This is a genomic window from Schumannella soli (assembly GCF_006517435.1).
Classification (GTDB): domain Bacteria; phylum Actinomycetota; class Actinomycetes; order Actinomycetales; family Microbacteriaceae; genus Schumannella; species Schumannella soli.
The window spans coordinates 229,438-341,127 of sequence record NZ_VHQG01000002.1 but is presented as its reverse complement, the minus strand read 5'-3'; the positions used below and the strand labels follow the sequence as shown (position 1 = coordinate 341,127).

Genomic DNA, 111,690 nt, shown 5'->3' with positions numbered 1-111,690 from the left:
CTCGCCGCGCGCGGTCGGGTCGACGTCGGCGGCCTCGAGCACCGCCGTCGCGGCGGCCGAGCTGCCGAGCACCTCCGACAGCGACTGGCGCAGCATCTTGCGGCGCTGGCCGAAGGCCGCATCCACCAGGGCGAAGGTGCGCACGCGCTCCTCCTCCGTACCGGGCGCCGCGCCCACCTCGAAGCCGACGAGGATCGAGTCGACGTTCGGCACCGGCCAGAACACCTGCCGGCTGACCTGCCCCGCCGTGAACCAGCGGCCGTACCAGGCTGCCTTGACCGAGGGCGATCCGTAGACCTTCGAGCCCGGCTTCGCGGCGAGCCGCTCCCCCACCTCGGACTGCACCATGACGAGACCGCCGCGCAGGCTGGGGAAGTGCTCGAGCAGGTGCAGCAGCACCGGCACCGACACGTTGTAGGGCAGGTTCGCGACCAGCCGCGCCGGGTCGGCGGGCAGCGCGGTCACGCGCAGCGCATCCTGGGTCACGACGGTCAGATCGGCGTCGGGCGCGAGCTGCTGCACGGTCAGCGGCAGCTGCGCGGCGAGGCGCTTGTCGATCTCGACCGCGGTGAGCGGCGCGCCGGTCTCGAGGATGCCGAGCGTGAGCGAGCCGAGCCCCGGCCCGACCTCGAGCACCTGCTCCCCCGCCTCGATGCTCGCGGCGCGCACGATGCGGCGCACCGTGTTCGCGTCGTGCACGAAGTTCTGGCCGAGCTTCTTCGTCGGCTGGATGTCGAGCAGGTCGGCGAGATCGCGGATCTCGGCCGGCCCCAGCAGCTGCACGGCCGCGCTCACGGGCCCGTCGTCCCCTCGGGGTGCTCGTCGAACGGCCCGGGAGGCGTCACGACCGGCACGTCATCCCAGTGCCCGTAGACGAGCTCGGTGTTCGACGAGATCTGCGCGGCGAGCATCGAGGCGTCGGTGCCGAGCTCGGCGGCCATGAAGCGCAGCGTGTGCGGGATCAGGTAGCTGCTGTTCGGCCGCCCGCGGAACGGCGTCGGCGTCAGATAGGGCGCGTCCGTCTCGATGAGGATGCGGCTGCGCGGGATCACGGCGAGCGCGTCGCGCAGGTTCTGCGCGTTCTTGAACGTGACGGTGCCGGCGAAGGAGAGGTACCAGCCGCGGTCGGCGACGAGCTTCGCGAACTCGGCGTCGCCGCTGAAGCAGTGGAACACCGTCCGCTCGGGGGCCCCGACCCGGTCGAGGGTCTCGACGACCTCGGCGTGCGCGTCGCGGTCGTGGATCTGCAGCGCCAGGTCATGCTGCTTCGCGAGCGCGATGTGCGCCTCGAAGCTGCGACGCTGCGCATCCTGCCCGACCGGCGACGGCGTGCGGAAGAAGTCGAGTCCGGTCTCGCCGATCGCCCGCACCCGAGGCTGCGATGCGAGCTCGGCGATGCCCGCGAGGTGCTCGTCGAGCTGCCCGGCCTCGGCCAGCTCGGCGGCGTCGTTCGGGTGCAGCGCGACGGCCGCGAGCACGCGCGGCTCGCGCGCGGCGACCTCGGCGCTCCAGCGCGAGCTCGCCAGATCGGTGCCGACCTGCACGACGCCGCGCACGCCGACGCTCGACGCGCGATCCAGCTGCTCGAGGTAGCCCAGCCCGCCGTCGTCGCCGACCCGCTCGGGGTCGAACGACGGCTCGAGGTGCGTGTGGTTGTCGTAGACCGGCACCACGAGCGCCTCGGGAAGCGGCGGGTAGTCGCTCATGCCGCCGGCACACCCCGCGCGGCGCCACCGGGCGCCGACGCCGCCTCGACCTCGATGCGCGGGAACAGCGGCGACTCCAGCGGGGTCACCTGCCCGCTGCCGCGCCAGTTCGCCGCGTCGCGCACATCCGCATCCTGCACCGCGCCCTCGCCGCCGAGCGCCGCCCACAGCTTCGCGCTCGCCTTCGGGGTGAAGGGCGACAGCAGCACGGCCAGCGCGCCGACGCCGCGCGCCGCGGTCGCGAGCACCGCATCCAGTCGCTCGGCGTTCGCCTCGTCCTTCGACAGGGCCCAGGGCTCCTGCTCGGTGATGTAGCCGTTGAGCTCGTCGACGAGCTCCCAGATCGCGGCCAGCGCCTCGCCGAGAGCGAGCCGGTCGATCGCCGTGTCGGCGCCCGCGTTGGCACGCTCGATCGTCGCGAGGATCGCGCCATCCGCCTCGGCCAGCTCGACCGTGCTCACATCGGGGATGCGGCCGTCGCGGTAGCGGGTGATCATCGCCGTCACGCGCGACGCCAGGTTGCCGAAGCCGTTCGCGAGCTCCGCCTGGTAGCGGGCCGACAGGTCCTCCCAGCTGAACGAGCCGTCCTGACCGAAGGTGATCGCGCGCAGGAAGTAGTAGCGGAACGCGTCCGAGCCGAAGGTGTCGGTGATCTGGTGCGGCGCGATGCCGGTCAGCTTCGACTTCGACATCTTCTCGCCGCCCACGAGCAGCCAGCCGTGGCCGAAGACGCGCTTCGGCACGGGCAGGTCCGCGGCCATGAGCATGGCGGGCCAGATGACCGCGTGGAAGCGGGCGATGTCCTTGCCGACGAGCTGCACGGCCGGCCAGCGGCGCGCGAATTCCTCATTCTCGGCGCTGCCCGGCTCGGCGCCGTAGCCGATCGCCGAGATGTAGTTGAGCAGCGCATCCACCCACACGTAGATGACGTGCGACTCGTCCCACGGAACGCGGATGCCCCAGTCGAAACTCGACCGCGAGATGCTCAGGTCGCTGAGGCCCTGGCGCACGAAGGACACGATCTCGTTGCGCACGCTCTCGGGCTGGATGAAGTCGGCCTGCTCGTAGAGCGCCAGCAGGCGGTCCTGGAAGGCGCTCATGCGGAAGAAGTAGTTCTTCTCCTTGAGGATCTCGACCGGACGCGAGTGGATCGCGCAGACCAGCTGCCCGGCGAACTCGCCCTCGGTCGCCTCGACGAGGTCGTCCTTCTGCTTGTACTCCTCGCAGCCGACGCAGTAGTAGCCCTCGTATTCGCCCGCGTAGATGTGGCCGTCGTCGTAGAGCTTCTGGATGAAGCGGGTGACGGCGACCTCGTGACGCTCGTCGGTGGTGCGGATGAAGTCGTCGTTGGCGATGTCGACCGTCTCGAGCAGCGGCGTCCATGCCGACTCGACGAGCTTGTCGGTCCACTCCTTCGGGGTGACGCCGTTGGCGCGGGCCGTGCGCAGGATCTTCTCGCCGTGCTCGTCGGTGCCGGTCAGCAGCCAGGTGTCGTCGCCGCCCTGGCGGTGCCATCGGGCGAGGGCGTCGGCGCTGACCTCGGTGTACGCGTGGCCGATGTGCGGCACGTCGTTGACGTAGAAGATCGGCGTCGCGATGTAGAACGGGTCGCGAGCAGGCATGCGCGCCAGTCTAGTGAGCGGGTCGTCGCGTTACCGACGGCGGTGGATGCGGTGGCCGCCTGCTCAGATGTCCGTCTGGGCGATGCGCAGCACGATCTTGCCGAGGCCGTGCCGGGTGGCCAGTTCGTCGTAGGCCTCGCGCACGAGATCGAGCGGGTAGCGGCGCCGGATCGGCACGATCAGCTCGCCGGCAGCCAGCCGCTCGGCGAGCGCGCTCAGCACGGGAGCGATGTCCTTCACGGTCGACATGCCCGCGCCGTGCGCGCCGGTGCGCTCGACGTTCGCGAAATCGATGATCGTGTTGATGCGCTCGGGCGCGACGCCGAGCGCGAGGGCGATGTCGAGGTTGCCCGAGCCGAAGCAGTCGAGGTAGGCGTCGACGCCCTCGGGAGCGAGCGCGCGGATGTCGGCCTCCTGCCGCTCGCCGTACTCGACCGGCTCGACGCCGATCGCCTCGAGGGCCGCGAAGTTCGCCGGACCGGCGGTGCCGATCACCCGGGCGCCCCGGGCCTTCACGAGCTGGGCGAGCAGGTAGCCGACGCCGCCCGTCGCCCCGGCGACGACGACCGTCTCGCCCGCCTGCGGGTCGACCGCACGCAGCGCGGCCTCGGCGGTCGTGCCGATCACATAGAGGGAGCCCGCCACATCCCAGTCGAGCGCCGCCGGTTTGGGCACGACGCGGTCGGCGCCGATCACGACCTGCTCGGCGTGCGAGCTGCGATCGTCGCCGAAGCCGATGACGTGGTCGCCGGCCTTCACGCTCGTCACGCCCTCGCCGACGATCTCGACGACGCCGGCGAAGTCGCTGCCCTGCCCCGAGGGGAACGCCGCCGGCCAGGTCTTCGCGAAGGCGCCCTCGCGGATCGCGATCTCACCAGGGTTGATGCCGGCGCTCACGACGCTGACGCTCACCTGGCCGGAACCGGGCACGCCGTCGGCGACCTCGCGCACCTCGAGAACCTCGGTGCCGCCGTACCGGTCGAAACGCACTGCCTTCATCGTCGTCCTCCGCTCGTCGTCGCTTCGGCGTGCCGGCCGCGCCGGTCGCGCCTCGAGTCGGCACGACTCTGCCCCTCCGAGCCGCACCGGCGCTGGAACGCGGAACGCACCCTCAGCCGACTCGGAGCGACGGCGACGGTTTCGCCGGGGCCCGACGTCAGCGTCGGCGCAGCGCGGCCTCGTAGAGATCGCGGCGCGAGAGGCCCGTCGCCGCGGCGACCTGGGCGGCCGCGTCCTTGAGCCGGATGCCGTCGGCGGCCAAGGCGACCACCTCATCCACCGCGCTCTCCGGGTCGGCGGCGACGGGATCCGCTCCCCCGACCACGACGACGATCTCGCCGCGCGCCCCCTCGGCGAACCGCTCGGCCAGCTCGGCGAGGGTTCCGCGGGCGATCTCCTCGTGCAGCTTCGTCAGCTCACGGCAGACCGCGGCGGGACGCTCGGCGCCGAACGCGGTCGCGAGGTCGGCGAGCGACGCGCCGAGGCGGTGCGGCGACTCGAAGAAGACGAGCGTGCGCTGCTCCCCCGCGAGCGGCGTTAGCGCCGCGACCCGGCCCTTGCGCGGCAGGAAGCCCTCGAAGGCGAAGCGGTCGGTCGGCAGTCCGCTCAGCGCGAGCGCGGTCAGCACCGCCGAAGGCCCCGGCAGCGCCGTCACGGTCACGTCGGCGGCGATCGCGGCGGTCACGATCGCGAAGCCGGGGTCGCTGATCGCCGGCATGCCCGCATCCGTCAGCACCAGCAGGTCGCTCTCGCGGGCGTGCTCGACGAGCTCGGCCGAGCGCTCGACCTCGTTGTGCTCGTGCAGCGCCGCCAGCCGCGGCCGGTTCTCGACGCCGAGCGCGCGCATGAGCTGCACGGCCGTGCGCGTGTCCTCGGCGGCGATCGTCTCCGCGTTCTCGAGCGCCTCGACCAGGCGGCGGCTCGCGTCGCCGAGGTTGCCGATCGGGGTCGCCGCGAGGATGATCACGCCGCCCATCCTCCCAGCCTTCGGCGGGGCTCGGCGCGGCTACTCTGTCGGGGTGACGGACGCCCGCGACGAGACCGACGCGCGCGCCGCATCCGCCGAGATCACGAGCGGCGCGGACAGCGGGCCGGGCGCCGAGGGCACGCCCAGCACCCACGCCACCAACAGAACGCCCGGCGCCGACAGCGCCGACAGCCCCGACGCCGAGTTCTCCCGCATCACCCTCGGCTATCCCGACGAACCGCTGAGGTTGCCGCCGACACCGACGCCCGCCGGCCCCGGCACCCGCCTCGACGCGTGGTGGCAGCAGCGCCGCCTCGACCCGCGCTGGCACCGTCTCGCGACCTGGGGAGCGCCCGCGATCGTGCTGCTCGTCGCGATCGTGACGCGGCTGGTGAACCTCAGCTCGCCGCACGCGCTCGTCTTCGACGAGACCTACTACGCCAAAGACGCGTGGAGCCAGCTGCACCTCGGCTACGAGGGCAGCTGGACCGATGGCGACGACGCGAAGTTCCTCGCCGGCGACACCGATGTCTACACCGACACCGCGAGCTTCGTGGCGCATCCGCCGCTCGGCAAGTGGGTCATCGCGCTCGGGATGATGGTCTTCGGCGTGCAGGACGCGATCGGCTGGCGCATCAGCGTCGCGATCGTCGGCATCCTGCTCGTCGTGCTGACGATGGCGATCGCGCACGGGCTGTTCCGGTCGCGCATCATCACGGCCCTCTCGGGCGGCCTGCTCGCGATCGACGGCAACGCGATCGTGATGAGCCGCGTGGCGCTGCTCGACGTCATCCTCGCCCTGTTCTGCCTGCTCGGCGTCGGCGCGATGCTGCTCGATCGCGCCTGGGCGAAGCGCCGCATCGAGCGCTGGGTCGTGCAGCGCGAGCTCGGCCACCGGCACACCGACTGGGGCAGGCCGATCTGGTGGCGGCCGTGGATGCTCGCCGCGGCCGTCGCGTTCGGTGCGGCGAGCGCGGTCAAGTGGAGCGGCATCTGGTTCCTCGCGATCTTCGCGATCCTGTCGATCGTCATGGAGGCGATCGACCGTCGCCGCGCCGGCATCGCGTTCTGGCCGACGAGCGCCGTGCTCGTTCAGGGTCCGGTGAGCTTCCTGCTGCTGGTGCCGCTCGCCGCGGCCGTGCACCTGGCGAGCTGGACCGGCTGGTTCCTCAGCGACGACGGCTACGACCGGCACTGGACCGAGTCCGGCGGCGGCACCGCCTGGACGGGCGGCCTCGCCTGGGTGCCGACCGCGTTCCAGAACTGGTACCACTACCAGGCGTCGATGTACGGCTTCCACGTCGGAGAGAGCACCCCGCACAGCTACCAGGCGAACCCGCTGACCTGGCTGTTCCTGGTGCGGCCGACGAGCATGTACTACCAGGAGTCGGATGGCGGGGCGAGCGCCGCGGCGATCACCGAGATCGCGAATCCGCTGATCTGGTGGGCGTGCACGGCCGCGCTCGTGTTCCTGATCTACCGCTTCATCCGCACTCGCCAGTACGGCGTCGGGGTGCTGCTGGTCGGCGTCGCGGCCGGGTATCTGCCCTGGATGGGCTACCTTCAGCGCACGGTCTTCCAGTTCTACACGATCGTCTTCGAGCCCTTCCTCGTGATCGGACTGGCCGTCGCGCTCGCCCATCTGCTGGGGCGCTGGAACGACCCGCCGAGCCGACGGCTGACCGGGCTCGCCACCGTGGGCGGTTTCCTGATCCTCGCGATCGCGCTCAGCATCTACTGGTTCCCGATGTGGATCGGCCTGCCGATGCCGCACGACTTCATCTACTCGCACTACTGGCTGCGCAGCTGGCTGTAGCGCTGCCGCCGCAGTGCGGGGCCTCCTGCGCGTCGGCGTCACAGAGCGTCATCTGGATGCGCGCGCGACAGGAGCGCGTCGGCGCCGCTCGGTAGCCTGGGCGCATGCCCGAGAGCCACGAGACCGACCGCGACTGGGGCTTCCGCACCCGCGCCATCCACGCCGGCAACATCCCCGACCCCGTCACCGGGTCGCGCGCGCTGCCGATCTACCAGTCGAGCGCCTTCGTCTTCGATGACACGGCGGATGCGGCGGCCCGCTTCGCCCTGCAGAAGTACGGCAACATCTACAGCCGCCTCGCGAACCCGACGGTCGCGAGCTTCGAGGAGCGCATCGCCTCGCTGGAAGGCGGCCTCGGCGCCGTCGCCACCGCCTCCGGCCTCAGCGCCGAGTTCATCACCTTCGCCTCGCTCGCCGGCGCCGGCGACCACATCGTCGCCTCCTCCTCGCTCTACGGCGGAACCGTCACGCAGCTCGACGTGACCCTGCGCCGCTTCGGCGTCGAGACCACCTTCGTGAACTCCTCCGACCCCGCCGACTACGCGGCCGCGATCACCGAGAAGACGAAGCTGATCTTCGTCGAGACGATCGCGAACCCCTCCGGCGAGATCGCCGACCTCGAGGGCCTCGCGGATGTCGCCCACGCGCACCGTCTGCCGCTCATCGTCGACTCGACGATCGCGACCCCCTACCTGAACCGGCCGATCGAGTGGGGCGCCGACGTCGTCATCCACTCGGCCACCAAGTTCCTCGGCGGGCACGGCACGACCCTCGGCGGCGTGGTCGTCGAATCGGGCCGCTTCCACTGGGCGAACGAGCGCTTCCCGCTCTTCGACCAGCCGGTGCCGAGCTACGGCGGGCTCAACTGGCACGGCAACTTCGGCGAGTACGCCTTCCTCACCCGCCTGCGCGCCGAGCAGCTGCGCGACATCGGCCCCTCGCTCGCGCCGCACTCGGCCTTCCTGCTCGCGCAGGGCGTCGAGACGCTGCCGTTCCGCCTGCAGGCGCACGTCGACAACGCCCGCGCCGTCGCCGAGTGGCTCGAGGCCGACGACCGCGTCGAGTACGTCAACTGGGCCGGACTCGCCTCGCACCCGCACCACGAGCGCGCCGCGAAGTACCTGCCGAAGGGACCCGGCTCGGTGTTCAGCTTCGGCGTCAAGGGCACCGCGACCCAGTCGAGCCGCGCGATCGGACAGAAGACGATCGAGAGCGTCGAGCTCGCCTCGCACCTGGCGAACATCGGCGACGCGAAGACGCTGATCATCCACCCCGGCTCGACCACGCACGCGCAGCTCACCGAGCAGCAGCTCGCCGAGGCCGGCGTCGACGGCGGCCTGATCCGACTCAGCGTCGGCATCGAAGACCCCGACGACATCATCTTCGACCTCGACCAGGCGCTGAGCGCCGCCGTGAAGGGATGATGGGCGCATGAGCGACACCGCCCCCGCCGAGCTTCAGACCACGCAGCTCTCGAACGGTCTCACCTGCGAGCTGCCCGCCTCCTCGCCGCTCGCGAAGCTGCTCAAGTCGCAGCGCACCTGGGTGGGCCCGACCGCGAAGGAGCGCCTCGGCATCCTGCGTCGCGCGAAGAGCGTCGCGATCGTGGGCGCCTCGCCGAACCCGGCGCGCTCGAGCTACTTCGTGTCGACCTACCTGCAGCAGTCGAGCGATTACGACCTCTACTTCGTGAACCCGAACGCCGACGAGATCCTCGGCCAGCCGGTCTACAAGTCGCTCGCCGACCTGCCCGTCGTGCCCGACATCGTGGATGTGTTCCGCAAGGGCAGCGACATCCCCGCCGTCATCGACGACGTGGTCGCGATCGGAGCGAAGACGATCTGGGTGCAGCTCGGCATCTGGAACGAGGAGGCCGCGTACTACGGAGAGTCGAAGGGCCTCACGGTCGTCATGGACCGCTGCATCAAGGTCGAGCACGCCCGCTTCCACGGCGGACTGCACCTGCTCGGCTTCGACACCGGCCAGATCAGCTCGCGCAAGCAGCTGCGCTGATCCGATCGCCGCGCCGATCCTGAGCTGCAGGACGCTCTGAACGACCACGACGGCGGCACCGCGCCCGGCCTCGCGCTCGAGCGGGTGTCGCCGTCGTCCGTCGGCGAGCTGACCGCGTTCCTGCGCGAGGCCGACCTCACACTCAGCGCCCTCGACGATCCCGCCGTGCGGCTGTGGGTCGTGCGGGGCGCTGCGGATGCTGTGGGATGCTCCGCCGAAGCGAGCGCGGTCACCGGCACGGGCACGGTTACGGGCACGGCGATCGTCGGCAGCACCGGCTACGAGCTGAGCGCCGATCGACGCCACGCGCTCGTGCGCAGCGTCGCCGTGCATCCGGCGGCCCGACGCGGCGGGCTCGGCCGGCGACTCGCGCTCGCGGCCCTCGCCGCCGCGGCCGCCGAGGGCGCGAGCGACGCGTGGCTGTTCAGCCGGCGCTCGGGGCCGTTCTGGCAGTCGATCGGCTTCGAGCCTGCCGACCGGGACGCGCTCGCCGCCGCTCTGCCCGACGCACACCAGGTGCGGCTCTTCCGCGAGACAGGGCAGCTCGTCCGCGAGGTCGCCTGGCACCGCGCGCTGACCTCCGAGCCGCGCTAATCGCCCCCGGCGCGCATCCACGTCGTCCGGGCGTAACCTGAGCGCCACCTCCGAGCGGCGGACCCGCCCGGCGAGGCGCGCGTACCGTCACAGCCCGACCCGTGCGCACTCGCGCGCGGCTGTGAAGGGAGAACCCCATGATCGTCGGCGGAGTCGTCCTGTTCGTGATCGGCGCGATCCTCGCGTTCGCCGTGTCGTTCGCCGTGCCCGGCCTGAGCCTGCCCATCATCGGCGGCATCCTCATGGTCGCCGGAGCCGTGCTGTTCATCATCGGACTCGTCGTCACCCTGCGCGGGCGCGTGACCACCGAGCACCGCTCGGTCGACCCGGCCGGCAACGCGAGCGTGCGCCAGCGCACGACCGACGGCGAGCCGCGCTGAGACCCTGGGGCGGTCCGCTGTCGTCGGATCCACGACGCAGTGCGCACGGTCCGCGCGGGTAGCGTGACCGGATGCTGCCTGAGCCGACCGCGCGACTGCGCTTCCGCGAGATGGGCGCCGCCGATCTCGACGCGATGGCAGGTCTGCTCGGCGACCCCGTCGTCATGAAGCACTATCCCTCGCCGAAGACACGGGAGGAAGCCGCCGACTGGATCGCCTGGAACCAGCGCAATTACGCCGAGCACAACTTGGGGCTCTGGATCGTCGAGACGCTCGACGGGGTGTTCCTCGGCGACTGCGGGCTCACCTGGCAGGTCGTGGACGACGTGCGCGAGCTCGAGGTCGGCTATCACCTGCTGCCGCAGCACCAGGGTCGCGGATACGCGACCCTGGCGGCGCTCGCCTGCCGCGCGCTCGCCGAACGCGAGCACCTCGCGGAGCGGCTTGTGGCGATCATCGCGCCCGACAACATCCCTTCGCAGCGGGTCGCCGAGCGGATCGGGCTGCCGTTCGATCGCGCCACGGTCTCGCGCTCGGGACTGCCGGTGGTCGTGCACGCGGCGGCGCTGGGCTGATTCGCGGGCTGTTGGACGCGGCGGGAAGCGAGTACCGGGCGCCAGACGCTCAGGCGATCGCGTCGATCGGCTGAGCTCCACGCGGGAAGGCGAGCATGATCGCCGCCGAGACGAGCCACACCGCGCCGATCAGCGCGAGCAGCAGTCCCGCCGGCGCACCGCCGAGCTGGCCGACCAGGGCGGCGCCGAGCGCGGCCGCGGCCGTGCGCAGCCCCGAGCCGATCGTGAACACCTGCGAGCGCACCCGGGGCCGGCTCTGCTGCTTGCGCAGCAGCAGCATCGCCGAGGCGCTCGGCGCCACCACGACCCCCGACAGGCCGACGACGAGGAGCGTGAACGGCATGCCCAGGTCGACGACGGCCACGAGCGTGAGCAGCCCCACCACCGCGAATCCGCCGCCCATGACCGCCTCCGGGCGCATCCGCACCGGCAGCAGAGCATAGGCGACGCCGCCGGCAAGCGCGCCGAGCGCGAAGGCCGTCACGATCCAGCCGCCGAGATCGGCGCTGCCGGCGCGTTCGTGGGCGAGCGCGATCGCGGCGATCGGCAGGGCGCCCTGGCCGACCTGGCTGAGGGTGCCGGAGGCGGTGACGGCCGCGAGGGGACGGTGCCGCGTGAGCGCCCGCACGGCCGCGAGCAGGTCGCGCCCCAGGTGCAGATCGTCGTGCAGCGGCCGCGGAGTGAAGTGCAGGGCGAGCATCCCGACCGCGCCGAGCACAGCGACACCCGCCGTCACCAGCGCGGCGACCCGGGCGTCGGCGACAGCCACGACGAGCGCGGCGAGCGCCGGTCCGCCGACCGAGGCGATGTTGTACGAGACGCCGTCATCGGCGTAGGCGCGGCGTTCGTCGGCGATCACGTCGGTCACGAAGCTCGACATGCCGCCGAGGTAGAACGGGCTGGCGATCCCGCCGAGCACGAGCAGCCCGACGATGAGCGGCAGCGGCACCAGGTCGAGGCCTGCCACGCTCACCAGGGCGACGGCCTGCACGATCGCGGCCGTCATCATCCAGCGACGCGGATGCCGCGTGCGGTCGAGCAGAGCTCCGACGAGCGGCGCCGCGACGACGCTCGGCGCGAGAGAGGCGGCCACGAGCGCCCCGCCGAGCGCGCCGCCGCTGACGATGTCGCCCGTGTGCTGCACCGCGAGCAGCGGCAGCACGACGGTCGAGGCGGCGTTCGCGAGACGCAGCGGTACCGACGCCGTCAGGTACCCGAGCTCGCTCACCCTCCGATCCTGGCGGATGCGCCGGGTCACCGCCGACCACGCCGGTCGCGCGGTCCGCGCTCGACGATCGGGCCGCGCCGTCCCCGCCGCTACGCTCGTGCCGTGAGCATCCCTCCGCCGACGCGCCCGCGCGTTCTGCTGGTCGACGACGAGAGCGGCATCCGCGATGCCCTGGCCCCGTTCCTCTCCCGCTCGGGTTTCGAGGTCTACACCGCCGAGGACGGCGGCGAGGGGTTGGCGGCGATCGAGCGGCACTCCCCCGCGCTGGTCGTGCTCGACGTGATGATGCCCGTGCTCGACGGACGCGAGGTGCTGCGCCGGTTGCGCCGCGAAGGCAGCCAGCTGCCGGTGATCCTGCTGACACAGGTCGGCGAGTCGTTCGAGCGCGCCGCGGCGCTCGAGGAGGGCGCCGACGACTACCTCAATAAGCCCTTCGACCCGCAGGAGCTGGTGGCCCGCATCCGCGCGATCCTGCGCCGCGTCAACGCCGGCCAGCCCGCGCTCGGCGGCTCGGCGGGCCTCACGGCGGGCGCCGTGCGCATCGATCGCGTCGCCCGGCGCGTCTGGCTCGACGACCGCGAGGTCACGCTCACGCCGCGCGCCTTCAGCCTGCTCGACTACCTCATGACCCACCCGGATGAGGTGCTCACCCGCGAGCGTCTGCTCGCCGCCGTCTGGGGCTTCGACCAGCCGGTCGCGAGTCGGGCTGTCGACCACCGCGTCGCCGAGCTCCGCAAGGTGCTCGCCGACGACAGCGGCACCCCGATCTACGTCGACACGGTGCAGGGCGTCGGCTATCGCTTCCTGCACCCGGTGTCGCGCAGCAGCGGCGGGCCGAGCGGCGCAGGCGGAGCGGGCGGCGCAGGCGGAGCTTCGGGGACCCGCGCATGAAGCGCTGGTGGCTCGCGCTCATCCCTCTCGCCCTGGGTCTGATCGGCACGGTCGTCGGCGTCGCGGCGGGCGATCGGCGTCGCATCGTCGTCACCTGGCAGTTCGAGTGGATCTGGGTGCAGCTCGGACTGCTCGTCACCGTCGTGCTGCTGCTCGTGATCGCCGTGCGGGCGGCGCTGCGTCGCCGTGAGCTGCGCAGCCGCGAGAATGCGGTCGCGGGCGAACGCGCCGAGCGCCGCCGCTTCGTCGACCGGCTCGACCACGAGCTCAAGAACCCGGTCACGGCGATCCGCCTCGGGCTCTCGAACCTGCCCGAGACGGAGGTCGCCGCCGGCCTCGACGCGCAGGCTCAGCGCCTGACCCGACTGCTCGCCGACCTGCGCAAGCTCGGCGAGATCGAGAACGCGCAGCTCGAGATCGCGCCCGTCGACCTCGAGGCGCTGGGCCGCGAGGTCGTGGATGCGGTGGGCGAGCTCCCCCAGTCGACGGATCGCTCGCTCGCGGTCAGCTTCCCGCGCGCACCGCGCCCGCTGCCGCCCGTGCGCGGCGACGTCGACCTGCTGTTCCTCGCCGTCTACAACCTCGTCGCCAACGCGCTGAAGTTCTCGCAGCCGGGCGACCGGATCGAGCTGCGCGGAGCCGAGGACGAGGGCGGGGTGACGATCGAGGTCGCCGACACGGGCCGCGGCATCCCCGCCGAGGAGCAGGGCCTCGTCTGGGAGGAGCTCGCCCGCGGCAGTCACACCCGCGACGTCGCCGGCAGCGGACTCGGTCTGCCCTTCGTGCGCACGATCGTCGAGCGGCACGGCGGCAGCGTCGCGCTGCGCTCGCGGCTCGGCGAGGGCACCTCGGTGCGGCTGCGCCTGCCGCTGTAGTCGCGGATGCGCTGAGGCGCCGCATCCCGCCCGCCGACCGCCGCCGCCGCCCGGAGCATCTCGTGAGGGGTCGCAGAAGCCCCTTCCCGCGACGTGATCCGCGGCGGGACGGGGCTTATGCGACCCCTCAGCGTTCTGAGGTGCCGGGTGAGGCGTCGGACGTCAGCGGATGAAGGTGTTGCCCACGCCCGTGTCGCTGCTCGCGCCCGTGGCGCCGGAGTCCCAGTTGACCGTGTTGTAGCTGCCGCTCACCGTGAGGGCCCCGATGCGGGTGCCGAGCACGGTCGCGAGGTCGCCGGAGATCGCGACGCTCTCGTACTCCGAGCCGTTGACGCTGTTGCCGCTGCCGCCGATCTGCGCGGCGCCGATCGGCCCGTTCGTGATCACTGTGGCGTCGTCGCCGGTGAGCGTCAACGACGTCGCCCCGTCGAAGTTCAGCGAGACGCCGTCGGCGCTGATCACGACATCGCCGCAGGCTCCGTTCAGCACGAGCACCGCGTCGTCTTCGGTGACCTCGAACGACTTGCCCGCACACGGCCCGTTCGAGATGCCGGCCGAGCCGAGCGTGCCGGATGCGCCGCCCGACTTCGTGTCGTCAGCGCGATCGGCGTCGTCGTCAGCCTTCGAGGGGCTCGGGGTCGCGGACTTCTTCGCGCCGGCGGTGCTGTCGTCGTCGGGTCCGGTGATGCCGATGCTGCAGCCGGTGAGGGCGACGGTCGCGGCGGCGAGGAGGGCGAGGGTGGCGAGCTTGGTTCGGATCATGTTCTTCACGCTAGAGATCGGATGTCCCCTCATCATCGCGGAGCTGTCGCAACTCTGCGACACCCGATCCCGAAGCCGCGGCTCCCGCCTCAGGGCCCGAGCAGCGCATCCAGCTCGGGCGCGGTCGTGACCGGCAGCGCGCAGGCGAAGTGCTCGCAGAGGTACGCGGTCGCCCGCCCCGCGCGCAGGCTGCGCGCCGCCAGCAGCTCGAATCCGAGTTCGACGAGCCGATCGACGTCGCGCGCGGCGACCACGACGAGCGCACCGCCGCGTGCGCGCCACCGGCGGGCGCGGGCGAGCAGTGCGCGGTCGTCGTCGTGCGGCTCGTCGGGCAGCACGATCACGAGCTGAGCGAGCGGGCGACTCAGCCGGTCGAGCGCGTGCAGCGCCGCGCCGAAGCTGATCGGCGCGGCGAGGGCGGGATCGACGGCGGGCGCGAGCGCCAGCTCGGCGAGGCGCGCGTGCTCGCGGTCGCCTGTGAGGGCGTAGAGACGCAGCGCGGCGTCGGCGACGGCCGAGCGCCCGGACGGCGACGCCCCCTCGCCCAGGTCGAGCGCGAGGTCGAGCCCGCGTCCGGCGAGCACCGGATCGGCGCCGTAGGGCGGCACGATCTCGCCGTCGCGTCGGCAGCGCTCGAGCTCCTCGCGGGCTCGCGTGAGGTAGCGCGCCGGATCGGCGGATGAGGGGATGTGGTCGTCGGGCACCGGATCGGGCTCCGCGACGAGCGTCGGCTCGGCCTCGAGCAGCGGCCCGGCGGCGAGCGCCGCCGCGAGTCGGAGCAGCCCGCCGGCGAGGAGCCCGACATCCTCGAGCGTCGCGACCGCATCGGAGAGGTGGTCGCCGGCGGCGGCGCGGCGCAGCACCCCGCGCTCGTCGGTCGCACCAGGCAGCACGGCGTCGGCCGCATCACGGGCGGCGCGGATCCACGCGGGGCGTCCGAGTCGCAGGCCCGCCTCGGCGAGCGCGCCGATCGCGAGCCCGTTCCATCCGGTGACCGACTTGTCGTCGATCGCGGGCGGGGTCAGTCGAGCGCGTCCCGCGGCATCGCGGGCGTAGTAGCCGCCCTCCGAGCGCACGCCGTCGACGTCGCTCTCGCTGTCCTGCGCCGCGCCGAAGCGGCCGTCGGGTCGACGCAGCACGTCGAGCAGGAAGCCCGCCACCCCTTCAGCGACCTCGCGCGCGACCGGGTCGCCGGCAGCGCTGTCGCCCGCAGCCTCGCCGTCGCCGTCTCCGACGCCGTCGACGGCCAGCCGCGTCGCCAGGTCGAGCAGCAGCGCGTTGTCGGTCAGCATCCGCTCGTAGTGCGGCTCGCTCCAGTCTCGCTGCACGGCATAGCGGAAGAACCCGCCCTCGACCGGGTCGCGCAGCGGGGAGGCGGCCATCGCGTGCAGGGTGCGGCGGGCGAGCGCGACGGCCGCGGAGTCGCCGGCATCCGCCCGTCCGTCGAGGAAGAGCAGCACGGGCGCGACGGGGAACTTGGGCGCCCCGCCGAAGCCGCCGAACGCGGTGTCTTCGTGAGCAGCGAGCGCCGCCGCCGCGGCCGCGAGCTGCGTTTCTCCAGCAGCCGCGCCCGCCGACTCAGCTGCTTCCGGCGGCACCGAGGCGCGCACGGCCTCGGCGACCGCCGCCGCGCTCGTCTCGACCTCGGCGCGCCGCTCGCGGAAGGCCTCCGATACGGCGCCGAGCACCTGGCCGAAGGCCGGCACACCCGATCGCGGCTCGGGCGGGAAGTAGGTTCCGGCGTAGAAGACCCGGCCGCGCGGCGTCGTGAACACGGTCAGCGGCCAGCCCAGCTGCGGGGTGAAGGCGCTCGCCGCGGCCAGGTAGCTCGCATCCACCTCGGGATGCTCCTCGCGGTCGACCTTGATCGCCACGAAGCCGTCGCGCAGCACCGCGGCGATGGCGGGATCGGAGAAGCTCTCGCGCGCCATGACGTGACACCAGTGGCAGGTCGAGTAGCCGATCGACACGAGCACGGGCACGTCGCGGCGCTCGGCCTCGGCGAAGGCCTCCTCGCCCCACGGCCACCAGTCGACAGGGTTGCCGGCGTGGGCGCGCAGGTAGGGGCTGAGGGCTTCGGCGAGGCGGTCTCCGGCCATCTGCCCAGGCTAGGCGCTGCGCCGCGTCGGTCGACCGGCGCCGGACCTGGTCATGTTCTCAGGTGCGTTCAGACGGGGCACAGGAAGCACCTCGGATCGGCATAGAGCGCTGGGATGCGATGGGGCTCCCACGGAAGGAGACCCCATGGACGCTCGAGACCCCGGTGGAGCACGACGCAGCGGCTGGCTGCGCGCGCGGCTCGCGACGGCGATCGTGGTCGTGTCGAGCGCCCTCGGCCTCGTCATCGGCACCACCGCGATCGGCGCGACCGCATCCGACGCGAACAGCTCGACCGACTCGAGCTCGACGGACTCCGGCTCGACGGACTCCAGCTCGACCGACTCCGGGTCGACCGACGCCGGGTCGACATCCGGTTCCTCCGACTCCTCGAGCACCGACGACACCTCCTCGAGCGAGTCCAGCTCGAGCTCCGCCGACGACACCTCCGCCGACGACTCCTCCACCGACTCCCCCGTGACGTCCGGCTCCGGCCAGGACTCGCAGGCCACCACGAGCGGATCCTGAGATGACCACCTCGTCCACCTCGCGGTCCGGCCTCCCGACATCGACCACCAGCGCAGTCGGCGCCGAGCAGACCTTCGCCTCCCGCGACTGGCCGCTCTGGTCGACGACCGCCCGGGTCGTCGTCGACGACCCCGCGAAGCACGCGGCCGCGATCGCGATCGCCGACCGGCTGACCGCCGCCGTCGATCACGCGGCGAGCCGCTTCCGCCACGACTCCGAGGTCAATCGCCTCGCCGCCGAGCTGCCGTCGGGAGCCCGCGTCAGCCCGCTGCTCGCCCGTCTCGTGCGCGCCGCGATCTCCGCGGCCGAGCGCAGCGACGGCGATGTCGATCCGACGCTCGGCCAGGCGCTCGTCGCCGTCGGCTACGACCGCGACATCCGCCTCGTCGCCGACGACGACGGCCGCCTCGTGCGCGCCGTCGCGACCGTGCGGCCGGGCTGGCGCAGCCTGGTGCTCGAGGGCGACCGCCTGCGCCTGCCCGGCCACCTCGCACTCGACCTGGGCGCGACCGCCAAGGCGCTGACCGCCGATGACGTGGCCGCCGAGATCCACCGCACGCTGGGATGCTCGGTGCTCGTCGCGCTCGGCGGCGACATCGCGACGGCGGGACCCGGTCCGGTCGGCGGCTGGCAGGTGCGCGCGCAGGACCGCCCGGGCGACCCGATGACGACCGTGAGTCTGCGCGGCGGCTGGGCCGTGGCGACGTCGAGCACCCAGCACCGTGCCTGGACGCGCGGCGGCGAGCGGATGCACCACATCCTCGATCCGCGCACCGGGCTGCCGGCCGAGGCGGTCTGGCGCAGCGTCTCGGTCGCGGCACGCAGCTGCGTCGAGGCGAACACGCTGAGCACCGCCGCGATCGTGCGCGGCATGGCCGCCCTGCCCTGGCTCGCGGCGCTCGGCCTGCCGGCCCGGCTGGTGGATGCGGACGGCCGCGTGCTCGTGCTCGGCGGCTGGCCGCTCGAGGTCGCCGACGACCCGACGGGAGCCTGACATGGACGAGGCGCTCTGGGCCCTGGGCCGCGCGACGGGCGCGATCGGGCTGCTGCTCATGACCGGGTCGGTCGTGCTCGGCATCCTCACCCGCTCCGGACGCCCCGCGATCGGACTCCCGCGGTTCGGCATCGCCACCCTGCACCGCAACGTGGGGATCCTCGCGACGACGTTCATCGGCATCCACGTCGTGTCGCTGCTCTTCGACCCTTCCGCGCAGCTGAAGCTCGTCGACCTGGTCGTGCCCTTCGTCGGCGACTACCGGCCGTTCTGGCTCGGACTCGGCACGGTCGCGATCGACCTGATGCTCGCGGTCACGATCACGGCGCTGCTGCGGCGGCGCATCGGCGCCCGCGCATTCCGCGCCGTGCACCTGTCGACGTACGCGCTGTGGCCGATCGCGCTCGCGCACGGCCTCGGCACGGGGACGGATGCGCTCACGCCCTGGATGATCGCGCTCACGGTCGTCTGCGTCGGCGCCGTCGCCGCGTCGCTCGCGTGGCGTCTCAGCGCGGGGTTCCGGCAGCCGCACGGCGCCATCGCCGTCTCGGCGCCGGCCTCGCCCGCGTCGGCTTCTCCCGCGGCGTTCTCCCCGGCGTCCGTCTCGCGGGCCCCCGTCTCCAGTGCGTCCGCTCCCCGCATCCCCGCCGCTCCGATCGGAGGCCCCCGATGACCCTGCTCGACCGCGCCCCGACCTCGCCCTTCGATGCTCCGGTCGAGGGCGGCACGCCCCGCGTCGGCTCAGAGCGACCCTCTTCCGACCTGGCCGCCCCGACCGGCGTGCGCCGACTGCTGGCCGCGGCCCCGGCCGACGCGGGCGACCATCTGGCGACATTCGGCCCGCTGCCCGACATCTCCCCCGATCGGCTGCTCGCCGAGCTCGAGTTCGCCGGCCTCACCGGCCGCGGCGGCGCCGGCTTCCCCGTGCACCGCAAGCTCCGCTCGGCTCGGGATGCGACGCGTGCCGGCCGCTCGGGGCGTCCGGTCGTCGTCGGCAACGGCAGCGAGGGCGAGCCGCTGAGCGCCAAGGACCGCCTGCTGCTGCGCTCCGCACCGGATCTCGTGATCGACGGGCTGCTGCTCGCCGCCCGCGCCGTGGATGCCGGCGAGGTCCGTCTCGTCGCCGACGCCGAGCTGCATCCGGCGCTGCAGGCCGTGCTGACCCGTCGCGCCGACGCCGGCCGCGCCCGCATCCAGCTCGTCGCGGCGCGCGGCGACTTCGTCGGCGGCGAGGCCTCGGCCGTCGTCGCCAACCTGGAAGGCCGGCGTCCCGTGCCGCGCGACCACCCCGTCCGTCTCACGATCGCGGGCTACCGGCGTCGTCGGACGCTCGTGCAGAACGTCGAGACGCTCGCGCATCTCGCCCTCGTCGCCCGGTTCGGCGGCGCGTGGTTCCGTTCGCGAGGAACCGCCGACGACACCGGCACGCGACTCGTGACGGTCAGCGCGCCGGGCACCCCGCTCACGGTGCTCGAGATCGCGGGCGGAACGCCACTCGGGGCGGTGCTGGCCGCGGCGGGACTCGACGACGCCGGCGTCCGGGCCGCGGGGCTCGGTCCCGGCGCGCGCGCCGTGCTCGTCGGCGGCTACCACGGCAGCTGGGTGCCCGGCTCGGCGCTCGACGCGCCGCTCGATCGCGCCGGACTCGCGCCGTGGGGCGCGACGCCCGGAGCCGGCATCCTGCACGTGCTGCCGCACGGCCGCTGCGGACTGCGCACGGCCGCCGGCATCGCCGGGATGCTCGCCGCCGAGACCGCCGGACAGTGCGGCCCCTGCGTCAACGGCCTGCCGCGCATCGCCGGACTGCTCGATCGCCTCGCGCGCCGCGAACGGCATCCGGGGCTCCCGGCCGAGATCGCCCGGGTGAGCGCCCTCGTCGACGGCCGGGGCGCCTGCCACCACCCCGACGGCACCGTGCGCCTCGTCGCCTCGACGCTGCGCGAGTTCGCGAGCGACGTGGATGCGCACCTCGACGGGACCTGCGAGGCCGAGCGATGAGCGCCCGCCTCGGGCTCGGCATCCCGACCGCGCCCGCCACGCAGGCCCGACCCGCCGGTGCGGGCGCATCCGCCGCCACGCTCCATGTCGACTGGACCGCCTGCGCGGCCCGCGGGCTGTGCGCCGAGCTGCTGTCGAATCTGCTCGAGCTCGACGAGTGGGGCTATCCGCGCGCGCTCGGCTACGGCTCCGACATCCCGGTCGGCGCGGCCGAGCTCGCCGATGCCCGCGTCGCCGTCGCCCTGTGCCCCCGTCAGGCGCTGTCGCTGCGGTGAGCTTCCCCACCTCGTGCAGCGCGCCGCCCCGGCGCATCCAGCCGGTTCCCGGCGGGGCGACCGCGAAGCGCCCTAGGCTCAGGCCATGTCGACGACGGCTGTGACCTACATCGGCGGACCGACGGTGCTCCTGGAGTGGGCCGGTCTGCGCATCGTGACCGATCCCACCTTCGACCCGCCGCAGACCTACGTCGGCGACGCGGGCACGGCGACCCTCGTCAAGACGCACGGGCCGGGGCTGACCCGCGCCGAGGTCGGCGTCGTCGATCTCGTGCTGCTCTCGCACCATGCGCACAAGGACAACCTCGACTGGGAGGGCCTCGAGCTCATCGCCTCGGGGCCGCTCACGATCAGCACCCGCGCGGCCGCGAGCGATCTGTGGGGCGGCTCGGTCGTCGGCTACGACGACTGGGAGAAGCACCAGCTCGGCGACGTGACCGTGACGATCGTGCCCGCCCAGCACCGGCCGGGCGCGGCCGAGCAGGTGCCGGTCGTCGGCTTCGTGCTGCAGAAGGCCGGCGAGCCGACGGTCTACGTCAGCGGCGACAACCTGTCGCTCGGCCTGGTCAAGCAGATCAGCGAGAACTTCCCCGACATCCGCCTCGCCGTGCTCAACGCGGGCGCCGCGCGGGTGCCCTCGGTCGACGGCAACCTGACTCTGACGTCGGCGGATGCGGCCGAGGCGGCCGGCCTCCTCGGCGCCGACGCGGTCGTGGGCGTGCACTGCGAGGACTGGCAGCACTTCAGCGAGAGCCGTGCCGATCTCGAAGCGGCCTTCGCCTCCGCCGGTCGGGCCGAGCTGCTCGCGGCCACGCCCCGCGGCGAGCGCATCGAGCTCGCGCTCTAGCCCGCACAGCCCTCCCCACGACGAAGGGGTGCGCCGCCCGCCCGGGCAGCGCACCCCATTCGCCGTCGGATGACGTCAGTTCACGTCGTCCGGGTGCGAGCCGACGCGCTTGTTCTCGTCGAGCAGCGTGATCGCGGCGACCTCGCCGTCGCTCAGCTCGAAGCCGAAGACGTCGAAGTTCTGCGCGATGCGCTCCCGCGAGTTCGACTTCGGGAACACGATGTTCCCGATCTGCAGGTGCCAGCGGATCACGACCTGCGCCGGCGTCACGCCGTGCGCCTCGGCCGCGGCGACGACCGGGCCGCGCGACAGCAGGTCGTACTTGCCCTGACCGAGCGGACCCCACGCCTCGGTGCGGATGCCGAGCTTCTCGTGGTGGGTGCGCAGCTCGAGCTGCGAGAAGCCGGGGTGCAGCTCGATCTGGTTGACGCTCGGCGTCACGCCGGTCGCGGCGATGATCTCGTCGAGGTGCGCCACCTGGTGGTTCGAGACGCCGATCGAGCGGGTCTTGCCGAGCTCCTTGATCTCGATGAGCGCCTGCCAGGCCTCGACGTAGTCGTTCTTCGCCGGTGTCGGCCAGTGCACCAGGTAGAGGTCGACGTGCTCGAGCCCGAGCTTCGCGAGGCTCTCGTCGATCGCGGCGTGGGCGGCGGCCTTCTGGTGGCGGTCGTTCCAGAGCTTCGTGGTCACGAAGAGCTCGTCGCGGGCGATGCCCGACTTGGCGATCGCGGCGCCGACGCCCTCCTCGTTGCCGTAGATGGCGGCGGTGTCGATGTGGCGGTAGCCGGCCTCGAGCGCATCGGTGACGATCCGCTCGGTCTCGGCGGGGTCGACCTTGAAGACGCCGAAGCCGAGCTGCGGGATCTGGATGCCGTCGTTGAGTTCGATGGTGGGCACGGAGGAAGTCATGCTCTCCACGCTAGAGGTCGGGGCTCCGCCCTCGCCGGGCGGGGCGTCGCACTCGGACGCGACGCTAAGATGGAAGGCTGCCCATGACCTCCTCGCCTGACTCCCCCGCCGCGTCTGCTGACGCATCCACGTCGCCCGCCGCGGTTCCGTACGTGATCTCGTACCCGTCCGAGCTGCCCGTGAGCGCGCGTCGCGACGACCTGCTGACGGCCGTGCGCGAGAACCAGGTCGTGATCGTGGCCGGCGAGACCGGCTCGGGCAAGACGACGCAGCTGCCGAAGATCCTGCTCGAGGCCGGATGCGAGCACATCGGCCACACCCAGCCGCGCCGCATCGCCGCGCGCAGCATCGCCGAGCGGCTCAGCGAGGAGCTCGGCGTCGAGCTGGGCACCGTCGTCGGATACCAGGTGCGCTTCACCGATCAGACCTCGAAGTCCACCCGGGTCAAGCTCATGACCGACGGCGTGCTGCTGGCCGAGATCAACCGCGACCGCGACCTGAAGCGCTACGACGCGATCATCATCGACGAGGCGCACGAGCGCAGCCTCACGATCGACTTCCTGCTCGGCTACCTCACCCGCCTGCTGCCGCGACGCCCCGACCTCAAGGTCGTCATCACGAGCGCGACGATCGACCCCGAGAGCTTCGCGAAGCACTTCGCCGATGTGCAGGGCCGGCCCGCGCCGATCGTCGAGGTCTCGGGGCGCACCTTCCCGGTCGAGATCCGCTACCGGCCGCTCGTCGCCGACGCCGCGACGGCGAGCGACGACAGCGACGACAGCGAGGATGACGAAGGCGGCTCGGGCGGGTCCTCCGGCGCCGACGGCGGCCGCGATCAGACCGACGGCATCCTCGACGCCCTCGCCGAGCTCGACCGCGAGCCGGCCGGCGACGTGCTCGTCTTCCTCAGCGGCGAGGCCGAGATCCGCGACGCCGAGGATGCGGTGCGCGGCCGCTACCGCGAGTCGTCGGGCACCGAGGTGCTTCCGCTCTACGGCCGGCTCAGCGCCGCCGACCAGCATCGCGTCTTCGGCGCCCGACCGGCCGGGGTGCGTCGTCGCGTGGTGCTCTCGACCAACGTCGCCGAGACGAGCCTCACGGTTCCCGGCATCAAGTACGTGATCGACGCCGGAACCGCCCGCATCAGCCGCTACTCGCCGCGTGCGAAGGTGCAGCGGCTGCCGATCGAGGCGATCAGCCAGGCCAGCGCCAATCAGCGCTCGGGCCGCGCCGGCCGTACGAGCGATGGCATCGCGATCCGCCTCTATTCGGAAGAGGACTTCGCCCGCCGCCCCGAGTTCACCGACCCCGAGATCCTGCGCACCGGGCTCGCGGCGGTCATCCTGCAGATGATCTCGCTCGACCTCGGCGAGATCGACGCCTTCCCCTTCCTGCAGCCGCCGGACTCGCGCGGCATCGCCGACGGCCTCGACCTGCTCGCCGAGCTCGGCGCCGTGCATCCCGGCCGTGACGGCGGGGCCCGTCAGATCACCCGCATCGGGCGAGAGCTGTCGCGCCTGCCCGTCGACCCGCGCTTCGGCCGCATGCTCGTCGAGGGCCGCCGCCTCGGCGTCGCCCGCGAGGTGACGGCGATCGTCGCGGGGCTGAGCATCCAGGATGTGCGCGAACGCCCGCTCGAGAAGCGCCCGCAAGCCGATCAGCTGCACGCGCGCTTCCGCGACCCGTCGAGCGACTTCGTGTCGATGCTCAACCTCTGGAACCACCTCCAGCGCGAGCAGAAGGACCGCAGCGGCAACGCCTTCCGCCGCATGTGCCGCGACGAGTTCCTCAATCACCTGCGCGTGCGCGAGTGGCAGGACCTCAACCGCCAGATCCTGCGCGCCCTCGACCTCAAGGGCAGCGAGGGCAGCCGTGCCGGTGGCGGTCGCGGGCGCGGAGCGCGCGACGAGCAGGGGCCGGATGCGCGCGGGCGCGGCCGAGGACGTGGTCGCGGGCGGGGCCAGAACGCCGAGAACGCCGTCGCGGGCGCCGAGTCCTCCGGCACGACGGTCGCCGACAGGACCGGCACTGCGAAGACCGGCGCCGCGAAGACCGGCGCCGCGGACTCCGACGGCACCACCGGCTCCGACGCCGACGCCATCCACAAGGCGCTGCTCGCGGGCCTGCTCAGCCGCATCGGCATCCGCGACGACCGCACGACCGGATCGAACGCCGGAGGCAAGGCGTCCCGCGAGGACTCCCGCGACGAAAACGGTCGCAACCGTCGCGGCCGCGAGTTCCTCGGCGCGCGCGGACAGAAGTTCACCGTGTTCCCCGGCTCGGCGCTGTCGTCGCGCCCGCCGGCCGCCGTCATGGCCGCCGAGCTCGTGGAGACCAGCCGCCTCTTCGCGCGCACGGTCGCCGCGATCGACCCGGCGTGGGCCGAGGCGCTCGCAGGCGACCTGGTGAAGCGCAGCCACGCCGATCCGCACTGGGAGAAGCGGCAGGGCGCCGCGGTCGTCAACGAGCGCGTCACGCTCTACGGTGTCGTGATCGTGCCGCGCCGGCGTGTGCAGCTCGCCCGCATCGACCGGGCGTACGCGCGTGAGCTGCTCATCCGCCACGCCTTCGTCGCCGGCGAGTGGCCCAACGAGATCGCCCGCGATCGCGCCTTCGACTTCGACCGCGACAACCGCCGTCTGCGCCGCGAGCTCGCCGAAGTCGAGGAGCGCACGCGCCGCCGCGACATCCTGCTCGATGACGAGGCCGTCGTCGACTTCTACGACGGCCGGCTGCCACGCGAGGTCGCGACCGTGCGCGAGTTCGAGAGCTGGTGGCGCACGGCGCGGAAGGAGCAGCCCGAGCTGCTCACGATGACGCGGGCCGACCTGCTGCCGGACGATGAACCGGACGTGGATGAGTCGCTCTATCCGAGCGAGTGGCGCAGCGACGACCAGCGCCTCGCCCTGCGCTACCGCTTCGAGCCCGGTGCGGCGGATGACGGCGTGACGGTGGATGTGCCGCTCGCCCTGCTGCCGGGCGTGCAGTCCGACGGCTTCGACTGGCTCGTGCCGGGCATGCGCGAGGAGCTCGTGACGGCGCTGATCAAGACGCTGCCGAAGGCGATCCGCCGCAACGTCGTGCCCGCCGGCGACTGGGCGCGCCGCCTCGTCGCCGAGCTGCCGTCGACGCCCGACGGACGCCTGACCGAGCGCCTGGCCGAGCTCATCCGCAAGCTCGCGCATACCCCCGTCTCCCCCGATGACTTCGATGCGAGCCGACTGCCCGAGCATCTGCGCGTCAACTACTCCGCGGTGGATGAGCGCGGCCGTCGCGTGCGCCGCTCGAAAGACCTCGACGAGCTCAAGACGAGCCTCGGCGAGCGCGCCCGCACGAGCGTCGCCAGAGCCGCGACGACGCCGCGCAGCGATCTCGAGCGCACCGGGCTCACGAGCTTCGACCTTGACACGCTGCCGGCCGTGCTCGACACGAAGCAGGGTGGCAACACGATCCGCGCCTACCCCGCGCTTGTCGACGAGGGCTCGACCGTGGCCATCAAGCTCTTCGGCACCGAGAGCGAAGCGACCGGCGCGCACGCCGCCGGCATCCGCCGTCTGCTCGCCCTCGCGCTGCCGAGCCCGCTCTCCTACGTGCAGGAGCACCTGACCGGCCCCGAGAAGATGGCGCTCGCCACGAGCCCCTACCGCTCGACCGGCGCCCTGCTCGACGACGCGCTGGCCGCCGCCATCGACGAGCGTGTCGGAGCCCGCGCCCCGCGCACCCGCGCGGAGTTCGAGGCGCTGCGCGACGAGATCTCGGCCGGGCTGCTGGATGCCGTGTTCGGCGTCGTCGCGACCGCCGCGGCCGTGCTCGACGCGGCCCGCGCCGCCGACAAGGCGATCTCGAAGAACTCGAGCCTCGCATTCATGTCGCCCCTCGCCGACGCGCGCACGCAGCTCGAGGCGCTCGTGCATCCCGGCTTCATCGGCGTGACCGGCGCGACCCAGCTGCGCCGCGTGCCCGTCTACCTGCGCGGCATCGCCGTGCGCGTCGACGCACTCGTGCAGAACCCCGGCCGCGACCGGGTCTGGCAGAACGAGGTCGAGAACGCGACGGCGCTCTACCGCGAAGCCGGCGGCACGCTGCCGCTCACGGCCGCCGTGCCTGAGCGGCTGCGGACGGTGCGCTGGATGCTCGAGGAGCTGCGCGTCTCGCTCTTCGCGCAGCAGCTCGGCGCCGCCGGGCCCGTCTCGATCCAGCGCATCCGCAAAGCCCTCGCCGGCTGACCTCGCGGATCAGCTCGGCTGATCCGCGCCGATCGTGTGCTGACGGAGGAACTGGTCGATCTGGCGGTACTGCGGGTGGGAGGTGCCGACCGTGAGGTTTCCGCCTGCGACCGGGAAGTAGAGATCGATCGACCCGTTGCGCTTGCGTTTGAACCCGGCGACCACCGCGAGGTTCCAGAGGATGCCGTATTTTCCCTCGATGAACATGATTCCATCTCACACCACTCCGAGGGTTCCCGGGCCACGTCACGCGGGGTCACACCGGAAGCACGTCCGCAGCGGGTGCGGTGGGATGGGATGGCGGATCCGCCCCGCGTCCCGATCCCTGAGGAGACCCTGCCGATGACCGAGTTCTACGACCGCGAAGGCGACCGCGCCTACACCGCCGACTACAAGGCGTCGACGCCCGACATCCTCAAAGCCTTCAGCGACTTCGACAACGCCGTCTTCGCGAAGGAGGGCCGCGCGATCCCGCTGAAGTACCGCGAGCTCATCGCGCTGGCCGTCGGCATCACGACGCAGTGCGTCTACTGCATCGACGCGCATTCCCAGAAGGCGGTCGCCGCGGGCGCCACCCAGGACGAGCTGGCGGAAGCGGGATGGGTCGCCACGGCGATCCGCGCCGGCGGCGGATTCGCGCACGGTCGCCTCGCCTTCAAGCTCTCGGGCATCCACGACCACGACGGCGACGTGCAGCAGGCCTGAGCGCTGCCCCGCGCGCCGGTCGTCACGACACCGGGCGCCGTGCACGACGAAGGCCCCGACCGTGATGGTCGGGGCCTTCGTGCTGTCGGCTGCGCGACGCGACGCTCAGCCGGCCGCGATCACTCGCTCTTCGACGCGACGGTCGCCGAGGCGTTCGACTCGTACGAGGTGTTCGTCGACTCGAAGAAGTTGACGAGCTGCAGCGTGTCGTTCGCCGCCGCCATCCACTTCGCCGGGTTCGACACGTTGTACTCGGGCTCGAAGCCGAGCTCCTCGAGACGACGGTCGGCCAGGTACTTCACGTACTGGTTGATGTAGTTCGCGTTGAGGCCGAGGATGCCGTTCGGCAGGAGGTCGCGGTTGTACTCCTCCTCCATCGCGACGGCGTCGACGATCATCTGCTTGATCTCGGCGGCGAACTCCTCCGTCTGCAGGTCGGGGTTCTCCTCCAGCACCGTCAGGATCAGGTTGATGCCGAACTTCAGGTGCAGGCTCTCGTCGCGCACGATCCAGTCCATGAGCGAGCCGAAGTTGCGCAGCAGGTTCCGCTGACGGAACGACAGCGCGACCATGAAGCCCGAGTAGAACCAGATGCCCTCGAGGATGATATTGTACGCCACGAGGTTGCGGATGAAGTCCTGCTTCCCCTTCGTGGTCGTGATGTCGAGGGTCTCCTCCGTCATGCGGCGGATGAAGTTGACCTCGAACTCCTCCTTCTTCGCCATCGACGGCACGTCGACGTGCGAGTTGTAGGCCTCGTTGCGGTCGATCGGGAAGGTCTCGAGCACGTACTCGAACGACATGCAGTGGTTGGCCTCCTCCCACATCTGCTTCGCGAGGTAGAGGTGCGCCTCGGGAGCATTGACGTAGGGGTAGACGCCGAAGGCCAGGGCCTTGTTGACCAGCAGCTCGTTCGGGTTGAAGTACGACATGAGGAACGTGATCGCGTGGCGCTCCTCGTCGGTCATCTTCTTGAAGTCGGCGATGTCCTCGCCGAGCTGGATCTCGTTCGGGAACCAGGTGTTCGCGACCGCCTGGTCGTAGAGGTCCATCGCCCACTTGTAGGTGACGGGCTTGAGCAGCAGCCCTTCCTTGATTCCGGTGCCGAGGATGGCCATGTCGGGAGTCTTCTTTCTCGCTTCGCGGTTCTACGTGTCGTGGGGGTGCGTGCTGCCGGCTACTGGCAGCTCTCGCACTGCAGCTCGTCCATCGGGTCGACGGGCACCTCGTAGTCCCAGGTGCCGGTCGATCCGCCGAAGACGCTGTCGCTCATCGCGCTCACTTGCCCAGTCCACCGAATCCGCGACGGGCCGGGGCCGCACTCGGAGCAGCCTCGGAGGAGGCGCCCGCGACGGCGGGGGCGGCGGCGCCGAAGCCGCGCTTGGCGGTCTTCTGCGCATCCAGGTCCTCGGTCTTGTTGACCTTGACCGTCGACTGCTCGGCGGTGTGACGCGGCTTCACGTGCAGGTAGTACGTGGTCTTGACGCCGCGCTCCCAGGCCCCGTAGTAGATGTCCATCATGTCGCCGAGGTCGCGCGTCTCGAGGTACATGTTGCGGCTGATCGCCTGGTCGACCCACTTCTGCGCGCGCGCGGCGACGTCGAGGAAGGCGTAGGGCGAGAGCTGGAAGCTCGTCTTGAAGACGTTCTTGATCTCGTCGGGGATCGCCTCGATGCTCTGGATGTCGCCCTGGCTGCGCAGGATGCGCTCGCGCACCTGCTCCCAGATGCCCGCCTCGCGGAGGGCGTTCACCAGGTTGTGGTTGATCTCGAGGAACTTGCCGTTGCTGGTGGCGCGGCTGAAGATCTGCGAGAACTGCGGGTCGAGGCCGGGCGTGGTGCCGGCGACGAGGCCGATGGATGCGGTGGGCGCGATCGCCATGAGCGTCGCGTTGCGCATGCCGCCCTTGACCTTGGCGCGCAGCGCGTCCCAGTCGAGGCGCGTGGTGCGGTCGACCTTGATCTCCATGCCGCGGTCTGCCTCGGTGAGGGCGATCGAGTCGAAGGGCACGAGGCCCTCCGACCAGCGCGAGCCGGCGAAGTTCGGGTACGAGCCGCGCTCCTCGGCGAGCTTGACGCTCTCCTCGATGGCCGCGTAGGAGACGTGCTCCATGATCTCGTCGATGAGGTCGTAGGCCTCCTCCGACTCGTACGAGATGCCGAGGCGCTCGACGATGTCGGTGAAGCCCATGACGCCCAGGCCGATGGCGCGGTTCTGCTGGTTCGAGAAGTCGGCCTCGGCGACGCTCGACAGGGTGATGTCGAGCAGGTTGTCGAGCTGACGCACGGCCAGACGCGCCGACTCGGCGATGAGGTCCCAGTCGAAGCCGAGCTGGCCGTCCTCGCCGCGCACGAGGTGGCGCGGCAGGTTGATCGACGCCAGGTTGCAGACCGAGACGTTGTCGACGTCCTGCGGCAGGCAGACCTCGGTGCAGAGGTTCGAGAGGTGGATCGTGCCCGTGTTGTTGTTGAGGGCGCGGTTGTTGATCGTGTCCTTCCAGGTCAGCCACGGGTGGCTGGTGGTCTGGAGCGAGATCAGGATCGCCTTGAACTGCTCGCGGGCGCGGATCTTCTTGAACATGTTGAGTTCGCCGGCCTCGGCCTTGGCGGCGTACTCGGCGTAGCGCTCGGAGAAGGCCTTGCCGTAGAGCTCGCCGAGGTCGCTGACCTCGAGCGGGTCGAAGAGGTACCAGTCCTCGTCGTTCTGCACGCGCTTCATGAACTCGTCCGAGATCCAGACGGCGGTGTTGGCGGTGCGGGTGCGGCGGTAGGGATCGCCGGAGTTCTGACGCAGGTCGAGGAACTCGGGGAAGTCGAGGTGCCAGTTCTCCATGTAGAAGCAGAGGGCGCCGAACTTCTTGCCGCCGCGGCTGACCGCGCGCAGCACCGAGTCGATCGTGTGCATGAACGGGATCGGGCCGGTCGAGGTGGTGTTGTTCGAGCGGATGGGCGAGCCCTGGGCGCGCAGCTTCGACACGGAGAGGCCGATGCCGCCGGTGCCCTTGGTGAGCCACATGACGTCGCGCACGCTCTTGGCGATGTGCTCGATGTCGTCCTGCATCTCCATGACGAAGCAGTTGGAGAGCTGCGGGTAGGAGGTTCCCGCGTTGACGAGGGTCGAGCCGGCCGCGAGGTACTCGAGCTTCGACATCTTGTCGTAGAAGGCGATCGCGTGGCTGGTGGCGTCGGGCTCGTTGAGCGAGAGGCCCATCGCGATGCGCATCCAGAAGTACTGGGGAACCTCGAGCGGCTCGTTGTCGCGGGCCTTGATGCCATAGCGGTTGTTGAGGGTGACGGCGCCGATGTACTTGAGCAGCTTGTCGCGCTCGGGCTCGAGGGCGGCCGCGAGGCGATCGAGGTCGAAGATGCCGGTCGTGAAGCGCGAGTCGAGCAGAAGCTCGTCGACGCCCTGGTTGACGTAGGCGACGAAGTGCTCGGCGTGCAGCGCCTTGAGCTCGGCGTCGGTGTCGTAGTCGCCGAGCACGCGCTTGTAGATGGTCTTGAGCAGCAGGCGGGCCGCGACCGTGTCGAACTGCGGGTCGTCCTTGACGTTCTGCAGGGCGACCTGGATGACGGCCTCGTCGAGCTGCTGTGTCGTGATGCCGTCGAAGAGCGTCAGCTCGAGCTCGCTGGCGATCTGGGTGACCCAGGTGATGCTGTCGTCGAGTCCGCGGCTCGCGTGCTCGATGGCCAGGTTGATCTTGTTCGCGTCGTAGGGCTCGCGCTCTCCGTTGCGCTTAACGACGGTGATGGCCATCTCGTTCTCCTTCTGCGTCGTGAGACGCGTCCCCAGTGGCTGGTGCTCGTGGTGGTGCTCTGCAGTTGAGCTGTGGTGCGAAAAGTGCTGATCGGGTGGCGCTGATCCTGCGGTGCGGATGCTGCCGCGCTGACCCGGTCTTCGGTGGTTCGGAAGCCGCTCGCGAGCCCGGATCCCTGCCTGCGGCCGGCGGCTCGACCACTATATATCGGGGTCCATTCCGGATCGACCCCAATATCTTGTGGGCGTGTCGTCCACAGATGTGAATAAGTTGTCGGCGTTTCTCCACACCCTGTGAGTGATTAAGCGCTAGACGCGGACGCGGGATCGGTTCCCCCGCGAACGCTACTGATGGCGTCGGACATCACCGCGTCGGCCGCCACCCGTCGGAGCGGGACCGGCGGCGGTGCGGGCCGTTGCAGCAGACTCCGACGATCGCCGGGACTCAAGGACGCAGCGTCTGCACCGGCTCGGTGTCGGGGATCGGCGAGGCGTCGCGGCCCCGCAGGTCGGGCAGCGCTCTCACGAAGATCACCGGCACGAGGAAGGCGAAGACGGCGAACCCGGCCGCGGCGGCGAGGCCGCCTTTGGCGTCGAAGTGGTCGATCATCACGCCGGCGATCGCCGAGCCGGCTGCGGCGCCGATCAGCTGGCCGGTGCCGACCCAGCCGTAGGCCTCAGCGGTGTCACTGAACTTCACACTCGACGACACCGCGGCGAACATGACCGCGAGGGCCGGGGCGACCGCGAGTCCGGCGATGAGCACGGCGGCGGTGAGCGACCAGAACTCCCACGCGATGACCGAGAACACGGCACCGACGACGAAGACGATCATGCGGCGGGCGAGGCTCCAGCGGCCCACGGGGGCGTGGCCGAAGGCGAGACCGCCGACGAGCGAGCCGAGCGCGAAGACGGCCAGCACAGCGCCCGACTCGACGCTGCCCTCGCCGAACGACGCGACCACGCTGGCCTCGATCGCGGCGCAGGCGCCGATCAGCACGAAGCCGACGACCGTGACCACGAGCACGGTCGGCCGGGTGAGCACCTTGCCGAAGGCGCGCTTCGAGCGCGGGATGCGCACGCGCCCGACCTCGGGCGAGAAGATGAACCAGGCTCCGCCGCCGAGGCAGAAGGCGGCGGCGATGAGGATCGCCAGCACGGTCGAGATCTGCGTCGCGATGAAGGTGGTGACGACCGGCCCGGCGACCCAGATGATCTCCTGCGCCGACGCATCCAGCGAGAACAGCGGCGTGAGCTGGCGGGCGGTGACCATCTTCGGGTAGATCGTGCGCACGGCCGGCTGCACGGGCGGGAAGGCGAGGCCGCCGAGCAGGCCGACGGCCATGTAGACGGGCAGCGGCACGCCTGCGGGCAGCAGCGCGACGACGATCATCGTCGCGCTGCAGACGAGCGTCGTCAGGATCAGCACCGGGCGCATCGCCCAGCGCCCCATCCAACGACTCGTCAGCGGGCCGGAGATGGCCTGGCCGACGCTGGTGGTCGCGAGCACGAGGCCGGCGGCGCCGTAGGAGTGGAAGAGGTGCTCGACATGCAGAAGGTAGGCGAGCGAGAGCATGCCGGAGGGGAAGCGGGCGGTCAGCTGGGCGGCGATGATGCGCCCGACCCCCGAGGTTCGCAGCAGGTCGAGATAGGACTTCACGGTGCTTCCGACTCTAGTGATCGCGGGGCCGAGAGCATCGGCGGTCGTGCCGCCGGACGGGGGCTACTTGCCCACTCCCCCGGCGAGCCCGCGAACGAAATAGCGCTGGCAGGCGAAGAACAGCACGACCATCGGCACCGCCGCGATGACCATCCCGGCGAAGACGACGGGATACTGCGTGCCGTTCTTCGACATCAGATCGGACAGGCCGACCGGGAGGGTCTGCACGCCCGATCCGCTGGTGAAGATCATCGCGAAGAGGTACTCGTTCCAGTTCTGCAGCACGTTGAGCACGATGGTGGTGGCGATGATGGGCATGCTCATCGGCAGGATGATGCGCCAGAACGTCGCCGCACGCGATGCGCCGTCCAGCGCGGCGGCCTCGTCGACCTCACGCGGCAGATCGAGCATGTAGGCGCGCATGAGGAAGACGGTGAAGGGGATGCGGAAAGCCGTGTAGAGGATCAGCAGCCCGGCGAAGGAATCGTAGAGACCGAGCGACTGGAACATCTTGACGAGTGGGATCAGCGCGACCGTCGGCGCGAGCATCAGCCCGGCGAGCACGAGCACCGTCATGGTGCGGTTCAGCGGGATGTTGACGCGGGTGAGCGCGTAGGCGGCCCAGGCGCTGATCAGCTCGGTCAGCAGCGTCGCGAGCACCGTGAGCGAGACGCTGGTGCCGACGAAGTCGCCGACGCCTTGACGCCATGCCGTCGCGAAGTTCTGCCAGAGCGGCGACGACGGCAGCGAGAACGGGTCGCCGAACAGCTCGGCGTTCGTCTTCAGCGCGTTCATCACCATCCACGCGAGCGGGTAGATGACGACGATCGCGAGCGCGATCAGGATCACCCAGACCAGTACGGCCCTGATCCCTCGGCCCAGCCGGGCGACGATCACCATTCGACCCTCTTCTTCCGTGAGTAGGCGAGCTGCGCGGCGGCGAGCAGCAGCGTGATGACGAAGATCGCGACGCCGATCGCGGCTGCCGACCCGAAGTCGTTCGTGACGAAGCCCGCGTGATAGAGCCAGGTGCCGAGCACCTGGCTGGAGTTGTTGGGTCCACCGCTGGTCATCACCATGACCTCGTTGAAGACCTGGAACGCGCCGGAGATGGTGACGATCATCATGAGGCCGGTCATCTCGCGGACGAGCGGCAGTGACACGTTGAAGAAGCGACGGACGGGGCCGATGCCGTCGATCTGCGCGGCTTCATAGAGCTCCTGTGGGATGCGCTGCAGCGCGACCGAGAACAGCAGGACGCTGTAACCGAAGCCCTGCCACTGGCTCATCGCGATGATCGCGAAGATCGCTGTGCTCTCGTGCCCGAGCCACGCCTGCGAGAACTGCCCGAGACCGAGGTTGTCGAAGAAGACGTTGAGCAGGCCCGTCTGCGGCTGGTAGATGAAGTAGAAGAGCAGGCCCGCGACTGTGAGCGAGATCGCCGACGGGATGAAGTAGATCGCCCGCAGCGCTTTGCGCCAGCGCTCGCGGCGCACGCTCTCGACGATCGCGGCGAGCACCAGGGCGCCGAAGACCTGGAACACGATCGAGATGACGGCGTACCAGACGTTGTTGCCCAGTGCTTTCCAGAAGATCGGATCCTCGGCGAGGGCGACGTAGTTGTCACCGCCGACGAAGGTCTGCTCGCCGCTGTAGATGTTCCACTTCAGGAAGCTGAAGAGGATGTTCTGGGTCAGCGGCCAGTAGACGAAGACGGCCAGCACCGCGAGCGCCGGCAGCAGCCAGATCAGGCCGCCCGCGCTCGCGCGGGTGCCGGGTCTGACCGGCCCTCGCCGCCGAGAGACGCGGGCTGGGCCCCGCCCGACCTCCTCGAGCGAGGTCGGGCGGAGTTCGGTCGGGGCCTGCAGGGCCGTCATTTCGCCTTCTCGGCCGCGGCACGAACGGCGGCGAGTGCGGCCTTCGGAGTGAGGCTGCCCGAGACGAGTCCCTCTGAGACGGCGACCCACGAGTCGGCGACCTCGGGCACATTCGCCATGTCGAGCCACGCGAACGACGACTCCGCATCGTCGACGAGCTTGGCGCCCTCGGCGACGGCGGGGCTGGCGACCTCCTCGGTCACGACGCCCTTGACGGCGCTCGGCTGGCCGTACGGCGGCGAGGAGAGGGTCGTCGCGTTCTCGCGGTTGGTGAGGAACTTGAGGAAGTCGAGCGCGACGGGTGCGTTCTTGCTCTTGGCGTTGATCATGTAGCCCTCGGGCGCTCCCTGCAGGGTGCCCGGGTCGCCCTTGGCTCCGTCGGGCGCGGGCAGCTGGAAGATCCCGAAGCCATCTCTGTTCAGCTGGCTGTCGCTCGTGTTCACCGAGTCGAACTCGATGAGCTCCTGGTAGTACATGGCCGCCTTGCCGGTGGCCTGCTGCTGCTGGGCCGTCGTGTAGGTCACGCCGTTGGAGTTGCTGCCGTCACCGGTGCACTCGGTCACCAGCCGCTGGAACTGCTCCATCGCCGTCACATAGCCCGGGTCGTCGTACCTCGCCGTCTTCGGGGCGAGATCGGCGTCGATCGTGTCGCGCGGCACGTTGTAGGCGACGAGCTGTCCGAGGTAGTGCAGCCCGGGCCAGCCGTCTTTGTTGCCGAAGGCGATGGGCACCTGGCCGGCGGCCTTGATGGTGAAGCAGTCGGAGATCAGCTCGTCGAACGTCGACGGCACCTCGAGGCCGAGCTCGGAGAAGATGCGCTTGTTGTAGCCCATGAACTTGGCGTCGTTGTAGAACGGCACCCCGTAGTACTTCCCCTCGTAGCGGAACGAGTCGAGCGCGGCGGTGCCGAAGCTGTCGCCCCACTCGGTTCCCGGCGCGATCTGCTTGCTGAGGTCGACCGCGAGCCCGTTGACGGCGAAGTTCTCACCCCAGTTGCCGGCGTAGGTGAAGTAGACATCGGGCAGCGACTGCGAGCCGATGAGCACCTTCTCCTTGTCTTTGATCGCGTTGTCGTCGGTCTCCTGGGCGAGTGTGATCTTCAGATCGGGGTGCTCGGCCTGGTAATCCTTCACGACCCCCTCGAAGTAGGGTGCCATCGGATCGCCGGCGCCGGCGGTGAGGATGCTCAGGCTGCCGGAGAAGTCGGGCTTCGCCGTGATGTCGGCGCTGCCGCCGCTCGCCGAGCACGCGGTGAGCGCCAGGGCGAGGATTCCGGTGGCCGCGATCGCAGTGGTCGCTCTGGTGGGGTTCACGCTCGACTCCCGTCGTGGGGGGCCGAGCGGGCTCATCGCCCGTCAGACCCGTCATTGGATCGGTTCGGCGACCGTCGAAACGGCCGGGTGCGTCGACTATACGAAAAACTGGTACCGGTATCAATCCCCGAGACGAGAACGAGGTCTCGCGCTGCCGATACTCAGTTCGCCGGGGGTGGCGCCACGCTGTCGCGTCGAACGAAGTCGGCCTCGAGGACATGGGTGGCGACGGGCGCGACGCCACCGGCCATCCGAGCGAGGAGGCACTCCGCGGCCAGTTTCCCGAGCTGGTGCATCGGCTGCGCGACGACCGACATCGCCGGCGTCATCACGCTCGCCCACGAACTGTCGTCGAAGCCGATGAGCGACACGTCGTCGGGGCACCGCAGCCCGCGTTGCCGCAGCGCTCGCAACGAGCCCGTGAGCGCATCCGTCTCGGTCGCGAAGATGGCCGTCGGGGGGTCTGACAGAGCCAGCATCCCCAGCACGGCGCGGGTGGCCTGCGATTCGTGCTTCGCGACGTGGGTCACGAGCGACGTGTCAAAGGGGATGCCGGCCTGCTCGAGCGCCTCGAGATAGCCGAGCAGTCGCTCGCCGTCGCTCCACAGCGCGCTGTCGAGGATGCGACGGAGGTCGTCAGCGCCCGCGGCAGGCTCGGTCGTGACGGGCCCCCACACGAAGCCGATCCGCCGGTGGCCCGCCTCGATCAGCGACGCGACCGCTTCGCGTGATGCCTCGCGGTTGTTGATCACCACCGCATCGGCGGTCACCGCGTCGACGAGGCGGTCGAGCAGCACGAGCGGGATGCCGCGCTGCTCGAGCAGGTCGATCTGCGGCATGCGCGCCTGCCGCCCCGCTGCCGGCGCGAGGATGACGCCGTCGACGCGCTTGTCGACGAGGACGTCGATGGCGGCCGCTTCCTGCGCCAGATCTTCGTCGGTGCTGAGCACCAGCACGTCATAGTCGGCGCGGCGTGCGGCATCGGCGATCCCGCGCAGCACGCCGGCGAAGAAGGGGTTCCCCACATCCGCGAGAACCACGCCGAGAGTGCGGGTCTCGCCGGTCGACATGCTGCGAGCGACGGAGTTGGGGCGATAGCCGAGCCGCTGGGCAGCGGCGAGCACCACCTCGCGGGTCTTCGGGCTCACGGAGCCGTATCCGCCGAGCGTGCGGGCGACCGTCGCGCGCCCCACCCCGGCCTCCGCCGCGACCTCGGAGATCGTCGGCGAGGCACCGCCGTCACGCTGGATCGACATCGCGTCGCCTTCCCCCTCGTGACGGCCGGTCGTCTCAGCCGCCGTCTCCCGCCGCCAACTGCGGCAGCGGGTCGAGCGCCGCATCCGCTTCGAAGCGGCGCCCGTGACCGAACGCACCGTCGACCGTGCACTGGCGCGCGGCCGATTCGGCGGCCCGACGCATCGAGCGATGAAGGGCCGCACCCGTCGGGCGCGCGTTCCTCCGCCAGCCGGATCCGAGCAATTCAACCACGAAGGCCGCGAGGTAGGCGTCGCCGCAGCCCATCGTGTCGACGAAGGGTCCCGGCACGGGTGCGGCGTCGGAGTAGTAGTAGTCGTCCCCGTCGAACAGCACGGCCCCGGCCGCACCGCGGGTGCCGAGCACGAGCCGCGGGCCGAACGCCGCGATACGTCGCATTTCGCCCCAGGTCTCGCTCGAACCCAGGTCGCCCAGCGAGGCCAGAGCGAGGTCGATATGCGGCCCCACCTCGCTCAGGTACGAGGCGGTGCGGAACTCCGGCTCCGCGGAGAGGTCGAATGAACGCAGAACCGGAGTCGATGCCAGCTTGGGCAGCTCGGGGACCGTGCCCGAGTACACGCTCGAGTGGACGAGCGAGAAGCTCGACGCGTAGTCGAGGTCGTCGTCGCTCAGCCTCACGGGGTCGCTGAGCGTGACACCGCCCTCATTCCATTCGAGGAATCGACGCTCTCCGTCGACGGTCTCGATGCGGGTGAGGCCGTTCGGCCCGCGACGCACCGAGGACCGCGAGGTGTCGACCCCGCAGTCCTCGATCGCGCCGCGGACGAAGCTGCCGTGCTCATCGTCGCCGAAGACCCCGAGGTACGCCGCCTCGGCGCCGAGCCGACGGGCGAACACGGCGACGTTGACCGCATTGCCCCCCGGATACTCGACGCCGCGATCGACGAAGCGGTCGACGATGTTGTCCCCGAAGCCGAGGACGCGCACTGTGCTCATCTGGTCCTCAGTACTCCACGACGCGGTAGTACCGGCGCAGGTCGAGCGAGTGGTCGCGCGCCTGTGCGAGGTGCTTGCTGAAGCGGTCGACGACCGCATCGGCGACGATCGGCGAGAGCAGTCCGCGGAACTCGTCACTGACACCGGGGAGCTCGTAGGCCGCGGTGTCGATGACAGTGACATCGTCGCTGTAGTTGTTCGCGAAGGAGATCACGCGATCCATGAGCGGTCGGGTCTCGTCTTCACCGACGAAGAGCAGCAGGCTGGTGTCCTTCTCGATCAGCTCGAGCGAGCCGTGGAAGAACTCCGCCGCGTGCACTCGGGTGGTGCGCAGCCACTGCATCTCCTCGAGGATGCACATCGAGTAGAGGTAGGTGAAGCCCCACAGGTTGCCCGAGCCGACCAGGAAGTGGTAGTCGGTCTGAGCGTGCTTCTGGGCGAACTCCTGCCCGATGGGGTCGGCCTGCTCGGTGACCGCCAGCAGCGCTTCGGGCAGCGCCTCGAGATCGCGGACGAGGCGGTCGTAGCCGTCGAACTCGCCGCGCAGCGACAGCAGCTTGGCGGCGAAGAGCAGGAACTGCACGTCGAAGGGCCACGCCTTGGGAGCCGAGAGCAGCACTTCGTCGACCCCGGTGGCGATGGGGCTCTCGGGATATCCCGTGAAGCCGATCGTCAGGGCGCCCCGCTCCCGAGCGAACTCGAGGCAGTCCAGGATGTCCTCGGTCGTACCCGAGACGGAGGCGAAGATCGCGACGGAGTCGGGGCCGAACTGGGGATCCGGCGCGAGCACGAACTCCTTGCCGATGACCGCGCGCACGGGAAGGTCGGAACGCGTCTGGAAGAAGCGCTCGTAGGGCAGTGCCGCCGCGTAGGTTCCGCCGGCGCCGATGAAGTAGATGTTCTTCCAGCGACCCGCGCTGACGCGCTCAGCCAGCTCCTCGATCTGCGAGCGCAACGCGATCGTGCTCCGCACCTGACCCAGGTATTCCTCTTCGTTGAAGCCCAGCATGTCCGTCCTCTCACCGATTGGTACCGGTATCAATATGTCTCATATCGTGGCACAACAAGGTAGGAGGCGCAAGGACGCGCCGCAGGGCACCGCGCTAGCGTGGACGCGTGACCACGCCCTCCCTCGCTTTCGCCGACGGCCACCGCATCCCGCAGCTCGGTCTGGGGGTGTACAAGGTCGACACCGGCATCGCCGAGCAGCTCGTCGACGGCGCCCTGCGCCTCGGCTATCGCCACATCGACACAGCGAAGCTCTACAAGAACGAGGCCGAGGTCGGGCGAGGCGTGCGCTCCTCCGGCGTGCCGCGCGAGGAGGTCTTCGTCACGACGAAGGTGTGGGATGACGACCAGGGCTTCGACGCCACGCTCCGCGCCGCCGAGCGCAGCCTCGCCGAGGTCGACCTCGGCTACATCGACCTCTACCTGATCCACTGGCCCTGCCCGGCACAGGACCTCTACGCCGACACCTGGCGCGCCCTGCAGCGGCTTCGCGACGAGGGCGTCGTGAAGTCGATCGGCGTCAGCAACTTCCACCCGCACCACATCGAGCGGCTGATCGCCGAGACCGGCGAGAAGCCCGTCATCAATCAGGTCGAGCTGCACCCGCGGCTTCCGCAGCACAGGACGCGCGCCTTCGACGCCGAGCACGACATCCTCACCGAGTCGTGGGCGCCGCTCGGGCGCGGCACGGTTCTCGCCGAGCCGGTGCTCGCCGAGATCGGGGCGCGCTACGGCCGCTCGCCCGCGCAGGTCGTCATCCGCTGGCACCTGCAGCAGGGTCTCGTCGTGATCCCGAAGTCGAACTCGATCGACCGCATCCGTCAGAACCTCGAGGTCTTCGACTTCGAGCTGGATGCGCACGACCTCGCCGCGATCGCCTCGCTCGAGACCGGCGAGCGCACCGGCATGGACCCGGACCTGCACGAGCCGAAGTAGGCGCGAGCGACGCGGCCGAGCCGGACCGAACCCGGCAGCAGCTCTCAACCGAGCGGGGTTCGGACCGGCTGACCGACCTCGACACGACGATGCCCGCCGCGACCTGGGGTCGGGCGGGCATCGCGGAGCCGGAGTGACCGGCGAAGGGGCGCGCGTCAGTCGCGCAGCCCCTCCTTGAAGTCGTTCTTCGCCTTGACGCGGTCGCGGTCGGCTTCGGCCTGCTTCACCTTCGCGTCGGCCTGGCGCTCCTCGGCGGCATCCGAGATGCGCTCCTTGGCGTCCTCGACGGTGCGGCTGACCTTCTCGCCGGCGGCCTGCGCGGCGTCCTTGGCGTCATCCAGAAGTCCCATGGGCGTCCTCCTCGCTCGAGCGGTGCGACGGCACGGGGCGACCGTCGTGACTCCACGCTAGGAACCGGATCGCGGTCGCGAGCCGATCCGCACTCCCCTGCCAGAGGGCGTCCAGCGTGCGCCCAGACCCGCACCGGAGGCGTCGAGACGCGTGCTCCCCACGACGCATAACGAGCCGGAAACGTTGGCTGGTGCGCGTCCCGGTTCGCGAGCATCCTGAGCGACATGAGGCGAATTCCCCTTCTTCTCGGCGCCGCAGCGCTCGTCGTCGCCCTCGCCGGGTGCTCCGCCGGCTCGTCCGGCTCGCGTGCGGATCAGGCCGACTCCGGGCAGCGCGGCCCTGACTCCTCGGCGCAGGATTCGGGCGTCGACGGCTCGACGCAGAGCGGCGTCGCGGGTGGCGGCTCCGCCGCGTCGGGCACCTCGGATCCCGCGGTCGCGCCGGTCACGGCCGACCCGGCACGCTCGGTCGTGACCACCGGGAGCATCACGCTCACGGTCGACGACCCCGGCGCGACCGCCGACGCCGCCGTCGCACTGACGACGGACGCGGGCGGCCGGGTCGACGGTCGGCAGGAGCAGGCGGCGAGCGCCGATGCACCCGCCTCGGCGCAGCTGACGCTGCGCATCCCCGCCGACCGGCTCGACGCGACGCTGCCGAAGCTGAAGAAGCTCGGCCATCTCGAATCGATCGAGCTCACGAGCGACGACGTCACGGCGACCGTGCGCGATACGGATGCGCGCATCGCCGCGCTGCAGACCTCGGTCGACCGGCTCACGGCACTGCTCGCGAAGTCGGGCACCACGGCCGACCTCGTCGCCCTGGAGACCGCGCTCAGTCAGCGCCAGGCCGAGCTCGAGGCGCTGCAGGCGCAGAAGCGCGGACTCGACGACCAGGTCGCGCTGTCGACGATCAGCCTCGACCTGCTCTCGCCCGCCGCGGCTCCGACCCCGAAGCCGCAGAGCTTCCTCGACGGGCTCGCCGCCGGATGGGGCGCCTTCCTCGCCTTCTGGGCGGGCTTCCTGGTGGTGCTCGGCGCCCTGACGCCGTGGCTCCTCGCGCTCGCGATCATCGGCGGCGTGGTGCTGGTCATCGTCCGCCGGCGCCGTCGCTCGCGGCCGGTCGGCCGCCCGGGGACGGGCCGATTCGGCGGCGCGGCCTTCGCGGTCGCCGGAGGGCACCCGGGCGCTCCGGCCGCGGAACCCGGCGGCCCGGCGGCGTTCCGCGAGACCGGGACGGACGCCGCGGCCGACTCCGGTGACGACCGCCCACGCCATCCGACGGACGAGGCGACCCCGCCGACCTGACCTCGACGTGCGCGGGAGCGCCGAGCTCGTGGACGCCCGCGCGTCACCCCACGGCGACGCTCCCCGCGCCGGCGGCGTCGGGCAGGATGGGCGGGTGCCGAAGAAGGTCGACCACGACGTGCGACGCCACGAGATCGTCGATGCCTTCCTGCGGGTCACCGCGCGTGACGGCTACGCGGCGGCCACGAGTCGCGCCGTCGCGCAGGAGCTCGGGGTGGCCACGGGAGCGCTCTGGCACTACTTCTCGGGCTTCGACGCCGTGATCGATGCGGCGATGGATGCGGTCGTCGCCCGCACGAACCGCCGCATCACGTCGACGGCCGACGGCCTGCGCGGGCTGGCGGCGGTCGACGCGATCGTGACCGAGATGCTGCCGCTGACGAAGGAGACCCGCGACGAGGCGCACGTCGTGGTCGGGTTCTGGGGTCGGCTCTCGGCCCGCGGCGCCGCAGCGCCCGACTGGGCGGCCGATGACGACTGGGTCGCGGCGCTGCGCCGCCACCTGGGCGAGGCCGTGCAGCTCGGGGAGCTGCGATCCGACGCGGATCCGGCGCGGCTGACGACCCTGCTCGAGGCCGTCTTCTGGGGCCGCCAGGTCGTGGAGGTCATCGCGAGCGAGCCGGTCGACGCCGCCGACCACCGTGCCGCGGCCGAGACGGCGCTGCAGCCGTGGATCACGCGCGCGACGACGGGAGATCTCCCCGAGCGCGCGCGGCTCAGCCCGCGGCGCGGATGAGCGCGAGAAGTGCGCGGCCGTAGGCCTCGGCCGCGTCGTCGGCACGGAAATCGTGACGCGACCCGGCAAGTTCGATCGTGACCCGGTACTCGACGATCGCGACGCGGGTGATGTCGACGCGGCGCTCGAGCGCGAGGAAGGAGCCGCGCAGCAGCTCACGCAGCTGATCCTCGCGCGGCAGCCACAGCGCATCCTCGAGCGCGACCGAGTCGAGCGCCCACTCGGTCGTGCCGTTGAAGCCGAGAACCGTGCCCGTCTCGTAGTGGTGCGGCTCGATCGTCATGTCGCTGACGGTGAAGACGTCGCCCTCGAACTCGCCCCCGGCGATCTGGAAGGCATCGCCCGAGATCGGATCCCAGCGCAGCCCGGCCTCGCGCAGCTCGCCGGCCAGCCGCGTCGAGATCATCGCCCCAGTATCACCGCGCGGCGGATCATCCGCTCGACTCGACCGATCGTCCCGATCACCGCCTGCCGCGATCCGCGCGGGTAGCGTGAGCCGGGTGACTCTTCCCTTGCGCGACACCATCGTCACCTACGCGTCCGGATCCATCGAGGAGACGGCATCCGTGCTGCACACGCAGCCGCACGGCGACCGGCTCGCGGTGATCGTCGACCGCACCCCCGTGCACCCGGTCGACGCGGGCTGGCCCGACCAGGGGCCCGACCGTGCGGCCTTCGTCGTCGGCGGCGAGGCCCTCGAGGTGCTCGACTGCGTGGTCGGCGCGACCGACGCCACCGAGCTGTTCGTCGGCGCCGACATCCCCGTGCGCAAGGGCACCGAGGGCTGGGCCTTCGTCGCGGTGCACCTGGTGGCGGCGGATGCGGCGGTCGCCGAGGGCGACACCGCCCTGATCGCGGTCGAGAGCGACCACCGTCAGGCGCTCAGCGTCGGCCACACGGCCTGCCACCTGGCGTCCCTCGCGCTGAACCGCGCGCTCGCGGGGGCCTGGCGCAAGGAGGGGCGCACGGATGCGCTCGGCTCCCCCGATTTCGACGGCACCGCGATCGAGACCTCGACGATCACCGAGGGCGGCTCGGTCGACGAGTTCCGCGTCGGCAAGAGCGTGCGCAAGGCCGGGTTCGACCCCGAGTCGCTGGCCGACCTGGCGGCGCTCGGCGACGAGGTCGACCGCATCCTCGCCGAATGGACGACGAGCGGCGCGCGCATCCGCATCGACCGCGACGGCGATGGCCTCACCGACCGTCGCTGGTGGGTCGCCGAGCTGCCCGAGGGCGAGGCCCGCATCCCCTGCGGCGGCACGCACGTGCGCTCGCTCGCCGAGCTCGGCGCGGTCACCGTGACGCTCACGCGACGTGAGCTCGAGGGCGCGGTCGGGGTGACGATGGTCACCCGCGCGGGTGGCTGATCCTCAGCACCAGGACGGATCGAAGCCGGGCAGTCCGCGCGCGACCGCGCCCGACGACACATCCACGATGTTCGTCGAGATGGCCGTGAACGACGGCGTCTGCGGGTAGTCGTCGCTGCGACCCTCGGGCGAGACGACCTCGACGGCGAGGTACTGCGCGTTCGGCGACAGGCACGCCTGCCGGATGCGCGAGCCGTCGTCGGCGGGCTGGTACAGCACCCTGCCGCCATCCGGTCCGGCGAGCACGACCCGGAAGCCGGTGGCGCCGCGGGTGAAATCGGGCGAGGAGACGACCTCGACGTAGCGCCCGGCGCGGTCGAGCACCGTGACCTCGCCGCGGTAGTCCTCCGCCGGCTGCCCGTCCTCGGGCACCGCGAGCGGCGTCGTCTCGCCGGTCGTGAGGTCGATCGTCGAGCCGCCGTCGGGGTCGGCGACCACGACCGTCGCCGTGTTCGGCAGGAAGCCGCGCAGCTCGCCGTGGGCCCCGAGCGGCACCGGCTTCGCGGACTTCGTCGGGTCGATCAGCAGCAGCGACTGGTCGGTCGCCTGGGCGACGAGCGAGGTCGTGCCCGGCACCCAGACGTAGTCGAGCACCGAGAGCGGCTCGCCGTCGAGGCCGGTCACGGCGGTGCCGATGCCCGACGAGCTCGTCGGGTCGTAGAACTCGAGCACGTGATCGAGGGCCGGCTCGACCCCCGGCGGCGTCGTCAGCGTGTAGCCGAGCAGTCCGCTCGGTCCCGAGCTCTTCAGCAGGTCGATGGACGCGTGCTGCGGCGTCGTGATCGTGTCACTCGAGCCCTCGGGCAGGGTCACAAGCTGCAGAGTCGCGTCACCCGCGTCGCCGAGGGTGGCGACCGCCAGCTGGGACGGAAGCACGGCGTACTGCGCGATGCGCGGGGCCGAGAAGGCGACCTTCGTCGCTCCCCCGTCGACCGAGCGCGACAGGATCTGGTCGGCATCCGGGTCGGGAGCGTCACGCAGCAGGGTGTAGACGTTCGGCCACGGGGTGCGGATGCTCTGCTCGACGGTCGCGGACGTGCCGCCCTTCCCGTCGGGCACGCGCAGACTCACGCGGTAGTCGGTTCCGTAGCGCAGCCGCTCGGGGAAGGTCAGCGTCACGGCGGCGCCGGAGCGCTGCACGCTGAACGACGCCGCCGGGCTGACCGTCACATCCTTCGTCGCCAGCCGGTCGACGGCACGGTCGAGGTGCAGCACGACGCGGGCGCCCTGCTGCTCGATGAGCGCGGCGCCGTCGAAGTCGGCCCGCACGATGCCCGGCGGGCGCAGGGCGTTGCCGAGCGCGAGCCCCGCGACGACCACGAGCAGTCCGGCGAGGGCGATCGCGAGCGTGCCGCGCCAGCCGAGCGGGCGGCGCTCGGGCCCGAGGTCGAGGTGGTACTCGTCGGCGTCGCGGGCGGCGGCCGCCGCGATGGCGTCGTCGGGTGGATGACCCGGCGCGGGATGCTCGGCGCTCATCAGTAGACGTAGGGCTGGTCGGGCTCGGAGATGCCGGCGAACTCGCTCGGCACGATCACGACCGGCACGGCGCCGGATCCGCTCGGGTTCTGCTGGAACCTGCCGGTCAGCTTCACCCAGCTGTTCGCCTTGTGGTCCTTCTTCCAGTCGGGCAGGTACACGGGCACGCCGACCGGCTGGGCGTCGACGGCGCAGCAGGTGACCATGAGGCGGGCGACGTAGACCACATCCGCATCGCCGTTGTCGAGCAGGTAGCCGCTGATCTGCACGGTCTGCCCGGCGACGGCGCTCTCGCCGCCGGAGCGCAGCAGCGAGGCCCAGTCCTTGACCGTGAACTTCGAGGTGTCGGTGCCGACGAGGTTCGCGGCGGGCGCCTGCAGGGCGTCGGCGGAGGTCGCGAGAGCGCGGTTCTGCGCGGTCGCGGAGGTCAGCGCGGCGGGCGGCAGGATGAGCAGGGCGACGAGTGCTCCGGCGATGATCAGCACGCGTCCGACGGTCAGCGAGCGCAGCAGGCGCGGGCGCGCGAGCAGGCCGGGGCCGATCTCGTCGTGGTCGTGGTCGTGCGCGGCGTCGCTGTGGTCGGCGTGGTCGGCGTGGTCGTGGTCGGCGTGATCATGAACCGCGGCGCGCGCATCCTTCGCGTCCTTGCGCAGCAGGAAGAACGACCCCGCCAGCACGGCGACGCCGCCGATCACCGCCATGACGACCGCGAAGACCGTGTAGCGCGGGTGGATGTAGAGCGCGAGCTTGCCGGTCGCGGCGAGCCAGAGCGTGGCGACGACGGCGACGAGGGCGAGCAGCGGTCCGATCCACCGGGCCACGAGACGGTCAGCGCGCAAGGTTCAACCCCAATCCGAGGGCGGCGACGGCGAGCGCGACCACGGCCGTGACCACGACGAGCGTGCGCGCCGTGAAGGTCGTGCGCATGAGCGCGAGCATCTTCACGTCGATCATCGGCCCGAAGACGAGGAAGGCGACGATCGCGCCCGGCGAGAACGTCGAGCCGAGCGACAGCACGAAGAAGGCGTCGACGTTCGAGCACATGGCCACGACGAAGGCGAGCGTCATGAGGGCCAGCACGCTGAGCACCGGGTCGCCGCCGAGCGCGACGAGGGCCTCGCGCGAGATCGCGACCTGGATGAGCCCGGCGAGCGCCGAGCCCACGAACAGCGCCGGCAGCACGGCGCTCATCTCGGCGGTCACCATGCCGGCGCCGCGGCGCAGCCGGTGCGCGCGGTCGTCGACGTCGTGGGCGTGCGCGGCGCAGGCCGCCCGGAAATCGGGCGTCAGCAGCGAGTCGGGGTCGGGATGCCGGGTCAGCAGCCAGCCGACCGCGTTCGCGATGAGGAAGCCGCCGAGCACCCGCCAGACGACGATCCCGTCGCTCCAGCCGAAGGCCTGCACGGTGGTGACGATCGTGATCGGGTTGAGGATCGGCGCCGCGAGCAGGAAGGTCATCGCCTCGGGCACGCTGAGCCCGCGCACGACGAGGCCGCGGGCGAGCGGCACGTTGCCGCACTCGCAGACCGGCAGCAGCACGCCGAGCAGCGAGAGGACGCCCCGGCGCAGCAGGCCGTTGCGCGGCAGCACGGCGAAGAACCAGCGGTCGGGCACCCAGAGCTGCACGACGGTCGAGATGAGCACGCCGAGGATCACGAAGGGCAGCGACTCGATCACGACGCTGAGCGAGAGCGTGACGAAGTCCTGCGCGATGTCGGTCAGGCTGATGCCGCTGCCCGGCGTGGCGACGCGCACGCCGATCAGCACCACCAGGATTCCGGCGAGGATCACGAGCGCGCGCCAGGGGGTGCGCCGACGCGAGGGCGCGACCGTCGGCTCGCGCGTCAGGACCACCCGTGAAGGGTAAGCGCTCGACCTGACGGATCTGAGGTAGGCAGGCCGCTCGAATAGGGCATCCTCCGGATGCCGCGCCCGTGCCTCAGAGCGGATCGTGGTCGTCATGAGCATCGTGACCGAGTTCTCCTTCTCCCACCTCCGTGAGCACCACGAGCACGAGCTGGAGCTCGCGGCGGAGCGCGCCCGCATCGCCCGCGAGCGAGCCGTTCCGACACAGCGCCACCGTGGCCGTCAGCACCTCCTGTCCGGCGGCGCGGCGGCGCTGCGCTCGCTGCTCGCGCCGACGCACCGGACGTCCGCTCCTCGGGCGGTGTCGGAGTGCAGCCGACACGCGGTGCACGGCTGAACGCCGGGCACCGCGGCGCCCGGGGCGCCGGTGACGACGAGCGGGGCGGGGATGCGCCGGCACGGGCATCCCCGCCCCGCTCCGTCGCGCGAGGACGTGCGGCCGGCGGCCACCCGCCCGCCCCGGAGGATGTCGGGGGTGCGTGGCACCATGAGCAGGTGAATCGCGCGGCGCCCCGCATGATCGGCCGTGAGGCCGAGCTGGCGCGCCTGGACGCCCTCGTGGCCGAATCGCGAGCGGGCTCGACGCGGATCGCGCTCGTCGCGGGCGAGGCCGGGATCGGCAAATCGCGCCTGATCGCCGAGACCCGGCACCGTGCCGCGGCCGCCGCGCTCGCCGCCGGCGCTCCGGCCCCCGTCATCGCGACCGGCCACTGCGTCGACCTCGCCGCCGAGTCGGCTCCCTACGCCCCGCTGCCCGAGCTGCTGCGCTGCCTCGCGCTCGAGTTCGGCTCCGATGCGGTGCTCGACGCCGCCGGGCCGGGCGCCCCGTTCATCCGCGCCTTCCTCGAGGGCGATCGACTCGACGAGGAGGGCCGCGCCGCGACCGGAGCGGTGCGCGGGGTCAACGTGCTCGGCGACGTCGTCATCCGGCTGTTCGCGACCCTCGCCGAGCAGCGCCCGCTGCTGCTCGTGATCGAAGACGCGCACTGGGCCGATCCCGGCACTCTCGACCTGCTGCGGCTGGTCGCGCGGGTCGTCGACGACGTTCCACTGCTGCTCGTGCTGACCTTCCGCGACGACGAGCTGTGGTCGCGGGATGCGCTGCGCTCCCTCGTGGCCGAGTTCGAGCGCAGCCGTCGGGTCGAGCGGCTCACGATCGGCCGACTGAGCCGAGCCGAGGTGCGGGAGCAGGCGGCGCAGGTGCTCGGTCGGACGCCGACCCCGGCGGCGCTGGCCGAGCTGCACCGCCGCAGCGAGGGCATCCCCTTCTACGTCGAAGAGCTGGCGACGACCGACGTCGCGGCCGCCGAGGTGCCCGACCCGCTGCGCGCCGTGCTGCTGGCGCGCTACGGCACCCTCGACGAGACCGCCCGCTCGCTCGTGCGGCTGCTCGCGGTCGGCGGCACGCGCGTCGACCACGCGCTGGCCGAAGCGGTATCGCCGCTCGACAGCGACGACTTCGACGAGGCGATCCGCCGCGCCCGCGATGTCGGCGTGCTGCGCGTCGACGGCGCGACCTACGTGTTCCGGCACGCGCTCGTGCGCGACGCCGTGCTCGAGGAGGTGCTGCCGGGCGCTCTGCTGCGCGCCCACGCGGCCTACGCGGATGCGCTCGAGCGGCTGAAGGAGGTCGGCGGTGCGACAGCCGCGCGCGTCGTCAGCATCGCGGAGCACCGCATCGCGGCGGGCGACGACGAGCGCGCCTTCGCCGACGCGATCGAGGCGATGACCTGCAGCCGCGAGACCGGCGCCTACGCGACCGCCGCGCGCATCGGCGAGCGCGCCGTCGCGCTGTGGCCGCGCGTCAGCGACCCGGCCGCGACCGCCGGCGCCGACCTGGCGACCCTGCTCAGCTGGGTCGCGTCCGCCTGGCGCAGCTCGGGCGCGACCGCGCCCGCCCTCGCGGCGATCGACCGCGCCCTCGCCGTGCCCGGTGACGACCCGCTGCTGCGGGCGCGACTGCTGCGCATCCGCGGCACGGTGCTGACGCACGACCACCGGGCCGGATCGCTCGACGTCTACCGTGCCGCCCTGGCCGAGATCGAGCGGCTGCCCGCCGGAACGGACGCGCGACTGGAAGCCTCGATCCGCGTCGAGCTCGCCGCCGAGACGATGATCACCGGCGACGCGCACGCGGCGATCGAGCTGGCCGGCTCGGCCCTCGACATCGCCCCCGAGGAGGCGACGCGGGTGCGCTCGATCGCGGCGACCATCCTCGGCGGCACCCGCGCCCTGCACGGCGAGTTCGCGCAGGCGGAGCGCGATTTCGAGCTCGCGCGCGCGATCGCCGCGGCCGACCCCTCGGCGCGACTGCGGTACTACACGAACTGGTCGGATGCGCTCTACGTGCACGGCCGCTTCGCCGAGGCGCTCGAGGTCGCCGAGGAAGGGCACCGGGTCGCGCGCGAGCTCGGCGTCGAGCGCTCGACCGGCGCGATCCTCGCCGTCAACGCGGCCGAGCCGCTCTACGCGCTCGGCGAGTGGGACCGCGCCGACGCGCTCGCCTCGGCCGCACTCGACCAGGATCCGCCGAGCCAGTTCGCGGCCTACCTGCGCCGTGAACTGCTGCGCTCGGCCGTGAACCGCGGCGACCTCGCAGCGGCATCGCGGCTGGCCGATGACATCCCCGCCGCCGACAACTCGAACCTGCAGGAGCGGCTCGCGCTGGCCGCCGATCTGGCCGAGCTGCATCTCGCGCTCGGCGACCCGGAGGCGGCGCTGGCCGCGCTCGCCCCGCTATTCGCGACCGAACGGGAGCGCATCGCCGGCTGGGCGCTGCCCGCCGATCTCGCGGCGGCGCGGGCGCTCTCGGCGCTGCGCCGCCGTGACGGCGACGCGCACGCCGGTGCCGAGCAGGAGACCGCGCTGCGACACCGGCTCGAGCTCGACGGCTACGGCGCGAACGCGACGATCTGGCTCGGCGCGGCCGAGGCCTGGCTGGGCGGCGCCTCGGGTGCCGGTGACGACCTCGCGCTCTGGGACGCGGCCCTCGCCGCCGCGGCCCACCCGGAGTGCGGCGCCCCGATCGCCGTGGTGCTGCGGGTGCGCCTCGGCGCCGCGGAGGCCCTGCTGCGCGACGGGGACGACCGCACCCGCGCGCGAGCCGTCGCCGCGCTTCACGAGCTGCTCGCCGAGGCGCGAGCCCTCGACGCGGGCGCGATCGGCGGAGCTGCCGTCGAACTGCTGCACGCGGCGGGAGTGACGGTCGAGGCGTTCCCGCGCGCCGTCGCCGCGAAGGACGAGGGTGACGATGCGATGTCGGCGGCGACGGCCGGCACCGCCGAGCATCTGACCGCTCGCGAGGTCGAGGTGCTCGGCCTCGTCGCCGAGGGGCTCAGCAACGGCCAGATCGCCGACCGTCTCTTCATCAGCCGCAAGACGGTGAGCGTGCACGTCTCCGCGATCCTGCGCAAGCTCGGCGCCGCGAACCGCACCGAGGCCGCACGGCACGTCGCCGCACGCCACCGCCCACTCGACCCGGCCATCCGCTGAATGCCCCGACCTCACATCCGCGCCGCCGCCGACGACTACCGGGTGTGGGAATGACGACAGAGCCCTTCGAGGTGATCGTGCAGCGGCACGGGCCGACCGTGCTGCGCGTCTGCCGGGCGCTGGTCGGCGGGGATGACGCGGACGACGCCTGGAGCGAGACCTTCCTCTCGGCGCTGCGCGGCTATGACGAGCTGCCCGGCGACGCGAACGTCGAGGCCTGGCTCGTGACGATCGCACACCGCCGCTCGATCGACCTGATCCGGGCGCGTGCCCGACGGGCCGTTCCGGCGGAGGAGATCGCCGACCGCCCGGCGCCGGCACGATCCGGTCCGCTCGGCGACCTCGACCTGCTGCGCGCGGTCGCGGCGCTGCCCGACCGGCAGCGGCAGGCGGTGGCCTACCACCACCTCGTCGGACTCCCCCACGAGGAGGTCGCGCGCGTGATCGGCGGAACCCCCGCCGCCGCGCGCAAGGCGGCCTCCGACGGAGTGAAGGCCCTGCGCGAGCGCCTCGGCGCCGCGACGCAGACGGCTCCGCTCACGAGAACGACGGACGGAGAAGGACGATGACCGAGCACGAGAAGACCGAGCACGAGACGACCGTGGATGACGTGGCCGGGACGACCGCGGACGACACGACCGAAGCCGACGCGGCTCTGGTGGCGGCGTTGCGCGCGCCCGCATCCCCCGATCCCGACGGTGACGACCCCGCCCGTCTCGCCGCCCTGCACGCCCGACTCGAGCGGGCCGCCGCGGCGGAAGGGCTCGACGAGATCGCCTACCGCGAGATCGACTCGCCCTACGGATCGCTGCTGCTCGCGGCGACCGCCGCCGGCCTCGTGCGCGTCGCGTTCGCGATCGAAGATCACGAGCGGGTGCTGGCGACGCTGGCCGAGAAGGTCAGCCCGCGCATCCTGCGCAGTCCCGCCCGGACGGGTCACGTCGCGCGCCAGCTCGACGAGTACTTCGCCGGACGCCGCCGGAGCTTCGACCTGCCGCTCGATCTGCGGCTCACAGCGGGCTTCCGACGTTCGGTCGTCGAGCACCTGCCGCACATCCCCTTCGGCCGCACCGAGAGCTACGCCGAGGTCGCCACCGCGACGGGCAGCCCGAAGGCCGTTCGCGCCGTCGGCACGGCCTGCGCGACGAACCCGCTGCCGATCGTCGTGCCCTGCCACCGCGTCGTGCGCACCGACGGCACGATCGGCCAGTACCTCGGCGGAACCGAGGCGAAGCTCGCGCTGCTCGAGTTCGAGGGCGCCCGGCCGCGCCGCTGACGCGTGCCGGACGCCCTCGCGGCGCTCAGGCCACGTCGCGCACGTGCCCCTGCTTGATGTGCAGCCGACGCTGCGCCCGGCGGGCGACCGCCGAGTCGTGCGTGACGATGATGAGCGTCAGGCCGCGGTCGCGCCACAGCCCCTCGAGCAGCTCCATGATCTCGTCGCGGGTCTCCTCGTCGAGGTTGCCGGTCGGCTCGTCGGCGAGCAGCACGCGCGGCTCCTTCACGAGCGCGCGGGCGATCGCGACGCGCTGCTGCTGACCACCCGAGAGCTCGCCGGGCAGGTGATCGGTGCGCTCGCCCAGCCCGACCGACTCGAGCGCGGCACGCGCACGGCGGGCGCGTTCCGCCGCCGGCACCCGCTGCGGCACGAGCGCGGTCTCGACGTTCTCCTGCGCGGTCAGCGTCGGGATGAGGTTGAAGCCCTGGAACACGATGCCGATATCGCTGCCGCGCACGGCGCCGAGCTTCGCGTCCCCCAGCTTCGTCAGCTGCTTCCCGTCCAGGGCGATCGCGCCCGACGAGGGGCGGTCGAGGGCGCCGAGCATCTGCAGCAGCGTCGACTTGCCGCCGCCGGTCGGCCCCTGGATGGCGACCATCTGCCCGTCGGGGATGGTCAGGGTGACGTCTTTCAGCGCCGTCACGGTGCGCTTCTTCTGCTTGTAGACGCGGGTCACGTCGGTCAGCTCGTACATGCGGTTCTCCGTCTCGGAGTCAGTGGGTCGAGGTTCGATTGCGTCGAAGGTGAGGGGTGGATGCGGCGGTCACGCGACCGAGCGCAGCGCCTCGGCGGGGCGCAGGCGCGAGGCCCGCCATCCGCCGATCGCGCCGGCGAGCAGTCCGCCGAGCACCGCGAGGCCGACGGCCGAGGCGATGATCCACACCGTGATCGGTGCGTGCAGGGCGATGTCGGTCGTGCTCGCGCTCGATCCGCCCATCCCGCCGCCGAAGCCGGGGCCGCCGGTCATGCCGGCCGCCTCGTCCGTTCCGCTGCCGGAGCCGCTCGCCGCCGACGCGGCCGCGGTCGGAGCCGCGCCGGCGGCCGCGCCGCCGCCCATCCCGCCGAAGCCGCCGCGGGTCGAGCCGACCGAGGCGCTGAGCGTGGGCGCGACGAGGTTGACCACGAGCACGCCGGCGAGTCCGACGACTGCGCCGACGGCGCCGCCGATCAGCCCCTGCACGAGGCTCTCGCCCGCGACCTGGCCGACGATGCGGCGGTTCGACCAGCCGATCGCCTTGAGCGTGCCGAACTCGCGGGTGCGCCGCGTGACGCCCGAGATCGTGAACAGGATCGCGATGAGGAACGCCGCCGCGAGCACCAGGATCGACAGCCAGGTGCCGAGGTTCGCGACGAGACTGCCGGCGTTCGCGAGCGAGCCGGAGACGGTCGAGGCGAGGTCGGCCTGGGTGCTGACGGTCGCATCGCTGAGCTTCTTCTCGAGCGAGGCCTGCACGGTGTCGATGTCGGAGGCGGAGTCGGCGCTGACGTAGATGCTCGTCAGCGCATCCGTCTCGCCGCTGAGGGTCTGCGCGACATCGAGCGGGATGTAGACGTTCGACGCGGTCTCCGATGAGGAGTCGGTGGAGGCGACGATGCCGACGATCTCGAAGGAGGTCGAGGCGAGGGTGATCGTGTCGCCGACCTTCAGATCCTCGGTGGTGGCGTAGCTGCTGTCGAGCACGGCGACGTCCTTGCCGACATCCGTCTTCGCGAGCCCGACGCCGTCGCTCAGTGTCACGGCCGACAGCGGGCCCACGGCATCCGCGGTCGGGTCGACGCCCAGCACCGTGAACGAGTCGATGCCGAAGGAGCTGCCGCCCGCGCCGTCGGCGCCGCCGGTGGGGGCCGAGTCCGACGTGCCGGAGCCCGAGCCGCTCTGCGGCCCGAAGCCGCCCTGCTGGCCGGACTGGCCCTGCTGGAACATCGGCAGGGTTCCCGAGAACGTCGAGTTGCTGAGGCTGAGCACGCCGGTCGCCGAGCTGACGCCGCTCGTCTTCTGCACCGTGGCGAGGTTCGCCGCGGTGAGCGTTCCGCTGCCGCGCGACACCTCGAGGCGCGACTGGCTGACCGACTGGCTCTCGCCGTCGCTCGAGGTCGCCCCGGAGTCGGCGCCGAAGTCGAACTGCTGCGGTCCGGCGCCGCCCGCGGTGGAGGGGCGCTGCGGCGTCGCGGTCACCGTGATGTCGGTGCCGACGCCGTAGACCGAGGCGAGCGCCTGCGACTGCGCGTCCTTCACGCCCGCCGAGACGGCGTTCACGACGATCACGAGCGCGACGGCGAGCGCCATCCCGATCGCGATGATCACGGTCTGCCGTCGGCGGTTGCCGAGTTCGCGACGCAGGTACCTGCCGAACATGGTTCTCCTCTCCAGACCCGGGAGGTCTGGTCACGGCGCGGGACGCCGGATGCGGTGCGGAGCGCTGCGCTCCCGGTTCCGGAAGCTAGGGACGGCGGCTATGCCGGAGCTATGCGGCATACCCCGACTCGGCTATGAATGGTGACGTCCGCCGACGACTAGCCTGGGATTCTGCATGGCCGCAGGATCGAGAGGAGTGCCGATGGCCTGGTTCCGCCGCCGCCGTCGCGCCGATCTCGGCACCTTCGAGCCGCCGGCTCCGCTGCCGCCGACACCGATCGACCAGGTGCTCGCCGACGGTCTGCTGCTCGCCCGCTCGGCCGTGCGCATGGCAGTGAAGAACCTGCTCATCGTCGCCGCGCTGCGCGACCGCCGCGACTACGACCTCGAGGTGCTGCGCCTCGGAGCCCGCGAGGAGTACCTGCTGCTCGCCCGGCACAACGTCGACCAGGCGAAGCGCATCGAGGCCGACCGCGCTCCGCGTCGCGCCCCCGGAGCCGAGGCGCCCGCCCGTCGGCGCTTCCCCGGCGGCAAACTCGTCGAGGAGGACGAGCTGCACCGGCGCGGACCGCAGCAGCTGCGTCTGCTGGCGAACGCGCTCGCGATCGTCGCCGACGACGCGGACGCGATCGACGCGGTCATCGAGGAGGCGCGCACCGAGGCGTGGGCCGAGGTGTCCCAGGCGCTCGACCGACGGCTCGCCGAGGTGCCGTCGTCGGCCGACGCCGAGTACCTGCGCGATCGCGAGGCCCGCATCCGCGCCCTGGTCGAGGTGGATCTCAGCGAGCTCGACATCCAGGCGGCCGAGGCGCGCGTCATGGCCGAGTGGAGCGACGACCCGGAGGCGTCGGCCTGACCGTCCGGCGTGTTCATCCGAGCTCGGCGAGACCGGCGCACCGGTGCCACCGCAGCCCGGTAGCCTGGTCCCGACGCCGCGCACCCCGCCGCGGCCCGCGCTTCCCGGAGGTTCCCGCATGGTCCACGTCCTGATCATCATCATCGGCGTCGCCACGCTCCTCACGGCGATCGGCGCCATCCGCGCGATGGTCGCCCTCGCCCGCAACGGCTACTGAGCCGCGCCACGGCCGCGAGGTCGGCGCTCGCGGCTTGACCTCGCGCGCATCCGGGTTGACGGTGCGCGCACGCCCGCTCGTGCCGTCCCTGTGACCCGGATCGGGGCCGGGGTCACCGCGGACGACGGCGTTATGATCCCGGGAACGGAGCGCACGACGACGTCGCGCCCCTCTTCGCGGACGGAGACGACAGCGATGAACCCGACATCCCTGGTGACGCCGACAGCGCCGACGGACCTCGACTACGAGGCCTTCCGCTCGACGGCCGTCGATCAGTTCGTGCCGCTGCAGGTGACGAGCGACCGCCCCGACGCCTTCCACGGGCGGATGCACGGCTCGGTGCTGGATGACGTGCACGTGGTCGACATCGGAGCCACGGCGCACACCGTCGAGCGCACCCCCGATCTCATCGCCCGCGGCGGCGCCGACCGCTACAAGGTGACGATGCAGCTCGCCGGGCGCGGGCTGCTCGTGCAGGACGGCCGCGAGGCGGTGCTCGAACCCGGCGATCTGGCCATCTACGACACCGGTCGCCCGTATTCGCTGATCTTCGACGAGGCGACGCGCATCCTCGTCTTCATGTTCCCGCGTCGGCTCGTCGACCTGCCGGTCGACAGCGTCGGCGAGCTGACCTCGGTGCGCTTCCCCGGTGACCGGGGCGTCGGCGCGATCGTCGGGCCGCTGCTGCGGCGCACCGCCGATCCCGCGCAGCAGCGCAGTCGGGCGACGGCCAGCCGGCTCACCTACGGCGCCCTCGACTTCGTCACGACGCTGCTCAGCGACGAGCTCGACCAGCGCAGCGACCCGCGCGACCCGCACGCCGCGCTCGTGCGCCGCATCCGCGCCTACATCGACGACCACCTCGGCGACGCCGACCTCGACCCCGGTCAGATCGCCTCGGCGCACTACATCTCGACCCGGCACCTGCACGGCCTCTTTCAGGGGCAGGGCACGACCGTCGCGGCCTGGATCCGCAGCCAGCGGCTCGAGCGCTGCCGACGCGACCTGCTCGACCCGGTGTTCGCCGACCGCTCGGTGGGCGCCGTCGCCGCACGCTGGGGACTGCACGACGCGGCCCACTTCTCGCGCATCTTCAAGGCGACCTTCGGCCTCGCGCCGAGCGAGCACCGGCAGAGCGCCCGCCGCTGAGGGCGCCTCTGACGGCGCCTCCCGCGACAGACAGCCGGAGACGGCCGACGGGATGCTCTCTCGACGACCGCCCCGTGACGCTGCGCTCGGATCAGCTCAGCAGGTTCGCCGCCGTCGCGTCGGGCACCGGCGCCGACTCGGAGGCCTCGCCGCGGCCGATGCGGCCGTAGAGAGCCGGGTTCACGCGGCGGATGACGAGTCCCGCGATCACGCCGCCGACGCCGGGCACGAGGATGAGCGCCGGCAGCAGGAACGTCGTCGCATCGGGCTCGGTCTGGCCGAGCAGCACCGTGAAGTTGGCGAGGATCAGCACGAACACGGCGCCGAGCAGCAGCACGGCGACGACGGGCGCGACCACACGGGTGAGCACTCCGACGCCGCGCGCATCCCGGCGGAAATAGCCGACGACCGCCGCCGAGACGAGCGTCATGAGCAGCACGAGGCCCATGGCGCCGGCGTTCGGGAACCAGGAGAACAGAGTGAGCACGGGGAACGCCTCGCCGTAGGCCGAGCCGATGCCGGCGACCGCGAAGATCATGATCACGACGACCGCGGTCACCGTCTGGGTCAGCGAGCCGGCCCACGGGGCGCCCGAGCGGCGGGTCTGCGCGAGCCCGGCGGGCAGCACGCCCTCGCGGGCCAGCGCGAAGGTGTAGCGCGCGACGGCGTTGTGGAAGCTCACGAGCGCCGCGAACACGCTCGTGATGAACAGCACGCCCATGATGTCGACCCAGATCGTGCCGAGATGCTGCGCCACGTAGCCGAAGAACAGCGGCGGCCCGGCCTCCTCGGCGCTGATGCCGTTCGGGTCGAGGATCTTGGGCACGCCGATCGCGAGGGCGAGCGCCCACGACGACAGCGCGTAGAAGCCGCCGATCACGATGAGCGCGATGAACGTCGCGCGCGGGATGGTGCGCTTCGGGTCCTTCGACTCCTCGCTGTAGAGCGCGGCCGACTCGAAGCCCATGAACGCGGCAATGCCGAAGGAGAACGCGGCGCCGACCGCGGGCACGAAGAGCTCGGTCGGGCTGAGCGGGGATGCCGTCACGGCTCCCCCGGTCGGCTGCGCGAAGGAGACGACGTCGAAGACGATGACCACGACGAACTCGAGCGCGACGAGCACGCCGAGCACCTTCGCCGAGAAATCGACCCGGTTGACGCCCATGATGCCGATGAGCACGATGCCGACGAGCACGCTCACCCACCACGGGACGTGCACTCCGGTCTTCTCGGCGATGAACGACGAGACCTGGAAGCCGAAGATGCCGTAGATGCCGACCTGCATCGCGTTGTACGACACGAGCGCCACGAACGACGAGCCGAGCCCGACCGGGCGGCCGAGCCCCTGTGCGATGTAGCTGTAGAAGGCGCCGGCGTTCGTGATGAAGCGCGACATGGCGGCGTAGCCGATCGCGAAGACGCCGAGGGCGACCGCGAGCACGAGGTAGCCGAGCGGCACGCCCGCGACGTGCGTGACGCTGTAGGTCGTCGTGGCGCCGCCGGCGATCACGGTGAGCGGCGCGGACGCCGCGACGATGAGGAAGGTGACGGCGGGGACTCCGAGGCGTCGCTTGCCCTGCGTCGCCGCGCCCTGCTCCGGTGCAGTGGTCATGTCGCACACTCTCCCGCTCCCGCGCCGCGCGCGATGTGGGCACAGTGAACGGGAGTTGTCGTTCGCGGAACATCGAGCGCGTGCTCAAACACGATCCGGGCGTACTCTGGAGGTGTCAGGCGCCCCGTCACGGTCGCGCCGGCGCTCGGAAAAGGGGCGATGAGCCGACCCGCGGGTCGCGCGAGACAGAGAAGGCCATCTCAGCGTTCTGTCTCCCGGAGGTCCTCCGTGTCATCGTCACACCTGTCATCGTCATCCCTGTCGCCCTCATCCCGGTCTGCATCGCCTCGTCGGGATGCCGTCACCATTTCCGGCCTCGTCGCCGCTGAGCTCGCGCGCCACGCGAGCGATGTGTTCGGCGTGATGGGCAACGGCAACGCGCACTTCCTCGACGCGGTCGAGCGCGGCGGGCTGCTGCGGTTCACGGCCGTGCGGCACGAGGCGGGCGGCGTCGCCGCGGCGGATGCCTTCCACCGCGCGAGCGGACGCCTGACGATCGCGACGACGACCTACGGCGCCGGCTTCAGCAACGCGGTGACCCCGCTCGCTGAGGCGCGCCGCGCGCGGGTGCCGCTCGTGCTCGTCACCGGCGACCAGCCCACGAGCGGGGCGCGTCCGTGGGACATCGACCAGGTCGCCGTCGCGACCGCGGTCGACGTGCCGACGATCGTGGTCGGCGCCGACGACGCGGCGCGCCGCACGGCCGAGGCCATCGCGCTGGCGGTGCACGGCCGCACGCCGGTCGTGCTCGCGATCCCCTACGACCTGGCGGGACGCCCGGTGTCGAGCAGCCCCGATGAGTCCAGCAGCGCGGTGGACGACGCGGCGACCGCCGGCCTCGAGTTCGGGCTCGACGCCCCTGCGCAGCCCCTCGACGTCGACGCGATCCGTCAGCTCGCCGATGACCTGCTCGCCGCGCGTCGCCCGCTCCTGCTCGCCGGACTCGGCGCGGTGGACGCGGAGGCCGGCCCCGCGATCGCCGCTCTCGCCGCGAGCGTGGGCGCCCTGACCGCCACGACCGCCCCGGCCCGCGGCCTGCTCGAGGGTTCCGTCGGCGACCTCGGGGTCGCCGGCGGCTTCGCCTCCGAGCGCAGCGCCGCCGCGATCGCCGCCGCCGACCTCGTCGTCGTGGTGGGCGCCGGGCTCAACCAGTTCACGATGCGCTTCGGCACCGCCTTCGGCGACGCCGCCGCCGTCGTGCAGCTCGACCTCGAGCCCGTGGCGACGCATCCGCGGGTCGATCGTCTGATCGTCGGCGACGCGCGTGCCCTGGCGGAGGCGCTCGTGCGCGCGGTCGCGGAGCGCCGCGCCGTCGGCGCGGCGCTCTCGGCGGACTGGCCCACCGGCACGGCCGAGGGCGCCTGGGCCGACCGCCCCGACGGCGCGCCGCTCGCCGCCGACGGCCGCCTCGATCCGCGCAGCCTGTTCCGACGCCTCGACACGCTGCTGCCCGACGACCGGCTCATCGCCCAGGATGGCGGCCACTTCATCGGCTGGGCTCCGTCGTATCTGCGTGTCCCGTCCGCCCGCCGGCTGACGCTCGTCGGCACCGCGTACCAGTCGATCGGACTCGGCTTCCCGAGCGCGATCGGCGCCGCCGCGGCCGCGCCCGACGCCTTCACGGTGCTCGTGACCGGCGACGGCGGCGGCCTCATGGCGCTGGCCGACCTGCAGAGCGCCGTGGCGAGCATCCGCCGCGGGGCGATCGTGGTCGTGCACGACGAGGTCTACGGCGCCGAGGTGCACCAGTACGGCGCCGCGAGCCTCGGTCTCGCCGAGGAGCCGATGCGCATCGGCGAGGTCGACTTCGCCGGGCTCGGGCGCGCGGTCGGCGCGACCGCATCCACGATCCGCACCCTCGACGATCTCGCCGAGTTCGAGCGCTGGCTGGCACGGGGCGTCGACGGCGTGCACCTGCTCGACTGCCGGGTCTCGCCGACCGTCGTGCACCCCTACATGCACGAGCAGCTCGCGCTCACCCGCTGACGCGGAGGGCCCCGATCCACCACCGGATCGGGGCCCCTCGTGCACGGCCGCGGCTCAGGCGCGCGAGCGCCAGATGAAGGGGTTCTTCGCCTGCTCGGCCTCGTTGTCGGGGCCGAGGTCGATGCCGCGGCGGTCGCGGATGAGCAGGGTCGCCACGAGGGCGATGACCGTCAGCCCCGCCAGGTACACGCCCACCGAGTAGACCGAGCCCGTCGCGCCGACGAGCGCCGTCGCGATCGTCGGGGCGAAGGCGCCGCCGAGGATCGCGCCGATCGCGTAGCTGATCGAGACCCCCGAGAAGCGGATCGACGCCGGGAACATCTCGGAGAAGAACGCGGCCTGGGGCCCGTAGGTGAGGCCGTTGCCGATCGTGAACAGCGCGAGCCCGACGGCGAGCAGCGCGATGTCGCCGGTCATGACCAGGGCGAACATCGGGAACACGGTCGCGAGCTGCAGGATCCAGCCGACGATGTAGGTCGTTCGCCGGCCGATCCGGTCGCTGATGCTGCCGCCGAACCAGGTGAAGACGAGCCAGGCGACGGCCGAGATCGCGACGGCGATCTGCACGGGCGGCAGCGCGAGGCGGATCGGCCCCTCGGGGTTCGTGGCGAGGTTCTGGATGTAGCCGCCCGTGGTCATGTAGCCGGCCGCGTTGTTGCCGGCGAAGGTCAGCGCGGCGAGCAGCACGAGCGGGGTGTGGTGGCGCAGCAGCTGCAGGATCGGCACCCGGGTGCGCGCGCCGCGCTCGGCGATCTGCTGGAAGACGGGGCTCTCATCCACGCCGCGGCGCACGAGGTAGCCGACGATGATGAGCACGAAGCTGACCAGGAAGGGGATGCGCCAGCCCCACTCGGTCCAGGCGTCGCCGGGGGCGATGACGCCGCTGACGAGCGCGATCATGCCCGAGGCGAGCAGCAGTCCGAGCGGCACGCCGATCTGCGGGAAGGCGCCGAAGCGGCCGCGCCGCCCGGCGGGCGCGTTCTCGACGGCCATGAGCACGGCGCCGCCCCACTCACCGCCGGCCGAGAGGCCCTGCAGGATGCGCAGCAGCACGAGCAGGATCGGCGCGACGATCCCTGCTGTCGCGTAGGTCGGCAGCAGGCCGATGAGCGTCGTCGCGGCGCCCATGCCGAAGAGCGTGAGCACGAGGATGCGCTTGCGGCCGACACGGTCGCCGAAGTGGCCGGCGAGGAAGGCGCCGAGCGGGCGGAACAGGAAGCTCACGCCGACCGTGCCGAAGGAGATGAGGGTGCCGAGCTGCTGGCCGACCGGCGCGAAGAACAGGGTGTTGAACACCAGCCCCGCGACGTTCGCGTAGATGAAGAAGTCGTACCACTCGACGGTGGTGCCGATCACGGTCGCGACGGCGACCCTGCGGCGTTCGCGGGCGGATCGGGTCTCGCCGCTGGCGGTGGTCTCGGGTGACGTCGCTGTCATGGGCCGACTCCTTCGTCGTATCGTGCACGAAATCATATACGAATTCGCATTCGATGCGAGCGGCAGGTCTCTCCTCAGTGTGTTCCGGCGTCGCGGGCGCGCAGCAGCATCCAGAGCTCCGCGCGCGCATCGAAGCGCGCGAGGTCGACCCCGAGACGCTGCTCGAGCTTCGTCATGCGGTCGCGCAGGCTGTGCCGGTGGATGCCGAGCTCGCGCGCCGCGGCATCCCACGCCCCGTTGTTCTGCAGCCAGACCCGAGCGCAGCGCAGCAGTTCGGCCGAGGCGGCGTCGTCCTCGAGCGGGCCGAGCCGCGCCGCCGCGAGCTCGCGCAGCCCGCCGGCGCCGATCGCGAGCCCGAGTGGCTCGTCGGGCAGCGCCGCCCAGTCGACGCTCTCCCCCGCGGCCGCGCGCCGCGCCGCCGTGCCCGCGCGGGCGACTCCGGCCTCGAGCGCGTCGACGCCGAGCTGCGCGGCCGTGCCGACCGCGGCGCCGAGCCCCGTGAGCCGCGGGGCGAGAGCCTCCGCCCGGGGGCTCTCGGCGACGAGCACCAGACGCCCGTCGAGCTCGGCCGCGAGCGCGTCGCCGAGCACGGCGAGCGCCCGATCGGCGGCGATGTCGTCGAGACGCGCGACTACGACCGTGACCGCGCCGTTCGGCACCGTGGCGCCGAGCTCGGCGAGCAGGCCGACGGCGTCGTCGCGCCGACCCGCGAGCAGGGCGACGAGCGCGCGCCGACGCAGGGCGCGTGCCAGCCGCACGGCCTCGCGCGCGGCGCCCGCGGCGACCTCGGTCAGCGCCACGGCGCCTGCGACCACGGCCCGCGCGGGCCGGTCCGGCGGCGCTGAGCCGGTCGCCGCGACTCCGGCGATCACGCCGTCGAGCCGGCCACCGGCGCCGAGGGTCTGGAACCAGACGTGCGCGCCGTCGACCTCGAGCTCGCTGCCGGCGCGACGCCCCGCCGCGAGCAGGCGGGCGGCCTCGGCCGCGATCCGCGCATCCACGTCGCTGTCGCGCCGGATCGCCGAGCGCGGATGGGCCGAGCGGACGGCACCGCTCTCGCCGAAGAGCAGCACGCGGGCGTCGAGGCGTCGAGCGAGTTCGTCGAGCACGGCCGCCACGCCGCCGGCGCCGAGCGCGGCCGCCGAGATCGCCCGCTGCGCCGCGAGCCCCCACTCGTCGCGCGCGCGGGCCTCGCGCTCGAGGCGGGCGGCGAGCCAGCGGCTGATCGCCAGGAACGGCGTGCGGTAAGGCACCTCGAGCAGCGTCAGCCCGTGCCGACGGCAGGCGTCGACGAGCTCGTCGGGCGTGCCCGCGCGCACGACCTCGGTGCCGAAGCCGATGCCGACCACGCCGATCGCGGCCAGCCGCGCGACGTAGGCGTCGATGACCTCGCCGAGCTCCGCGCCCGGCTCGTGCGCCGCGAACTGGCTGCCGGTCGTGAGCACGAGCTGCCGCTCGGCGAGGAACGGCGTGGGATCGGCGAGGTCGGAGCTGGATGCCCACACCAGTCCGGCGTCGGGCTCGGCCGAGCGCACCAGCGCGGTGAGGGCGAACTCGCGTTCGCGCAGGAGGTCGTCGACGGTCACCGGCATGCGCACACCCTAGCCCTGCCCTGCCGTTTCGGCAGAGGTGCCGGTGAATCTGCCGAGTCGTCCATCGCATCCCCCGCGGCCCCGGCCTAGCGTGAACAGCGACCGCCGCACCGCGACCACCACCGACACCACCACGAGGAAGGCCAGCGCATGACGCTCGTCGACAGCACCGCATCCACCGTCGGAGGCCCCGGGCTCCCCCAGGAGCGCCGCCTCGTCACCGAGATCCCCGGCCCGCGCTCGCGCGAGATCCACGCCCGCAAGCAGAGCGCCGTCGCGAACGGCGTCGGCATCACGCTGCCCGTCTACATCACCGCGGCCGGCGGCGGCGTCGTCGTCGACGTCGACGGCAACTCGCTCATCGACCTCGGCTCGGGCATCGCCGTCACCACGGTCGGCAACGCCGCCCCCGAGGTCGCCGCCGCCGTCACTGCGCAGGTCAACGCCTTCACGCACACCTGCTTCACGATCACCGGCTACGAGGGCTACGTCGAGGTGGCCGAGGCGCTCAACCGCCTCACCCCCGGCGACCACGCCAAGCGCAGCGCGCTCTTCAACTCCGGTGCCGAGGCCGTCGAGAACGCGATCAAGGTCGCGCGCTCGTACACCGGCAAGCAGGCCGTCGTCGCCTTCGACCACGCCTACCACGGTCGCACCAACCTGACGATGGCGCTCACCGCCAAGTCGATGCCCTACAAGAGCGGCTTCGGCCCCTTCGCCCCCGAGGTCTACCGCGCCCCGCTCAGCTACCCGCTGCGCGACGGCGGCCTGTCGGGCGCCGAGGCGGCGAAGATCGCGATCACCCAGATCGAGAAGCAGATCGGCGCCGCCAACCTGGCCGCGATCATCATCGAGCCCATCCAGGGCGAGGGCGGCTTCATCGTGCCCGCCGAGGGCTTCCTGCCCGCGCTCGTCGCGTGGGCGAAGGCGAACGACGTCGTCTTCATCGCGGACGAGGTGCAGTCGGGCTTCGGCCGCACCGGCGCCATGTTCGCCAGCGAGCACGAGGGCATCGTGCCCGACCTCGTCGTCACCGCGAAGGGCATCGCCGGCGGCCTGCCGCTGTCGGCGATCACCGGCCGTGCCGAGATCATGGATGCACCCCACGCGGGCGGCCTCGGCGGCACCTACACCGGCAACCCGATCGCCTGCGCGGCGGCCCTCGCCGCGATCGAGCTCTACGAGCGGGGCGACCTGCTGCAGCGCGCCCGCGAGATCGAGCAGGCCATCCGCGCCAAGCTCACCGGCGCCGACCCACGCATCGCCGAGGTGCGCGGCCGCGGCGCGATGATGGCGATCGAGCTCGTCGACGCGGCGACCGGAGAGCCGGATGCGGCACTCACCGGCAAGGTGGCCGCCGCCGCCCACGCGGCCGGCGTCGTGCTGCTGACCTGCGGCACCTACGGCAACGTCGTGCGCTTCCTGCCGCCGCTCGCCATCAGCGACGCCCTGCTCGACGAGGCGCTCGACGTCGTCGTCGACGCGATCGCCGCCAACTAGACACCACCCGGGAGCCCGCCGTCGGCGGGCTCCCGCCATCCCCGCCGGGCGTCGACGCCCATCCCGCGAAGGAGACACCGCACGTGACCGACACGACCACGACCCTCACCGCCCGCGAGCGCGAGCTCATCGACAGCGTCCCCACCGGCCTCCTCATCGGCGGAGAGTGGGTCGACAGCAGCGAGGGACGCACCTTCGACGTGCGCGACCCCGCGACCAACCAGGTGCTCGCGACCCTTCAGGCGGCGAGCGCCGAGGACGGCATCCGCGCCCTCGATGCCGCCGTCGCCGCGCAGGATTCCTGGGCGGCCACCGCCCCGCGGAAGCGCGGCGAGATCCTGCGCAAGGCGTGGGAGCTGCTGCAGGAGCGCCGCGCCGACTTCGCGCTGCTCATGACGCTCGAGATGGGCAAGCCGCTGGCCGAGGCCGACGGCGAGGTCACCTACGGCGGCGAGTTCCTGCGCTGGTTCAGCGAGGAGGCCGTGCGCATCACCGGCCGCTACGGACTCAACCCCGAGGGCACGGGCACGACCGTCGTCTCGCACCGTCCGGTCGGCCCCGCGTTCCTCATCACCCCGTGGAACTTCCCGCTCGCGATGGCCACCCGCAAGGTCGGCCCCGCTCTCGCCGCGGGCTGCACGGTCGTCATCAAGCCCGCCGCGCTCACGCCGCTGACCACGCAGTTCTTCGCGAAGCTGCTGATCGACGCCGGAGTTCCCGCAGGCGTCATCAACGTCATCTCGAGCGACCGCTCGCGCGAGATCTCGGCCCCGATCATCGCCGACCCGCGCCTGCGCAAGCTCAGCTTCACCGGCTCGACCCCCGTCGGCGTGCAGCTGCTCAAGCAGGCCGCCGAGAACGTGCTGCGCACCTCGATGGAGCTCGGCGGCAACGCCCCGTTCCTCGTGTTCGAGGACGCCGATCTCGACAAGGCCGTGGAGGGCGCCCTGCTGGCGAAGTTCCGCAACATCGGCCAGGCCTGCACCGCGGCGAACCGCTTCATCGTGCACGAGGACGTCGCCGAGGAGTTCGGCGCCCGTCTGCGCGACCGCGTCGCCGCCTTCAAGGTCGGCCGCGGCACCGAGGAGGGCGTCAACATCGGCCCGCTGATCGACGACAAGGCCGTGAAGAACAGCGCCTCGCTCGTCGAGGACGCCGTCGCCAAGGGAGCCACCGTGCTCACCGGCGGCAAGGCGATCGAGGGCGACGGCACCTTCTTCGAGCCGACCGTCGTCACCGGGCTCACGAGCGACGCCCGCATGCTGACCGAGGAGATCTTCGCTCCGCTGCTCGGCATCGTCACCTTCCGCGACGAGGAGGAGGCCGTGCGCATCGCCAACAGCACCGAATACGGCCTCGTCGGCTACGCCTTCACCGAGAACGTGGCCCGCGGTCACCGCCTCATCGCGAGCGTCGACACCGGCATGATGGGCCTCAACACGGGTCTCGTCTCGAACGCCTCCGCCCCCTTCGGCGGCGTGAAGCAGTCGGGCATGGGCCGCGAGGGCGGCGCCGAGGGCATCCACGAGTACCTCGAGGTCAAGTACACCCTCATCCCCGCATCCTGAACGACCTTCGAACACCACCAGCGCAAGGAGAGAACGTGACCGGATTCACCGTCGTCGACCCCTTCACCGGGCAGACCGGCACCCAGGTGCCCTTCGCCAGCGACCAGGAGGTGCAGGCCGCGATCGCCCAGGTGGATGACGCCTGGTCGACCTGGGCGCGCACCAGCACCGTCGCCGAGCGCGCCGCCGCGATCGCGAAGGTGGCGGAGATCCACCTCGCCCGCGTCGACGAGCTCGCCGCGATCATCACCCGCGAGATGGGCAAGCCGCGCGCGCAGGCCGTCGGCGAGGTCGAGTTCGCCGCGGCGATCTACCAGTACTACGCCGACAACGCCGAGGCGCTGCTCGCCGACGAGCCGATCGCCGTCGAGGGCGGCCGCGCCCTGCTGCGCAAGGCCGCGCTCGGCCCGCTGCTTGGCATCATGCCGTGGAACTTCCCCTACTACCAGGTCGCCCGCTTCGCCGGACCGAACCTGATCGTGGGCAACCCGATCCTGCTCAAGCACGCCCCGCAGTGCCCCGACTCGGCGCTCGTGCAGGAGCAGATCTTCCACGAGGCCGGCATCCCGGTGAACGCCTACGTGAACCTGTTCGCGTCGACGGAGCAGATCGAGCCGATCATCGCCGACCGTCGCATCCGCGGGGTCTCCCTCACCGGCTCGGAGCGCGCGGGCGCCGCGGTCGCCGAGATCGCGGGACGCCACCTCAAGAAGGTCGCGCTCGAACTCGGCGGATCCGACCCGTTCATCGTGCTCGGCAGCGACGACCTGGATGCCACGGTCGAGGCCGCGGTCGCCGGTCGCCTCGACAACGGCGGCCAGTCGTGCAACGCCGCGAAGCGCTTCATCGTGATCGACGACCTCTACGACGCCTTCGCGGAGAAGTTCACCGCCGCGATCGCGCAGGTCGCCCCCGCCGACCCGACCTCGGACGACACCGAGCTCGGACCGCTGTCGTCGGAGGCCGCCGCCGAGCGCCTCGACGGCCAGGTCAAGCGCGCGCTCGAGAACGGCGCCACGGCGCTGCTCGCCCCGCAGCCGCGCGAGGGCACGAAGTTCTTCCCCGGCGTGCTGGCCGACATCGACCGCGCCAACCCCGCCTTCGGCGAGGAGTTCTTCGGACCGGTCGCGTCGCTCTACCGCGTGCACTCGGAGGACGAGGCGATCGAGATCGCCAACGCCACCGACTTCGGGCTCGGCTCCTACGTGTTCACCCCCGACGAGCAGCAGGCCCTGCGCGTGGCCGACCGCATCGAGGCCGGCATGGTCTTCATCAACGTGGTCGGCGCCGAGGCCGCCGAGCTGCCGTTCGGCGGCGTGAAGCAGTCCGGCACGGGCCGCGAGCTCGGCGCCGTCGGCATCGGCGAGTTCCTCAACCGCAAGATGATCCGCCTGCCCGAGTGAGCGGGATGATCCGCCCGGTGCGCTGAGCGCCGACGGCGAAGGGCCCGGCACGCATTCCGCGTGTCGGGCCCTCTCCTGTTCCGTTCCGGTCGAGACGCGCGGGCGTCGCGCGCCGGTCGCGGCGTCAGGCGCGGGCGCGGCGCAGCGTCACGAGCGCAAGCGTCGCGGCGACGACCATGAGCGCGGCGCCGGCGTAGGCGGTCGAGACCACGCCGAGGTCGAAGGCCGACCGCGCGGCCTCGCGCACCGCATCCCCCAGCTCGGCCGGCAGGCCCTCGGCGACGTGGATGGCCCCGCCCAGCGTCTCGCGCGCCGACCCCGCCTGCGCGGCGCTCAGGCCGTCGGGCAGGTGCAGCTCGGCGCGGTACAGCGCCGTCACGAGTCCACCGAGGATCGTCGTGCCGAGCACGGCGCCGAGCTCGTAGGCCGTCTCGGAGACGCCCGCCGCGGCGCCGGCCTTGTCAGCGGGAGCGTTGGCGATCACGAGGTCGTTCGAGAGCGTCTCGGCCGCGCCGATGCCGGCGCCGACGAGCACGAAGGCGATGAGGATCTGCGTCACGCTGACGCCCGATCCGCCGAGACCGAGCGTGAGATAGCCGAGCCCCGCCGCGAGCACCGAGCCGGCGATCACGTAGCCGGGGCGGACGCGCTTCACGAGCCGCACCGCGACGAAGCTGAACACGATCAGCGCGAGCACGCCGGGTCCGAGCACGAGCGCCGAGGTGAAGGCGTCGAGCCCGACCACGAGCTGCAGGTGCTGCGTGACGAAGAAGATCAGGCCGACGAGCGCGATGACCGAGGCGAGGTTGATGAGGATCGCGCCCGAGAAGGCGCCGCGGCGGAAGAGCCGCACGTCGAGCATGGGCGTCGGGCTGCCGAGCAGGCGCCGCACGAGCAGAACGCCGCTCACGACGCCGACGAGCACGAGCACGGCGACGAGCCAGAGCGCCCCCTGCGTCGCGAGCGTCTTCACGGCGCCGACGATCGGGGCGACGGTGAGCACCGAGAGCACGATCGCGATCACGTCGACCGGGCCGGGCTTCGGATCGCGGCTCTCGGGCACGAGGATCGGCGCGAGCACGAGCAGCGGCAGCAGCACGGGCACGGCGATGAGGAACACCGAGCCCCAGAAGAAGTGCTGGAGCAGCAGGCCGCCGACCATGGGGCCGATGGCGGAGCCGAGCGAGAAGCCGGTCGCCCAGATCGCGATCGCGAGGCGGCGCTGGGCGCGGTGCAGGAAGATCGAGCGCAGCAGCGACAGGGTCGAGGGCATGATCATGGCGCCGAAGAAGCCCATGAGCACGCGGCCGGCGATGAGCAGCTCGGCGTTCGGCGCGAAGGCGGCCAGCACCGAGATGACGGCGAAGCCGCTCGAGCCGATCAGCAGCATCCGCCGCCGTCCGACGCGGTCGCCGAAGTTGCCCATCGCGACGAGCAGGCCGGCGAGCACGAGCGGGTAGGCGTCGACGATCCAGAGCTGCGCCTGGGCGCTCGGCTCGAGGTCGCGGGCGATCGTCGGCAGGGCGAAGCTCAGCACGGTGTTGTCGATCGAGATGAGTAGCGTCGGCAGCATGAGCACGACGAGCGCGGCCCAGCCGCGGCGTCCGGCGCGGGGAGCGTCGTCGGTCAGCGGGGCGGATGCGGTGTCGGTCGTGGAGCTCATGACTGAAACTGTACCGTCTGGTCGGTATAGTTTGCCAGCGTAGACTGAGCGGGTGCCCCGGGACTCCCATCGCGACGACCTGATCGACGCCGCCGTCGCCCTGCTGCTCGAATCCGGCGAGAGCGGCTTCACGCTCGACGCCGTCGCCCGCCGCGCCGGCATGTCGAAGGGCGGACTGCTGCACCACTTCTCGGGCAAGGCCGCCCTGGTGGATGCGCTGGGCGAGCACCTCGACCGGCTCGCCGCCGACGACATCCGCGACCTCGAATCCGACCCCGAGCGCACGATCGAGCGCTTCCTGCGCGGCTCGATCGAGACCGACAAGGAGCTCGACCGGGTCATGGTCGCCCTCGCCCGCCTCGGCGGCGACTCGGCGACCGCTGCGCTCCGACGCGCCGAGCAGGGCTGGCACGACCTCGTGACGCGGGTCGTGCCCGATCCCGTGCAGGCCGAGATCATCCTGCTGGTCAGCGACGGCCTGTACTTCGGCGCGCTGCGCGGCGCCGGCTTCGCCCGCGTCGACGCTCCCATGCTCGACGCGCTCGTGGAGCGCCTGGCATGAGCATCCAGCGTCGCGGCGAGCTTCAGACTGCCTACCCGCTGCACGACGGCGGCGTGCCCGTCGGCGTCGACTGGTACTTCCCCGACACGAACCGCCTCGGCCCGTCGGTGCAGCTCTGGCGCTTTGAGCCCGGCGCCTCCGAGGGCGAGCATCGCCACGACGAGTCGACCGACCGCGACCTCGACGAGCTCTACCTCGTGGTCTCGGGACGCCTCGAGGTCGACATCGACGGTGTCGGCCACGACCTCGCAGCCGGCGACGCGGCCTACGTGCCCGCCGGCGTGCCGCACTCGGCGCACAACCCTGGCGAGGCGACGGCCGAGGTCGTGCTCCTGTTCGGCGAGCCCGGCACCGTTCCGCAGCACAACCAGGCCGGTTTCCGCGCGCGTCTCGCATCGGGCGACTGACCGAGGTGGCACGGCCGAACGAGCACGGCGCGCCGGCATCCCGCCGGATCGTCAGGGGGGCGCGGCGCATTCCCGGCTCGCGTCCAGCGGACTACTCCCGGCGGATGACGGCACGCACAGGGCTCCGTCGAAGACTGGGGACATGTCGCCCGATCGACCGCCTCGGTCTCGAGCTCGAGGGGTGGCAGGTCGAGGTCGCGCACCGGGGCGACGACGCCATCGCCCGATCGGGTGAGGTCGATGTGGTGCTGCTCGACATGATGCTGCCCGACCGCCTCGGCACCGAGGTCGTCGCGGGAATGCGCGCGGCCGGCAACGGCGCGCACGTGATCTTCCTGACCGGGCGCGACGAGCACCGCACCCGCATGGCCGCCTACGCGGCCGGCGCCGACGACTACGTCACGAAGCCCTTCGGCGTCGAGGAGGTCGTCGAGCGGGTCGCCGCCGCCGCGCGGCGCCGCGGGCTCGCGGCCGGGAGCCTGCGCATCGACGATCTCGTGCTCGACACCCGCTCCGGCTTCGCCTGGCGCGGCGACGTGCTGCTCGACCTCGACCCCGCGCAGTTCGAGCTGATCCGCCAGCTCGCCGAACGTCGCGGAACGCACCTCGACACGGCCTCGCTCGTGTCGGCGGCCCGCGCTCACGACGTGCGCATCCCCGCGGCCATGGTCGGCGAGCTGCTCGAGGGGGCGGGCCGCGCGGTCAACGCCGCGGGCGATCCGCTGCTGCTCGTCGACGACCGCGGGTGGATGCTGCGCTGACGCGTCAGTGCCGCCCGGTCACGACATCCGCCGCCGTCGCGATCGGCGACGTCGTCGCCCTCCCCCGCGACTCGCTGCGGTCGGCCATGCCGTAGGCGGCATACAGTCCGTGCGTCGCGATCCAGCGCAGCGGCTCCGGCTCCCACAGCCGCACGCGGTGATCGACCCACGGCAGCCCCGCGAGCGGGCCGTCCTCGCCGAGGATCAGCTCGGTGAGGGTGCGGCCGGAGAGGTTGGTCGTCGCCACGCCGGTTCCGACATAGCCGCCCGCCCAGCCGATGCCGCTCGCCCGGTCGAGCCCGACCGTCGCCGTCCAGTCGCGCGGAACGCCGAGCACGCCCGACCAAGTGTGGTCGATCTGCGTGCCCGCCGTCTCGGGCAGCAGGCGGCGCAGCACCTTCCGCAGATGCACCACGGTGTCGCGCGCGGTCTCGCCGCTCACGTCGGTGCGCGATCCCCAGCGATAGGGAACGCCCCGGCCGCCGATCGCGATGCGGTCGTCGGCCGTGCGCTGCGCGTAGATGTACACGTGGGCGTAGTCGCCGACGACCTCGCGCCCCTCCCAGCCGACCGCATCCCAGAAGTCCGCCGGCAGCGGCTCGGTCACGATCATCGACGAGTTCATCGGCAGCCAGAGCCGACGGAGGCCCTTCAGACCCGCGGTGTAGCCCTCGGTCGCGCGCACCACGAACTCGGCGCGCAGATCGCCGCGATCGGTGATCACGCGGTGCGGACGGATCTCGAGCGCCCGCGTGCCCTCGTAGATCTCGACGCCGAGCCGTTCGACGGCGTCGGCGAGCCCGCGCACGAGCTTGGCCGGGTGGATGCGCGCGGCGTGCGGATGCCAGGTCGCCGCCCGGGTGCCCTCGATGCGCAGCCGATCGAGCGACTCCTCTCGTTCGAGCAGGCTCACGTCGGCGTGCGCCCACGCGGCCTCGGCGGCGGCCGCGGCGCGGGCCCGGGCCTCCTGCGCCGGGGTGTAGGCGACGTTGTACTCGCCGCCCTTGACGATGTCGGCGTCGATGCCCTCCTCGGCGGCGACCCGGATGACCTCGTCGATGGTGTCGTTCATCGCGAGCTGGAAGCGCTCCGCCTCGCCGCGGCCGTGGCTGGCCGCGAACTGCTCGCGGCCGCCGGTGATCGAGTTCGTCAGCCACCCGCCGTTGCGTCCGGAGGCGCCGTAGCCGACGTGCTGGGCGTCGATCACGACCACCCGCAGAGCCGGCTTCGCCTTCTTGAGGTAGTACGCCGTCCAGAGTCCCGTGTACCCGGCGCCGACGATGGCGACGTCGGCCTCGGTCGCGCCGGGCAGCGACGCTCGGCGGTCGGGTCCGCCCGTCGACCGCCACCAGTGCGAGATCTGTCCGTTGATCACTGCCGTTCTCCGTCTCTCAGCGGGCTGCTCACTGCAGGCAGAACTCGTTGCCCTCGGGGTCGCGCATCATGATCGCGTACTCCTCGTAGGGGCCCCAGAATCCGAGCAGCTCCTTCTCGACGCTCGCCCCGAGCGCGACGAGTCGATCGCGTTCGACGGCGAGCTCGTCTCGCGTGGCGCGGCGGTCGTCGAAGGGCGTCACGTCGATGTGCAGGCGGTTGCGCTGCCGACGCTCGCGCGTATAGCGGGTGAAGTAGAAGCGCTGATGCGCGCGGTCGCCGTCCCACGCTTCGGCACGCGCGGCGATGTCGTCGTCGCTCAGCCCGGCCGCCTTCAGCTCGGCGACCTCCTCGTCGGGCCACCCGGTCGGCTCGGGATACCCCATCACCGCGGCCCAGAAACGGGCCAGCTCGGTCGGGTTCTCGGCGTGGATGGTGACGTTCGCGATGCGCGCGGTCATCCTCCGAGGCTACGGGCGCGGGTCAGTCGGACGGAAGGGGCGCGCGGTCGCCGCGGCGGCGCGGCTTCAGCTCGCTGACGAGGATGCCGGCGACGATCAGCGCCGCCCCGATCAGCGCGGTGGGCGCGAGCCGGTCGCCGGCGAGCGGCCGACGATGCCGCCCCACACGGGCTCTCCGGCGTAGATGATCGTCGCGCGCGTCGGCGAGACGGTGCGCTGCGCCCAGTTCATGGTGAGCTGGATGACGCAGCTCGCCGCGCCGAGCCCGACCGCCGCGAGCAGCCAGATCCACGAGAACTCGGGGATGCGCTCCCCCGTGATCGGCATCGCGACGAACGAGAACAGCCCGCAGGCGAGCAGCTGCACGATCGTCACGCGACGCGCATCCACTCTCTCGGCGAAGGCTCCGATGAGGATGATCTCGGCCGCGATCGCGAGGGTGCTCACGAGCGTCTGCACCTGGCCAGGTCCGAGGCCGATCTGCAGGGCGTCCGGGCCCGCGAGCAGCAGCAGGCCGACGAAGGCCAGGGCCACCCCGAGCAGCACGAGGGGCTTCGGCGCCCGACGGAAGACGGCCCACTGCAGCAGCGGCACGAGCGGCACGTAGAACGCCGTGATGAACGCGGACTCGCTGCTCGACACGGTCTGCAGTCCGGCGGTCTGCAGTCCGTAGCCGAGGCACAGCGCGAGCCCGATCGCCGCGCCCGCCACGAGCTCGATGCGGCGGATGCCGGCGAGCGCCCGGTGGAACACGATCGCGCTGATCACCCCGGCGGTGAGGAAGCGCAGGCCGACGAAGAACATCGGCCCGGAGTGCTCCATCGCGAGGTGCACGATGAGGAATGTCGAGCCCCAGACCGCCGTGATGGCGAGCAGCGCCAGCTCCTGGCGGGTGATGCGGAGTCCACGCGCGGACGCGCGGGGCGGCTCGCTCAGCGCGGGCTGCGCGCGGCGACGGCGCGACGTCGCGACACCAGCAGCGCCGCGCCGGCGGCGATCAGCAGCGCGGCGGCGGTCATCCCGCCGACCGGGAGGTCGGAGCCGGTCGCGGCCAGCGCGGCGGGCGGCGTCGAGCCGGACGGCGCCGCGGCGCCGTCGACGACGACGGTCACCGCGGAGGTGCTCGCGGCGAGGACGCCGCCCACGACCATCTGCACCGGGAAGGATCCGGCCGCCTGGCTCGCCGGCACCGTGAAGGTCACGGTCGCGGCGCCGTTCGCGTCGCTGGTCCCGCTGACGACGGTCGCGCCGTCGAGCACCTCGTCGAAGGCGACGTTCGCCGGCAGCCCCGCGATGTCGACCGTGACCGCGTCGCCGCGGTGCACGGTCGTCGACGTGGTGGATGCGGTGGGCGAGAACGACCAGGTGAAGGTCACCGAGCCGCTGCCCGCGTTGGGCTCTCCCGCGGTGGCCGTGAGCCCCGCGGCGAGGAAGCCGGAGCCGCCGCCGCCGGGCGCGACGAGGTCGTCGATGATGTCATCGCCGGCGTCGACCTGCGTCACGGCACCGCCGCCGCCGCCCGCGTATCCTCCGCCTCCGGTTCCGCCGGTGTGGGTGACGGGGGCTCCGCCGACCACGATGTCGCTCGAGCCGCCCGCGCCGCCGGGCACAGATCCGGTGCCGTTGGAGGCCGATCCCGCCGATCCGGGCGCGAGGCCGGTGCCGCCGGCGCCTGGCGCGGCCGTCGCTCCGTGTCCGTTGGCGGGGTTGGCGCCGAAGGCGGTCGCGGTCTCGCCGGGCGTGACGCCCGACGCGGTCGGGGACGCCCCGGCGCCGCCGGGGTAGGTGCCGAAGATCTGACCGGGCAGGTCGAGTCGGCCGACGTAGCCGCCGCCTCCGCCACCGCCCGCGAGCGCGAGCAGGTCGCCATCGGCCGAGACCGAGCTGCCGGCGCCGGTGGCGCCGATGCCCAGGTCGAAGGTGGCGCCGGCCCAGTCGGCGCCGAGGTCGACGACGGCGCTGCCACCGGCGCCGCCGACGGCGGTGGGGTCGTTCGTGATGGCCTGCGAGGCGGGCGCACCCGCGGCGCCATCCACCGTCACCGTCAGCGAGGTCGCGGTGGCCGGAGCGGTGAACTGCGCCGCACCCGCCGTGTCGAACACAGCCGTGCAGTCGCTCAGGCAGGTCGCCGGCGACGTGCTGTCGGCGACGGCCGGCGCGCCGGCGGCGACGACCGCGGCGAGGCCAACCACGAAGGCGGAGGAGGAGAGCAGCAGACGACGCATGACACGGGCTTCCGGACGACGGGACGCGGGGATGAGCGTCAGCCTAGTGGGGAGCGGAGTCGCCCCCGGATCAGTCGCGCGGACGCAGCCGCACGGGCGGCAGAACAGGCGCCGGGAGAGGTGCCCGGTCGTCGTCGATCACGTCGTAGCGGGTCGGGGCGCCCGCGACTCGCGCGTCCCAGTCGGCGCGGGCACGGGCGATCTCGTCGTGGTCGCGGCCGACGAAGTTCCACCACATGACGAGCTGCTCGCCGAAGGGCGCGCCGCCGAGCAGCAGCAGCCGCGCATCCGTCTCGCCCGCTGCGAGCTCGAGCACGTCGCCGCCCGGCGCGCGGTAGGCCAGCTCGCGGGGCGCGACGGGCGTGCCGTCGACGAGCAGCTCGCCCGTGTCGACCAGCACGCCGAGCTCGAAGCGCGCATCCACCGGCACGCGCACGCTCGCGCCCGCGGGCAGCAGCACCTCCGCGCCGAGAAGCGGCGAGAAGACGGTCGCAGCGGCATGACGCCCGTCGAGCTCGCCGATGAACAGGCTCACGCGCGCGGATCCGAGGTCGAAGCGCACCGCATCCGTCGCCTCGAACGCCGGCTCGCGATGACGCTCGCCGCCGGGCAGGGCGAGCCAGAGCTGCGCGCCGTGCAGCACGGTCGTCGTCGAGGTCGAGTACTCGGAGTGCTGGATTCCGCGGCCGGCCGTCATGAGGTTGAGCGAGCCGGGGCTGACGTTGGCGCGCGAGCCGACCGAGTCGCGGTGCTCGACCTCGCCCTCGAACAGCCAGCTGACCGTCTGCAGTCCGATGTGCGGATGCGGCGGCACGACCATCCCGCCCGACTGCTCCACGTCGGCGGGCCCGTAGTGGTCGACGAAGCACCACGCGCCGATGAGACTGCGGGCGCGCTGGGGCAGGGTGCGGTTCACCGTCATCGCGCGCGGTCCGCCGAGCGGCACCGCACGGGGTTCGAGGATCTCGATGCCGCTCGCGGGCGGGCACTCGAGCAGCACCTCGCCGGGCTCGTGCTCGAGGTTGCTCATGCTCGGATCCTAGGTCGCGGGATGCGGGTCGCGGGATGCGAGTCGCCGGGTGCGGTCCGCGGGATGCGCCGTCGGCCGCGCCGGCTCAGCCGCGTCGCGTGCGCGCCGTGACCGCTTCCCCGTGCGCGGGCAGCCCCTCGGCGTCGGCGAAGGTCGTGACGACGTCGCCGATCTCGCGCAGCGCCGCCTCGTCGTAGTCGATGACCTGCACGGGACGCAGGAAGGGCTGCACCGAGAGCCCCGACGAGAAGCGGGAGGTGCCCGAGGTCGGCAGCACGTGGTTCGAGCCGGCGGCGTAGTCGCCGAGCGACACCGGCGAGAAGTGACCGAGGAAGATCGCGCCCGCGTTCGTGATGCGCTCGAGCGTCGCGCGCGGGTCGGCCGTGACGAGCTCGAGGTGCTCCGCGCCGTAGCGGTTCGCGAGCGCGATGCCGGCGTCGAGATCGGCGACGAGCACGATCATCGACTGCTCGCCGTCGAGCGCCTCCCGGGCGCGGTCGCCGTTCGCGGTCACGGCGGCACGCGCATCCAGACGCTCGGTCACGGCGGCGGCCAGCTCGGCGGAGTCGGTGACGAGAACCGAGGCGGCGTTCGGGTCGTGCTCGGCCTGGCTGAGCAGGTCGGCGGCGACGAGGTCGGCGTCGGCGGTCGCGTCGGCGAGCACGAGGATCTCGGTCGGTCCGGCGATCGAGTCGATGCCGACGATGTCGCGCACGAGGCTCTTCGCGGCGGCGACGAAGACGTTGCCGGGTCCCGTGATCACGTCGACCGGGCGCAGCGGAGCGCCGCCGCCGGCATCCGGGAGTCCGTAGGCGAGGGCGGCGACCGCCTGGGCCCCGCCGACGGCGTAGACCTCGGTCACCCCGAGCGCCGCGCAGGCGGCGAGCACCTGGATGGGCGGCAGCCCCGTCTCACGGCTCGGCGGCGAGACGACGGCGATCGACGGCGCCCCGGCGACCTGCGCGGGCACCACGTTCATGATCACGCTCGAGGCGTAGGCGGCGAGGCCGCCGGGAGCGTAGAGGCCGACGCGCTGCACGGGCAGGTAGCGCTGCTCGACGACGGCGCCGGGGGCGAACTCGGTGCGCCGCGGCTGGGGCAGCTGCGCCGCATGGCCGCCCTGAACCCGCTCGATCGACCGGGTGATCGCGTCGCGCAGCTCGGGCGTCGTCGCCTCCCAGGCCGCGCTGATCGCCTCAGCCGGCACCGCGATGGACTCGAGCTCGACGCCGTCGAAGCGGGCCGTGACCTCGCGCACCGCATCCAGCCCGCGCGCCCGCACGTCGTCGATGATGTGCTGCGCCGCCGCGGTCGCCGAGCCGAAGCTCGTCGCCGCCCGCGGGAACTCGAAGCCGTCGATGCCGGTCGTGCGCAGGTCGAGGGTGCGGATGGTCATGCCCCTAGTCTCCCGTGATTTCCGCGGCCCGCTCGCACGCGGTCGCGTGACGACCGCGAGGGCGGGTCAGCGGATCGCGCTGGCCCGCCTTCGCGATGCCGGATCGACTACGCCGCGCCGCGCACCTCGGCGAGCGTCGGGTAATCCGTGTAGCCCTCGCCGGTCGCACCGTAGAAGTGCTCGGGGCGCGGCTCGTTGAGCTCTTCGTCGTGCTGCCAGCGGTGCACGAGGTCGGGGTTGGCGATGACCGCGCGGCCGACGGCGACCGCGTCACCGTGCTCCGCGTCGAGCAGCGCGAGAGCCGACTCGCGGGTCGTGACGGTGGCGAATCCGGTGTTCACGATGAGCGGGGCGCCTGCGGTCGTCCGGATGGTCTGCACGAGCTCGGAGGCGATGTCGGCCTGCAGCACGTCGACGAAGGCGACGCCGAGCGGCGCGATGCCCGCAGCCACCGCGGTGTAGGTGGCGAGCGCATCCGCGTCGTCCTCTTCGAGGGCGCCCTGGATGTTGTGCTGGGGCGAGAGGCGGATACCCACCCGGTCGGCGCCGATGGCCTCGGCGACCGCGGTGACGACCTCGACGGCGAAGCGGGCGCGGTTCTCGGGCGAGCCGCCGTACTCGTCGGTGCGCTGGTTCGAGGCCGGCGAGAGGAACTGGTGCACGAGGTAGCCGTTGGCCCCGTGCACCTCGACGCCGTCGAGTCCGGCCGCGATCGCGTTGCGCGCGGCCTGCACGTGCTGTGCGACAGCCTGCTTCACCTCGTCGTGGCTGAGCTCGTGCGGAACCGGCATCGCGACCTTGCCCTCGGGGGCGTGCGCCTCACCCGGGGCGGCGAGCGCCGACGGCCCGACGATGCGCGGGGTGGCCGAGATCGACGGGTGCGAGACGCGGCCGCCGTGCATGAGCTGCATGACGATCGTGCCGCCCTCGGCGTGCACCGCGTCGGTCACGCGACGCCATCCGGCGATCTGCGCGTCGGTCTCGATGCCGGGCTGACCGAGGTAGGAGCGCCCCTCCTGCACCGGCCAGGTGCCCTCGGTGATGATCAGACCGAGGCTGGCGCGCTGGCGGTAGTGCTCGACCAGCAGGTCATTGGGGATGCCGTGCTCGCCCGCGCGGGTGCGCGTGAGCGGGGCCATGACGATGCGGTTGCGGAGGTGGAGGGCGCCGAGTTCGGCGCTGTCGAAGAGCTTCACGCGAGATCCCAACCCGGCGCACGGGTCGCCGTATTCCGCGACCTCGCCGACACACCCGACGCACCCGATGCATCCGACGCTCAGTCAGCGCCGAGGACCTCGCGCGCGACGCCGAGCGCAGTCATGGCCTTCGGCCAGCCGGCGTAGAAGGCGAGGTGGGTGATCGCCTCGATCAGCTCGATACGGCTGACGCCGTTCTCGACCGCGCGACCGAGGTGGAATCGCAGCTGCGCCGCATCCCCGCCGGTCACGAGCGCCGCGACCGTCACGAGACTGCGGTCGCGCGCACTCAGCCCGTCGCGGTTCCAGACGTCGGCGAACAGCACGTCGTCGGTCAGCTCGGCGAGCTTCGGCGCGATGTCGCCGATGCCGGCACGTCCCCCGCCGACCTGCCGCGGCTGCTCGGAGGCGCCGGGTCGCTCCGGCCCGCTCACCGCGCTCCTCCCTCGAACTCGGCGTCGGTGACGTGCTCCGCCCAGACCGTGGTCGTCGCGGGGTCGTCGGCGAGCTCGAGCAGCGCGAGATGCTCCATGAACGTGCCCTGCGCCGAGGCGTGCCAGTGCTCCTGACCTGGCGGCGTGTAGAGCGTGTCCCCCGCGTGCAGCTCGACGATCTCGCCGTCGCGCGTGCCGAAGCGGGCGATTCCGGCGGTGACGTGCAGGAACTGGCCGCGCGCGTGCGAATGCCAGGCGGTTCGGGCTCCGGGCGCGAAACGCACGCGGGCGAGCGTGGCGCGCTGGTCACCGTCGCGGGGCGCGATGATCGGGTCGACCCAGACGTCGCCGGCGAACTGCTCCGGCGGGTTCTTCGTCGTGGGGCGGGCGGGTTCGATGTTCATGGATGCTCCTTCCGCGGCGCACGCTACGCCGTCGCGGCCGCGGCTGAGAGGCTCCGTCGGTACACCCCTCAGCAGAACCTCCCTCGTCGCGCCCCGACCCAGTGAGATGTGACCATGCACACACGCACTCTCGGACAGGGCCTCGAGGTCTCGGCGATCGGACTCGGGGCGATGGGGATGTCGCAGAGCTACGGCCCGAATCCCGGCGATCGCGACGACATGATCGCGGTGCTGCGCGGCGCGCTCGACGTCGGCGTCGCCTTCATCGACACGGCCGAGGTCTACGGACCCTTCGTGAACGAGGAGCTGGTCGGCGAGGCGCTCGAGCCGATCCGCGACCGCGTCGTGATCGCGACGAAGTTCGGCTGGCGTCTCGACCACGGCCGCTCGGTCGGGCTCGACAGCCGCCCCGCTCAGATCCGCGCCGTCGCCGAGGCCTCCCTGCGACGCCTGCGCACCGATCGGATCGACCTCTTCTACCAGCATCGGGTCGACCCGGACGTGCCGATCGAGGATGTCGCGGGCACCGTGGGCGAGCTGATCGCCGAGGGCAAGGTGCTGCACTTCGGACTGTCGGAAGCGTCGGCCGCGACCATCCGCCGGGCGCACGCGGTGCATCCGGTCACGGCTCTGCAGAGCGAGTACTCGCTGTGGACGCGCGATCCCGAGGGTGAGGTGCTGCGCACGCTCGGCGAGCTCGGCATCGGCTTCGTGCCGTTCAGTCCGCTCGGCAAGGGCTTCCTCACTGGTGGCGTCGATGCGTCGACCGCGTTCGGCGAGGGCGACATCCGCGCGACGATCCCTCGGTTCTCGACCGAGAACCGCACCGCGAACCAGGTCATCCTCGACGAGGTGCGCGCGCTCGCGACCGCCCGCGGAGGCGCTCCAGCGCAGATCGCGCTGGCGTGGCTGCTCGCGCAGCGCCCGTGGATCGTGCCGATCCCGGGCACGCGCCGACTCGAGCGCCTCGCCGAGAACGCCGGCGCGACCGAGGTCGCCCTGTCGGCCGACGAGATCGCGCGCCTGGATGCGCTGGCCGGCATCCTCGGCGTCGCCGGCGACCGCTACAACGCGTCGCAGATGAGCTTCGTCGACCGCTGATCGCGGAGAGTCCCGGAACACAGAAGAGCCCCGCCGAAGCGGGGCTCTTCTGTGGTGTTCTCGGTGTCTCCGATGGTGGACCCAGGGGGATTCGAACCCCCGACCTTCTCATTGCGAACGAGACGCGCTACCAACTGCGCCATGGGCCCGGAACTCGAAAAGCCTAGCATCCCGATCGGGCGCCGCCGACCATCCGCAGCCCTGCAGACCGCCCGATCAGACCGCCTCCCGCTCCAGCGCCGGCTCGAGCCTGAAGATGCGCAGCTCGCGCTGGGCCGTTCGCTCGTAGCCGCGGTAGCCGGGCCAGTTCGCCTCCAGTTCGGCCCAGACCTCCTCTCGGCGATCCTCGGCGACGAGCGACGCCCGCACGGGAATCGTCACGAGGTTGATCGTGATGGCGGCGTCGGGATGGGCGAACAGGTTCGCGGTCCAGGCGGGATGCGCGGAGCGCGCGAAGTTGCTGCCCGTCACGTACCAGCCGCCGCGCGTCGGACAGCACATGAGCTTGACCGAGCGCCGCTCGCCGCTGCGGGCGCCCGTCGTGTGCAGCTCGAGCGAGGGGACGATGAGTCCGCTCGAGATCACGCGGCCGCCGGTCGCGACGGTGAGCGCCCTCTCGAAGCCGGGCATGACGCTCGGGCCGACCGTGCGGAACAGCTTCGTGCGCGAGAACCAGGCGACGGCGGGACGGAGAGCGCGAGGGAGCATGCCGTCATCCTCCCCCGCGCACCGCGCCGACCACAGCCGCGCCGACCGCAGTCCCGCCGACTACAGCCGCTGCTGTCGCGACAGCACCGTCTGGATGATGACGACCACCGCGAGGAAGCCGCCGGAGACGATCGACTGCACCGACGAGGTCAGCGATCCGACCTGGTTGATGATGTTCTGGATCACGCCCAGCAGCAGCACGCCGGCGAGGGTGCCGATGAGGGATCCCTTGCCGCCGGTCAGCAGGGTTCCGCCGATGACGACGGCCGAGATCGCCGACAGCTCCATGCCGACGCCGACGACCGGCACACCCGACGACGTGTAGGCCGCGTTGAGGGCTCCGGCGAGCGCCGCCATGATGCCGCTCAGCACGTAGACCGACATCTTCACGCGCGCGACCGGCAGACCCATGAGAGTGGAGGCGTTCTCCGAGCCGCCGACCGCGACGACGCCCTGGCCGGTGCGCGAGCGGGTCAGCAGCACGATCCCGATCACCAGCAGCACGAGGCCGATGATCACCGGCCACTCGATGCCGGCGAGGCCGCCCTGGCCGATCACCTTGAGCACCGGATCCGTGATGAGCGGCGTCGTCGATCCGCCGTTCGTGATGGCGAGCACGATGCCACGCACGGCCAGCAGGCCGGCGAGCGTGACGATGAACGGCGCCATGCCGCCCCAGGCGACCAGAGCTCCCTGGATCGCCCCGATCAGCGCGCCGACGACGAGCGGCACGACCAGCGCCGCCACCCATCCCCACTGCGAGGCATAGGCGGCGAGCACACCGCCGAGGGCGAACACCGAGCCGACCGAGAGGTCGATCCCGCCGGTCACGATCACGAAGGTCATGCCGATGCCGACGATGAGCAGGAACGACGACTGCAGCAGGATGTTGGTCAGGTTCGTCGCGGTGAAGAACGTCGGGAACGAGAACGACGCCACGATCACGACGATCACCAGCACGATCGGCGCGCCGAAGGACTGCACCGCCCCGACCGCACGCTCGCGGGCGAGCTGCGACGACGACGCGGGGCCCGCGCTGGGCTCGATGGCGGTCATTTCGTGAAGACCTTTCCACGCTGGATGTAGACGGCGACGACGATGATCGCGGCCTGGATGATCTGCGAGTACGCATCGGGCACGTTGTGCTTCACGAGCGTCGCGGTGATGATCTGCAGCAGCAGGGCGCCCGCGACCGTGCCGGCGATCTTCACCTGGCCGCCGCTCAGGGGCGTTCCGCCGACGACGACCGCGGTGATCGCCGACAGCTCGATCAGGTTGCCGATCGTCGAGGGCACCGACGCCGCGAGACGCGCGGTGCCGATGATGCCGGCGACCGCGGCGAGCACCGCGCAGACCAGGTAGATGACGAGAAGGATGCGCTTCACCGGCAGGCCGGCGAGCTCGGCGGCGCGGCGGTTGCCGCCGACGGCGACCAGCTGCTTGCCGAAGGTCGTGCGGTTCACGAGCACCGCGATGATCGCGACGAGCGCCGCCGCGATGAGCACGGCCCACGGCACGCCGAACACGGTGCCGCGGCCGAGCGCGAGCACGCTCGGGTCGATGACGGGGCGCAGCTGCTCTCCCGCAACGAGCAGCGCGAGGCCGCGGCCGGCGACCATGAGCGACAGGGTCGCCACGATCGGCTGCACGCCGACGAAGGCGACCAGCACGCCGTTGGTGAGACCGATCACGAGCGCCGCGACGAGCGCGATGATGAGCGCCGGCACGAAGCCGTAGCCGATGTAGAGCGGCAGCACCGCCGCGGCCATCGCCATCGACGCGCCCACCGACAGGTCGATGCCCTCCGTGCCGATCACGAGCGCCATGCCGAGCGCGACGATCAGCACCGGCACGACCTGCACGAGCTGGGTGCGCAGGTTGTCGACCGTGAAGAAGTTCGGGGTGACGAGCAGGTTCGCCACGAGGATCAGCACGATCGCCAGGTAGACGCCGTACTTCTGCAGCAGGGCCAGGCCCGCGCCCTGGCGGGGCAGCCGGATGGTCACCGAGCTCATGCGGGCTCCTCCGTGTCGGTGGTGGTGGATGTCGGCTCGTCCGCGCCGACGACCGAGGCGGCGCCGTCGCCGGCGATCGCATCCAGCAGGTGCTTCTCGTCGACCTGGTCGCCGGTCAGCTCGGTCACGACCTGACCGTCGCGCAGCACGACAACGCGGTCGGCGCCCTCGACGACCTCCTCGAGCTCGCTCGAGACCAGCACGATCGCCAGTCCTTCCTTCGCGAGCTCGTCGATGAGCGCCTGAACCTCGGCCTTCGCACCGACGTCGATTCCGCGGGTCGGCTCGTCGAGCAGCAGCACCTTGGGGCTCATGGCGAGCCAGCGGGCGATCATGACCTTCTGCTGGTTGCCGCCGGAGAGCTCCGAGACGGCCTGGTCGGGGCTCGACGCCTTGATGCGCAGGCGCTTCATGAAGACGTCGACAACCGCATCCTGGTTCTTGCGCGAGCTGAATCCGGCCTTCGACAGGCGCGGCAGCGCGGCGAGCACGATGTTGTCGCGCACCGAGAGGCCGGGGATGATCCCCTCGGCCTTGCGGTCTTCGGGCAGCATCACGATGCCGGCGCGGATCGCGGCGGGCACGGAACCGGAGCGCACCGTCTGCCCGTCGATCACGACCGAGCCGCGGTCGAGCTGCATGACCCCCGAGATGCCCTTGAGGGTCTCGGAGCGGCCGGCTCCGAGCAGTCCGCCGAGGCCGACGACCTCGCCGGGGCGGATGGTGAGGCCGACGCCGTCGATCTGGTGGCGGCGGCTGAGGTCGGTCGCGGTCAGCACCGGGGTGGCCTCGCTGACGTGCGAGTCCTCGCTGAACGAGGTCGCGCCGCCCTTCGCGACGGCGTCGACGCTGCGGCCGAGCATCTTCGAGACGAGCTCGACGCGGGGCAGCTCGGCGAGATCGCCGACGTGCACCACCTTGCCGTCGCGCAGCACGGTGACCTTCTCGCAGACGCGGTAGATCTCGTCCATGCGGTGGCTCACGTAGACGATCGCGATGCCCTCGGCCCGCAGCATCCCGATCACGCGGAACAGCGTCTCGACCTCGGCGGTCTCGAGCGACGAGGTCGGCTCGTCCATGATCACGACGCGGGCGTTGATGCTCACCGCGCGGGCGAGGGCGACCATCTGCTGAACGCCGAGGGCCAGGCTGCGCAGCGGGCGACGCACATCCACCTGGATGCCGTAGGTGCCGAGCAGTTCGCGCGCGTCGGCGTACATGCGGCGGTGGTCGATGAGTCCGAGGAAGCCGCGCGGTTCGCGGCCGAGGAAGATGTTCTGCGCCACCGACATCAGGGGGATCAGGTTGACCTCCTGGTAGATGGTCGACACCCCCGACTTCTGCGCGTCGAGCGGGCGGGCGAAGCGCACCGGCTCGCCGTGCAGGGCGAGCTCGCCGTCGTCGGGCTGGTAGACGCCGGTGAGCACCTTGATCAGCGTCGACTTGCCGGCGCCGTTCTCGCCCATGAGGGCGTGCGCCTCGCCGGGCAGCACCGTGAAGTCGATGCCGTCGAGGGCGGTCACGCCCGAGAAGCGCTTCGAGACGCCGCGCGCCTGCAGCACCGGGGTTCCGGCGGATGCGCTGCTGACGTCGGCGCCGGCCGGATTCGAGGTGGACGACTCCGTCACGACCTCACCTTTCTTCCTCGGGTCGGGATGCTCCTCGCGGGGCGTCCCGGGTTCGGGTGCGGTTCGGGCGACGTGCGGGGATGCCCGAGCCGACCGCGCACGGGAGCCGGCCCGCCGCATCCGCCTCGCCCGACGCCGTCGGAACGACGGGGCGAGAGGATGCGACGAGCCGGCTGGGGATCAGAAGGCCCCGTCGACCTTGCTGGCGGCGTTGTCGGGGTCGTACTCGCCGTCTTCGATGATGATGTCCTGGCCGACCGGGTCGCCCGCGAGGAACGACTTCAGGGTCTTGAAGGCGAGGGGTCCGAAGCGGGGGTTCGACTCGATGACGCCGTTGTACTGTCCGGCGACGATCTGCGACACGGCGTTCTTGGTGCCGTCGATCGAGTAGATCTGGATGTCCTTGCCGGGGGTCTTGCCGGCGGCGATGATCGCGGCCTGAGCGCCGAGGCCCATCTCGTCGTTCTCGGCGTAGATCGCGGTGATCTCCGGGTTCGACTGCAGCAGCTGCTCGGTCACCGACTGGCCCTTGTCGCGGGCGAAGTCACCGGTCTGCTGGGCGACGATCTCGATGCCCGATCCCTTGGCTTTGATCTCGTCGACGAAGCCCTTGGTGCGGTCGGTGGTCACGCCGTTGCCCGAGGCGCCGAGCAGGATCGCGACCTTGCCCTTGCCGCCGGTGCCCTTGATGAGCTGGTCGGCGGCGCGCTTGCCCTGCTCGACGAAGTCCGATCCGAGGAACGAGACGTAATCGCTGCAGGCCTCGGCGTTGAGCTTGCGGTCGATCGTGATGACCGGGATGTTCTTCGCCCGGGCGGCCGACAGGGCCGGCTCGAGGCCGTCGCTGTTGAGGGGCGCGACGATGAGCACGTTGGCGCCCTGCGAGATCAGGTCCTGGATGTCGCTGATCTGCTTCGACAGCGTCGACTGGGCGTTGGTCGAGATGAACTTCTTGACGCCGACCTTGGCGGCCTCGTCCTTGATCGACTGCGTCTCGGCGATGCGGAAGGGGTTGTCCTCCTTCTCCGACTGCGAGAAGCCGACGACGGCGTCCTTGAGGTCGATCTTCTCGCCCTTGTAGGTGGCGAGGTCGCAGGTCGGGCCGTCGCTCGCCTTGACCGTCTGCTCGCTGGAACCCGACGACGAGCCCTTCGTGTCGGTGCCGGTGTTGGTGCAACCGGTGAGGATCAGTCCGACCGTCGCCGCGAGGCCGACGGCGGCGACCAGGCTGCGCGAGGTGCGCTGGAGTGCCATGGGAACCAACTTCCTTGTTGATGTGACTGCCGGGTTGGCGAGAGCGGCGTGGATGCCGATCCGCTCAGAAAGGAACATGAAATCTCAGAAGAGAACGTGTCCGGGGCGATTGTTCCAAAACCGTGTTCATAAGTCCAGTGGCCGGTATCGCCGTTGCCGTTTCGCAACCGAAACGACCCGGGAGCGTCGATCGACAGGCCCGCATCACGGCACCACAGTCACGGCGATGCCGGCCGCGGAGAGCGCGGCGGTCGCCTCGAGCGGCGAGGCGTGGTCGGTGATGAGCCGGTCGATCGAGCTCGGCGCGAGGGTCTGGATCGCGGCGCGCTCGCCGAACTTGGTGTGGTCGAGCAGGGCCACCACCTGGTGACCGGCGGCCGCCATCGCGCGATCCGACTCGGCCACCGTGAGGTTCGGGGTCGAGACCCCGAACTCGGGATCGATGCCGTTACCCGACAGGAAGGTGAAGTCGGCGTGCAGCCCGCGCAGCATCCGCGTCGTGCCGTCGCCGACGAGGGCGCGGATGCCCGCGCGCAGGGTCCCGCCGGTCACGACGACCTCGTTTCCGGGCGAGTCGACGAGGATGTCAGCGACCAGCAGCGAATTCGTGAAGACCGTCAGTCCGGCGCGGCCGGCGAGAGCGCGCGCGAGTTCGGCCGTCGTGGTGCCGGGACCGATGACGACCACGTCGCCCTCGCCGACGAGCTCGGCGGCGGCCCGGCCGATCGCGGCCTTGGCTTCGGCGGCCTGCCCGACCTTCTCCGACCACGGTGACTCGCGCAGCGGCTGGCCGCTGACGGCGCCGCCGTGCGAGCGGGTGAGCCGGCCGATCGAGTCGAGATAGTCGAGGTCACGGCGGATCGTGACCGCCGAGGTGTCGAGCAGCTCGGCGAGCGCGCGGATCGACACGGCACCGTCCCGGTGCACGGTCTCGAGGATGAGCTGCCGTCGCTGCGCTGCGATCACGGAGTCAGCGTACACAAACCTGTCCGAAACAGATCACTTCTGATCGTTTCAGCTCCCGACCGCCGCACGAGGACGCGGGATGACGAGACCACGCCCCGGCGTCGGCCCGGGCGTGTCGATGCTCACTCGGTGGCGAGCGAATCGCTTCCGTCGAGGTTCGGAGCGGCGAAGCGCACGGTCAGCTCACGGCGCTCCTCGGCATCCCGACCGGCGCCGGCGGTCTCGAGCACGCGGTACACGGTGGCCCGCGAGGTGCCCATCTCCTGCGCGATCTCGCGCACGGTGGCCCCCTGCTCCTTCATCATGATCACGCGCTCGACGTTCGTCGACGACAGCGCGCGGGGTCGACCGCCGACGCGACCGCGCGCACGGGCCGCGTAGACGCCGGCCATCGTGCGCTCGCGGGTCAGGCAGCGGTCGAGCTGGGTGAAGGCGGCGATCGTCGCGAGGAGCGCCTCTCCGCCATCCCCCGAGGTGTCGAGCCCCTCGGCGATCGTGGCGACGCCCACGCGGCGCTTGCCGAGCAGCTCGAGCAGCGCGAGCACCGACGACATGGTCGACCCGAGGCGGTCGAGACGCCAGACCACGAGCGTGTCGCCGGGGCCGACCTCCTCGAGCGCCGAGGTCAGCTCGCCGCGGATCGGGGTCGAGGTGTGAGCGCTGACGTCTTCGAAGACGCGGTCGACCTGCTTCGTACGCAGCAGGTCGCGCTGGAAGTCGGCGTTGTGCTCGAGAGGGCCGACCCAGATGTATCCCACGCGCGTCATGGGGGCGACAGTAGCACCGCCGACTCGGCGAATCCGAGGCGCCGGCCGCCCCGTCTTTTCGGGGCAGAACGGGGTGTGATCAATCCCGATCACGAGGGATCGGAAGTGATCGCGATCGGCCCGCGCAGGCCGGTCAGGGCTGGCGTCGCAGCAGCCGCCACTCCCCCGCGGAGGCGTGCACGGCGTCGGGCAGATCGCGCTCGAACACGAGCCTGTCGTGCAGCCGCGACGGCCTGCCCTGCCAGAACTCGACCGAGCGCGGCACGACGAGCCAGGCGCCCCAGTGCGGCGGACGGGGAACCGCATCCACCCCCGCGAAGCGCCGTTCAGCATCGGCGACGGCCCGTTCGAGCTCGGCGCGATCCGCCGCCGGCTGCGACTGCCGGCTCGCCCAGCCGCCGATCTGCGAACCGCGCGGCCGGGTCGCCCAGTAGCCGTCGCTCAGCTCGGGCGGGGCCGGATGCGCGACCCCGTCGACGATGACCTGACGGCGCAGCGCGTACCAGGGGAAGAGCAGGCTGACCCGCGGCTCGAGCGCGAGAGCCCGGCCCTTGCGCGAGAGGCCGTTCGTGACGAACTCGAGCGCCGGGCCGTCAGGGCCCGCGAGCCCCTTGAGCAGCACCGTGCGGCTGCTCGGCGCGCCGTCGGAGTCGACCGTGCCGAGCACCATGGCGTTCGGATCGGGCAGCCCGGCCGCCTCGGCGTCGGCGAGCCAGCCGCGCAGCTGCGTGAAAGGATCTCGCGCGATCGTCGACTCGTCGAACGGCGGACCGTCGTAGTCGTCGTGCCGTGCGAGCGAGTCGGTCATCAGCCCGCGGCGCGACGGCGGCGCAGCACCTCGTCGAGGTCGAGGCCGGAGCGGTCGACGTCGCCGACGACGCCCATCGACGACCAGCGGCTCGGCGCTGCGGCCGGGGCGGCGTTCGGCGCGGCGGCAGCGGACGCCGCGGGACGCTCGGCGCGCGCTGCCGGGGACTGCTCGGCAGCCCGCGACGGGAAGGCGACGACCTCGGGCTCGGTGTGGGCGGCGCGGAGGCGACGCTCGGCCTCGGCGGCCGCGGCACGCATCCGACGCTGCGCGTCGACGCTCGGCTCGGCGAGCTGACGCTGCGGCGTGCCGATGTAGAGCGGCTTCGGCACGGGGACGGGGGTCCAGCCCGACGCGACACGCGGAGCCGCGCTCTGCTCCATCGCGAAATCGCGCAGCTGCTGTCGCGTGGGGGTCGCGGAGTCGGCGAGACTCGGAGCGGCCACCCGGCGTCGCGCGAGCGTGCGCAGCGTGCCGATCGAGGTGGCGGCGACGAGGCCGGAAACGACGAGCACCGTCCATCCCGCCACGGTCGCACCCCCGGTCGCGAGCACGAGTCCCTGCACGGCGACGACGACGAGACCGGCGAGCATCCCGGTCGCGCTGATCAGACGCACCCGACGCAGACGACCGCGGCTGCGGCGAGCGCTCACGATCTGCGGCGACTCCTTGCGGCGCTCGGCGGCCAGCTCGGCCTCCTCGCGGGCGACACGCTGGCGGTCCTGCTCGCGCATCAGGCGCGCCTGGTGGGCGACATCGCGCGCCGTCGCCTCGAGTCGCACCTCCTCCGGCGTCTCGGCCGCCTCGGCCATGACGCGGATCGCCTGCTGCAAGCGCGCGGCGTTGCGCTCGGTCGCGAGGTACTCGCGGCGGCGGGTCCAGGTCGGGATGAGGTACGCGAACCAGAGCAGCGCGGCGACGGCCACCATGAGGGCGGTGCCGAGGCCGGTGAGTTCCATGACGGGAGAGTACGGGCGCGGTGCTGTGGCTTCGGTGAGGCGCGCGGGCTTCAACCTGAGGTTGAGGGATACCCCCGTTCAGGGGACGTCCGCGACTCCCCGTCGCCGCGACGCGTCGACCCGACTAGCCGAATCGGAGCGGCCGCTGAGCCGCGAGTCGATCCTCGTCGGGAACCCGGCCGGCCGACGCCGGAACCCGCCCCTCGCGCCAGCGGCGCAGCACGCCCTGCGGGAGCTCCTCGACCGTCAGCGCGAAGCAGAAGTGATCGCGCCAGTCGCCGTTGATGTGGATGAAGCGCCGCCGCAGCCCCTCGTAGCGGAAGCCGAGCTTCTCGACGACGCGCAGGCTCGGCGCGTTCTCCGGCCGGATGCAGATCTCCATGCGGTGCAGCCCCAGGCCGAAGAAGCAGTGATCCGTCGCGAGGGCGACCGCGGTCGGCGTCACCCCCCGACCCGCCGCGCGCTCGGCCACCCAGTAGCCGATCGACGCCGACGACAGCGAGCCGTAGCTGATGCCCGAGACGTTGAGCTGTCCGACGAACTGATCGTCGACGTCGATGGCGAAGGGGATGCCGCCGCCAGCCCGCGCATTCGCGAGCAGCGAGCGGATGCTCGAGCGGGTGTCGGTGGTCACCGGACCCAGCGGGTTCGTGGCCTCCCACTGCCGCAGCCAGGCGCGGTTGCCGATCAGCTCCGCCTCGAGCGACCGCGCGTCGCGCAGGCGCAGCGGCCTGATCGTGACCGCGCCGTCACGCAGCGTGGGGATCGCCATGTCGTCGCCGGCGTCCTCAGCCCTCGAGACCCTGCGCGAAGTCGCGCAGCCAGGGGCGCAGCTTCGGGCCGAGGTCGTCGCGCTCGGAGGCGAGCTGCACGATCGCCTTGATGTAGTCGAGCTTGTCGCCGGTGTCGTAGCGGCGGCCGCGGAAGACCACCCCGTAGACGCCGCCGAGGTCGGGCTCGACCGCGAGCTCGAGCAGCGCATCCGTCAGCTGGATCTCGCCGCCCTTGCCCGGAGGGGTCTGCTCGAGGATCTCGAAGACCTCCGGGCGCAGCACGTAACGGCCGATCACGGCCAGGTTCGACGGAGCCTCGCCCTGCGGGGGCTTCTCGACGAGTCCCGTGATGCGCACGACATCGTCTTCGTCGGTCGCCTCGACGGTCGCGATGCCGTAGAGGTGCGTCTGCGCCGGGTCGACCTCGAGCAGCGCGACCACGGTGGTGTGGCGCTGCTGCTGCACGTCGATCATCCGGGTGAGCAGCGGATCGCGCTCGTCGATGATGTCGTCGCCGAGCAGCACCGCGAAGGGCTCGTCGCCGACGTGCATCTTGGCGCGCAGCACGGCGTGGCCGAGACCCTTGGGGTCGCCCTGGCGCACGTAGTGCACGTCGGCGAGGTCCGTCGAGTGCTTGACCTTCTCGAGCTTGTCGACGTCGCCCTTGGCGGTCAGCACCTGCTCGAGCTCGCCCACGCGGTCGAAGTGATTCTCGAGGGCGGTCTTGTTGCGACCCGTGACCATGAGCACGTCGTTGAGGCCGGCGCCGACGGCCTCCTCGACGACGTACTGGATCGCCGGACGGTCGACGACGGGGAGCATCTCCTTCGGCATCGCCTTGGTCGCGGGGAGGAAGCGCGTTCCGAGTCCGGCGACGGGGATGACGGCTTTCGTGATGGCCATTCGCCGATGCTATCGGGCCGCGGCCGCCACGCCGCCGAAGTCGACGTGGAACACCGAACTAGAATCGGGTCGTGCCCGACGACATCGACCAGGCCAAGCGCGCCCTGCGCGCCGAGCTGCGCGAGCGCCGCCGCATCCGCACCTCGACCGAGCGGACGCAGGACGAGGCCGCGCTGACCGCGAATCTGACCGAGCTGCTGCACCGCACCGGCGCCCGCTCGATCGCCGCCTACCTCTCCACCCCCGACGAGCCGACCACGCGCGGGTTCCTGCGCGACGCCGATGCGGAGGGTGTGCGCATCCTGCTGCCGATCTCCCGCGCCGACGGCCTGCTCGACTGGGCCACCTACGACGGAGCCGAGGAGGACGAGGACGTGCTCGGCATGCCGACGCCGACGAGCGAGCTGCTGAGTCCGCTGGCGATCAACGAGGTCGACCTGATCCTGGTGCCGGCGGCGAGCGTCGACCGGCAGGGCATGCGGATGGGATGGGGCCGCGGCTACTTCGACAAGACCCTCGGATCGGTCGAGGGCTGCCCTCCCGTCTATGCTGTGATCTTCGACGACGAGCTCGTCGACACCGTGCCGAGCGAACGGCACGACGTGCCCGTCGACGGGGTCGTGACCCCGGGCGGCATCACCGAGCTCCGCCGTTCCTGAACCGTCTCGCTCCGCTTCCGTCGCATCCCGAGGTCTTCCGTGCCCACGTACTCCTACCGCTGCACCGAGTGCGGCAACGCCTTCGACATCCAGCAGGCGTTCACCGACGACTCGCTCACGGTCTGCCCGTCCTGCGGCGGAAAGCTGCGCAAGCTGTTCAGCGCGGTCGGCGTCACGTTCAACGGCTCGGGTTTCTACCGCACCGACAGCCGCAGTAGCGTGAAGTCGGGCAGCAGCTCGTCGCCTTCGACCTCGTCGTCCTCCGGGTCGTCGTCGGGATCGTCGAGCTCCTCGTCCTCGTCGTCGTCGGGCGGCTCGTCCTCCGGGTCGAGCGGATCGTCGTCGTCGGGTTCCTCCTCCAGCTGACCCGGCTTCGGCCGGGTCTCCCCTCCCCCGTGGAAAGGTCCGGCATGCTCAAGGGATTCAAGGACTTCGTCCTTCGCGGCAACGTGATCGACCTCGCCGTCGGTGTGGTCATCGGATCGGCGTTCACCGCGATCGTCACCGCCCTGGTGAACGGCATCTTCAACCCCGTCATCACTCTGCTGTTCAACGCGGACGACCTGAACAGCGCCGGCATCACGCTGCGCGAGAAGGCGGGCGACGTGCCCGCGGTCGTGCTCTCCTGGGGATCGGTGCTCGCCGCGGTCATCCAGTTCCTGCTGATCGCGATCGTGGTCTACTTCGCGCTGATCACGCCGATGAACTACCTGAAGAAGGTCTCCTTCACGAAGAAGAAGGAAGAGGAGGCGCCGCCGGCCGACGAGCCGCCGAGCGAGATCGACCTGCTCGTGCAGATCCGCGACCTGCTGTCGTCTCAGAACTCGGCGCAACGCGGGGCCGACGACCACCCGCCCTACGACAGCGGTGCGCCCGAGGCGAAGCCGGTGAGCTGACACCGACGGCGTCACGTCACGACGCGTCACGACGAAGGCCCGGGAGCTGATGCTCTCGGGCCTTCGTGCTGTCTGCCGCGGGTCCGTCGTGCCGGAGGCGGGTATCAGTAGTGCGGCGGCTTCTCGGCGCGCATGCGGGCGTCGTTCTCGGTTCCGCTGCCGCGCGGCGGTTCGGGGGCCGGATGCGGATCGCTGCCGGCCGGCGGCGCGGTCGTCACGCGACGGCGACGACGAGCGCTGACCGGAGGCGCACTCGCGTTCCCGGACCCATCGGCCTCGCGCGCATCCTCGTCAGGAGCGTCAGCCAACGACCGCGATCTCCTCGGTGATCGGCCCGCCCGTCTCCACGCCGGCGAGGCGCGCCACCCGGTCGGCGACGCCGTCCGGGTCGGCGAAGAGCTCGAAGGCGTGCACGCGCGCGTAGTGCCAGCCGAGTCGGCGCAGCACCTCGGGGCGCAGGCGCAGCGACTCGCGCAGACTGCGGCCGAGCAGGGCGGCGTCGGTGTCGATGACGACGCAGGTGCCGCCGTTCGCGACGACGAGTCCCAGCTTGCTGCGGTGGCCGAGCGAGACGCGCAGCCCGCGCTCAGCGAGCCTGCGGGCGAGGTCGACGAGCATGGGATCGCTGGCATCGACCTGCGGCGGGTCATCGCGGCGGTCGGCGATCTCGTCGAGGATCTCAGCGAGCGCGACGGCGCCGTGCTGCATGCGCCCCTCTTCGACGTCGGCCGGGCGGAAGCAGGTGACGATGAGCAGCGAGCGGCGCGCCCGGGTCATCGCGACCGCGAGCAGACGCTCTCCGCCGGGTCGGCCGAGGGCGCCGAAGTCGCTCAGCACGCGCCCGTGCGGGGTGCGGCCGTAGCCGAGGGAGAAGATCACGCGGTCGCGGCTCTGCGCCAGGGCGCGGTCGATCGTCGTGACGGCGAAGGGCTCCGGGCGGTCGCCGAGCAGCGCATCCGTCAGCTCGGGCCGCGCCGCGACCGCGGCGAGCACGGCCTGCTGCACGCGTACGGCGTGCCGCTCGTTCGCGGTGACGACCATGAGCGACTCGCGCGGGCGGCTCGTGACGTGCTCGATCACGAGATCGACGACGCGGTTGACCTCGGCGTCGACGCTCTCGACGGCGCCGGTGACCGTGTCGGGCAGCCCGGTGCCGTTCTCGACGTAGTCGAGAGCGAGCGAGTTGTGACCGAGGAACGACCCGGCCCACGGCAGCGAGTCGATGCGGCCGCCGTAGAACTTGCGGTTCACGAGCTCGGCGAGGTCGTCGCCGCCGGCCCGGTAGCTGCGGGTCAGCGACAGCACCGGCAGCAGCTCGGAGAGCTGAGCCAGCGCCGAGCGGCCGTGCAGCTCGTCGACGTCGAAGGGGGCCGTGCGCGCCGGGTCGTCGGGCTGCAGCACCGCGGTCGTGAACGGCGACGGGGTCTGCGTGACCGGGTCGCCGACGGCCACGATCTGCTTGGCGCGGCGGATGGAGCCGAGGCTCTCGGCCAGGGTCACGGCGCCGGCATCCACCAGCACGACCGCGTCGAAGGCGAGCTCGTCGCTGATGCCCGGCACCTCGTACGGCGAGGCGAGCCAGACCGGCGCGACCACGCGAGCGAGGTGCGGTGCGGCGCGGTTCAGGGTGGATGCCGAGATCGCCCCACCGCGCAGCGTGCGCTTGAGCGCGTCCGCCTCCTCCGGCCAGTCGAGCAGCCCGATCTTCCAGTCCTCCGCGAGCTGCCAGGCGAGCAGCTGCGCGCTGCCGGAGGCGTGGGCCTCGTCGACCAGACGGAAATCGGCCTCGAGACGCTCGAGCACGCCGGTGTTCGCGCCGAGCAGGGCGCGCTCCGACTCGAGCAGGCCGTCGAGCGCCGAGCGCCACCAGGCGAGCTCGAGCTCGGCCGCGACCCGCTCCTCGGGCACATGCCGCTGAGCGAGATCGCCGAGGAAGACGTCGAGTTCGAGGTGGCGCAGGGTCGACAGCAGCTCGCTGCGCTCGGTGATGCTCTCGAGCACGTCCGACTCGGCGGCGAGACCCTCGACGAGAGACCCGAGCTCGTCGATCGGCAGGGTCGCGAGCCGCGTGTCGCCCGAGCGGTCGAGCGGGATGTCGAGCTCGGCCAGATCCTGCGAGACCTGCTGCCAGGCGACCTGGACGTCGGCGATGCCGACCGGCACCTCGGGCGTGACGCCGGCGGCGACGTAGCGCTGCCACAGCATCCGCTGCTGCTGCACCCGGGTCAGGGCGTCGTGCAGATCGCCGACGTGCATGCCGGGGCGCACGTACTCGCGGGCGAGGGCCTTCAACCGGCGGCGGTTGCCGCTCGACATGGTCGGCGACTCGCGGCGCGGCGCGGTCGCGGCGATCAGCTCGCTCAGCGAGCGGTCGAACACCGAGGGCTGGAAGCGGTCGAGCGTGTCGCGCAGGTCGGTCAGCAGCTTCAGGTACGTGCCGAGCTCGGCCACCGACTCGAAGGGGCGCATGCGGGTCGAGCCGATGAGCTCGCCGGCGCGCACCAGCAGCCGCGGCAGCTCCTCGTCGTGCAGGCGCTGCGCGACGGTGTGCGCGCGCTGGGCGGCCTCGCCGTCGGCGAAGCTCGCGCCGTACCAGGGCGAGTCGTCGGGGCCGTAGCGGAACTCGCCGAGGCGGGCTGCATCCACCATCGTCTGCGCGACGGTCGAACGATCGAGCGCGAGCGCCTCGACCGTCGTGCGCGGCAGTCGGGCGGAGGTCGACGGAGGATCGGGCAGCAGCGCGAGGCGCGAGAGCTCGGTCACGCAGTCGAGCACCGAGACGCCCAGAACCCCGTCGGGCCGGCCGAGGGCGCCGCGGTAGTCGATGAGAACCCCGCGCAGGCGCACGAGCGCCTCGTCGATGTCGCCGAGCCCCGGCTTCTGGGCCTTCTCGTTGCGGGTGATTGCGGTGATCACGTCACGGCGCAGCGAGCGCGGCGTGACCGTGAGCCCCGTGAGGCCGACCTCGGCGACCCGGTCGGCGATGCCGTGCAGGGTCGCGCGGCGCGGGCTGACGACGAGCACGCGCTTGTTCTGCCTCACCAGGGCGCCGATCGCGTTGACAATCGTCTGGGTACCGCCGGTGCCCGGCATGGTCTTGACGACGAGCGAGTTGCCCGCCTCGATCTGAGCGATCACGCGCTCCTGCTCGGCGTCGGCGTCGAGCAGGAGCGTGTCGGTCGAGGGGTCGCGACGGTCGGGGTCGCTCGGCTCGACGGCCGCGTTCGCCTCGCCCAGCGCGTACTTGGCGCTCGCGTTGCCACCGAGCGCGTCGAGCACCGGATGCGTCAGGTCGGCGGCGTCGGCGAGCAGACGGTGCGAGACGTCGGCGAAGGTCGAGACCACGAGCCGCGGCGCGACCGAGAAGTCGCCGAGGTGACCGGTGAGGCCGCGCAGCTGATCGATGACCGCGTTCGGCTTGAAGGTGCCGGCCGCGTCGGTCAGCGCGACGAAGGCCGCGGCGTCGAGCGAGATGCCGAACTGCTGCTCGAGCGCGCGGGCGAAGGCCGGGTTGAGCGCGGGGCCGCCGCGCAGCTTGAGCTCGAAGTCGCGTCCGGCGCGACGGATCGCGAGCGGGCGCAGCAGGATCGGGCCGCCGTACTCGACTCCGCCGTTGGTCCAGCGGGCGATGCCGATGCCGAGGCAGACGGCGTCGATGCCGCGGGTCGTCGAGAGCTCGAGGCCCTTCGCGGCGATCTGATCGGCGGCGACGCGGGCCGAACGCAGGGCGACGTCGTCGCGGATGAGGTTCGACAGCAGGGTCGGGGCGCCCGTGATGAATCGGGCGAGGCCGCCGGGATGCGTCGTGCTCAGCTCGATGCGGGTCGAGCGCGCGTCCACGAAATGCAGCAGCGGCGAGCGCCCGCCGACCTCGGCGAGCTCGTCACGCCAGAGCGTCCAGCTCGGCTGCGCGACGTTGCCCGAGGCCCAGTCCTCTCCGCCGACGCCTAGGGCGTGGGGAGCCGTCAGCTGGGGCTCGGCGCGCACGTCGCCGTCGTCGTCCGCCACGAGAGCACCTCGTCGATCAGCTGGCCACACACGGGTCACGATAGGGCGACTCACCCGCGAATCCGGGGATCCGCGGCCGCAAGTCGCGATTCGCGATATGCCTCGACCCTATCCCCGGCCCGGGGACGCCGCCGGGACGACCCGCTCATGACGACGGCGCCGCATCCCCTCGTGCGGGGATGCGGCGCCGTCGTGTCGTGCGCGGTGCGCGCGATCGAGGTCAGCCCTGCTGGGCGATCGCGAACTGCACAGCGCCGGCGTCGTCGACGCTGGCATCGAGCACCTTGTCGTCGAGCACCATCACGGCGCTCTCGCCGAGGAAGACCTTCGCCCCGTCGGACTCGACGACCGAGTCGGTGGGCTCGGGCACCTCGGTGATCGAGACGGCGAAGTCGACGCCCTCGGCGCCGCCCGCGTCGATGCGCAGGCCGCCGTCCTCGACCTCGGGGTTCTGGGCGATGAGGGTCTTGACCACGGTGCTGGCCGCGGGAGTCATGGTGAGCATGGTCACTCCATTCGGTTCCGTATGGATCGTGCGTTGCGTATCGGATCGGCGCGCATCCACCGCCCTCATCCGCGGTCGCGGGGTCGGCGGACGGGAACGCGTCGTCGAGTCGGCCACGATTCCGAAACCGCCCTCACCGGGTCAACGCGATGGAGGTCTCTCCCAGGCGGCTCGCACGAGACGCGGACGTGGCGCACCGTCTGGACGGCTCGGGGCAGCGCTCTGCGCGTTGCCTGTGCGCGCCGCCGCCCGACGGGGATTGGCTAGACAAACTAGCGACCGGCGGATTGAATGCCAGACGATGACAGGCGGACGCGTGGAGCGGATCTCGGGCTACTGGTACGGCGAGCAGGACGCGCCGACCAGCGTCGACGTGCTCAACGCGCTGCGCCGCTATCGCTCCGCCGAGGTCGCCATGCGCCGACGCACCCGCGCATCGATGGGCATGGGCGAGACCGATCTGCTCGCGCTGCGCTTCCTGCTGGAGGCCGGCCGACGCGGCGAGATCGTGACGCCGAAGGAGCTCGCGGCCCGCCTCGACATCTCCTCCGCCTCGACCACGGTGCTCATCGACCGGCTCGTCAAGAGCGGGCACGTGCGCCGCGACCCGCATCCCAGCGACCGTCGCTCGATCATCGTCGTCGCGACTCCGTCGAGTGACGACGAGGTGCGCCACACGCTCGGACGTATGCACGAGCGAATGCTCGAAGTCGCCGAGTCGCTGACGCCGCAGCAGTCCGAGGCGGTCGTCGAGTTCCTGACGCGGATGCGCGAAGCCGTCGAGGCGATCGACGCCGAGTAGTCGGCGCTCGTCGCCGGATCGGCTCCACGGACGGACCGGGCGGACGGTGTTCGCGGGCTGTTCACCGTGATGTCCGCGCATGCACTTGCGAACTCGCTCGGCTAGTTACTAGTTTCTCTAGTAAATAGTTCGCGGAGCGGTCCCCGCCCCCGCCGCCGAGGAGGTCTCTTCATGAGCGTCGCAGAACTCACCCGCCACGCGGCGGGAACCCCGCTGGCCGAGGCGCTGCTCGACGACGTCGCGAACACCGCGACCGACGAGCGACCCGCTCGCTGGACCGCCGAGCCGGGCGTCATCGCCGGCGTGATCACCGGAGCGCTCGCCCTCGTAGCGGCGGCAGCCGGAGTCTGGAGTCTCATCTCATGACCGACATGATGGTCCGCCCCGCCGGCGGACGTTACGGCGCCGGATTCAACACCGCGGCCCTCGACGAGCTGCAGCACCGCGTGCTCGCCTTCGAGACCGAGAATCCCGTCGCGGGCGGCGAGAAGAACGGGCGCATCGTCGCCGAGTTCAAGATGTCGGTGCGGCAGTACCTCCACCTGCTCGAACGCACCATCGAGATGCCGATCGCCCTCGAGGAGTACCCCGAGGCGGTGACCCGCCTGCTGCGCGAGCCCCGCCTGCACAGCACCGAGACCCTCTGGCGCCGCGTCAACTAGACGCCCGACCGCCGGAACGCAGCGATCGGGGGATCGCATCGACGGCCGCCGCCCCTCACCGGCGGGCGGCCGTCGGCATGCGCGGCAGCGGGTCCGGCTGGACGGGGATGCGGCGGCTCAGGCCGGCAGCGCGTCGCCGTCGGGTCCGGTCTCGACGCCCGCCTCGCGCTCGACGCGCTCGAGCACGGCCTCCCGCAGCAGCTCGGGCATGACATCCCCCGGCTCCCCGCCGAGCAGGATCTCGTGCTCCTCCACCAGGATCGCCTCGACACGGCCGCGCGGAACCGCCGGGAAGCGCACGGCGAGCTCGTCGAGCAGGGCGGTGGTCGACAGCGCGGAGCCGTCGGAAGACGAAGAAGACATCAGAGCACCTTCGCCCCGAGCCCGATGCGCTGTCGAGGGGTGGACAGACGGCGCCCGGACGACTATCGCGCGGGGGCACGGGCGCGCGTACCGCCGGGAACCGAGCGTCCGCCGCGGGACTACGCTCGTCAGGTCGAGCCCACCGGCTCGGCCTGCTCCGCCTCTCCCCCGAGTCACGAACCCCGGAGGTCCGTCATCGCCAGGTCAGCCACCGCCGCAGGATTCGGTCGTCGCGTCGACGGCTTCTTCGAGATCACGAAGCGGGGGTCGACCATCCCGCGCGAGATCCGCGGCGGACTCGTCACCTTCTTCGCGATGGCGTACATCGTCATCCTCAACCCGCTGATCATCGGCGGCTTCAGCGCCGACCGCGCCGCCACCGACGTGCTCGGCGGATGGCTGCCGAACGGCCAGGTCGCCGCGGCCACCGCGCTCGCCGCGGGCCTGCTGACGCTCGCCTTCGGCGCGATCGCGCGCCTGCCCTTCGCGCTCGCCGCCGGCCTCGGCATGAACTCCTTCCTCGCGGTCAACGTCGTCGGTCAGGTCACCTGGCCCGAGGCGATGGGGCTCGTGCTCATCAACGGCGTGATCATCGTGATCCTGGCCGCCACGGGGCTGCGCGCGATGATCTTCGCCGCCGTGCCGCAGGAGCTCAAGGTCGCGATCACCGTCGGGATCGGCCTCTTCATCGCCTTCATCGGCCTCGTCGACTCGGGCTTCGTGCGCTCGAGCGGCGCGAACTCGCCACCCGTGCAGCTCGGCCAGGCCGGATCCATCGCGACCCTGCCGACCGTCACCTTCCTTATCGGCCTCGTCGTGATGGGCGTGCTCGTCGCGCGCAAGGTCAAGGGCGCCCTGCTGATCGGCATCGTTGGCACGACCGTGCTCGCGGTCATCCTCGAGGCGATCTTCCACGTCGGCTCGAGCGTCACGAACAAGACCGGCGGCTGGAATCTCACGGTGCCGCAGCTGCCGTCGAGCGTCGTCTCGCTGCCCGACTTCGGTCTCGTGGGCCACGTCAGCTTCGGCGCCTTCGAGCGCATCGGGCCGCTGTCGGCGATCATGCTCGTCTTCACCCTGCTCTTCCTGAACTTCTTCGACGCCATGGGCACGATGACCGGCCTCGCGAAGGGCGCCGGGCTGTCGGATGCGAAGGGCGACTTCCCGCGCCTGCGCTCCGCCCTGATCGTCGAGGGCGTCGGCGCGATCGTCGGCGGCGGGGCATCCACGTCGTCGAACACCGTCTTCGTCGACTCGGCCGCCGGCATCGGCGAGGGCGCCCGCACCGGCCTCGCCTCGATCGTGACGGGCCTGCTGTTCCTCGCGGCGATGTTCCTCACGCCGCTCACGAGCGTCGTGCCGCTCGAGGTCGCGGCGGCCGCGCTCGTCGTCGTGGGAACGCTCATGGTCGCGCAGATCCGCGAGCTGAAATGGGACGACTTCAGCAAGTCGCTGCCGGTGTTCCTCACGATCATCGTGATGCCGATGACCTACTCGATCGCGAACGGCATCGGCGTCGGCTTCGTGAGCTGGGTGCTCATCCGCACCTTCACGGGGCGGGCGAAGGAGATCTCGCCGCTGCTCTGGATCGTCGCGGCCGGCTTCGTGCTGTTCTTCGCGCGCGGCCCGCTCGAGGCGCTCATCGGCGGCTGACCCTCGTGGGCCTCCGGACCGCTTGCGCAGTGCTCAGAGCGTGACCGTTCCGCGGATGACGGTCGTGCTCGGCCCGCCGACCCAGATCTGGCGCGATCCGTCGCGGTCGACGGTCGTCGTGACGTCGACCACGCCGTACCGGCCGAGCGCCGTGCCCTGCGTCGCACGGTAGTTCTCGGGCAGGGCTCCGGCGCCGATGAGCCACTGCGCGACGCCCGCGTTGAGGCTGCCGGTCACCGGATCCTCGGTCACGCCGATCGGCCCGCAGAACGCGCGCACCTCGATCGCGGCACCGCTCTGCGCCGCGGCGGAGTCCTCCGCGTGCGGACCGACGACGCCGATCATGTGCGAGCGGAACGCGAGCAGGTCGGGGCGGATCGCGAGCACCTCGTCGGCGGAATCGAGCAGCACCGCCACCCAGCCCGGGCCGTTGTCGACCCACGCGGCGTCGCGGATGCGGTCGACGCCGATCCTCAGTGCGGCGGCCATCTGCGCCAGGTCGTCATCCCCGACGGCGCCGGACCTGCGCAGCGGCGGGGCGGCGAAGGCGAGGCCCGACCGCGCGGCGGGTGCGTCATCCCACGATTCCCCGATCGTCCTGTCGCTGCTGGTCGGCCGGACGGTCACGAGACCGGCGCCGCACTCCTGCACGATCGTCCCGTCGCCGACCGCACCGAGCGGCACCCCGCCGTTCTCGAGCCAGGCGTGCGCCGAGCCGAGCGTGGGATGCCCGGCGAAGGGCAGCTCGCCGCCGGGCGTGAAGATGCGCAGCCGGTAGTCGGCGCCCGCCGCACGGCCCTGCGGCGTCGGCGGCAGCACGAAGGTCGTCTCGCTGAGGTTCGTCCAGCGCGCGAAGCGGGCGAGCTCCTCGTCGTGCAGCCCGGCCGCGTCGAGCACGACGGCGACGGGGTTGCCGAGCCCGGGATTGCTCGCGAAGACGTCGACCTGGGCGAAGGGGCGTGCGTGAGCCATGTTCTGATCCTCGCGCACGCCCGCGGGCTTCGCGTCGCGGTGACGCGGATCAGCGCGCCGCGAAGGCGACGAGCGCGCGGCTCACCTCGTCGGCGTGCGTCGTCAGCAGGCCGTGCGGAGCGCCCTCGACCTCGATGTAGTCGGCCTCGGGCAGCGCCGCATGGAACCGCCGTGCGGTCGCGTCGATCGGCAGGATGTTGTCGGACGTGCCGTGCAGGATCAGCGCCGGCACCGTGATCGCCGCGAGGTCGTCGCGGAAGTCGGTGCCCCAGGTCGGGATCGCCGCCCAGGCCGCGACCTCGCCGCTCTTGCGGGCGGAGGCGAGCGCTGCATCTAGCTGCTCCTGGCTGATGCGCTCGCCGAGGTTCTCGTCGAGGTTGAAGAAGTCGGCGAAGAAGCCCTGGAACCACTCCTCGCGGTCCTTCTTCACCTGCGCGATGGAGTCGTCGATGAAGGCTTGGTCGATCGCGCCGTCGGGATTGTCGTCGCTCTTCTGCAGCGCCGGCTCGAGCGAGCCGAGGAAGGCGACCTTCGCGATCCTGTCCGTGCCGTAGCGCGCGAGGTAACGGGCCACTTCGCCGGTGCCCATCGAGAAGCCGACCAGGATCGCGTCCTTCACCTCGAGCTGGGTCAGCACCGCGTCGAGGTCGGCGGCGAAGGTGTCGTAGTCGTAGCCGCCGGCCGTCTTGGTCGAACGGCCGAAGCCGCGGCGGTCGTAGGTGATCACCCGGTGACCGGCGTCGAGCAGGGCGCGCTGCTGAGCCGACCACGAAGCGCCGTCGAGCGGATAGCCGTGGATGAGCACGACCGGCTGACCCGATCCGTGCTCCTCGACGTGGATCTCGACGGGCTCGCCGCCGTCGGTTCCGGCGCTGATGTAGGCCATGGGGTCCTCCTCGGGGTCGGGATGGACTCCACTGTCCGCCTCGCTGGAAGGAGCGGAGGTCGGCATCCAGTCGATGCGCAGGGCGCGCTCCGCGGGCGACCAGAGACGAGCGATCGTCCGCCGCCGCACGTGCGCTGGGAGTCGTCGGCGCACCCGGCGGCACGGCGTCGCGCATCCCTACCGTCGGAGCATGCCTACCATCGCGGATTCGATCGTCGACACTCTCGCTCTCTCCGGTGTGCGCCGGGTCTACGGCCTGCCGGGCGACTCGCTCAACGGCTTCACGGATGCGATCCGCACCCGCGACGAGATCGACTGGGTGCACGTGCGCCACGAGGAGGCGGCGGCCTTCGCGGCGGGGGCCGAGGCGGCGCTGACCGGCGAGCTGGCCGTGTGCGCGGGCAGCTGCGGCCCCGGCAACCTGCACCTGATCAACGGGCTCTTCGACGCGAACCGCAGCCGGGTTCCCGTGCTCGCGATCGCCGCGCAGATCCCCGGCAGCGAGATCGGCACCACCTACTTCCAGGAGACGCACCCGCAGGAGCTGTTCCGCGAGTGCAGCGTCTATGTCGAGCTCGTCTCGACGGCCGAGCAGCTGCCGCGCGTGCTCGAGATCGCGATGCGCACCGCGCTCGAGCGCCGCGGCGTCGCGGTGGTCATCATGCCGGGCGAGATCCTGCTGGCCGAGGCCTCGAAGCGGCGCCCGTCGGCGCCGATCGTGACGACGCCGCGGATGATGCGGCCGACCGACGCGCAGCTCGCCGAGGCCGCGACGATCCTCAACAAGGCCAAGAAGGTCACGATCCTCGCCGGCGCCGGGGTCGAGGGCGCGCACGATGAGCTCATCCAGCTCGCCGAAGCGCTGCAGGCGCCGATCGTGCATGCAATGCGCGGCAAGGAGTTCGTCGAGTACGACAACCCCTACGACGTCGGCATGACCGGCCTGCTCGGCTTCTCGTCGGGATACCGGGCGATGGAGGACTGCGACGCCCTGCTCATGCTCGGCACAGACTTCCCCTACCCGCAGTTCTTCCCGTCGAAGGCGTCCGTGATCCAGCTGGATGCGCGCGGCGAGCAGATCGGGCGTCGCACCCCGGTCGACCTGGGCCTGGTCGGCCGGGTCGGCGACACGGTCCCCGCGCTGCTCCCGCTGCTGACCGGGAAGCGCTCGTCCCACCACCTGGACGCCTCGACCAAGCATTACCGGAAAGCCCGCGAGAGCCTCGACGAGCTGGCCTCCGACGATGGCCGCACCCCCATCCACCCGCAGTACCTGACCCGGTTGATCAGCGAGCTGGCGGCTGAGGATGCGGTGTTCCTGCCCGACGTCGGATCGCCCGTGGTCTGGGCCTCGCGCTACCTGCGCATGAACGGCCGGCGCCGACTGATCGGCTCGTTCGCGCACGGGTCGATGGCGAACGCGTTGCCGCAGGCTATCGGCGCGCAGGCGGCGTTCCCCGGGCGGCAGGTCGTCGCGCTGGCCGGCGACGGCGGGCTCGCGATGCTGCTCGGCGAGCTGCTGACCCTGCGGCAGAACAAGCTGCCGGTGAAGGTGATCGTCTTCGACAACTCCTCCCTCAATTTCGTCGAGGTCGAGATGAAGGCCGCCGGCTTCGTCAACTTCGGCACCGAGCTCGACAACCCCGACTTCGCCGCCGTCGCAGCGGCGATCGGGCTGCACGCCGAGCGGGTGGAGAACCCGGCCGACCTGCCCGGCGCGCTGCGCGCGGCGTTCGAGCACGACGGTCCGGCGCTCGTGAACGTGGTGACGGCCCGGCAGGAGCTCTCGATCCCGCCGACCATCACCGCTGCGCAGGCGAAGGGCTTCGCGCTGTACGCACTGCGCACGGTGATGTCGGGGCGCGGCGACGAACTCGTCGACCTCGCCGATACGAACGTGCTGCGCCGGCTGTTCCACTGAGACGCGCGGTCGGAGATCGGCGGAGTATGAGATCGACGGAGTGTGCTGAGGTAACCCCATGACGGAACGCGGCCCGGGCGGCATGCCGACGATGGGATCGTTCGCGGATCGCAGCGAGCGGTCGGGCGAGGCGGATGCGGAGGGCGGCGCGGGCCGCTTCGGCCGGCGCGGTGACGGCGGGGCGCTCAGCACCGGCCGCCGCTTCGCGGAGCTCGTGCGCATCGCGCGACGCAACGGACTGCTGCCGATCCGGCGTCTCGACTTCGGCCGCTCGCCCGGCGGATCGGAGCGACGCTCGGTGCAGGCTGAAGGACTGCGCCGCGCTCTGGAGGAAGCGGGCGGCGCCTTCGTGAAGATGGGGCAGCTGTTCTCGACCCGCGACGACCTGCTGCCGCTCGAGTGGACGCACGCTCTCGCCCGTCTGCAGCGCGAGGTGGCGCCGGCTCCCGCCGCCGAGGTGCGAGCCCTGCTCGAGCGCGAGCTCGCCGCCCCGCTCGAGCACGTGTTCGGCGAGTTCGACCCCGAGCCGATCGCCGCCGCATCCATCGCCCAGGTGCACCGTGCGGTGCTTCCCGACGGATCCGTCGTCGCGGTGAAGATCCAGCGGCCCGGAATCGAGCCCGCCGTGCGCCGCGACGTGGCGATCGCGCTGCGTGTGGCCCGCACGCTCGTGCGCGGCTCGACCGTCGCCCGCGACCTCGGCATGCACCGCGTCGCCGAGCAGTACGCCGCCGACCTGCTGCGGCAGATCGACTTCCGCCTTGAAGCCGCGAACCTGACCGCGCTGCGGGCGACGTCACTCGTCGGCCCGCACGCCGACGAGGTCGCGCTGCCCGAGCTGCACGCCGAGCTCTCGACGCGCCGCGTGCTCGTCATGCAGTACCTCGACGGCGAAACTGTCGGGCACCGCATTTACGCCGCGCGTTCCGGCACGAGCGGCGCCGACGACCCGACGCTCGACACCGCGATGCGGCAGGTGCTGCGCGCCTTCGTGCGGCAGGTCGTGATCGACGGCGTCTACCACTCCGATCTGCACCCCGGCAATGTCATGGTGCTGCCCGACGGACGCCCCGCGCTCGTCGACTTCGGCGCGGTCGGCCGCCTCGATCGACGGCTGCGCGAGACGGCGCAGGAGATCGTGATCGCCTACCTGCAGTCCGACTCGCAGGCTTTCGCGGATGCGCTGCTGTCGCTCGTCGAGCTCGGCCCGCGCGCCGACGAGCGCGGGTTCCGCCGCGAGCTGGCGACGTTCCTCAGCTACGAGCTCGGGCCGGGCGCCCGCATCGACGTGCGCACCGCGGATGCGCTCGTCGAGATCCTGGCCCGGCACGGACTCGACGTGCCGCCCGACCTCATCGCCGCGGGGCGCGGCTTCGCGATCCTCGACGGCACGCTGCGCACGACGGTGCCGTCATTCGACGTGCTCGCCGAGGCGCGCACGCTCGCGAACGAGATGATCCGCGACCAGATGCGGCCCGAGTCGCTGCGCGCGACGCTCGCGACAGAAGCGCTGGGGGTCATGCCCGCGGTGCGCCGGCTGCCGCGCCGGGTCGAGCGCATCAGCCGCGACCTCGAAGACGGGCGTCTGACGGTCAACTTCCGCCTGCTCTCGGGTGCGGGCGACCGACGGCTCGTGGTCGGGCTCGTGCGGGAGGCGCTGCTCGTGCTCGTCGGCGTGGTGACCGGCATCGTCGCGCTCGGCTACCTGACCGCGGCGCCGCCGGCATCCACCGCAGCGCAGGGCGTGCTCGCGCCCGGCGCCGTCGGGGTGGGCGCGGCGATCGTCTCGGCGGCGCTGTTCCTGGCCGCGGCGGTGGATGCGGTGCGCTCGCGCCGTCGCTGAGCTCCGGCCCCGGCTCCGGCTCGGGCTCCGAGCCGCGTCGAGTCGAGTCGAGCTCGCCGATACTGGCCGAGGCGTCGCCCGTTTCTGGTCAGCCGCAGGACCACGGCACCCGGCGCCGTCGCCACCCGCTGTCGCCAGTATCCGCATCGCCGTGACGTCGCATCGCCGCGACGGCCGCTCCTCCGCTCCTCCGCTGCGACCCGTTCTGCTCGGCGCCGATCAGTTCGCCGATGCTGGATGAACCGTCTCGCGGTACTGGTCAGCCGCGTCGCCGCGCCCGTCGGCGCCGTCGCTACCTGCCGTGGGCAGTATCCGCGTCATCATCCGCATCATCGGGCAGCCGCCTCGCCTCGGCCGACGGTCGCCTCGGCTCGAGGTCGCCCGGCGGCGGGGATCAGCCGCGGCAGCGGGTCAGCCGCGGCCCGCCCAGCGCAGCGCTCGCAGTGCGCGGAACGTGTTCCAGCGGCTCGGGGCTCCGCCGCCGGACTCCATCGGCGTCTGATACTCGTGCTCCTCGCCGAAGTGCCGCACGGCGTCGACGTCGGCGCCCTCGCCGCCCGGTGCGAGGCCGAGGGTCCAGCGACCGTCGAGGCCGCGACGCCGCTCGAGCAGGTCGAGCGCCGGGGCGAGGCGCGCATCCACCTCGCCGTCGCCGCTCGCGGCACCCCCGACGACCGCGGCGCCACCGCCCGCCGCGGCGCCGCCGCCGACGGTCGCGGCCCCGCCCGGGTACGCCCGCACGAAGTGATCGAGCCCGCGCAGCACGTCGTAGCGCCAGCGGTACGGGAACTCGAAGTGCGTCATCGCGGCGTCGACGACCTCGCCCGAGCGCAGTCCGAGGAACAGCCGCCGTTCGAGCAGGTACTGCTCGGCGCGGTGCCGCGCGGCGATCGCGTCCGCCGACTGCACGCCCCCGGCGAGCTCGTACTCGAGCAGGCCGTCGAGCACGCAGATCGTGCTGTGGAACGAGCTGACCGCGCTGCCATCGGGCGCCTCGCAGTTCCAGCCGCCGTCGGGCAGCTGTTCGCCGAGCAGTCGGGCGGCGAGGGGCTCGCTGATCGTGCCCTCGATGATCGGCAGGCCGTCCGCGCTCTCGCTCGCTCCCGAGAAGTACGCGCCGATCGCGAGCGCGTTGCCGTTGATGCACGGCTCGGTCTCCCCCGAGAAGAACGGGCTCTCGGCGTGCCACGGCCCCCAGGTGACCCGGTCGCGCACGAGCTCGATCGCCGAGCGGATGCGCGCATCCGCCGGGTCGGGCCGCAGCAGCCGCAGCTGGATGAGCGAGTACAGGTCGTAGCGCCACCGCTCGCCCTCGTCGCCGACGCCGCCGAAGTCGCCGGACGCCTCCTGACGGGCGAGCAGCGCATCCCCCCAGCCCTCGATCGACGCTCGGGCGCGCACGCCCGCGACCTCGACGGGGGCGGCGTCGCTGAGGTCGCGCAGCGCCTGCCAGCGCACGGCCGGGTCGGCGGCGTCGGGGCCGTCGTCGGCGAGCAGCCAGGCGAGCGGGTCCGGGTGCGCGGAGGGATGCGCGGCGGGACGCGCGGCGGAGTCCGCGAGCGAGTGCGGCAGGTCGGGTGCGCGGTCGTCGTCAGCGGGTGCGTCGGTCATCCGATCCTCCTCGGCGCGGAGGGACGACGGGCGGGGCGGCCCCGCGACGCGCCACCGCGACGCCCCCGACGTTAGGCATCCGGGTCGGCACGGTCAAGGATGTGCGCATGGCCTTCGAGATGCTGCTGCTCGCCCCGGGCATCCCCTCGCTCGCCGCCGCGCGCTCCGCGCAGTCCGACGGAAGCGGGCCGCGGGCGATCGCGGCCGAGGCGCCGCGGGCGCTGCGGCGGGCGCGCGCCGGCGGACTGCGGCTCGTCGAGGAGGCCCGCTTCAACGACGCGATCCGGTTGGAGTTCGAGGTGGATGCGGCCGTGACGGCCGACGCCGGGCCCGACGCCGACCCGGACGACGGCGCAGCCCGGTTCCGCGTCGAGTTCTCGCCGGATGGGACCGTCTTCGCGCAGCTCTGGTGGGCCGGCGACGACGCGGCTGCGGAGGCGCGCTGCCGCGATCTGGTCGCGCGGACCCTCCCGACGAGCGAGGTCATCGGGTCGAATCCGGGGTGGGAACCGCCGCGCGAGAGATCCGGCGGCGCGGCACCCGCGGCGTCCGCGCAGGGCGACGAGGCGCTGCCGGCGACGCCGTCAGCGGATCCGCTCTCGGAATAATCGCCGCCGCACGGGCGCTCCCCTCCCTATGACGATCACCGTGGATGGACCCGTCACCCCGACCCTGGCGCAGCGCGCCGCGGCCGTCACGCCCTCTCCCGTCGCCAGTGCGCCGGCTCTCGCCGGTCCGTCATCCGCCGCCGATGCCGCCCAGCGCGCCGAAGCTCTCGACCGCGCGCTCGCGTCGCTCGAATGGACCGTCATCGAGTCCGCGCACGAGTCGCTCGCGACCGGGTCGGTGCTCTCCGGCGGCGAGGCCGGGTTCATCTACCTGCGCGAGGGCAGCGCGGTGCTCGAGGTCGCCGAGGCGACGCCGCTCGAGCTGACCGCCGGCGACATCGTGTTCTTCGCGCACCCGCGGCTGCGCACGCTGCGCGCCCACACCCCCACGAAGCTCGTCGAGGTGGGTGTGACGCCGGCGGGCGACCGCCGCTCGGCCGCGCTCGACGCCCTGCCCGACCTGCTGCTGGTGCGCGACTTCGACATCCACGAGCGCCCCATCGTGGGGCTGATCGAGAGCATGTGCGCGACCCGCTCGAAGCCGATCGCGTCACTGCGCGGCGGTGACGCGATCATCTGCGGCCGCATCGTCACAACGATCGCGTCGGTCGCGGTGCGGCGCTGGGCCGAGTCGGGCTGCGCGCCCGCGCACTGGCTGACCGGCAGCGTGGATGCGCACATCGGCCGTGCGCTCACCGCCGTGCACACGCAGCTCGACCGCGCCTGGACCGTCGAGGAGCTCGCCCGCATCGCGGCGATGTCGCGGTCGGCATTCGCCGCCCGGTTCCGTGACGTCGTCGGCAGCTCGCCGGCCGGCTACCTCGCCTCGGCGCGGATGGATGCGGCGCTCGACCTGCTCCCCCGGCGCGAGCTGACGGTGACCGAGGTCGCGCGCCGGCTCGGCTACGAGTCGGAGGCGGGATTCAGCCGCGCGTTCCGTCGTCACGTGGGCGCGTCGCCCGCGGAGTGGCGCGAGTCGCGGCGGCGTCCGGCCGCCTGACGCACCGCGCACCGCCGCGGTCCGTCACCGGGTGTCGGCGGGATGCGTCAGGATGGAGTTGATGAATGTTCGCTCCGGTGGCCACGTGTCGGGCACCCGCTTCTCCAGCGCGGGACGATCCGGGCGTCACCGCTTCACCTCGCGCAGCCCGCGCGAGCGGGCCACCTCGATCGTCATCGCGATCGTCATCATCGTGCTCGTCATCGGCGGGGCGATCGCTCAGAACGTGTGGCAGCGCCAGCACGCCGCGGACATCATCGCCAAGCAGACCAGCGTCGAGGGCACGTCGATCGCGTGCGAACGCAGCGGCGGTCGACGCAATCGCAGCGCGTGCCAGCTGCGCTGGGAGTACGTCGTCGACGGGCAGCGATATACCTTCCGCGACAACCAGCACAGCTACCGCACCTGGCAGACCGGGCTCGAGGGTCAGCGAGCGGAGATCTTCTACGACCCGGAGCATCCCGACCAGGCCGCCCGCGGCGACCTGATCGTCGACTGATCCGGCGCTCGCCGACCTGGCTGACCGGCTCTGCCCTCGATCGACCTGTACGGGCGAGCACAGAAGGATGCGGCGCCCGACCTCCCGGCCGGGCACCGCATCCATTCGAGCTCGCGCCCGCCGCGCAGCGGGCTGACCTCAGCTGCGCTCGCTCACCGGCGCGTGGATCTTCGTGCGGGCTGTGCCGAAGAGCACGAGTCCGACGAGACCGGCTGCCGCTCCGAGCAGGAACGCCGCCGTCACGCCGACGCTGTCGACGAGGATGCCGCCGATGCCCGCGCCGAGGGTGATCGCCAGCTGGAATCCGGCGACCAGCAGACCGCCGCCGGCCTCCATGCGCTCGGGCACGACGCGGCCGAGCCAGGTCGTAATCACCGTCAGCCAGGCTCCGAAGCCGAAGCCCCAGACGACGACCGCGACGCCGATCACGGGCAGCTGGTTCGGGAACAGCGCGATCGCGGCGACGCCGATCACCGTCAGCGCCGGCACCAGGAAGCGCATCAGGCGCAGGTGCTTGTCGATGATCAGGCCGATCACGATGTTGCCGACGAGACCGCCGACGCCGAACAGCGCGAGCAGGGTGGCGACGCCGCCCGCATCCAGCTCGGGGGTGCGGGCGAAAGCGCCGCGCACGTAGGTGAAGGCGGCGAAGTGGCCCATCACGACGAGCACGTGGCCGACGAGCGCCAAGGCGATGCCGGGGGTCGCGAGGGTCTGGCCCAGCATGCGGATGCCGACGCCCGCCGCCGGAGCGACCGACGGGAGCACGAAGCGCAGCGCGGCCGCGACGACGATGCTGATCGCGGCGATCACGACGAAGACGACGCGCCAGTTCGTCAGGGTTCCGAGGAAGAGGCCGAGCGGCACGCCTGCAACCGTCGCCATGGTCGTGCCGGTGTTGATGAGCATGACCGCGCGGCCCATGTGCCGGGGCGCGCTGAGCTTCGCGGCGACCGCGAGCGACATGGCCCAGAAGCCGCCGAGCGCGGCGCCGAGCAGCAGACGCGCGATGAGCAGCAGCACCAGATTGCCCGAGATCGCGACGACGATGTTCGACACGGTCGCGGCGAGCGCGAGGCCGGCGAGCAGGGTGCGGCGGTCGAGGCGCGGGAAGAGGATGCCCATGCCGGGCCCGGCGAGGAATCCGGCGAGCGCGGTCATCGTGACCGCCTGCCCGGCCTGACCCTCGCTGACATTCAGCGACGCCGCCATCTGCGGCAGCAGGCTCGGCGGCAGGAACTCGGCGACGACGAGCGTGAAGCTCGTCGCCATCATGACGAGCACGCTCGCCCAGGCGGTGTGGGTGCGGGTGGCGCCGGCGTTCGCGGCGCCCGCTTCGTTCGGGGATGCGGCGGCTTCGGGGGTGGTGCGGGGTCCCGTCGTCGGCTCGGCGCGCGTCAGGTCGTGCGGCCGGGTGGCGGGAGAGAGGTCGGTTGACATGCTTCGATCCTGGCGGTGATCGGCGACGCGGAGGTGACCGCGCGTCCAGGCCAGGTGACCGCGCGTCCAACCTGTCACGTCGAGGCGGAGGGCTGCCTTCGTCCGCTTCTCAGATTCGTTGACTTCCGACGACCTCGAGCAGCCTCAGCTTGTCGGCGCTGTCGCTGCCCGATGCCGCTGTGTAGACGAGCAGGAGGTGCCCCTGCACCGGATCTGCCAGGGTCTGGCAAGCGAGTTCGAGTCCGCCCA

At 72.0% G+C, this 111,690-nt stretch carries 106 protein-coding genes and 1 tRNA gene (2 of these 107 cut by a window edge); 46 read left to right on the top strand and 61 right to left on the bottom strand.

From position 1 onward, the window contains the following. The 5 genes from rsmA to rsmI form a co-directional block, all read right to left on the bottom strand. Positions 1-795, bottom strand: the 5' portion of a protein-coding gene (rsmA, locus tag FJ657_RS07315) for a 16S rRNA (adenine(1518)-N(6)/adenine(1519)-N(6))-dimethyltransferase RsmA (RefSeq protein WP_181408907.1). The gene continues 60 nt to the left of window position 1, outside the view; the window shows 795 of its 855 coding nt (coding positions 1-795); its start codon is at positions 793-795; its stop codon lies off the left edge, out of view. Continuing rightward, positions 792-1,706: a TatD family hydrolase gene (locus FJ657_RS07310; RefSeq protein WP_141163041.1), complete on the bottom strand. Its 915-nt coding sequence runs from the start codon at positions 1,704-1,706 to the stop codon at positions 792-794. Before FJ657_RS07310 ends, rsmA begins: the two co-directional genes overlap by 4 nt. Then, positions 1,703-3,328 carry a methionine--tRNA ligase gene (gene metG, locus FJ657_RS07305; RefSeq protein ID WP_141163040.1) on the bottom strand — a complete coding sequence of 542 codons (1,626 nt, stop codon included), beginning with the start codon at positions 3,326-3,328 and terminating at the stop codon, positions 1,703-1,705. Before metG ends, FJ657_RS07310 begins: the two co-directional genes overlap by 4 nt. A 63-nt stretch (positions 3,329-3,391) precedes the next feature. Then, positions 3,392-4,327, bottom strand: coding sequence for an NADP-dependent oxidoreductase (locus tag FJ657_RS07300; protein WP_141163039.1), 936 nt, complete (start codon positions 4,325-4,327; stop codon positions 3,392-3,394). Between the two features lie 157 nt (positions 4,328-4,484). After that, the gene (gene rsmI / locus FJ657_RS07295; protein WP_141163919.1) at positions 4,485-5,294 is read right to left on the bottom strand and encodes a 16S rRNA (cytidine(1402)-2'-O)-methyltransferase; all 810 of its coding nucleotides are present in this window, start codon (positions 5,292-5,294) and stop codon (positions 4,485-4,487) included. 52 nt (positions 5,295-5,346) lie between these two features. Between rsmI and FJ657_RS07290 the strand changes: the two genes are divergently transcribed. From FJ657_RS07290 to FJ657_RS07265, 6 genes are all read left to right on the top strand, one after another. Continuing rightward, positions 5,347-7,110 carry a dolichyl-phosphate-mannose--protein mannosyltransferase gene (locus FJ657_RS07290; protein WP_255447199.1) on the top strand — a complete coding sequence of 588 codons (1,764 nt, stop codon included), beginning with the start codon at positions 5,347-5,349 and terminating at the stop codon, positions 7,108-7,110. A 104-nt stretch (positions 7,111-7,214) separates the two neighbouring features. Beyond that, on the top strand, positions 7,215-8,534 hold the full coding sequence (locus tag FJ657_RS07285; protein WP_141163038.1) for an O-acetylhomoserine aminocarboxypropyltransferase/cysteine synthase family protein: 1,320 nt from the start codon (positions 7,215-7,217) through the stop codon (positions 8,532-8,534). A 7-nt stretch (positions 8,535-8,541) separates the two neighbouring features. Beyond that, positions 8,542-9,123: a CoA-binding protein gene (locus FJ657_RS07280; RefSeq protein ID WP_141163037.1), complete on the top strand. Its 582-nt coding sequence runs from the start codon at positions 8,542-8,544 to the stop codon at positions 9,121-9,123. Positions 9,124-9,207: 84 nt separating this feature from the next. Then, complete coding sequence (locus FJ657_RS07275) at positions 9,208-9,717, top strand: GNAT family N-acetyltransferase (protein WP_141163036.1); 510 nt, start codon at positions 9,208-9,210, stop codon at positions 9,715-9,717. 137 nt (positions 9,718-9,854) lie between these two features. Next, positions 9,855-10,097 (top strand): DUF6458 family protein, encoded by a 243-nt coding sequence (locus FJ657_RS07270; protein ID WP_141163035.1) that lies wholly within the window; start codon positions 9,855-9,857, stop codon positions 10,095-10,097. Between the two features lie 71 nt (positions 10,098-10,168). After that, complete coding sequence (locus tag FJ657_RS07265; protein WP_141163034.1) at positions 10,169-10,672, top strand: GNAT family N-acetyltransferase; 504 nt, start codon at positions 10,169-10,171, stop codon at positions 10,670-10,672. Between the two features lie 49 nt (positions 10,673-10,721). Here FJ657_RS07265 and FJ657_RS07260 read toward each other — a convergent pair whose 3' ends face one another. Beyond that, positions 10,722-11,900 carry an MFS transporter gene (locus FJ657_RS07260; RefSeq protein WP_181408906.1) on the bottom strand — a complete coding sequence of 393 codons (1,179 nt, stop codon included), beginning with the start codon at positions 11,898-11,900 and terminating at the stop codon, positions 10,722-10,724. Between the two features lie 108 nt (positions 11,901-12,008). Between FJ657_RS07260 and FJ657_RS07255 the strand changes: the two genes are divergently transcribed. Then, the gene (locus FJ657_RS07255) at positions 12,009-12,791 is read left to right on the top strand and encodes a response regulator transcription factor (RefSeq protein WP_141163917.1); all 783 of its coding nucleotides are present in this window, start codon (positions 12,009-12,011) and stop codon (positions 12,789-12,791) included. Beyond that, complete coding sequence (locus FJ657_RS07250; protein ID WP_141163032.1) at positions 12,788-13,666, top strand: sensor histidine kinase; 879 nt, start codon at positions 12,788-12,790, stop codon at positions 13,664-13,666. Before FJ657_RS07255 ends, FJ657_RS07250 begins: the two co-directional genes overlap by 4 nt. 162 nt (positions 13,667-13,828) lie before the next feature. On the opposite strand, the gene FJ657_RS07245 is transcribed toward FJ657_RS07250, so the two are convergent. Together FJ657_RS07245 and FJ657_RS07240 are read right to left on the bottom strand one after the other, a co-directional pair. Further along, positions 13,829-14,428 (bottom strand): DUF3060 domain-containing protein, encoded by a 600-nt coding sequence (locus tag FJ657_RS07245; RefSeq protein WP_141163031.1) that lies wholly within the window; start codon positions 14,426-14,428, stop codon positions 13,829-13,831. An 89-nt stretch (positions 14,429-14,517) separates the two neighbouring features. Then, positions 14,518-16,527, bottom strand: coding sequence for a thioredoxin domain-containing protein (locus tag FJ657_RS07240; protein ID WP_141163030.1), 2,010 nt, complete (start codon positions 16,525-16,527; stop codon positions 14,518-14,520). Positions 16,528-16,672: 145 nt separating this feature from the next. Between FJ657_RS07240 and FJ657_RS07235 the strand changes: the two genes are divergently transcribed. From FJ657_RS07235 to FJ657_RS07210, 6 genes are all read left to right on the top strand, one after another. Further along, positions 16,673-17,053 carry a hypothetical protein gene (locus FJ657_RS07235; protein WP_141163029.1) on the top strand — a complete coding sequence of 127 codons (381 nt, stop codon included), beginning with the start codon at positions 16,673-16,675 and terminating at the stop codon, positions 17,051-17,053. 1 nt (position 17,054) lies between these two features. Further along, positions 17,055-18,047 (top strand): FAD:protein FMN transferase, encoded by a 993-nt coding sequence (locus tag FJ657_RS07230; RefSeq protein ID WP_141163028.1) that lies wholly within the window; start codon positions 17,055-17,057, stop codon positions 18,045-18,047. A 1-nt stretch (position 18,048) separates the two neighbouring features. After that, positions 18,049-18,720 (top strand): ferric reductase-like transmembrane domain-containing protein, encoded by a 672-nt coding sequence (locus tag FJ657_RS07225; RefSeq protein ID WP_141163027.1) that lies wholly within the window; start codon positions 18,049-18,051, stop codon positions 18,718-18,720. Next, positions 18,717-20,045: an NADH-ubiquinone oxidoreductase-F iron-sulfur binding region domain-containing protein gene (locus FJ657_RS07220; RefSeq protein WP_141163026.1), complete on the top strand. Its 1,329-nt coding sequence runs from the start codon at positions 18,717-18,719 to the stop codon at positions 20,043-20,045. The genes FJ657_RS07225 and FJ657_RS07220 overlap by 4 nt, the downstream gene beginning before the upstream one ends. Further along, positions 20,042-20,320 carry a ferredoxin gene (locus FJ657_RS07215; protein ID WP_141163025.1) on the top strand — a complete coding sequence of 93 codons (279 nt, stop codon included), beginning with the start codon at positions 20,042-20,044 and terminating at the stop codon, positions 20,318-20,320. The genes FJ657_RS07220 and FJ657_RS07215 overlap by 4 nt, the downstream gene beginning before the upstream one ends. Before the next feature lie 85 nt (positions 20,321-20,405). Then, entirely contained in the window at positions 20,406-21,167 is a 762-nt protein-coding gene (locus FJ657_RS07210) for an MBL fold metallo-hydrolase (RefSeq protein WP_141163024.1), read from the top strand. 75 nt (positions 21,168-21,242) lie between these two features. Here the strand turns inward: FJ657_RS07210 and FJ657_RS07205 are convergent, their stop codons facing one another. Then, positions 21,243-22,076 (bottom strand): aldo/keto reductase, encoded by an 834-nt coding sequence (locus FJ657_RS07205; RefSeq protein WP_141163023.1) that lies wholly within the window; start codon positions 22,074-22,076, stop codon positions 21,243-21,245. A 77-nt stretch (positions 22,077-22,153) separates the two neighbouring features. On the opposite strand from FJ657_RS07205, the gene hrpA reads away from it, so the two are divergent. Continuing rightward, complete coding sequence (gene hrpA / locus FJ657_RS07200) at positions 22,154-26,302, top strand: ATP-dependent RNA helicase HrpA (RefSeq protein ID WP_439653942.1); 4,149 nt, start codon at positions 22,154-22,156, stop codon at positions 26,300-26,302. 9 nt (positions 26,303-26,311) lie between these two features. Here the strand turns inward: hrpA and FJ657_RS07195 are convergent, their stop codons facing one another. Then, positions 26,312-26,509: a hypothetical protein gene (locus tag FJ657_RS07195; RefSeq protein ID WP_141163021.1), complete on the bottom strand. Its 198-nt coding sequence runs from the start codon at positions 26,507-26,509 to the stop codon at positions 26,312-26,314. 135 nt (positions 26,510-26,644) lie between these two features. Between FJ657_RS07195 and FJ657_RS07190 the strand changes: the two genes are divergently transcribed. After that, the gene (locus FJ657_RS07190; protein ID WP_141163020.1) at positions 26,645-27,007 is read left to right on the top strand and encodes a carboxymuconolactone decarboxylase family protein; all 363 of its coding nucleotides are present in this window, start codon (positions 26,645-26,647) and stop codon (positions 27,005-27,007) included. Positions 27,008-27,126: 119 nt separating this feature from the next. Here the strand turns inward: FJ657_RS07190 and FJ657_RS07185 are convergent, their stop codons facing one another. The 10 genes from FJ657_RS07185 to FJ657_RS07140 form a co-directional block, all read right to left on the bottom strand. Next, the gene (locus tag FJ657_RS07185) at positions 27,127-28,125 is read right to left on the bottom strand and encodes a ribonucleotide-diphosphate reductase subunit beta (protein WP_141163019.1); all 999 of its coding nucleotides are present in this window, start codon (positions 28,123-28,125) and stop codon (positions 27,127-27,129) included. 59 nt (positions 28,126-28,184) lie between these two features. Beyond that, positions 28,185-28,289: a ribonucleotide-diphosphate reductase subunit beta gene (locus FJ657_RS07180; protein WP_141163018.1), complete on the bottom strand. Its 105-nt coding sequence runs from the start codon at positions 28,287-28,289 to the stop codon at positions 28,185-28,187. Beyond that, entirely contained in the window at positions 28,286-30,763 is a 2,478-nt protein-coding gene (locus tag FJ657_RS07175) for a ribonucleoside-diphosphate reductase subunit alpha (RefSeq protein ID WP_141163017.1), read from the bottom strand. The genes FJ657_RS07180 and FJ657_RS07175 overlap by 4 nt, the downstream gene beginning before the upstream one ends. A 445-nt stretch (positions 30,764-31,208) precedes the next feature. Continuing rightward, the gene (locus FJ657_RS07170; protein WP_141163016.1) at positions 31,209-32,423 is read right to left on the bottom strand and encodes an MFS transporter; all 1,215 of its coding nucleotides are present in this window, start codon (positions 32,421-32,423) and stop codon (positions 31,209-31,211) included. A gap of 63 nt (positions 32,424-32,486) precedes the next feature. Next, positions 32,487-33,323, bottom strand: a complete 837-nt coding sequence (locus FJ657_RS07165; protein WP_141163015.1) for a carbohydrate ABC transporter permease — start codon at positions 33,321-33,323, stop codon at positions 32,487-32,489. Then, positions 33,317-34,300, bottom strand: a complete 984-nt coding sequence (locus FJ657_RS07160) for a carbohydrate ABC transporter permease (protein ID WP_141163014.1) — start codon at positions 34,298-34,300, stop codon at positions 33,317-33,319. The genes FJ657_RS07165 and FJ657_RS07160 overlap by 7 nt, the downstream gene beginning before the upstream one ends. After that, the gene (locus tag FJ657_RS07155) at positions 34,297-35,613 is read right to left on the bottom strand and encodes an ABC transporter substrate-binding protein (RefSeq protein ID WP_255447198.1); all 1,317 of its coding nucleotides are present in this window, start codon (positions 35,611-35,613) and stop codon (positions 34,297-34,299) included. Before FJ657_RS07155 ends, FJ657_RS07160 begins: the two co-directional genes overlap by 4 nt. 161 nt (positions 35,614-35,774) lie before the next feature. After that, a complete protein-coding gene (locus tag FJ657_RS07150) occupies positions 35,775-36,869 on the bottom strand; it encodes a LacI family DNA-binding transcriptional regulator (protein ID WP_141163012.1) in 1,095 nt (364 codons plus the stop codon). A gap of 34 nt (positions 36,870-36,903) precedes the next feature. Further along, entirely contained in the window at positions 36,904-37,824 is a 921-nt protein-coding gene (locus FJ657_RS07145; RefSeq protein ID WP_255447197.1) for a PfkB family carbohydrate kinase, read from the bottom strand. Positions 37,825-37,831: 7 nt separating this feature from the next. Further along, positions 37,832-38,833, bottom strand: coding sequence for an SIS domain-containing protein (locus FJ657_RS07140; RefSeq protein WP_141163011.1), 1,002 nt, complete (start codon positions 38,831-38,833; stop codon positions 37,832-37,834). Between the two features lie 107 nt (positions 38,834-38,940). Here FJ657_RS07140 and FJ657_RS07135 point away from each other — a divergent pair, with 107 nt between their 5' ends. Beyond that, entirely contained in the window at positions 38,941-39,768 is an 828-nt protein-coding gene (locus FJ657_RS07135) for an aldo/keto reductase (protein WP_141163010.1), read from the top strand. A gap of 155 nt (positions 39,769-39,923) precedes the next feature. Here FJ657_RS07135 and FJ657_RS07130 read toward each other — a convergent pair whose 3' ends face one another. Next, entirely contained in the window at positions 39,924-40,118 is a 195-nt protein-coding gene (locus tag FJ657_RS07130; protein WP_141163009.1) for a hypothetical protein, read from the bottom strand. 225 nt (positions 40,119-40,343) lie between these two features. On the opposite strand from FJ657_RS07130, the gene FJ657_RS07125 reads away from it, so the two are divergent. Together FJ657_RS07125 and FJ657_RS07120 are read left to right on the top strand one after the other, a co-directional pair. Then, positions 40,344-41,426, top strand: coding sequence for a DUF4349 domain-containing protein (locus FJ657_RS07125; RefSeq protein WP_141163008.1), 1,083 nt, complete (start codon positions 40,344-40,346; stop codon positions 41,424-41,426). 94 nt (positions 41,427-41,520) lie between these two features. Next, a complete protein-coding gene (locus FJ657_RS07120) occupies positions 41,521-42,162 on the top strand; it encodes a TetR/AcrR family transcriptional regulator (protein WP_141163007.1) in 642 nt (213 codons plus the stop codon). Here FJ657_RS07120 and FJ657_RS07115 read toward each other — a convergent pair. Further along, positions 42,143-42,568 (bottom strand): hypothetical protein, encoded by a 426-nt coding sequence (locus tag FJ657_RS07115; RefSeq protein ID WP_141163006.1) that lies wholly within the window; start codon positions 42,566-42,568, stop codon positions 42,143-42,145. The two genes, FJ657_RS07120 and FJ657_RS07115, sit on opposite strands and share 20 nt — an antisense overlap. 94 nt (positions 42,569-42,662) lie before the next feature. Between FJ657_RS07115 and FJ657_RS07110 the strand changes: the two genes are divergently transcribed. Continuing rightward, a complete protein-coding gene (locus tag FJ657_RS07110; RefSeq protein WP_141163005.1) occupies positions 42,663-43,529 on the top strand; it encodes an alanyl-tRNA editing protein in 867 nt (288 codons plus the stop codon). Between the two features lie 3 nt (positions 43,530-43,532). Here FJ657_RS07110 and FJ657_RS07105 read toward each other — a convergent pair whose 3' ends face one another. Genes FJ657_RS07105 through FJ657_RS07095 form a run of 3 tightly spaced genes read right to left on the bottom strand, consistent with a single transcriptional unit; the run spans position 43,533 to position 46,859 of the window. Next, complete coding sequence (locus FJ657_RS07105) at positions 43,533-45,005, bottom strand: hypothetical protein (protein WP_141163004.1); 1,473 nt, start codon at positions 45,003-45,005, stop codon at positions 43,533-43,535. Beyond that, positions 45,005-45,844 (bottom strand): TIGR03943 family putative permease subunit, encoded by an 840-nt coding sequence (locus FJ657_RS07100; protein WP_141163003.1) that lies wholly within the window; start codon positions 45,842-45,844, stop codon positions 45,005-45,007. Before FJ657_RS07100 ends, FJ657_RS07105 begins: the two co-directional genes overlap by 1 nt. Next, positions 45,834-46,859 carry a permease gene (locus tag FJ657_RS07095; protein ID WP_439653935.1) on the bottom strand — a complete coding sequence of 342 codons (1,026 nt, stop codon included), beginning with the start codon at positions 46,857-46,859 and terminating at the stop codon, positions 45,834-45,836. Before FJ657_RS07095 ends, FJ657_RS07100 begins: the two co-directional genes overlap by 11 nt. A gap of 106 nt (positions 46,860-46,965) precedes the next feature. Here FJ657_RS07095 and FJ657_RS07090 point away from each other — a divergent pair, with 106 nt between their 5' ends. From FJ657_RS07090 to FJ657_RS07075, 4 genes are all read left to right on the top strand, one after another. After that, positions 46,966-47,208: a hypothetical protein gene (locus FJ657_RS07090; protein ID WP_141163001.1), complete on the top strand. Its 243-nt coding sequence runs from the start codon at positions 46,966-46,968 to the stop codon at positions 47,206-47,208. Between the two features lie 179 nt (positions 47,209-47,387). Next, entirely contained in the window at positions 47,388-50,363 is a 2,976-nt protein-coding gene (locus tag FJ657_RS07085; protein ID WP_141163000.1) for a helix-turn-helix transcriptional regulator, read from the top strand. A 50-nt stretch (positions 50,364-50,413) separates the two neighbouring features. Further along, positions 50,414-50,932 (top strand): RNA polymerase sigma factor, encoded by a 519-nt coding sequence (locus FJ657_RS07080; protein ID WP_141162999.1) that lies wholly within the window; start codon positions 50,414-50,416, stop codon positions 50,930-50,932. Further along, positions 50,929-51,639 (top strand): methylated-DNA--[protein]-cysteine S-methyltransferase, encoded by a 711-nt coding sequence (locus FJ657_RS07075; protein WP_141162998.1) that lies wholly within the window; start codon positions 50,929-50,931, stop codon positions 51,637-51,639. The genes FJ657_RS07080 and FJ657_RS07075 overlap by 4 nt, the downstream gene beginning before the upstream one ends. A gap of 25 nt (positions 51,640-51,664) precedes the next feature. Here FJ657_RS07075 and FJ657_RS07070 read toward each other — a convergent pair whose 3' ends face one another. After that, a complete protein-coding gene (locus FJ657_RS07070; protein ID WP_141162997.1) occupies positions 51,665-52,336 on the bottom strand; it encodes an ABC transporter ATP-binding protein in 672 nt (223 codons plus the stop codon). A 69-nt stretch (positions 52,337-52,405) separates the two neighbouring features. Next, positions 52,406-53,998, bottom strand: coding sequence for an ABC transporter permease (locus tag FJ657_RS07065; protein WP_141162996.1), 1,593 nt, complete (start codon positions 53,996-53,998; stop codon positions 52,406-52,408). Between the two features lie 202 nt (positions 53,999-54,200). On the opposite strand from FJ657_RS07065, the gene FJ657_RS07060 reads away from it, so the two are divergent. Beyond that, positions 54,201-54,854, top strand: coding sequence for a hypothetical protein (locus tag FJ657_RS07060; RefSeq protein WP_141162995.1), 654 nt, complete (start codon positions 54,201-54,203; stop codon positions 54,852-54,854). A 412-nt stretch (positions 54,855-55,266) separates the two neighbouring features. After that, a complete protein-coding gene (locus FJ657_RS07055; protein ID WP_141162994.1) occupies positions 55,267-56,220 on the top strand; it encodes an AraC-like ligand-binding domain-containing protein in 954 nt (317 codons plus the stop codon). A gap of 91 nt (positions 56,221-56,311) precedes the next feature. Here FJ657_RS07055 and FJ657_RS07050 read toward each other — a convergent pair whose 3' ends face one another. Next, complete coding sequence (locus FJ657_RS07050; RefSeq protein ID WP_141162993.1) at positions 56,312-57,832, bottom strand: APC family permease; 1,521 nt, start codon at positions 57,830-57,832, stop codon at positions 56,312-56,314. 243 nt (positions 57,833-58,075) lie between these two features. On the opposite strand from FJ657_RS07050, the gene FJ657_RS07045 reads away from it, so the two are divergent. Next, complete coding sequence (locus FJ657_RS07045) at positions 58,076-59,818, top strand: thiamine pyrophosphate-binding protein (RefSeq protein WP_369407408.1); 1,743 nt, start codon at positions 58,076-58,078, stop codon at positions 59,816-59,818. 54 nt (positions 59,819-59,872) lie between these two features. On the opposite strand, the gene FJ657_RS07040 is transcribed toward FJ657_RS07045, so the two are convergent. Then, on the bottom strand, positions 59,873-61,255 hold the full coding sequence (locus FJ657_RS07040) for an MFS transporter (RefSeq protein WP_141162991.1): 1,383 nt from the start codon (positions 61,253-61,255) through the stop codon (positions 59,873-59,875). 74 nt (positions 61,256-61,329) lie between these two features. Further along, positions 61,330-62,847, bottom strand: a complete 1,518-nt coding sequence (locus tag FJ657_RS07035) for a PucR family transcriptional regulator (protein WP_141162990.1) — start codon at positions 62,845-62,847, stop codon at positions 61,330-61,332. 150 nt (positions 62,848-62,997) lie between these two features. On the opposite strand from FJ657_RS07035, the gene gabT reads away from it, so the two are divergent. The 3 genes from gabT to FJ657_RS07020 all read left to right on the top strand — a co-directional run bounded on the left by gabT (position 62,998) and on the right by FJ657_RS07020 (position 67,318). Beyond that, positions 62,998-64,347 (top strand): 4-aminobutyrate--2-oxoglutarate transaminase, encoded by a 1,350-nt coding sequence (gene gabT, locus FJ657_RS07030; RefSeq protein WP_141162989.1) that lies wholly within the window; start codon positions 62,998-63,000, stop codon positions 64,345-64,347. A gap of 83 nt (positions 64,348-64,430) precedes the next feature. Then, positions 64,431-65,915, top strand: coding sequence for an NAD-dependent succinate-semialdehyde dehydrogenase (locus FJ657_RS07025; protein WP_141162988.1), 1,485 nt, complete (start codon positions 64,431-64,433; stop codon positions 65,913-65,915). A gap of 35 nt (positions 65,916-65,950) precedes the next feature. Further along, a complete protein-coding gene (locus FJ657_RS07020; RefSeq protein WP_141162987.1) occupies positions 65,951-67,318 on the top strand; it encodes an NAD-dependent succinate-semialdehyde dehydrogenase in 1,368 nt (455 codons plus the stop codon). A 124-nt stretch (positions 67,319-67,442) separates the two neighbouring features. Here the strand turns inward: FJ657_RS07020 and FJ657_RS07015 are convergent, their stop codons facing one another. Then, the gene (locus tag FJ657_RS07015; RefSeq protein WP_181408905.1) at positions 67,443-68,981 is read right to left on the bottom strand and encodes an MFS transporter; all 1,539 of its coding nucleotides are present in this window, start codon (positions 68,979-68,981) and stop codon (positions 67,443-67,445) included. A gap of 52 nt (positions 68,982-69,033) precedes the next feature. Between FJ657_RS07015 and FJ657_RS07010 the strand changes: the two genes are divergently transcribed. The 3 genes from FJ657_RS07010 to FJ657_RS07000 all read left to right on the top strand — a co-directional run bounded on the left by FJ657_RS07010 (position 69,034) and on the right by FJ657_RS07000 (position 70,711). Then, complete coding sequence (locus FJ657_RS07010) at positions 69,034-69,543, top strand: TetR/AcrR family transcriptional regulator (protein ID WP_141162986.1); 510 nt, start codon at positions 69,034-69,036, stop codon at positions 69,541-69,543. Then, the gene (locus tag FJ657_RS07005; RefSeq protein WP_141162985.1) at positions 69,540-69,950 is read left to right on the top strand and encodes a cupin domain-containing protein; all 411 of its coding nucleotides are present in this window, start codon (positions 69,540-69,542) and stop codon (positions 69,948-69,950) included. The genes FJ657_RS07010 and FJ657_RS07005 overlap by 4 nt, the downstream gene beginning before the upstream one ends. Before the next feature lie 104 nt (positions 69,951-70,054). Continuing rightward, the gene (locus tag FJ657_RS07000; protein ID WP_141162984.1) at positions 70,055-70,711 is read left to right on the top strand and encodes a response regulator transcription factor; all 657 of its coding nucleotides are present in this window, start codon (positions 70,055-70,057) and stop codon (positions 70,709-70,711) included. Positions 70,712-70,715: 4 nt separating this feature from the next. On the opposite strand, the gene FJ657_RS06995 is transcribed toward FJ657_RS07000, so the two are convergent. The 9 genes from FJ657_RS06995 to FJ657_RS06955 all read right to left on the bottom strand — a co-directional run bounded on the left by FJ657_RS06995 (position 70,716) and on the right by FJ657_RS06955 (position 79,231). Then, a complete protein-coding gene (locus FJ657_RS06995; RefSeq protein WP_141162983.1) occupies positions 70,716-72,086 on the bottom strand; it encodes an NAD(P)/FAD-dependent oxidoreductase in 1,371 nt (456 codons plus the stop codon). A gap of 28 nt (positions 72,087-72,114) precedes the next feature. Beyond that, complete coding sequence (locus FJ657_RS06990) at positions 72,115-72,546, bottom strand: VOC family protein (RefSeq protein WP_141162982.1); 432 nt, start codon at positions 72,544-72,546, stop codon at positions 72,115-72,117. A gap of 111 nt (positions 72,547-72,657) precedes the next feature. Further along, complete coding sequence (locus tag FJ657_RS06985; RefSeq protein ID WP_255447196.1) at positions 72,658-73,380, bottom strand: DMT family transporter; 723 nt, start codon at positions 73,378-73,380, stop codon at positions 72,658-72,660. A gap of 98 nt (positions 73,381-73,478) precedes the next feature. Then, entirely contained in the window at positions 73,479-74,771 is a 1,293-nt protein-coding gene (locus tag FJ657_RS06980; protein ID WP_141162981.1) for an LAVTG motif-containing sortase-dependent surface protein, read from the bottom strand. Between the two features lie 70 nt (positions 74,772-74,841). Continuing rightward, a complete protein-coding gene (locus tag FJ657_RS06975; protein WP_141162980.1) occupies positions 74,842-75,801 on the bottom strand; it encodes a pirin family protein in 960 nt (319 codons plus the stop codon). 85 nt (positions 75,802-75,886) lie between these two features. Continuing rightward, on the bottom strand, positions 75,887-77,197 hold the full coding sequence (hisD, locus tag FJ657_RS06970; protein WP_141162979.1) for a histidinol dehydrogenase: 1,311 nt from the start codon (positions 77,195-77,197) through the stop codon (positions 75,887-75,889). A 107-nt stretch (positions 77,198-77,304) separates the two neighbouring features. Then, positions 77,305-78,393, bottom strand: coding sequence for an alkene reductase (locus FJ657_RS06965; RefSeq protein WP_141162978.1), 1,089 nt, complete (start codon positions 78,391-78,393; stop codon positions 77,305-77,307). A gap of 80 nt (positions 78,394-78,473) precedes the next feature. Next, positions 78,474-78,827, bottom strand: coding sequence for a carboxymuconolactone decarboxylase family protein (locus FJ657_RS06960; protein ID WP_141162977.1), 354 nt, complete (start codon positions 78,825-78,827; stop codon positions 78,474-78,476). Continuing rightward, complete coding sequence (locus FJ657_RS06955; RefSeq protein WP_141162976.1) at positions 78,824-79,231, bottom strand: (R)-mandelonitrile lyase; 408 nt, start codon at positions 79,229-79,231, stop codon at positions 78,824-78,826. The genes FJ657_RS06960 and FJ657_RS06955 overlap by 4 nt, the downstream gene beginning before the upstream one ends. A gap of 114 nt (positions 79,232-79,345) precedes the next feature. Between FJ657_RS06955 and FJ657_RS06950 the strand changes: the two genes are divergently transcribed. After that, on the top strand, positions 79,346-80,332 hold the full coding sequence (locus FJ657_RS06950) for an aldo/keto reductase (RefSeq protein ID WP_141162975.1): 987 nt from the start codon (positions 79,346-79,348) through the stop codon (positions 80,330-80,332). A 73-nt stretch (positions 80,333-80,405) separates the two neighbouring features. On the opposite strand, the gene FJ657_RS06945 is transcribed toward FJ657_RS06950, so the two are convergent. The 12 genes from FJ657_RS06945 to galU all read right to left on the bottom strand — a co-directional run bounded on the left by FJ657_RS06945 (position 80,406) and on the right by galU (position 91,113). Beyond that, positions 80,406-80,481: transfer RNA gene (locus FJ657_RS06945), tRNA-Ala, on the bottom strand. Between the two features lie 67 nt (positions 80,482-80,548). Beyond that, on the bottom strand, positions 80,549-81,040 hold the full coding sequence (locus FJ657_RS06940) for a nitroreductase family deazaflavin-dependent oxidoreductase (RefSeq protein WP_141162974.1): 492 nt from the start codon (positions 81,038-81,040) through the stop codon (positions 80,549-80,551). A 60-nt stretch (positions 81,041-81,100) separates the two neighbouring features. Beyond that, a complete protein-coding gene (locus FJ657_RS06935; protein WP_141162973.1) occupies positions 81,101-82,096 on the bottom strand; it encodes an ABC transporter permease in 996 nt (331 codons plus the stop codon). Then, positions 82,093-83,055, bottom strand: a complete 963-nt coding sequence (locus FJ657_RS06930; RefSeq protein ID WP_141162972.1) for an ABC transporter permease — start codon at positions 83,053-83,055, stop codon at positions 82,093-82,095. The genes FJ657_RS06935 and FJ657_RS06930 overlap by 4 nt, the downstream gene beginning before the upstream one ends. After that, positions 83,052-84,683: a sugar ABC transporter ATP-binding protein gene (locus tag FJ657_RS06925; protein ID WP_255447195.1), complete on the bottom strand. Its 1,632-nt coding sequence runs from the start codon at positions 84,681-84,683 to the stop codon at positions 83,052-83,054. Before FJ657_RS06925 ends, FJ657_RS06930 begins: the two co-directional genes overlap by 4 nt. 180 nt (positions 84,684-84,863) lie before the next feature. Next, positions 84,864-85,937 carry an ABC transporter substrate-binding protein gene (locus FJ657_RS06920; RefSeq protein WP_141162970.1) on the bottom strand — a complete coding sequence of 358 codons (1,074 nt, stop codon included), beginning with the start codon at positions 85,935-85,937 and terminating at the stop codon, positions 84,864-84,866. A gap of 204 nt (positions 85,938-86,141) precedes the next feature. Next, positions 86,142-86,903 (bottom strand): DeoR/GlpR family DNA-binding transcription regulator, encoded by a 762-nt coding sequence (locus FJ657_RS06915; RefSeq protein WP_181408904.1) that lies wholly within the window; start codon positions 86,901-86,903, stop codon positions 86,142-86,144. 122 nt (positions 86,904-87,025) lie between these two features. Beyond that, entirely contained in the window at positions 87,026-87,670 is a 645-nt protein-coding gene (locus tag FJ657_RS06910) for a recombinase family protein (protein ID WP_141162968.1), read from the bottom strand. A gap of 133 nt (positions 87,671-87,803) precedes the next feature. Next, positions 87,804-88,478, bottom strand: coding sequence for a pyridoxamine 5'-phosphate oxidase (gene pdxH, locus FJ657_RS06905; RefSeq protein ID WP_141162967.1), 675 nt, complete (start codon positions 88,476-88,478; stop codon positions 87,804-87,806). After that, complete coding sequence (locus FJ657_RS06900; RefSeq protein ID WP_141162966.1) at positions 88,478-89,437, bottom strand: hypothetical protein; 960 nt, start codon at positions 89,435-89,437, stop codon at positions 88,478-88,480. Before FJ657_RS06900 ends, pdxH begins: the two co-directional genes overlap by 1 nt. Positions 89,438-89,561: 124 nt before the next feature. Then, positions 89,562-90,209 (bottom strand): GNAT family N-acetyltransferase, encoded by a 648-nt coding sequence (locus FJ657_RS06895; protein WP_141162965.1) that lies wholly within the window; start codon positions 90,207-90,209, stop codon positions 89,562-89,564. 16 nt (positions 90,210-90,225) lie between these two features. Next, positions 90,226-91,113, bottom strand: a complete 888-nt coding sequence (gene galU, locus FJ657_RS06890; RefSeq protein ID WP_141162964.1) for a UTP--glucose-1-phosphate uridylyltransferase GalU — start codon at positions 91,111-91,113, stop codon at positions 90,226-90,228. Between the two features lie 71 nt (positions 91,114-91,184). Between galU and FJ657_RS06885 the strand changes: the two genes are divergently transcribed. The 3 genes from FJ657_RS06885 to mscL are packed head-to-tail and all read left to right on the top strand — an operon-like array spanning position 91,185 to position 92,668. Continuing rightward, positions 91,185-91,772 (top strand): 5-formyltetrahydrofolate cyclo-ligase, encoded by a 588-nt coding sequence (locus tag FJ657_RS06885; protein ID WP_141162963.1) that lies wholly within the window; start codon positions 91,185-91,187, stop codon positions 91,770-91,772. A gap of 39 nt (positions 91,773-91,811) precedes the next feature. Further along, the gene (locus FJ657_RS06880; RefSeq protein WP_141162962.1) at positions 91,812-92,138 is read left to right on the top strand and encodes an FmdB family zinc ribbon protein; all 327 of its coding nucleotides are present in this window, start codon (positions 91,812-91,814) and stop codon (positions 92,136-92,138) included. Positions 92,139-92,182: 44 nt separating this feature from the next. Further along, positions 92,183-92,668 carry a large conductance mechanosensitive channel protein MscL gene (mscL, locus tag FJ657_RS06875; RefSeq protein ID WP_141162961.1) on the top strand — a complete coding sequence of 162 codons (486 nt, stop codon included), beginning with the start codon at positions 92,183-92,185 and terminating at the stop codon, positions 92,666-92,668. Between the two features lie 104 nt (positions 92,669-92,772). Here the strand turns inward: mscL and FJ657_RS06870 are convergent, their stop codons facing one another. The 3 genes from FJ657_RS06870 to FJ657_RS06860 form a co-directional block, all read right to left on the bottom strand. Next, positions 92,773-92,976, bottom strand: coding sequence for a hypothetical protein (locus FJ657_RS06870; protein ID WP_141162960.1), 204 nt, complete (start codon positions 92,974-92,976; stop codon positions 92,773-92,775). Continuing rightward, entirely contained in the window at positions 92,969-96,676 is a 3,708-nt protein-coding gene (locus FJ657_RS06865) for an AAA family ATPase (protein WP_255447194.1), read from the bottom strand. Before FJ657_RS06865 ends, FJ657_RS06870 begins: the two co-directional genes overlap by 8 nt. Before the next feature lie 220 nt (positions 96,677-96,896). Then, a complete protein-coding gene (locus tag FJ657_RS06860) occupies positions 96,897-97,172 on the bottom strand; it encodes a Fe-S cluster assembly protein HesB (RefSeq protein WP_255447193.1) in 276 nt (91 codons plus the stop codon). A gap of 310 nt (positions 97,173-97,482) precedes the next feature. On the opposite strand from FJ657_RS06860, the gene FJ657_RS06855 reads away from it, so the two are divergent. The 3 genes from FJ657_RS06855 (at position 97,483) to FJ657_RS06845 (ending at position 98,645) form a co-directional block, all read left to right on the top strand. Beyond that, the gene (locus FJ657_RS06855; RefSeq protein ID WP_141162958.1) at positions 97,483-97,983 is read left to right on the top strand and encodes a MarR family winged helix-turn-helix transcriptional regulator; all 501 of its coding nucleotides are present in this window, start codon (positions 97,483-97,485) and stop codon (positions 97,981-97,983) included. A 171-nt stretch (positions 97,984-98,154) separates the two neighbouring features. Then, positions 98,155-98,349 carry a hypothetical protein gene (locus tag FJ657_RS06850; RefSeq protein WP_141162957.1) on the top strand — a complete coding sequence of 65 codons (195 nt, stop codon included), beginning with the start codon at positions 98,155-98,157 and terminating at the stop codon, positions 98,347-98,349. Beyond that, positions 98,346-98,645 carry a DUF3263 domain-containing protein gene (locus tag FJ657_RS06845; RefSeq protein ID WP_141162956.1) on the top strand — a complete coding sequence of 100 codons (300 nt, stop codon included), beginning with the start codon at positions 98,346-98,348 and terminating at the stop codon, positions 98,643-98,645. Before FJ657_RS06850 ends, FJ657_RS06845 begins: the two co-directional genes overlap by 4 nt. Positions 98,646-98,762: 117 nt before the next feature. On the opposite strand, the gene FJ657_RS06840 is transcribed toward FJ657_RS06845, so the two are convergent. After that, the gene (locus FJ657_RS06840; RefSeq protein WP_141162955.1) at positions 98,763-99,008 is read right to left on the bottom strand and encodes a hypothetical protein; all 246 of its coding nucleotides are present in this window, start codon (positions 99,006-99,008) and stop codon (positions 98,763-98,765) included. A 195-nt stretch (positions 99,009-99,203) separates the two neighbouring features. Between FJ657_RS06840 and FJ657_RS06835 the strand changes: the two genes are divergently transcribed. Beyond that, a complete protein-coding gene (locus tag FJ657_RS06835; protein ID WP_255447300.1) occupies positions 99,204-100,661 on the top strand; it encodes an NCS2 family permease in 1,458 nt (485 codons plus the stop codon). Positions 100,662-100,694: 33 nt separating this feature from the next. Here FJ657_RS06835 and FJ657_RS06830 read toward each other — a convergent pair whose 3' ends face one another. Beyond that, complete coding sequence (locus tag FJ657_RS06830; RefSeq protein ID WP_141162954.1) at positions 100,695-101,633, bottom strand: PhzF family phenazine biosynthesis protein; 939 nt, start codon at positions 101,631-101,633, stop codon at positions 100,695-100,697. A gap of 49 nt (positions 101,634-101,682) precedes the next feature. After that, entirely contained in the window at positions 101,683-102,519 is an 837-nt protein-coding gene (locus FJ657_RS06825) for an alpha/beta fold hydrolase (RefSeq protein WP_141162953.1), read from the bottom strand. 190 nt (positions 102,520-102,709) lie between these two features. Here FJ657_RS06825 and poxB point away from each other — a divergent pair, with 190 nt between their 5' ends. Both poxB and FJ657_RS06815 read left to right on the top strand, forming a co-directional pair. Beyond that, positions 102,710-104,440: a ubiquinone-dependent pyruvate dehydrogenase gene (poxB, locus tag FJ657_RS06820; protein ID WP_141162952.1), complete on the top strand. Its 1,731-nt coding sequence runs from the start codon at positions 102,710-102,712 to the stop codon at positions 104,438-104,440. Positions 104,441-104,498: 58 nt separating this feature from the next. Beyond that, positions 104,499-106,283 (top strand): ABC1 kinase family protein, encoded by a 1,785-nt coding sequence (locus FJ657_RS06815; protein WP_141162951.1) that lies wholly within the window; start codon positions 104,499-104,501, stop codon positions 106,281-106,283. Between the two features lie 411 nt (positions 106,284-106,694). Here FJ657_RS06815 and FJ657_RS06810 read toward each other — a convergent pair whose 3' ends face one another. Further along, positions 106,695-107,894, bottom strand: coding sequence for a hypothetical protein (locus FJ657_RS06810; protein ID WP_255447192.1), 1,200 nt, complete (start codon positions 107,892-107,894; stop codon positions 106,695-106,697). Between the two features lie 107 nt (positions 107,895-108,001). Here FJ657_RS06810 and FJ657_RS06805 point away from each other — a divergent pair, with 107 nt between their 5' ends. The 3 genes from FJ657_RS06805 to FJ657_RS06795 all read left to right on the top strand — a co-directional run bounded on the left by FJ657_RS06805 (position 108,002) and on the right by FJ657_RS06795 (position 110,001). After that, a complete protein-coding gene (locus FJ657_RS06805) occupies positions 108,002-108,502 on the top strand; it encodes a hypothetical protein (protein WP_141162950.1) in 501 nt (166 codons plus the stop codon). A 40-nt stretch (positions 108,503-108,542) separates the two neighbouring features. Next, on the top strand, positions 108,543-109,502 hold the full coding sequence (locus FJ657_RS17200) for a helix-turn-helix transcriptional regulator (RefSeq protein ID WP_219995881.1): 960 nt from the start codon (positions 108,543-108,545) through the stop codon (positions 109,500-109,502). 61 nt (positions 109,503-109,563) lie between these two features. Beyond that, entirely contained in the window at positions 109,564-110,001 is a 438-nt protein-coding gene (locus FJ657_RS06795; RefSeq protein WP_181408902.1) for a DUF3592 domain-containing protein, read from the top strand. Positions 110,002-110,139: 138 nt separating this feature from the next. On the opposite strand, the gene FJ657_RS06790 is transcribed toward FJ657_RS06795, so the two are convergent. Together FJ657_RS06790 and FJ657_RS06785 are read right to left on the bottom strand one after the other, a co-directional pair. Beyond that, entirely contained in the window at positions 110,140-111,441 is a 1,302-nt protein-coding gene (locus tag FJ657_RS06790; RefSeq protein WP_141162948.1) for an MFS transporter, read from the bottom strand. A 109-nt stretch (positions 111,442-111,550) separates the two neighbouring features. Continuing rightward, on the bottom strand, positions 111,551-111,690 hold the end of the coding sequence (locus FJ657_RS06785; protein ID WP_141162947.1) for a helix-turn-helix transcriptional regulator. The gene runs 700 nt beyond the window's last position; the window shows 140 of its 840 coding nt (coding positions 701-840); the start codon falls outside the window, past its right edge — the gene reads right to left on this strand; the stop codon is at positions 111,551-111,553.

Excerpts from the sequence above, each read along its gene's own strand:
- FJ657_RS07250 (WP_141163032.1), top strand. The coding sequence starts at position 12,788 with ATGAAGCGCTGGTGGCTCGCGCTCATCCCTCTCGCCCTGGGTCTGATC.
- FJ657_RS07310 (WP_141163041.1), bottom strand. The coding sequence starts at position 1,706 with ATGAGCGACTACCCGCCGCTTCCCGAGGCGCTCGTGGTGCCGGTCTAC.
- FJ657_RS07175 (WP_141163017.1), bottom strand. The coding sequence starts at position 30,763 with ATGGCCATCACCGTCGTTAAGCGCAACGGAGAGCGCGAGCCCTACGAC.
- poxB (WP_141162952.1), top strand. The coding sequence starts at position 102,710 with ATGCCTACCATCGCGGATTCGATCGTCGACACTCTCGCTCTCTCCGGT.
- FJ657_RS06825 (WP_141162953.1), bottom strand. The coding sequence starts at position 102,519 with ATGGCCTACATCAGCGCCGGAACCGACGGCGGCGAGCCCGTCGAGATC.
- FJ657_RS06940 (WP_141162974.1), bottom strand. The coding sequence starts at position 81,040 with ATGCTCCCTCGCGCTCTCCGTCCCGCCGTCGCCTGGTTCTCGCGCACG.
- galU (WP_141162964.1), bottom strand. The coding sequence starts at position 91,113 with ATGGCCATCACGAAAGCCGTCATCCCCGTCGCCGGACTCGGAACGCGC.
- FJ657_RS06850 (WP_141162957.1), top strand. The coding sequence starts at position 98,155 with ATGAGCGTCGCAGAACTCACCCGCCACGCGGCGGGAACCCCGCTGGCC.
- FJ657_RS07070 (WP_141162997.1), bottom strand. The coding sequence starts at position 52,336 with ATGTACGAGCTGACCGACGTGACCCGCGTCTACAAGCAGAAGAAGCGC.
- FJ657_RS07090 (WP_141163001.1), top strand. The coding sequence starts at position 46,966 with ATGAGCATCGTGACCGAGTTCTCCTTCTCCCACCTCCGTGAGCACCAC.
- mscL (WP_141162961.1), top strand. The coding sequence starts at position 92,183 with ATGCTCAAGGGATTCAAGGACTTCGTCCTTCGCGGCAACGTGATCGAC.
- FJ657_RS06900 (WP_141162966.1), bottom strand. The coding sequence starts at position 89,437 with ATGGAACTCACCGGCCTCGGCACCGCCCTCATGGTGGCCGTCGCCGCG.
- FJ657_RS07055 (WP_141162994.1), top strand. The coding sequence starts at position 55,267 with ATGAACCCGACATCCCTGGTGACGCCGACAGCGCCGACGGACCTCGAC.
- FJ657_RS07060 (WP_141162995.1), top strand. The coding sequence starts at position 54,201 with ATGGCCTGGTTCCGCCGCCGCCGTCGCGCCGATCTCGGCACCTTCGAG.
- FJ657_RS07005 (WP_141162985.1), top strand. The coding sequence starts at position 69,540 with ATGAGCATCCAGCGTCGCGGCGAGCTTCAGACTGCCTACCCGCTGCAC.
- metG (WP_141163040.1), bottom strand. The coding sequence starts at position 3,328 with ATGCCTGCTCGCGACCCGTTCTACATCGCGACGCCGATCTTCTACGTC.
- FJ657_RS07080 (WP_141162999.1), top strand. The coding sequence starts at position 50,414 with ATGACGACAGAGCCCTTCGAGGTGATCGTGCAGCGGCACGGGCCGACC.
- FJ657_RS07190 (WP_141163020.1), top strand. The coding sequence starts at position 26,645 with ATGACCGAGTTCTACGACCGCGAAGGCGACCGCGCCTACACCGCCGAC.
- FJ657_RS07115 (WP_141163006.1), bottom strand. The coding sequence starts at position 42,568 with ATGATCTCGACGCGGCTGGCCGGCGAGCTGCGCGAGGCCGGGCTGCGC.
- FJ657_RS07235 (WP_141163029.1), top strand. The coding sequence starts at position 16,673 with ATGGACGCTCGAGACCCCGGTGGAGCACGACGCAGCGGCTGGCTGCGC.
- FJ657_RS07075 (WP_141162998.1), top strand. The coding sequence starts at position 50,929 with ATGACCGAGCACGAGAAGACCGAGCACGAGACGACCGTGGATGACGTG.
- FJ657_RS07205 (WP_141163023.1), bottom strand. The coding sequence starts at position 22,076 with ATGACTTCCTCCGTGCCCACCATCGAACTCAACGACGGCATCCAGATC.
- FJ657_RS07065 (WP_141162996.1), bottom strand. The coding sequence starts at position 53,998 with ATGTTCGGCAGGTACCTGCGTCGCGAACTCGGCAACCGCCGACGGCAG.
- FJ657_RS07230 (WP_141163028.1), top strand. The coding sequence starts at position 17,055 with ATGACCACCTCGTCCACCTCGCGGTCCGGCCTCCCGACATCGACCACC.
- FJ657_RS07085 (WP_141163000.1), top strand. The coding sequence starts at position 47,388 with ATGATCGGCCGTGAGGCCGAGCTGGCGCGCCTGGACGCCCTCGTGGCC.
- FJ657_RS07195 (WP_141163021.1), bottom strand. The coding sequence starts at position 26,509 with ATGTTCATCGAGGGAAAATACGGCATCCTCTGGAACCTCGCGGTGGTC.
- FJ657_RS07150 (WP_141163012.1), bottom strand. The coding sequence starts at position 36,869 with ATGTCGATCCAGCGTGACGGCGGTGCCTCGCCGACGATCTCCGAGGTC.
- FJ657_RS07140 (WP_141163011.1), bottom strand. The coding sequence starts at position 38,833 with ATGCTGGGCTTCAACGAAGAGGAATACCTGGGTCAGGTGCGGAGCACG.
- FJ657_RS07210 (WP_141163024.1), top strand. The coding sequence starts at position 20,406 with ATGTCGACGACGGCTGTGACCTACATCGGCGGACCGACGGTGCTCCTG.
- FJ657_RS07050 (WP_141162993.1), bottom strand. The coding sequence starts at position 57,832 with ATGACCACTGCACCGGAGCAGGGCGCGGCGACGCAGGGCAAGCGACGC.
- FJ657_RS07270 (WP_141163035.1), top strand. The coding sequence starts at position 9,855 with ATGATCGTCGGCGGAGTCGTCCTGTTCGTGATCGGCGCGATCCTCGCG.
- FJ657_RS06930 (WP_141162972.1), bottom strand. The coding sequence starts at position 83,055 with ATGAGCTCGGTGACCATCCGGCTGCCCCGCCAGGGCGCGGGCCTGGCC.
- FJ657_RS06855 (WP_141162958.1), top strand. The coding sequence starts at position 97,483 with ATGACAGGCGGACGCGTGGAGCGGATCTCGGGCTACTGGTACGGCGAG.
- FJ657_RS06810 (WP_255447192.1), bottom strand. The coding sequence starts at position 107,894 with ATGACCGACGCACCCGCTGACGACGACCGCGCACCCGACCTGCCGCAC.
- FJ657_RS07000 (WP_141162984.1), top strand. The coding sequence starts at position 70,055 with ATGACGGCACGCACAGGGCTCCGTCGAAGACTGGGGACATGTCGCCCG.
- FJ657_RS06845 (WP_141162956.1), top strand. The coding sequence starts at position 98,346 with ATGACCGACATGATGGTCCGCCCCGCCGGCGGACGTTACGGCGCCGGA.
- hisD (WP_141162979.1), bottom strand. The coding sequence starts at position 77,197 with ATGACCATCCGCACCCTCGACCTGCGCACGACCGGCATCGACGGCTTC.
- FJ657_RS06975 (WP_141162980.1), bottom strand. The coding sequence starts at position 75,801 with ATGAGCAACCTCGAGCACGAGCCCGGCGAGGTGCTGCTCGAGTGCCCG.
- pdxH (WP_141162967.1), bottom strand. The coding sequence starts at position 88,478 with ATGACCGACTCGCTCGCACGGCACGACGACTACGACGGTCCGCCGTTC.
- FJ657_RS07220 (WP_141163026.1), top strand. The coding sequence starts at position 18,717 with ATGACCCTGCTCGACCGCGCCCCGACCTCGCCCTTCGATGCTCCGGTC.
- FJ657_RS07265 (WP_141163034.1), top strand. The coding sequence starts at position 10,169 with ATGCTGCCTGAGCCGACCGCGCGACTGCGCTTCCGCGAGATGGGCGCC.
- FJ657_RS06950 (WP_141162975.1), top strand. The coding sequence starts at position 79,346 with ATGCACACACGCACTCTCGGACAGGGCCTCGAGGTCTCGGCGATCGGA.
- gabT (WP_141162989.1), top strand. The coding sequence starts at position 62,998 with ATGACGCTCGTCGACAGCACCGCATCCACCGTCGGAGGCCCCGGGCTC.
- FJ657_RS06910 (WP_141162968.1), bottom strand. The coding sequence starts at position 87,670 with ATGACGCGCGTGGGATACATCTGGGTCGGCCCTCTCGAGCACAACGCC.
- FJ657_RS07165 (WP_141163015.1), bottom strand. The coding sequence starts at position 33,323 with ATGGTGATCGTCGCCCGGCTGGGCCGAGGGATCAGGGCCGTACTGGTC.
- FJ657_RS06935 (WP_141162973.1), bottom strand. The coding sequence starts at position 82,096 with ATGACCGCCATCGAGCCCAGCGCGGGCCCCGCGTCGTCGTCGCAGCTC.
- FJ657_RS07035 (WP_141162990.1), bottom strand. The coding sequence starts at position 62,847 with ATGCCGGTGACCGTCGACGACCTCCTGCGCGAACGCGAGTTCGCCCTC.
- FJ657_RS07240 (WP_141163030.1), bottom strand. The coding sequence starts at position 16,527 with ATGGCCGGAGACCGCCTCGCCGAAGCCCTCAGCCCCTACCTGCGCGCC.
- FJ657_RS07245 (WP_141163031.1), bottom strand. The coding sequence starts at position 14,428 with ATGATCCGAACCAAGCTCGCCACCCTCGCCCTCCTCGCCGCCGCGACC.
- FJ657_RS07225 (WP_141163027.1), top strand. The coding sequence starts at position 18,049 with ATGGACGAGGCGCTCTGGGCCCTGGGCCGCGCGACGGGCGCGATCGGG.
- FJ657_RS07130 (WP_141163009.1), bottom strand. The coding sequence starts at position 40,118 with ATGGGACTTCTGGATGACGCCAAGGACGCCGCGCAGGCCGCCGGCGAG.
- FJ657_RS06860 (WP_255447193.1), bottom strand. The coding sequence starts at position 97,172 with ATGACTCCCGCGGCCAGCACCGTGGTCAAGACCCTCATCGCCCAGAAC.
- FJ657_RS07285 (WP_141163038.1), top strand. The coding sequence starts at position 7,215 with ATGCCCGAGAGCCACGAGACCGACCGCGACTGGGGCTTCCGCACCCGC.
- FJ657_RS06790 (WP_141162948.1), bottom strand. The coding sequence starts at position 111,441 with ATGTCAACCGACCTCTCTCCCGCCACCCGGCCGCACGACCTGACGCGC.
- FJ657_RS07040 (WP_141162991.1), bottom strand. The coding sequence starts at position 61,255 with ATGACAGCGACGTCACCCGAGACCACCGCCAGCGGCGAGACCCGATCC.
- FJ657_RS06840 (WP_141162955.1), bottom strand. The coding sequence starts at position 99,008 with ATGTCTTCTTCGTCTTCCGACGGCTCCGCGCTGTCGACCACCGCCCTG.
- FJ657_RS07145 (WP_255447197.1), bottom strand. The coding sequence starts at position 37,824 with ATGAGCACAGTGCGCGTCCTCGGCTTCGGGGACAACATCGTCGACCGC.
- FJ657_RS06990 (WP_141162982.1), bottom strand. The coding sequence starts at position 72,546 with ATGACCGCGCGCATCGCGAACGTCACCATCCACGCCGAGAACCCGACC.
- FJ657_RS07015 (WP_181408905.1), bottom strand. The coding sequence starts at position 68,981 with ATGAGCTCCACGACCGACACCGCATCCGCCCCGCTGACCGACGACGCT.
- FJ657_RS07215 (WP_141163025.1), top strand. The coding sequence starts at position 20,042 with ATGAGCGCCCGCCTCGGGCTCGGCATCCCGACCGCGCCCGCCACGCAG.
- FJ657_RS07300 (WP_141163039.1), bottom strand. The coding sequence starts at position 4,327 with ATGAAGGCAGTGCGTTTCGACCGGTACGGCGGCACCGAGGTTCTCGAG.
- FJ657_RS06795 (WP_181408902.1), top strand. The coding sequence starts at position 109,564 with ATGAATGTTCGCTCCGGTGGCCACGTGTCGGGCACCCGCTTCTCCAGC.
- FJ657_RS06805 (WP_141162950.1), top strand. The coding sequence starts at position 108,002 with ATGGCCTTCGAGATGCTGCTGCTCGCCCCGGGCATCCCCTCGCTCGCC.
- FJ657_RS06980 (WP_141162981.1), bottom strand. The coding sequence starts at position 74,771 with ATGCGTCGTCTGCTGCTCTCCTCCTCCGCCTTCGTGGTTGGCCTCGCC.
- FJ657_RS06920 (WP_141162970.1), bottom strand. The coding sequence starts at position 85,937 with ATGGCACTCCAGCGCACCTCGCGCAGCCTGGTCGCCGCCGTCGGCCTC.
- FJ657_RS07105 (WP_141163004.1), bottom strand. The coding sequence starts at position 45,005 with ATGAGCGCCGAGCATCCCGCGCCGGGTCATCCACCCGACGACGCCATC.
- FJ657_RS06830 (WP_141162954.1), bottom strand. The coding sequence starts at position 101,633 with ATGGCTCACGCACGCCCCTTCGCCCAGGTCGACGTCTTCGCGAGCAAT.
- FJ657_RS06815 (WP_141162951.1), top strand. The coding sequence starts at position 104,499 with ATGACGGAACGCGGCCCGGGCGGCATGCCGACGATGGGATCGTTCGCG.
- FJ657_RS07125 (WP_141163008.1), top strand. The coding sequence starts at position 40,344 with ATGAGGCGAATTCCCCTTCTTCTCGGCGCCGCAGCGCTCGTCGTCGCC.
- FJ657_RS06895 (WP_141162965.1), bottom strand. The coding sequence starts at position 90,209 with ATGGCGATCCCCACGCTGCGTGACGGCGCGGTCACGATCAGGCCGCTG.
- FJ657_RS07160 (WP_141163014.1), bottom strand. The coding sequence starts at position 34,300 with ATGACGGCCCTGCAGGCCCCGACCGAACTCCGCCCGACCTCGCTCGAG.
- FJ657_RS07280 (WP_141163037.1), top strand. The coding sequence starts at position 8,542 with ATGAGCGACACCGCCCCCGCCGAGCTTCAGACCACGCAGCTCTCGAAC.
- FJ657_RS07185 (WP_141163019.1), bottom strand. The coding sequence starts at position 28,125 with ATGGCCATCCTCGGCACCGGAATCAAGGAAGGGCTGCTGCTCAAGCCC.
- FJ657_RS06955 (WP_141162976.1), bottom strand. The coding sequence starts at position 79,231 with ATGAACATCGAACCCGCCCGCCCCACGACGAAGAACCCGCCGGAGCAG.